Origin of the sequence: Flavobacterium sp. LHD-80, assembly GCF_030929605.1 — a bacterium.
Classification (GTDB): domain Bacteria; phylum Bacteroidota; class Bacteroidia; order Flavobacteriales; family Flavobacteriaceae; genus Flavobacterium.
The window spans coordinates 346029-437430 of record NZ_JAVFVS010000012.1; the positions used below are offsets into that span (position 1 = coordinate 346029).

The 91402-nt window shown below is 33.8% G+C and carries 78 protein-coding genes; 26 read left to right on the forward strand and 52 right to left on the reverse strand.

Annotation, left to right across the window (positions count from 1 at the left end; genetic code table 11):
• Positions 1-67: 67 nt before the first annotated feature.
• The 3 genes from RB619_RS18495 (at position 68) to RB619_RS18505 (ending at position 5714) form a co-directional block, all read left to right on the forward strand.
• Positions 68-3127 (forward strand): T9SS type B sorting domain-containing protein, encoded by a 3060-nt coding sequence (locus RB619_RS18495; protein WP_308100258.1) that lies wholly within the window; start codon positions 68-70, stop codon positions 3125-3127.
• Positions 3128-3201: 74 nt separating this feature from the next.
• Positions 3202-5361 carry a T9SS type B sorting domain-containing protein gene (locus RB619_RS18500; protein WP_308100260.1) on the forward strand — a complete coding sequence of 720 codons (2160 nt, stop codon included), beginning with the start codon at positions 3202-3204 and terminating at the stop codon, positions 5359-5361.
• A gap of 2 nt (positions 5362-5363) precedes the next feature.
• On the forward strand, positions 5364-5714 hold the full coding sequence (locus RB619_RS18505; protein WP_308100262.1) for an MmcQ/YjbR family DNA-binding protein: 351 nt from the start codon (positions 5364-5366) through the stop codon (positions 5712-5714).
• A 95-nt stretch (positions 5715-5809) separates the two neighbouring features.
• Here the strand turns inward: RB619_RS18505 and folK are convergent, their stop codons facing one another.
• Complete coding sequence (gene folK / locus RB619_RS18510; protein WP_308100263.1) at positions 5810-6943, reverse strand: 2-amino-4-hydroxy-6-hydroxymethyldihydropteridine diphosphokinase; 1134 nt, start codon at positions 6941-6943, stop codon at positions 5810-5812.
• Positions 6944-7000: 57 nt separating this feature from the next.
• The gene (locus tag RB619_RS18515; RefSeq protein WP_308100265.1) at positions 7001-8191 is read right to left on the reverse strand and encodes a hypothetical protein; all 1191 of its coding nucleotides are present in this window, start codon (positions 8189-8191) and stop codon (positions 7001-7003) included.
• A 202-nt stretch (positions 8192-8393) separates the two neighbouring features.
• Between RB619_RS18515 and sppA the strand changes: the two genes are divergently transcribed.
• From sppA to RB619_RS18530, 3 genes are all read left to right on the forward strand, one after another.
• The gene (gene sppA / locus RB619_RS18520) at positions 8394-10151 is read left to right on the forward strand and encodes a signal peptide peptidase SppA (protein WP_308100267.1); all 1758 of its coding nucleotides are present in this window, start codon (positions 8394-8396) and stop codon (positions 10149-10151) included.
• Positions 10152-10157: 6 nt separating this feature from the next.
• A complete protein-coding gene (locus RB619_RS18525; RefSeq protein WP_308100269.1) occupies positions 10158-11105 on the forward strand; it encodes an alpha/beta fold hydrolase in 948 nt (315 codons plus the stop codon).
• 164 nt (positions 11106-11269) lie between these two features.
• Positions 11270-13870, forward strand: coding sequence for an AsmA-like C-terminal region-containing protein (locus RB619_RS18530; protein WP_308100271.1), 2601 nt, complete (start codon positions 11270-11272; stop codon positions 13868-13870).
• Between the two features lie 73 nt (positions 13871-13943).
• Here RB619_RS18530 and RB619_RS18535 read toward each other — a convergent pair whose 3' ends face one another.
• Both RB619_RS18535 and RB619_RS18540 read right to left on the reverse strand, forming a co-directional pair.
• Complete coding sequence (locus tag RB619_RS18535; RefSeq protein WP_308100273.1) at positions 13944-14993, reverse strand: glycosyltransferase family 9 protein; 1050 nt, start codon at positions 14991-14993, stop codon at positions 13944-13946.
• 250 nt (positions 14994-15243) lie between these two features.
• Complete coding sequence (locus tag RB619_RS18540) at positions 15244-16038, reverse strand: DUF2797 domain-containing protein (RefSeq protein ID WP_308100275.1); 795 nt, start codon at positions 16036-16038, stop codon at positions 15244-15246.
• Between the two features lie 248 nt (positions 16039-16286).
• Here RB619_RS18540 and RB619_RS18545 point away from each other — a divergent pair, with 248 nt between their 5' ends.
• Both RB619_RS18545 and RB619_RS18550 read left to right on the forward strand, forming a co-directional pair.
• Positions 16287-17795: a GH3 auxin-responsive promoter family protein gene (locus RB619_RS18545; RefSeq protein ID WP_308100277.1), complete on the forward strand. Its 1509-nt coding sequence runs from the start codon at positions 16287-16289 to the stop codon at positions 17793-17795.
• Positions 17796-17844: 49 nt separating this feature from the next.
• Entirely contained in the window at positions 17845-18423 is a 579-nt protein-coding gene (locus RB619_RS18550) for a hypothetical protein (RefSeq protein WP_308100279.1), read from the forward strand.
• Between the two features lie 340 nt (positions 18424-18763).
• On the opposite strand, the gene serB is transcribed toward RB619_RS18550, so the two are convergent.
• The 7 genes from serB to RB619_RS18585 all read right to left on the reverse strand — a co-directional run bounded on the left by serB (position 18764) and on the right by RB619_RS18585 (position 22932).
• Positions 18764-19993, reverse strand: coding sequence for a phosphoserine phosphatase SerB (serB, locus tag RB619_RS18555; RefSeq protein WP_308100281.1), 1230 nt, complete (start codon positions 19991-19993; stop codon positions 18764-18766).
• 158 nt (positions 19994-20151) lie between these two features.
• Positions 20152-20589, reverse strand: coding sequence for a VOC family protein (locus RB619_RS18560; RefSeq protein WP_308100283.1), 438 nt, complete (start codon positions 20587-20589; stop codon positions 20152-20154).
• Positions 20590-20688: 99 nt separating this feature from the next.
• Complete coding sequence (locus RB619_RS18565) at positions 20689-21123, reverse strand: SRPBCC domain-containing protein (protein WP_308100285.1); 435 nt, start codon at positions 21121-21123, stop codon at positions 20689-20691.
• A gap of 2 nt (positions 21124-21125) precedes the next feature.
• Entirely contained in the window at positions 21126-21533 is a 408-nt protein-coding gene (locus RB619_RS18570) for a VOC family protein (protein WP_308100287.1), read from the reverse strand.
• Between the two features lie 120 nt (positions 21534-21653).
• Positions 21654-22058 carry an SRPBCC family protein gene (locus RB619_RS18575; protein ID WP_308100289.1) on the reverse strand — a complete coding sequence of 135 codons (405 nt, stop codon included), beginning with the start codon at positions 22056-22058 and terminating at the stop codon, positions 21654-21656.
• Positions 22059-22105: 47 nt separating this feature from the next.
• A complete protein-coding gene (locus RB619_RS18580) occupies positions 22106-22510 on the reverse strand; it encodes an SRPBCC domain-containing protein (RefSeq protein WP_308100292.1) in 405 nt (134 codons plus the stop codon).
• Positions 22511-22524: 14 nt separating this feature from the next.
• On the reverse strand, positions 22525-22932 hold the full coding sequence (locus tag RB619_RS18585; protein ID WP_308100294.1) for a VOC family protein: 408 nt from the start codon (positions 22930-22932) through the stop codon (positions 22525-22527).
• A 140-nt stretch (positions 22933-23072) separates the two neighbouring features.
• Here RB619_RS18585 and RB619_RS18590 point away from each other — a divergent pair, with 140 nt between their 5' ends.
• The gene (locus RB619_RS18590; RefSeq protein ID WP_308100296.1) at positions 23073-24038 is read left to right on the forward strand and encodes a helix-turn-helix domain-containing protein; all 966 of its coding nucleotides are present in this window, start codon (positions 23073-23075) and stop codon (positions 24036-24038) included.
• 230 nt (positions 24039-24268) lie between these two features.
• Here the strand turns inward: RB619_RS18590 and clpX are convergent, their stop codons facing one another.
• From clpX to RB619_RS18620, 6 genes are all read right to left on the reverse strand, one after another.
• On the reverse strand, positions 24269-25501 hold the full coding sequence (gene clpX, locus RB619_RS18595; protein WP_133526375.1) for an ATP-dependent Clp protease ATP-binding subunit ClpX: 1233 nt from the start codon (positions 25499-25501) through the stop codon (positions 24269-24271).
• A gap of 167 nt (positions 25502-25668) precedes the next feature.
• Positions 25669-26343 carry an ATP-dependent Clp endopeptidase proteolytic subunit ClpP gene (clpP, locus tag RB619_RS18600; RefSeq protein WP_115889439.1) on the reverse strand — a complete coding sequence of 225 codons (675 nt, stop codon included), beginning with the start codon at positions 26341-26343 and terminating at the stop codon, positions 25669-25671.
• Positions 26344-26658: 315 nt separating this feature from the next.
• Positions 26659-27981, reverse strand: coding sequence for a trigger factor (locus RB619_RS18605; RefSeq protein WP_308100300.1), 1323 nt, complete (start codon positions 27979-27981; stop codon positions 26659-26661).
• A gap of 115 nt (positions 27982-28096) precedes the next feature.
• Positions 28097-28441 carry a phage holin family protein gene (locus RB619_RS18610; protein WP_308100302.1) on the reverse strand — a complete coding sequence of 115 codons (345 nt, stop codon included), beginning with the start codon at positions 28439-28441 and terminating at the stop codon, positions 28097-28099.
• Between the two features lie 53 nt (positions 28442-28494).
• The gene (locus tag RB619_RS18615; protein ID WP_308100304.1) at positions 28495-29259 is read right to left on the reverse strand and encodes an alpha/beta fold hydrolase; all 765 of its coding nucleotides are present in this window, start codon (positions 29257-29259) and stop codon (positions 28495-28497) included.
• Positions 29260-29282: 23 nt separating this feature from the next.
• Complete coding sequence (locus RB619_RS18620; RefSeq protein ID WP_308100306.1) at positions 29283-29996, reverse strand: pyridoxine 5'-phosphate synthase; 714 nt, start codon at positions 29994-29996, stop codon at positions 29283-29285.
• Between the two features lie 117 nt (positions 29997-30113).
• Here RB619_RS18620 and RB619_RS18625 point away from each other — a divergent pair, with 117 nt between their 5' ends.
• From RB619_RS18625 to murI, 8 genes are all read left to right on the forward strand, one after another.
• Positions 30114-30773 (forward strand): CBS domain-containing protein, encoded by a 660-nt coding sequence (locus RB619_RS18625; RefSeq protein WP_308100308.1) that lies wholly within the window; start codon positions 30114-30116, stop codon positions 30771-30773.
• Positions 30774-30864: 91 nt separating this feature from the next.
• The gene (locus tag RB619_RS18630) at positions 30865-31749 is read left to right on the forward strand and encodes an NAD kinase (RefSeq protein WP_308100310.1); all 885 of its coding nucleotides are present in this window, start codon (positions 30865-30867) and stop codon (positions 31747-31749) included.
• A gap of 173 nt (positions 31750-31922) precedes the next feature.
• The gene (locus RB619_RS18635) at positions 31923-32606 is read left to right on the forward strand and encodes a DUF6089 family protein (protein WP_308100312.1); all 684 of its coding nucleotides are present in this window, start codon (positions 31923-31925) and stop codon (positions 32604-32606) included.
• Positions 32607-32610: 4 nt separating this feature from the next.
• Complete coding sequence (locus RB619_RS18640) at positions 32611-33351, forward strand: isoprenyl transferase (RefSeq protein ID WP_308100314.1); 741 nt, start codon at positions 32611-32613, stop codon at positions 33349-33351.
• Positions 33284-36037, forward strand: a complete 2754-nt coding sequence (locus RB619_RS18645) for a POTRA domain-containing protein (protein WP_308100317.1) — start codon at positions 33284-33286, stop codon at positions 36035-36037. Before RB619_RS18640 ends, RB619_RS18645 begins: the two co-directional genes overlap by 68 nt.
• Positions 36038-36079: 42 nt before the next feature.
• Positions 36080-37108 carry an OmpH family outer membrane protein gene (locus RB619_RS18650; RefSeq protein WP_308100319.1) on the forward strand — a complete coding sequence of 343 codons (1029 nt, stop codon included), beginning with the start codon at positions 36080-36082 and terminating at the stop codon, positions 37106-37108.
• Between the two features lie 14 nt (positions 37109-37122).
• Positions 37123-37626 (forward strand): OmpH family outer membrane protein, encoded by a 504-nt coding sequence (locus tag RB619_RS18655; RefSeq protein ID WP_196216472.1) that lies wholly within the window; start codon positions 37123-37125, stop codon positions 37624-37626.
• A gap of 155 nt (positions 37627-37781) precedes the next feature.
• Complete coding sequence (gene murI, locus RB619_RS18660) at positions 37782-38558, forward strand: glutamate racemase (RefSeq protein ID WP_308100322.1); 777 nt, start codon at positions 37782-37784, stop codon at positions 38556-38558.
• A 2-nt stretch (positions 38559-38560) separates the two neighbouring features.
• Here the strand turns inward: murI and RB619_RS18665 are convergent, their stop codons facing one another.
• Both RB619_RS18665 and RB619_RS18670 read right to left on the reverse strand, forming a co-directional pair.
• The gene (locus tag RB619_RS18665; protein WP_308100324.1) at positions 38561-39796 is read right to left on the reverse strand and encodes an aromatic hydrocarbon degradation protein; all 1236 of its coding nucleotides are present in this window, start codon (positions 39794-39796) and stop codon (positions 38561-38563) included.
• Positions 39797-41128: a DUF4270 family protein gene (locus tag RB619_RS18670; protein ID WP_308100326.1), complete on the reverse strand. Its 1332-nt coding sequence runs from the start codon at positions 41126-41128 to the stop codon at positions 39797-39799.
• Positions 41129-41409: 281 nt separating this feature from the next.
• On the opposite strand from RB619_RS18670, the gene RB619_RS18675 reads away from it, so the two are divergent.
• The 5 genes from RB619_RS18675 (at position 41410) to RB619_RS18695 (ending at position 45505) form a co-directional block, all read left to right on the forward strand.
• The gene (locus RB619_RS18675) at positions 41410-42201 is read left to right on the forward strand and encodes a DUF6268 family outer membrane beta-barrel protein (RefSeq protein WP_308100328.1); all 792 of its coding nucleotides are present in this window, start codon (positions 41410-41412) and stop codon (positions 42199-42201) included.
• Positions 42202-42217: 16 nt separating this feature from the next.
• Positions 42218-43225 (forward strand): kelch repeat-containing protein, encoded by a 1008-nt coding sequence (locus tag RB619_RS18680; protein ID WP_308100330.1) that lies wholly within the window; start codon positions 42218-42220, stop codon positions 43223-43225.
• Positions 43215-43547, forward strand: a complete 333-nt coding sequence (locus tag RB619_RS18685) for a DUF4907 domain-containing protein (RefSeq protein WP_308100331.1) — start codon at positions 43215-43217, stop codon at positions 43545-43547. The genes RB619_RS18680 and RB619_RS18685 overlap by 11 nt, the downstream gene beginning before the upstream one ends.
• Positions 43548-44654, forward strand: coding sequence for a sensor histidine kinase (locus RB619_RS18690; protein ID WP_308100333.1), 1107 nt, complete (start codon positions 43548-43550; stop codon positions 44652-44654).
• Positions 44655-44788: 134 nt separating this feature from the next.
• Complete coding sequence (locus RB619_RS18695) at positions 44789-45505, forward strand: LytTR family DNA-binding domain-containing protein (protein WP_308100335.1); 717 nt, start codon at positions 44789-44791, stop codon at positions 45503-45505.
• 97 nt (positions 45506-45602) lie between these two features.
• On the opposite strand, the gene RB619_RS18700 is transcribed toward RB619_RS18695, so the two are convergent.
• Both RB619_RS18700 and RB619_RS18705 read right to left on the reverse strand, forming a co-directional pair.
• Complete coding sequence (locus tag RB619_RS18700; protein WP_308100337.1) at positions 45603-46115, reverse strand: gamma carbonic anhydrase family protein; 513 nt, start codon at positions 46113-46115, stop codon at positions 45603-45605.
• 6 nt (positions 46116-46121) lie between these two features.
• Positions 46122-47111: a type IX secretion system membrane protein PorP/SprF gene (locus RB619_RS18705; protein ID WP_308100339.1), complete on the reverse strand. Its 990-nt coding sequence runs from the start codon at positions 47109-47111 to the stop codon at positions 46122-46124.
• A 143-nt stretch (positions 47112-47254) separates the two neighbouring features.
• Between RB619_RS18705 and RB619_RS18710 the strand changes: the two genes are divergently transcribed.
• Positions 47255-48154 carry a NifU N-terminal domain-containing protein gene (locus RB619_RS18710; RefSeq protein ID WP_308100341.1) on the forward strand — a complete coding sequence of 300 codons (900 nt, stop codon included), beginning with the start codon at positions 47255-47257 and terminating at the stop codon, positions 48152-48154.
• 93 nt (positions 48155-48247) lie between these two features.
• Here RB619_RS18710 and RB619_RS18715 read toward each other — a convergent pair whose 3' ends face one another.
• The 4 genes from RB619_RS18715 to RB619_RS18730 all read right to left on the reverse strand — a co-directional run bounded on the left by RB619_RS18715 (position 48248) and on the right by RB619_RS18730 (position 53131).
• The gene (locus RB619_RS18715; RefSeq protein ID WP_308100343.1) at positions 48248-48661 is read right to left on the reverse strand and encodes a hypothetical protein; all 414 of its coding nucleotides are present in this window, start codon (positions 48659-48661) and stop codon (positions 48248-48250) included.
• A gap of 93 nt (positions 48662-48754) precedes the next feature.
• Positions 48755-49849 (reverse strand): DUF2931 family protein, encoded by a 1095-nt coding sequence (locus RB619_RS18720; RefSeq protein WP_308100345.1) that lies wholly within the window; start codon positions 49847-49849, stop codon positions 48755-48757.
• A gap of 30 nt (positions 49850-49879) precedes the next feature.
• The gene (locus RB619_RS18725; RefSeq protein WP_308100347.1) at positions 49880-51295 is read right to left on the reverse strand and encodes a phospholipase effector Tle1 domain-containing protein; all 1416 of its coding nucleotides are present in this window, start codon (positions 51293-51295) and stop codon (positions 49880-49882) included.
• A 3-nt stretch (positions 51296-51298) separates the two neighbouring features.
• Positions 51299-53131, reverse strand: a complete 1833-nt coding sequence (locus RB619_RS18730) for a phage baseplate assembly protein V (RefSeq protein ID WP_308100349.1) — start codon at positions 53129-53131, stop codon at positions 51299-51301.
• Positions 53132-53323: 192 nt separating this feature from the next.
• Here RB619_RS18730 and RB619_RS18735 point away from each other — a divergent pair, with 192 nt between their 5' ends.
• Together RB619_RS18735 and RB619_RS18740 are read left to right on the forward strand one after the other, a co-directional pair.
• Positions 53324-53707: a YtxH domain-containing protein gene (locus RB619_RS18735; RefSeq protein ID WP_308100351.1), complete on the forward strand. Its 384-nt coding sequence runs from the start codon at positions 53324-53326 to the stop codon at positions 53705-53707.
• Positions 53708-53805: 98 nt separating this feature from the next.
• Positions 53806-54612 (forward strand): mechanosensitive ion channel domain-containing protein, encoded by an 807-nt coding sequence (locus RB619_RS18740; protein WP_308100353.1) that lies wholly within the window; start codon positions 53806-53808, stop codon positions 54610-54612.
• Between the two features lie 180 nt (positions 54613-54792).
• On the opposite strand, the gene tsaB is transcribed toward RB619_RS18740, so the two are convergent.
• The 8 genes from tsaB to RB619_RS18780 form a co-directional block, all read right to left on the reverse strand.
• On the reverse strand, positions 54793-55464 hold the full coding sequence (gene tsaB / locus RB619_RS18745) for a tRNA (adenosine(37)-N6)-threonylcarbamoyltransferase complex dimerization subunit type 1 TsaB (protein WP_308100356.1): 672 nt from the start codon (positions 55462-55464) through the stop codon (positions 54793-54795).
• A gap of 29 nt (positions 55465-55493) precedes the next feature.
• A complete protein-coding gene (locus RB619_RS18750; protein WP_308100358.1) occupies positions 55494-55745 on the reverse strand; it encodes a hypothetical protein in 252 nt (83 codons plus the stop codon).
• Positions 55746-55757: 12 nt separating this feature from the next.
• On the reverse strand, positions 55758-57050 hold the full coding sequence (locus RB619_RS18755) for an efflux RND transporter periplasmic adaptor subunit (protein ID WP_308100360.1): 1293 nt from the start codon (positions 57048-57050) through the stop codon (positions 55758-55760).
• 6 nt (positions 57051-57056) lie between these two features.
• On the reverse strand, positions 57057-58439 hold the full coding sequence (locus tag RB619_RS18760) for a TolC family protein (protein WP_308100362.1): 1383 nt from the start codon (positions 58437-58439) through the stop codon (positions 57057-57059).
• A gap of 79 nt (positions 58440-58518) precedes the next feature.
• On the reverse strand, positions 58519-59640 hold the full coding sequence (locus tag RB619_RS18765; RefSeq protein WP_308100364.1) for an efflux RND transporter periplasmic adaptor subunit: 1122 nt from the start codon (positions 59638-59640) through the stop codon (positions 58519-58521).
• Positions 59641-59679: 39 nt separating this feature from the next.
• Complete coding sequence (locus RB619_RS18770) at positions 59680-60945, reverse strand: ABC transporter permease (protein WP_308100365.1); 1266 nt, start codon at positions 60943-60945, stop codon at positions 59680-59682.
• A gap of 2 nt (positions 60946-60947) precedes the next feature.
• Positions 60948-62192, reverse strand: coding sequence for an ABC transporter permease (locus RB619_RS18775; protein ID WP_308100368.1), 1245 nt, complete (start codon positions 62190-62192; stop codon positions 60948-60950).
• On the reverse strand, positions 62185-62886 hold the full coding sequence (locus RB619_RS18780) for an ABC transporter ATP-binding protein (RefSeq protein WP_035651510.1): 702 nt from the start codon (positions 62884-62886) through the stop codon (positions 62185-62187). Before RB619_RS18780 ends, RB619_RS18775 begins: the two co-directional genes overlap by 8 nt.
• Before the next feature lie 176 nt (positions 62887-63062).
• Here RB619_RS18780 and RB619_RS18785 point away from each other — a divergent pair, with 176 nt between their 5' ends.
• Positions 63063-64469: a DUF4403 family protein gene (locus RB619_RS18785; protein ID WP_308100370.1), complete on the forward strand. Its 1407-nt coding sequence runs from the start codon at positions 63063-63065 to the stop codon at positions 64467-64469.
• A 14-nt stretch (positions 64470-64483) separates the two neighbouring features.
• Here RB619_RS18785 and RB619_RS18790 read toward each other — a convergent pair whose 3' ends face one another.
• The 19 genes from RB619_RS18790 to RB619_RS18880 form a co-directional block, all read right to left on the reverse strand.
• Entirely contained in the window at positions 64484-64753 is a 270-nt protein-coding gene (locus RB619_RS18790; protein WP_308100372.1) for a hypothetical protein, read from the reverse strand.
• Positions 64743-65285: a DUF420 domain-containing protein gene (locus tag RB619_RS18795; RefSeq protein WP_308100374.1), complete on the reverse strand. Its 543-nt coding sequence runs from the start codon at positions 65283-65285 to the stop codon at positions 64743-64745. Before RB619_RS18795 ends, RB619_RS18790 begins: the two co-directional genes overlap by 11 nt.
• Complete coding sequence (locus tag RB619_RS18800; protein ID WP_308100376.1) at positions 65285-65974, reverse strand: SCO family protein; 690 nt, start codon at positions 65972-65974, stop codon at positions 65285-65287. The genes RB619_RS18795 and RB619_RS18800 overlap by 1 nt, the downstream gene beginning before the upstream one ends.
• 11 nt (positions 65975-65985) lie before the next feature.
• Positions 65986-66627, reverse strand: a complete 642-nt coding sequence (locus RB619_RS18805; RefSeq protein ID WP_308100378.1) for a hypothetical protein — start codon at positions 66625-66627, stop codon at positions 65986-65988.
• A gap of 79 nt (positions 66628-66706) precedes the next feature.
• Positions 66707-67057 carry a cytochrome C oxidase subunit IV family protein gene (locus RB619_RS18810; RefSeq protein WP_308100381.1) on the reverse strand — a complete coding sequence of 117 codons (351 nt, stop codon included), beginning with the start codon at positions 67055-67057 and terminating at the stop codon, positions 66707-66709.
• Between the two features lie 18 nt (positions 67058-67075).
• A complete protein-coding gene (locus RB619_RS18815) occupies positions 67076-68071 on the reverse strand; it encodes a cytochrome c oxidase subunit 3 (protein ID WP_308100385.1) in 996 nt (331 codons plus the stop codon).
• A 42-nt stretch (positions 68072-68113) separates the two neighbouring features.
• The gene (locus tag RB619_RS18820; protein ID WP_308100386.1) at positions 68114-68701 is read right to left on the reverse strand and encodes a cytochrome c oxidase subunit 3; all 588 of its coding nucleotides are present in this window, start codon (positions 68699-68701) and stop codon (positions 68114-68116) included.
• Between the two features lie 2 nt (positions 68702-68703).
• The gene (gene cyoE / locus RB619_RS18825; RefSeq protein WP_133526412.1) at positions 68704-69606 is read right to left on the reverse strand and encodes a heme o synthase; all 903 of its coding nucleotides are present in this window, start codon (positions 69604-69606) and stop codon (positions 68704-68706) included.
• Between the two features lie 157 nt (positions 69607-69763).
• Positions 69764-71908 carry an energy transducer TonB gene (locus tag RB619_RS18830; RefSeq protein WP_308100389.1) on the reverse strand — a complete coding sequence of 715 codons (2145 nt, stop codon included), beginning with the start codon at positions 71906-71908 and terminating at the stop codon, positions 69764-69766.
• Complete coding sequence (gene deoC / locus RB619_RS18835) at positions 71909-72652, reverse strand: deoxyribose-phosphate aldolase (protein ID WP_308100395.1); 744 nt, start codon at positions 72650-72652, stop codon at positions 71909-71911.
• A gap of 108 nt (positions 72653-72760) precedes the next feature.
• On the reverse strand, positions 72761-73153 hold the full coding sequence (locus RB619_RS18840; protein ID WP_308100397.1) for a VanZ family protein: 393 nt from the start codon (positions 73151-73153) through the stop codon (positions 72761-72763).
• Entirely contained in the window at positions 73146-73526 is a 381-nt protein-coding gene (gcvH, locus tag RB619_RS18845) for a glycine cleavage system protein GcvH (protein ID WP_035651485.1), read from the reverse strand. The genes RB619_RS18840 and gcvH overlap by 8 nt, the downstream gene beginning before the upstream one ends.
• Before the next feature lie 85 nt (positions 73527-73611).
• Positions 73612-80829, reverse strand: coding sequence for a cell surface protein SprA (gene sprA, locus RB619_RS18850; protein WP_308100399.1), 7218 nt, complete (start codon positions 80827-80829; stop codon positions 73612-73614).
• 23 nt (positions 80830-80852) lie between these two features.
• A complete protein-coding gene (gene ruvA / locus RB619_RS18855; protein WP_115889395.1) occupies positions 80853-81434 on the reverse strand; it encodes a Holliday junction branch migration protein RuvA in 582 nt (193 codons plus the stop codon).
• A 68-nt stretch (positions 81435-81502) separates the two neighbouring features.
• On the reverse strand, positions 81503-83794 hold the full coding sequence (locus RB619_RS18860; protein WP_308100402.1) for an NADP-dependent malic enzyme: 2292 nt from the start codon (positions 83792-83794) through the stop codon (positions 81503-81505).
• A 159-nt stretch (positions 83795-83953) separates the two neighbouring features.
• Positions 83954-84379 (reverse strand): CBS domain-containing protein, encoded by a 426-nt coding sequence (locus RB619_RS18865; RefSeq protein WP_308100404.1) that lies wholly within the window; start codon positions 84377-84379, stop codon positions 83954-83956.
• A 258-nt stretch (positions 84380-84637) separates the two neighbouring features.
• Positions 84638-86641 (reverse strand): OmpA family protein, encoded by a 2004-nt coding sequence (locus tag RB619_RS18870; RefSeq protein ID WP_308100406.1) that lies wholly within the window; start codon positions 86639-86641, stop codon positions 84638-84640.
• Between the two features lie 12 nt (positions 86642-86653).
• The gene (locus tag RB619_RS18875; RefSeq protein ID WP_308100408.1) at positions 86654-87565 is read right to left on the reverse strand and encodes a type IX secretion system membrane protein PorP/SprF; all 912 of its coding nucleotides are present in this window, start codon (positions 87563-87565) and stop codon (positions 86654-86656) included.
• A gap of 51 nt (positions 87566-87616) precedes the next feature.
• The coding region (locus RB619_RS18880) for a gliding motility-associated C-terminal domain-containing protein (RefSeq protein ID WP_308100410.1) at positions 87617-91402 on the reverse strand (3786 nt) is incomplete at its 5' end.

A 91402-nucleotide genomic window follows, 5' to 3' on the forward strand; every position in this document is an offset into this window, starting at 1 on the left:
TCTACACCATAAATGTTAGAAATATAAATATATTTTTTTATTATTAAGAAATTGATACTTTTATAAAATGAAAACTATCTATTTCCTAAAACTACCATTACGTTTATTATTCTTATTGCTATTTCCTGTTGCTGGATTTGCACAATATACTCCTATTCCTGATCCAAATTTTGAAAAGGCTTTAATCGATTTGAATATTGATAGTGGCGTTATTGATGGTCAGGTTCTGACTGCAAATATTAAAGATATAACAACCCTATTAATTCCAGGTAAAAATATCACTAACTTAACTGGCATTGAAGCTTTTGTAAAACTAGAAACATTAAATATTGGGCTATTTAATGATAATACATCTCAAAGAAACTTTATTACAAATTTAAATCTTTCAAACAACATTTTTCTTAAGTCTTTATCCTGCGGTTATAATGAATTATCTACAATAGATCTTTCAAAAAACACTGCATTAGAATATTTACACATAGAACACAATCAATTAAGTAGTCTAGATGTCTCTCAAAACAGTTCTTTAACTACCCTTTCATTTTACAACAATAACATTACAAGCATAGACCTTACTAAAAATACTTCTTTAATAAATTTAATTTGTCCCTTCACTAATTTAACAACTTTAGATCTTTCAAAAAACATTACTCTAAAATTTCTAAACTGTAGCGATTGTAAATTATCAAATCTTGATATTTCTAAAAACCCAGCGTTAGAAGTTTTAGGTTTAAAAAATAATCAAATAACTTCTCTGGATACTTCTAATAATCCAAATTTAGGATTATTAGATTGCAGTCACAATCAAATAACGTCTTTGAACATAGCTAACAATTCAAATTTAGGAATTTTACAATGCAATTATAACCAGTTAATTAGCTTAGATTTATCTAATAATACTAATCTAAATACTTTTTCGTGTGATAATAACCTGCTAACTTATTTGAATTTAAAAAATGGACAGAACGCTAAACTGACCTCTCCAAATTTTAAATTCAACTCTAGTCTAACCTGTATACAAGTAGACGATGAGGCTTATTCAAATACTAACTGGAAGGACAAAGACAATACAACAAAATATTCAAATGATTGTAGTAAGCCCGCTGCAACAACTGCACCTATTGTTAAAGCAACTGGAGATCAGTTTTATTGCCCTCAAAATACAATAAAAATTGTAACTGATTTTAGCATTACACACGACCCTTTAGAAACAGGGACTAAAGGTGTTTATATTCAGATTTCATCTGGTTATTCAAGCGGATTGGATCAACTTGCTCTTGCAAATCCAGCTTCACATCCTAATTTAAACACAAGCTGGGATGCAACGGCTGGAAAACTAAGCATAACAAGCTCAACAGGTACTGATGCATTATATACTGACCTAGTTAAAGCAGTGAAAGATGTTGTTTTTTCAAATTCTTCTGCTTCTGCTTCTGGCACTAGAACTTTTTCAATAACAGTTGGCAATGCTAATTATTTACCTTCAACACAGCATTTTTATTTATATGTTCCAAGTATTGGCATTACTTGGACTTCAGCAAGAACTGCTGCTGAAGCAAGTACTTATTACGGACTTAAAGGGTATTTAGCCACCATTTTATCAGCAGATGAAGCCAAACTTATTGGTGAACAAGCATCAGGAACCGGATGGATTGGCGGAAGCGATGCAGAAACAGAGGGCGTTTGGAAATGGGTGACAGGTCCTGAAGCAGGAACTATTTTCTGGAACGGAAATGCAAATGGTTCGACACCTAATTTTGCATTCTGGAATACAGGCGAACCAAATCAGCAAGGAAATGAAGATTATGCACATATAACACAACCTGGAGTAGGAATACGAGGGTCTTGGAATGATTTAAAAAACGAAGGCGAATCAAGTGGTGATTTCCAGCCAAAAGGTTATGTTGTAGAATATGGCGGATCTGCTGGAGAATCACCTTTAGAAATTGCAGCGAGTACTAAAATAACAATTCCAGAAGCAACCGTATTAACTCCTAACTCAATTTGTGATTCTGGAAGTTTTACGTTGACTGCAACAGCAACTAGCGGAGCAACAATAAGCTGGTACACACAGCCAGCTGGCGGTACGGCTATTGCTACAGGAAGCCCTTTCACTACCCCAGTACTAAATACTACAACAACTTATTATGTCGACGCTGGCTGTGAAACCAGCAGAAAATCAGTTACAGCAGTTGTTAACAAAACTCCTGCAACACCAACTGTAGCAGAATCAAATGTTTCACGATGCGGACCAGGAAATGTAACCTTGCAGGCTTCTTCTGATGTAGGAATTATCACCTGGTACACAACTTCATCGGGAGGGACAATCGTTTGGACAGGAAACATTTTTACTGCACCGAACGTTACTTCATCAACTGTTTATTACGCTGAAGCTTCAAACAATGGCTGTTTAAATACGACTCGTACTCCCGTAAATATTACTGTTTACACGCCTCCTGTTGTAACAGACGAAACTGTTGTCTTATGTCAGTTTAAAAAGAAAATACTAGATGCCGGAATATCTGGAATGACTTATTTGTGGTCAAATGGCGCCACTACTCAAACAATCGAAATAGGCACCGGAGGAACTTATACCGTTGATGTAACAAGTCCAGCGCCACAAAGCTGTACAAGCCGAAAAACAATTATAGTAGAAGAACACGAAATTCCACAAATTGACCGTATTGATGTTGAAGGAACAAGAGCTATAATTTATCTTAAAAAAGAACAATCTTATTTTGAATATTCAGTTGATGGCTCAAATTTCCAGGATTCAAATATTTTTTATGATGTTCCAGGAGGTTTACAAACCGCTTATGTAAGAGAAAAAGGAGGTTGTGGCGGTACAGCAAAAAACTTTGTAGTATTAGTTTTTCCTGCTTTCTTTACTCCAAACAACGACAGCTTTAATGATGTCTGGGAAGTAACTGGAATGGAAAATTATCCTCAAGCACAAGTCACCATATTTGATCGTTACGGAAAATTATTAGCGCAATTATCGCTATCAAGAATGAGCTGGGATGGAACTTTTAACCAATCCCCACTTCCTGCTTCAGATTATTGGTATGCGCTAAAAATTGACAATACACATCCTATTTTAAGAGGTCACTTTACATTAAAACGATAAAAACTCATTTTAGCTGAAAGTTCATTTTTTAATATTTCCAAAACAGTTTTCAATTAAAAAATGTAATTTTAAATATGAAAACTAAATTCTTTTGCAGATATGCTTTGGCAATTGTATTATTATGCGGTAATATACTTTTTGCCTTCAACGGCATGCCTTTGCCTGAAAGAAAATTTAAAAAATTGGCAACAAAAAAATCTGCAACAGCAGCTTCTATAATTACAGCCGTTGGAAATCAAGTTTACTGTCCGCAAAGCAGTATAAAAATTGTAACTGACGTAACAATTAATTCTACAGAAGAAATTACAGCCGTTTATATTCAGATTTCTTCTGGATATATAAATGGTGAAGACGTATTATCTTTAATAAATGTAAGTCCCAATTTAACATCAAACTGGAATCCAGATTCAGGAACGCTTACAATTTCACGCAATAACAGTAGCGCATTACTTTCTGAATTCATTACGGCTATTAAAGCAGTTGAATTTAGAAATAGTTCAGCAACTCCAAGTGGGATCAGAAATTTTTCAATAAGCTTAGGACAGGCCAATTATTTGCCTTCATCTAAACATTATTACCAATTTGTTTCAAGTCCCGGAATCTCTTGGGGCGATGCTAAAAGAGCTGCCGCTGCAAGTAATTATTTTGGATTAAAAGGTTATTTAGTTACCATAACCACTTTAGATGAAGCAATATTTGTTGGAGAACAGCTTTCAGGCACGGGATGGATTGGCGGAAGCGATGCCCGAAAAGAACCCTATTGGTTATGGGAAACAGGCCCAGAAGAAGGAACTCAATTTTGGTACGGTCGTGAAAGTGGCTCTACCACAACTTTTGCTTATTGGAATGATTTCAAAGAACCCAATAATGGCGGTGAACTAGCCCTTAAAGGCGTCGAAGATTATGCCTATATCGCACCACCCGGAAATGGTCAAAAAGGAAGATGGAATGACACTTCTCTTTATGGAAGTTCAGATCCTGCAAATGTAAATTATCCTCGAGGATATATTGTAGAATATGGAGGAATGCCTGGCGATGTTTATCCGCAAATAAGTGCGAGCACTTCGCTGACAATACTGTCAATTACTGAAACAAAAGCTCCTGAGATTTGCGGATCTGGAACTGCTGTTTTAGAAGCTAAAAGCGCCGCAGGAACAATCAATTGGTATGCTGATGAAACCGGAGCAAGTTTAATTGCAACAGGTCCTAGCTTTACAACTCCAGTTTTAAATGCAAATCAAACTTACTACACAGCGGCCGAATTTGAAGGTTGTGTCACCAAAAGAACCGCTGTTAATGTAAGAGTAAATGCAGTACCAGAAGTAACTTCTGTTTCAAATCCTGCACCGGTTTGTGGTTCTGGAATCTTTTTTTTAGAAGCAACTGTTTCTTCGGGTGAAGCAAACTGGTACGATTCAAAAACAGGCGGATCGGTTTTAGGAACGGGCAATTTGTTTATTACGCCTAATCTATCTTCAAATACCATTTATTATGCCGAAGCTAATAATAATGAATGTCGCTCACTTGCAAGAACTCCGATAGAAATAAAAATATATCCGCTTCCTGATGTTCAAAATCAAGAAGTAGTTTTATGCGCACCAAATTCGGCTACACTCGATGCAGGAATCAGCAATATGAGTTATCTATGGTCAACTGGAGAAACAACGCAAAAAATAACTGTTTCACAATTGGGAACATATTATGTTGATGTTACTGCTTCTACTGCAGGAAATTGCTCAAACCGAAAAACCATAAAAGTAATCGAACTTCCTGCTCCTGAAATCCAAAAAGTTGATGTTGATAACAGAACCGTAACTATAATTCTCAGCAATCCTGAAAGTTATTATGAATATTCTGTTGACGGAATAAATTTCCAGAATTCTAATGTTTTTCATGACGCGCCGGGTGGTTTGCAAACTGCTTATGCAAGAGAAAAAAGTGGTTGCAAAACGGCTTCAAAAAGTTTTATCGTTTTGGTTTTTCCTGCATTTTTCACTCCTAATAATGATTCCTATAATGATGTTTGGGAAGTAACTGGAATGGAGAATTATCCCGAAGCGCAGATCACAATTTTTGATCGTTATGGAAAATTCATTGCACAATTAAACGCTTCAAAAAAATATTGGGACGGCACAACAAATAAAGTACCTTTACCCGCATCAGATTATTGGTATGCTTTAAAAATTGATAATACACAGCCTATTTTAAGAGGGCATTTTACATTAAAAAGATAAAAATGGATATTGAAATAATTCGTGAAATCTGTCATAAATTAACTGGAACAACGGAAGATATAAAATGGGATCACGATCTTGTGTTTTCTGTCGGAACAAAAATGTACTGCGTTGTTGGTCTTGATCAAAATCCGACTTCCGCTTCTTTTAAAGTTCTGGATGAAGAATTTGAAGAAATGAGCACGAAACCAGGATTTAAACCTGCTCCCTATGTTGCAAAATACAAATGGGTTTTGATTGACGATATTAGCAGAATGAAAAAAACAGAATGGGAAAAATATATCGAACAATCGTATCGTTTGGTCAACGAAAAATTATCTGCCAAACTGAGAAAACAACTCGGAATATTATAATTAGATAATGTGTCAATTAGAGAATTAGGAAATGCTCTCGAAACCGCATAAAAAATTATCTAATTTTCTAATTAGCATATTCTCTAATTGAGGTCTTATCCTATTTTCTTCTGAATTTCATCTAAAATAAAAAGATAATCTTCGTGTTTTTTTACAAAATCACGATCTGAAACATCAATAATCAAAACATTCAAATCGGTTTGAGATTTAATGTAATCCAAATAACCATTATTGATTTTATCCAAATAACCTGCTTCTATATTTTGTTCGTAACTACGGCCGCGTTTCTTGATATTTTGAAGAAGTCTCTCAGTATTTTGATACAAATAAATGTACAAATCTGGTTTTGGCATTTCTTTATAAATAATATCAAATAAGTTTCGGTATAAACGATATTCATCTTCTCCAAGCGTTATTTTAGAGAAAATCAACGATTTAAAAATATGATAATCGGCAACGATAAAATCTTTAAACAAATCAAATTGTTTTAAGTCGTCAGATAATTGCTGATAACGATCGGCTAGAAATGACATTTCCAGCGGAAAAGCATATCGGTTTTGATCTTTGTAAAACTTTGGCAAAAACGGATTATCTGCAAATCCTTCTAAAACTGTTTTGGCATTAAAATCTTCTGCAATTTTATGAACCAATGTCGTTTTTCCCGCTCCAATATTTCCTTCAAAAGCAATATAATTAAAGTTCTCTAACGCAATTCCCTGCAACGGACTTTTTAAATTCTGAACCGCTGTACAAACGCTATCGTCAGGAGAAACGGCAATTAATTCTGAAATAGTTTTTTGAAGGACAGGATGCTTCCAATCTAATTTTAAATCTTGAATCGGCAACAACACAAAGTTTCTGTTTTGCATTAATGGATGCGGAATCTGGAGTTTTTCAGTTTCTATAATTTCATTATCAAAAGCAATTAAATCAACATCAATAATTCGGGACTGATATCCTTCTTGATTCGATCTAATTCTGCCTAATTGCTTTTCAACTTTTAAAACCTGATTCAGTATTTTTTGTGCCGATGAAGTACTGTGCAAAAGAAGCGCACAATTATAAAAAGCATCACTTTCAAATCCCCAAGCGGGAGTTTCATATAGTTTTGAAACCCTGATAACAGTTCCCACTTCCTGATGTATTAAAGCAATACAACTTTCAATATTTGCTAACCTGTTTCCTTGATTGCTCCCTATAGATAAAACGACTTGATGCTGTGACTTCATAATTAATGCAAAGTAACTAAAACTATTTTAGAATTGAATACATATTTGCATCAAGACTTAGAAGTTTCCAATTACTTCAAACTCTTCTTTTTTGTCTTTGTTCTCAGAAACTCGGTTTAAAAAATCTTTTAAATCAGTTGTTAAAGGTAATTGATTTTGACTTGCCCAAAAGGATTCAGAATATGGGAATTTCACTCTAAAAATATCTTTATCCATTGATAAATTCGAATCTGCTTTTGAGGCAATAAAACTATTTGTTACAAAAAAATTAGCTGTATAATCATAAAACCTTTTTTCAATCTCTTTATTATCAACCGCTTCTACTCGTACTATCGAATTTGCATTGTTTAAATAATATCTCTTGGTAACATCACTCTTTTTATAATTTGTTGTTCTTTGAAATCGGACTGTTCTATAATTAACTTTTCCATTTTTTTTAAAGGGTACATTGGCTCCATCATCATAAAAATCAAAATACGTTTCTACAATTGCATAATCTGCTTTATTGATAATAAAATAACCGCTTGTTTTTTGTCCCAGCGAATTAGTTTCTTTTTGAATAAAACTGATTTTAACGTAATTCCCGATCATTCCTTTTTCTCGAGTAAATTCAAATTCATCCAGATTTATTGCAATCAAAGCATTTACATCGAATAAGTTTTCAAAACTTTGAAATTGAAAATCGATAAAATCCATTTTTTCTTTGATTCCAACTTTCCGCATATTCAAAATTTCAACAGCACATTTATTATCTGGCACCTTTACCGTTTTAAAAATAGCGTTTCTAGATACTTTTCCATAAATATCCTGGAGTCTAGACATTTCATTGTTTTTCTTAAGCGTACATCTTAAAAAGAAATTTTCATTGTAAGGCGATAAAGCATAATTGTCTATCATTTTTGCATATGCTTTTTTTATCAGCAAAACTTCAGTCCCAATAACAACCTCATCAAGTTCCGTAATTTTACTTTGCAGAAAAATAGTATCCTGTTTTTGTACCTCTTCAAAAGACATTTTTCTGTTTTCATATCCAATCAAACTAAAGTTGAGCTCGTGAATATCCGAAACAAATGAAAAAGCACCTTCCTCATTTGATATAGAATTGTCTTTTTCATTATAAATATTTACTTTGTCTAATGGCAGTTTTGTTGCTTTATCAGCGACTACTTTTGTCGTTTGTACTTTTTGTGCTTCAACAGAAAAGCTTAAAAACATAAGCATGTATAAGAATATAATTTTTCTACACATAAATTTTTGTTTTGTTTAATTAAAATATAAAAGCGTTAAAATCTAGAAACAGTATTTGTCTTACAAAAACAATGCCTTTATTTTTAATTAAAAAAATGTAAAATCTACAAATATTTCATAAATCGTGTAACATAATTAAACCGTATTTAAATATATTTGTAACAAATCAGTCTTTGTTGCTACTTATTAAAAAAATATACTTATGAAGTTTTTAGGAAATGTAATTGCCACAGTGATTGGTATTTTTGTATTTATCATGTTATTCTTTTTCGGAGTAATCCTGATTGGGGCTATTTTTGGAGGAGATGATTCGGTTTCCGTTAAAAGTGATTCGGTTATCGAGCTGAATTTAAAAAATATTAGAAATGACTACGCAGGAAAATATAAAGATCCTTGGGTAACTGTTTTTTCAGACCAAAAAGGAATTGGCCTCACTGATGTTATTAATGCAATTGAAGCAGCAAAAACAGACGACAAAATCAAAGGGATTTCAATTCTAAATGATGAATCCTCTTTAGGACTTGCTCAATATAAAGATTTAAGAAATGCTCTTGAAAGCTTTAAAAAATCTGGAAAATTTGTTTGGGCTTACGCCAATACGTATTCGCAGAAAGAATATTATTTGAATTCAGTTGCCAATACCGTTTACTTGAATCCAGCGGGCGATTTAGACTTCAAAGGACTTTCATCAGAAGTAATGTTTTTTAAAGATTTCCAAGATAAATCGGGTATTCACATGGAAGTAATTCGCCATGGAAAATACAAAAGTGCAGTCGAGCCATTCTTAGAAAATAAAATGAGCGATGCTAATAGAGAACAAGTTACGGCTTTGCTAAACTCAATTTGGGCAACTGTTTCTTCTGATATTTCAAAAAGCCGAAATATTCCGCTTCCAAGGTTAAATGAAATTGCAAATGGCTTATTGGCAAGAACTCCAGAGCTAGCAAAAGCTAACGGTTTAGTTGATATTGTTGCTTATGAAGATGTGTATCACAATGCAATCAAAAAAGCATTAAAAGTAACTGGTGACGACGATTACAATAAAATTTCAATTGACGATTATACTCAAAATAATGTCACTACAGCGCTGACAAATATCGAAACAGATCAAATCGCAATTATTTACGCTCAAGGCGAAATTGAAGGCGGTGAAGGCGATGTTAATGTTATTGGTGAAGGATCAATGCGTCGCGCACTTCAGGAAGCTCGAAAAGATGATGACGTAAAAGCAATTGTTTTAAGAATTGACAGTCCAGGCGGAAGCGCTTTAACTTCAGATTTGATTTGGAGAGAAATTGAAGTGACTAAAAAAGTAAAACCTGTAGTCGTTTCAATGGGTAATTATGCTGCATCTGGTGGTTATTATATTGCCTGCAACGCTAATAAAATTTTTGCTGAAAGCAACACTATAACTGGTTCTATTGGAGTTTTTGGAATATTGCCAAATTTCAGCCCGTTAGCAAACAAATTAGGAATCAATACTGAGCAAGTAAAAACACACGAAAACTCAGCAAATTATAGTCCGTTTGTTCCTGTAGACGAAAAGTTCAAAGCTTTTACTTTAGAAGGCGTTGAACATATTTACAACACTTTTGTAACACACGTTGCTGAAGGAAGAAAAATGACATTTGCACAAGTTGATGCCATTGCGCAAGGAAGAGTTTGGTCTGGAACAGAAGCTTTGAAAATTGGTTTAGTTGACAAAATTGGCGGATTAAATGACGCTATTGCCGAAGCTGCAAAAATTGCTAAAATAAAAACATACAGTACTCAAAATTATCCTGAATACGAAAAAACGTTAGGCGATGTTTTCTCAAATTTGCCTTTTGCACAATCTAAAGAAGCTTTCATAAAAGAAGAAATTGGCGAAGAAAACTATTTGTTAATCGAGCAGGTTAAAAAACTTCAAAAACAAAAAGGAGTTCAAGCGATGATGCCTTTTGGAATTAATATTAAATAATTCAAAATGAAAAAGATATTTTTGTTTTTGAGTGTATTATTTCTTTCAACTGTAAACGCACAAAATGCAAAACAGGAGACTTTTAAGGAAACAAATGTTACTTTAAAAATTAACATTGACCAGCTTTATGGAACTCTTACAGTTCCTGAAACGACTAAAAAATGTCCTGTAGCTTTGATTATTGCAGGTTCAGGACCAACAGACAGAAACGGAAATAATCCGATGATGAAAAACAATTCTTTGAAAATGCTGGCCGAAGCGCTGGCAAAAAATGGAATTGCATCTTTGCGATATGACAAACGAGGAATTGGCGAAAGCAAAAAATCTGCAGGTGAAGAGTCTAGTTTGGTTTTTGAAAATTATACCGAAGATGCTAAAAGTTGGATTAATTTTTTAAAACAAGACAAACGTTTTTCGCAAATAACAATTATTGGACATAGCGAAGGCTCATTAATAGGAATGATTGCCGGAGCAAAAGCAAACAAATTTGTTTCAATCGCAGGCGCAGGCGAATCAGCTGATAAATTATTAAAAGAGCAGATTTCGTCAAAATCAAACAAGCAGATTGAAGACATGACTTTTCCGATTATTGACAGTTTAAAAAGTGGCAATAAAGTAAATAAAGTTGACCCAATTTTAAATTCGCTTTTCAGACCAGGTATTCAGCCTTATTTGATTTCGTGGTTTAAATATGATCCGCAGACAGAAATAAAAAAACTAACGGTTCCTATTTTAATCATTCAAGGAAATAAAGATTTACAAGTAAACGTTTCAGATGCTGAAAGCTTATCAAAAGCCAGCAAAAACGCTGAATTGGTTATTGTTGATAAAATGAATCACGTTTTAAAAATTATTGACGGCGATAATAAAGCCAATTTTGAAAGCTATAACAATGAAAGTCTTCCCATTTCAGAAGACTTAACAAATAAAATTGTTTCGTTCATCAAAAAATAAATATCACATCAAAAACCAAATCCGTTTGAAATTTTCCAAACGGATTTTTTTTGTTTAAAATTAATATATTTCTTACATTTTTAAGAAAACTTTATCTGCGCACTGTGGTAAAAAAAGTTATTTTTGCAGAACTCGATTTTAAGTAAACCCTCAAATCTATAAATATGTTAAAGAAAATTTTAAAAATAACCGCCATTGTAATTGTGGTTTTTGTGGCCGCATTATTCGCCATTCCGTACTTCTTTAAAGACCAAATCAAAGCAAAAATCGCTGATGCCATCAATGAAAGTGTTGATGCAAAAGTAAGTTTTGCTGACGCCGATTTAAGTTTATTCCGAAACTTTCCAAATGCTGCAGTTGGAATCGAGAAACTGGTAATTATCAACAAAGCGCCATTTGAAGGCGACACTTTAGTTTCATTAGGTCAATTGAACCTAAAAATGAGTATTAAAGAACTTTTTAAAGGAAAAGATGAACCTTTAAGCATTCAAGGAATTACTTCTGAAAATGGTTTGATCAATATTATTTTTAATAAAGACGGTGTTGGAAACTTTGATATCGCTTTAAAAGATAAAAAAGAAGAAACTAAAGATGATAAAAGCAAACCGCTTTCATTAAAAATTCAAAACTATAAAATCGAAAATTTCACCTTCAGATATATCGATCAAGGTTCTAAAATTAAAATGGTAATTGATAGTTTAAATCACGAAGGAACAGGAGATTTTACCAATTCAAAATTAGATTTAACTACAAAATCGACAGCAAAAGTATCTTTGGATATGGATAAAATCAATTACATGAAAAATGTAAAACTGACTTTAGATGCTGTTTTAGGAATTGATCTTGATAAGAGCAAATATACTTTTAAAGAGAATAAAGCTTTAATCAATCAATTGCCTTTGGAGTTTGACGGATTTATTCAAATGACGGACAAAGCTCAGATTTATGATTTGAAATTTAAAACTCCAACATCTTCATTTACAAACTTTTTAGGTTTAATTCCATCAGCTTATGCAGCTGGTTTAGATGGCGTAAAAACAACTGGAGATTTTACAGTTACAGGTTTTGCCAAAGGAGAATTAACAGACACAACAGTACCGAAATTCAATATTGCCATTGCTTCAAACAACGGTTCTTTCCAATATCCGAACTTACCGAAATCAGTTCAAAATATTGTTATTGATACAAAAATCATCAACGAAACAGGAATTCTAAATGATACCTACGTCAATTTAGACAAACTGACTTTCAGAATTGATCAAGACGTTTTTAGCGCTAAAGCGAATATTAAAAACATTACTGTAAATCCAATTGTCGACGCGGCTTTAAAAGGAACGATTAATTTGGCCAATCTTTCAAAAGCGTATCCAATTAAAATGGATAAACCGCTTGCTGGTATTTTAAAAGCGGATGTTACTACGAATTTTGATATGGCTTCTGTTGAAAAAAGTCAATATCAAAACATTAAAAATGCAGGAACTATGAGTTTGTCAGGATTTAAATATACTGACGAAAACAATAAATCAATGAACATCAGCATTGCGCAAGTTGAGTTTAATCCAAGTAAAATCAACTTAAAACAGTTTAATGCTACAACTGGAAAAAGTGATATTGCTATTAACGGAATTCTGGAAAACTTCTATGGTTTCATGTTCAAAAAACAGGAATTAAGAGGAAATTTCAATATGAGTTCAAATCAGTTGGCTGTTGACGATTTTATGACAGCTGGCGAACCTGCAAAAGAAGAAACAAAAACGGCTGCAAAACCAGCTGAGGCAATGAAAATTCCAGCTTTCCTTAATTGTACTTTAAACGCAAAAGCGAATACTGTTTTATATGATAATCTAAAACTAAAAGATGTTTCTGGAAAACTGATTATTAAAGATGAAAAAGCAATTTTAGAAAACTTTAAAACATCCATTTTTGGAGGGACAATTGGTTTGACTGGAGCTGTTTCGACAAAAGAAAAAGTTCCAACTTTTGACATGAATTTAGGTTTCAATCAAGTTGATATTGCTCAGACTTTTACGCAATTAGAAATGATGAAAAAGATTGCGCCAATTGCAGGAATCATCAATGGTAAATTAAATTCGACTATCAAATTAAATGGAAATCTGGATGCAAATGAATTGACTCCAGATCTAAAATCTATTTCGGGAGATTTACTTGGGCAATTGCTTTCGACAACTGTAAATGCAAAAAATTCTACTTTGCTAAATGCACTTGGTTCAAACATTAAGTTTATTGATATGAACAAAGTGAATTTAAATGATATTAAAGCGGCGTTGACTTTTGACAACGGAAAAGTAAACGTAAAACCTTTTGACATTAAATATCAAGACATTAAAGTTACAGTTGGCGGAACTCACGGTTTTGACCAAACGATGAATTATAACTTGAAATTTGACGTTCCGGCTAAATATTTAGGAAGCGAAGCAAATGCTTTTATTGCAAAAATGTCTCCTGCTGATGCTGCAAAACTGGAAAACATTCCGATTAATGCTATGATTACAGGTAATTTTTCTAATCCAAAAATCAATACTGATATGAAAGCTGCGGTAAGCAGTTTAGCAACGCAAGTAGCAAATCAGCAGAAAGAAAAATTAACACAGAAAGGTACCGCTGCTTTGACTGATTTAATCAATAAAAACACAAAAGCTAAAGATACAACACAAGCTGCAAAAACGGAGAAAGAGCAAAAAACTCAAGAAGTAACCAAAAAAGCAAGCGACTTGCTGAATGGATTATTTAAGAAGAAAAACTAAATCAAATTGATTTCAAGAAAAAAGCCTGTTCTTTAATTAGAACAGGCTTTTTAATTTATAGCAGATTTTAATTTTATTTATTCAAAATCGAATTTATTATTCGGATAAAATCAGGAATTGAATTTGTATTGGTATCAACACCAAGACTGTTGTTCCCGTAAGGTTCGTATTTTTTTACATTTGCTCCAGAAAATAAACCAACTGTTGGTACTTTTGAAGCGCTTGCCAAATGCATAATACCGCTGTCAGCTCCGATAAAAATGGCAGAATTTGCCATCACTGAACCAATTTCGCGAACGTCTTTACTGTAAAAAGAAGGCGCCTTAAAGTTTATCTGTGATACGTTTTCAACTGGCAGAATTTCAAAAATATTATAATCGGCTTCATATTCCTTTTTTAGAGCTGCATAAAACTCCTCCCACCATTTTACGCAATAACATTTTTCTCCAGTTGCAAAAGTAAATATGGCAATCGATTTTTTGTTTTGATCGACAATACTATTCAAAATAGTTTTCCCTTTTGCAATCTCATCTTGAGACAATTTTAAATCGATTAATGCAACAGGTTCTTTTTTGTCTTCAACTCCAAATTGGCTCAAGGCGTATCTAAAATTATAGACAGGATATTTTGCAATATGATCGTAATCTTCATAAGGCAATTCTACATTTTCTGGAAGATCTCCAAAAATTTTGAACCTAGCACTTGAAAATTTTACTGCTAAACGACCAGATGAAGAATTCTGGTCGACATTAATAGCAACATCATAATTCTGTTTTCTGATCAATGTCCAAACTTTCAAATATTTGATTAATTCTTTGAAAGGCTTTTTAGGCAAATCGATTATTTTGTCAATGTTTTTATAGTTTTCAAAAACAATTGGAGCAAGCGTTCCTTTTACAAATAAATCAATTTTACAATTTGGAAATGTCTCTGTGACTTCTTGAATGAGTGGCGTAATTAAAAGCAAATTTCCTAATCTTTTATTTGGTCTGGAAATAAGTACTTTTTTGATTTCGTTTTTGTCAATCTGTCCGCTCTTTTGCATATCAGAACGACCAATATTCTTGGTTAAATTACGCATTATACTGCGTCTGAATACGTTAACTTTTTTTAAGTTACTCATTCATTTTTGTTTTTAGAATTAAAAAAGTCTTTTGCTTTATTTAATCGGCCGTTGTATTATGCCAATCAAATATAAGTTAAATATTTCTTAAAATTAAATTCTTTGAATAAGTAAACATTACAATATTGTAAATAAATTTAACAAAATTCACACCCTTTATTCTTAAAAACGCCGAAAATACAATGATTAAAGCGCTTTTTTTAGAATTTTATACGGAGGCTAAAAATGCATAGACGAAATCCTATTTATGCTAGACGTTTATGGTTACAACATAACCTTCAGAACCACGAATGTTAAAAACAGTTCCGTTTTCAAACAACAAATATTGTCCTTTAATTCCAACTAATTTACCTTGAAAAGAAGGTGTTTTATCTAAATTCAGGCTATTGATTTTTGCCGGATAACTTAAAACCGGATAATTCAATTCATAAACATCATTCTTTTGACTGTAAAAATAATCCTTCACTTCGGCCGGAATTAAGCTTTCCACTTTTGATTTTTCAAGTACTAAATCACAAGATTCTGCAGTACATTGAAGCATTTTTCTCCAATTCGTTTTATCTGTATAATGGTCTTTTAGAGCGACCTCTGTAATTCCTGCTAAATATCGGTTTGGAACCTCAACAATAGCAATGGCTTGTGTTGCACCTTGATCAATCCATCTTGTTGGGACTTGTGTTTTTCTTGTTACTCCTACTTTTACTTCAGTCGAAAAAGCCAAATAGACAATATGAGGCTGTAATTGCACTTGTGTTTCATATTCTAAATCACGATCAGCAATTCCTAAATGAGCTGTACTCAATTCTGGTCGCATAATCCAGTCGCCAACGGCCGCACTTGAGTAAAAACAATCATAACAAAAACCTTGTCTGTATATTTTTTTCTTCTTACCGCAATTCAAACATTGAAAGCCGACAAAATTTATCTCAATCTCTTTACCCAATAATTGGTTCATACTTAAGAAACTATCTTCGAAAACCAAATAATATTGAATTGGATTTCCCATTTCAGTCTGCATTTTTGTAAGTACGCCTTGATAAGTCATTGTTTTTTAGATTGAAGATTTTAGGTTTAAGTTTTGCTTCTCTGAGTTCTGAATTTAGATAATAATTCAATTTAATTCGAATCTTTACTCAATTTAGAATGGTTTTTTTTACAAAAAAATACTATTTTTGATAAGATGACAAAGTTAATGTTTGTCTATTGATATTCAAATTTTAAATTTCTTGATTTTATGCAAAACGCAAGATCTAAAATTTAAAATAAGCAATCTAAAAAATCTAAAATTCACTCATGCCTGTATCTATCATTAACTCTTTCGCATCTTGGGTCCTCAAACAAAGGATACACCAAATAGAGCTTTTTCTAAAATATCCGAATGAAGTTCAAGAAGAACTGTTGCATAATTTATTGACTGCTTCAGAAAATACGATAGTGGGAAAAAAATATGATTTTGCATCAATAAGTTCTTACCAGACTTTTGCTGAAAGAGTACCAATTTCTACTTATGAGGAATTACAGCCTTTGATTGAACGCACTCGCCAGGGTGAACAAAATGTTTTTTGGGAAACGCCAATAAAATGGTTTGCCAAATCTAGTGGTACAACAAATGCTAAAAGTAAATTTATCCCTGTAAGCAACGAGGCGTTAGAAGATTGTCATTATAAAGGAAGCAAAGATTTGCTTTGTCTGTATTTGAATAATAATGAGGATTCTGAATTGTTTCTTGGGAAGAGTTTACGCTTAGGCGGAAGTTCTCAGATTTATGAAAACAACAATACTTTTTTTGGGGATTTATCGGCGATTTTAATTGAAAACATGCCAATTTGGGCCGAATTCAGCAGTACGCCAAGCAGTAAAACTTCGCTGATGAGCGAATGGGAAACCAAAATTGCGGCAATTATAAATGAAACCAAAAACGAAAATGTAACCAGTTTTGCTGGAGTTCCATCTTGGATGCTGGTTTTAATGAATAAGGTTTTAGAAAATACTGGTAATCAAAATTTATTTGAACTTTGGCCAAATCTTGAAGTTTACTTTCACGGAGGCGTAAGTTTTTCACCTTACAAAGAGCAATACAAGAAAATTTTACCCAGTTCAGATTTTAAATACTACGAAATTTACAATGCATCTGAAGGATTTTTTGCCATTCAGGATTTAAATTATTCAAGTGATTTATTGCTGATGCTGGATTACGGAATTTTCTATGAATTTATTCCGATGGAAACTTTTGGAACTCCAAACCAAAAAGCAATTCGTCTTGCCGATGTTGAACTGAATAAAAATTACGCCATTGTTATTACTACAAATTCTGGTTTGTGGCGTTATTTAATTGGCGATACCGTTCGTTTTACCTCTTTAAATCCGTATAGAATTAGAGTTACGGGAAGAACAAAACATCATATTAATGTTTTTGGCGAAGAATTAATGGTTGAAAACACCGATCAGGCTATTGCAAAAGCTTGTCAAGTCACACAAACCGAAGTGATCGATTATACAGTTGCTCCTATTTTTATGCACGACAAAGAAAAAGGCGCTCACGAATGGATGATCGAATTCAAGAAAAAACCGGCTGACGTTGGTCTTTTCCAAAAAGTTCTGGATGAAACGTTACAAACTTTAAACTCTGATTACGAAGCAAAACGCTACAACAATATGACTTTAAATCCGCTAGTGATTAATGTTGCTCGTGAAAATTTATTTTATGATTGGTTGAAGGAACGTGATAAATTAGGCGGACAGCATAAAATTCCGAGACTTTCTAATCAGAGGGATTATTTGGAACAGTTGAAGGAGATGTAGGATTGCTATTTTGCCACGAATTTCACGAATTATCACGAATTAAATATTTATGAATATTGAACTTATACAAAAAAGAGGTCTTAATTCGCGAAAGTTTATATTAACTAAAGACAGAATAATTGTAGATACAAAAACACTTCGCAAGAATGACAAATATGAAGTAAAACTTGATCAATTAGGTTTTGAAATTCATTATCGAGCAGATAGTACTATTGTGGGGAAAATATTTTTTGGAATGTGTATTTGTGTGTTAATAGCGCTTCCATTTTTATATTTTATCACCAAACAAATTGACACAGGAGCTTTCATAATTAATTGCATAATTTGGGGAATTCTAGTTTTAGCAAATTATTTTAAACAACATCAAGACGACATATATTTGGTTGACGGACAAACAACACTTGTTTTTTATAGAGAAATTCCGAATGAAAAAAGCGTATTGGAATTTATCGAAAAGGTTAAATCAAATTCAAAAAATTATATTAGAGAAAAGTATACCGATTTTGACGATGTAATTTCAGATGAAGAATTTTATGCTCGCTTAAAATGGCTAAAAGACAAGGAAGTTATTAATTCTTCTGAATATAAAACTTATAAAGCAAATTTTGAAACAAAACGTTTATTGTAATTTCAAAGCTTTTCCTTAAAAAGTCTCTTTTAAAGTTAATGGTTTCCTTTAGAAACGCTAATTCCACTAAATCGCATGAGGGATAGAAGTGGAAATCCTTTTTGTTTTTTCTTTAAAAACAAAAAGATTGCAACGGATAGCCCGACCCGGAGGGGCATGCCATTATTAAGATTCTGAGGTTCTAAGTTGCTAAGATTTTCTCAATATTGTCATTCCGAGGAACGAGGAATCTCCACGAGAAGCTCTACAAAGATTGGATTCTCGTTGCGGAGTTACTTGTGGAGATTCCTCGTTCCTCGGAATGACAAGAATGCGTGTCAGACTAAGCGACACCAAGACTTTACATCATATCAATATATCGATCGTGATATCCTAAAAGATACAAAACACCATCAAGACCTAAACTAGAAATTGAGGTTGAAGCGCTTTCTTTTACTTTTGGTTTGGCGTGGAAAGCAATTCCTAGGCCGGCTAAGTTTAGCATTGGCAAATCGTTTGCTCCATCACCAACAGCGATTGTTTGGTTGATGTGGATTCCTTCTTTCTCGGCAATTGCTTTTAAATGTTCGGCTTTTTTCTGACCGTCTACTATATCACCTATATATTTACCTGTTAGTTTTCCGTCTTTTATCTCCAATTGATTAGCGTGAACGTAATCAATTCCTAATTCTTTTTGCAGGTATTCACCAAAATAAGTGAAACCTCCTGAAAGAATTGCGGTTTTATAACCATAGTATTTCAAAGCTTTCATCAAGCGGTGCGCACCTTGTGTAATTGGCAAATTAATCGCTACATTATGCAAAACCTCTTCGCTCAAACCTTCAAGCAAAGCCATACGTTTTTTAAAACTTTCGTTGAAATCAATTTCGCCATTCATAGCCGATTCTGTAATTGCCCTTACTTGATCTCCTACTCCATTTAATTCTGCCAATTCATCGATAACTTCAGTTTGGATCAAAGTCGAATCCATATCGAAACAAACTAAACGGCGATTTCTTCTGTAAATATTATCTTCTTGGAACGAAATATCAACGTTTAAGGTTCGTGAAATTTCCATAAAACTTGCCGTCATGACAATTTTATTTACAATTTCACCTGTTACCGATAATTGAATACAAGAACGCGGATATTCTTCTTTTTCAACAATAGAAGTTCTGCCTGTTAAGCGTATAATAGAATCAATATTCAGATTTTGATCTGACATTATTTTAGTTACTGCAGCCAATTGAGAAGCAGCTAGTTTTTCACCTAAAATATTGATAATGTAGCGTTGTTTTGATTGTGATTTTACCCATGTTTCGTAATCTTCGATAGAAATTGGAATAAATTTCACTTTAATTTCCAGTTCGTAAGCTTTGAACAACAAGTCTTTCAAAACTGGCGCAGAAGAAGAACCTGCAGCAATCTCGAACAAAATCCCTAAAGAAAGTGTATCGTGAATATCGGCTTGACCGATATCTAAAATATTAGCATCATAAGCCGCCAATACAGCTGTCAAACCTGCTGTAACCCCTATTTTATCATGTCCTGAAACTTTTAATAAAATAATTTCTTTATCCTCTATTGCCATTTTTTCTTTATTGATTTTGAAGCGACAAAAATCGGCAATCTATAGTTGATAAAAAAGAATAATCTTTGTTTTTTTTGCAAACAAAAAGCGCATATTCATGCGCTTTTTTGAGTAATTTAACAAATATGTTCCGCTATTACAATAACTTAACTTTAAAATTATCCTGCTGGCTGATTTTCGTCAAAGTTTACCATCCATTTTGTACCAAATTTGTCTGTGAACATTCCGAAATAAGCGCCCCAAAAAGTTTTAGCTAAAGGCATTTCAATTTTACCACCCGCTGAAAGTCCATTATAAATTCGGTCAGCTTCTTCTGTACTTTCGGTATTAATTGAAACTGAAAAATTATCACCAATAGGAAGTTTTCCAAATCTTGTTGAACTGTCACTTCCCATCAAAACAGTATTACCAATTGGTAATGAAACGTGCATAATTCTTTCTGCATCTTCTGCTGAAACTTGATCGCACCCCTCTTCAACGGGCATTTCTTTAAATTTTCCGATGTACGGAAATTCCCCGCCAAAAACGGATTTGTAAAACAGAAATGCTTCTTCGCAATTTCCGTCAAAAAGTAAATAAGGGTTTACTGTTGCCATAATATTTTTTATTAATTGTTGATTGTTAATTATAAATTGTTAATGTCTTTTAAAAGCATTTTAAGAATAAACATGTCTTTGCTCTTTATTCTATTCTCTTTACTCTGATAATTCTTTCACTTTCTCTAATCCTTTCGGAAAAGCGTCTTTAAAATAATCGATATACTTTTCGACAACATCCACTTGAGCTGTCAAATCCACAAATTCGTCATCTGGTGTTAATCGATAAGTCTCCATTGCACCGCTCCATTTTTTAGTTTCTTCGTCAAGAGGCAGTTCTTTATGGTCTTTAATTTCCCCAATATGCTTAAAAGCCATGTATTCATTTGGAATTTTCTTTTCAATAATGCTGTTCATTCCTTCACCGCTTGGCGACATGAAATGTATTTTATCACCTTCATTCCAATCACTTATAGCATATGAACCTTCACAGAAAGCCCCTGTCCACTCTTTATAAGTGTCATCGTTCCATAAAACCTCCCAGACTTTTGTCGCAGGAGCTTTAATTCTAATTTTAAATTCTAATGTTTCCATAATTACGACAATTTACTAAAATCCATAAACAAAACATTCCAGCGATGCCCGTCTAGATCAGCAAATCCAAAGCCGTACATCCAACCCTGACTTTCTGCAGGTGCTGAAAAAACAGTTCCACCGGCTTCTTTGACTTTCTCAGCCAATTCATCGACTTCTTCTCTACTTTCAGCATCGATCGAAATCAATACTTCAGAACTGGAACTGGTATCAGTAATGCCGTTTTGAGAAAAGGTAGTAAAAAGTGATTCTTCAAAAAGCATCACTACAAAATGTCCTTCACCAACTACCATACAAGTAGAACTTGGCGTATCGTGTTGTTCATTAAACGAAAAACCTATTTTCCAGAAAAAATCCTTCGCTTTTGCGATATTCTTAACAGGCAAATTCAACCATATTTGTTTTGTCATTGTTTCGATTTTTTTGTTAGATATTTTTTTTTTTAAACCATATAAGTAATGTAAGCACAGTTTGACGATTAACTGAGCCTTTGTCCATCTGCACCTTAAAACCTTTGAACCTAAAAGAAACTAATTATTCTCGACGTAATTTTTAAAATTATCCAAAATTGCCTGCCAGCCACCACGCTGCATTTCTTCAGGATTTTGTGTTTCTGGCTCAAAACTTTCAATTATTTCAACACCTTCAGGAATTTCTTTAAAGATAATTTCAGTCTTTCTTCCATCTCCCATTGTATAATTGATTGCCTCGTTTTCTTTTACCAATGTATATTCTCCCCAGAAATCAAAACTCATACTACCGTCTTTTGCTGCCATTGTTGTCGAGAATTTCCCTCCTTCTCTTAAATCATTTTCTGCACGTGGCGTATGCCATTCTGGAGATGCAAATGCCCATTTTGTAATATGCTCGGGGTTATTCCAAAATTCCCAAACTTTTTCTTTAGATGCTTTTATCGTATTTTTTATTGTTATCATTATTTATCAAATTATTTCATGAATTTATTCTTCGTTTGAAATTCTGCTTAATTCTTTTCGACATAAGCTTTAAAATTATCGATAACCGTTTGACACCATTGCTTCTGCATACTTTCTGAATCTTCTTTTGTGGGTTCAAAAACTTCGGTAATTTTCACTTTATTATCAATATTTTCAAATTGCACGCTTCCTATTCTATTGTCAGTAAGTTTGTATTCTATTAATAAAAGACTTTCGATTTTCGTATAGATTCCTTCAAAATCAAAACTTGCGTTTTCGCCTTTTTGAGCCATTTTATATTTGAATTTCCCTCCAACTTTCAAATCATTTTCGGCATATTTCGTATACCAATTATCTATTGCTGTATTCCAGTTTTGAACATGTTCTGGCAAAGTCCAAAATTCCCAAACTTTCTCTATCGATGCCTCTATTGTGTTTTGGACAGTTATCATTTTTTTAGATAGTATCACATTTCCGGTATCTGACTTTCATCCATGTAGAAAATTTCCCAATGGTGGTTATCCATATCTAGAAAAGTTCTTTGATACATCCATCCATAATCTTTTGCCGGAATGTAATCCACGCCGCCTGCTTTAATAGCTTTTTCTATCATTTCATCTACTTGTTCACGAGAATCCAAAGAAATTGAAATAAGAACTTCGCTAGTTGTAGCAGCATCACAAATTTGTTTTTGGGTAAAAGTTTTATAAAACTCTTCAACCAAAAGCATGACAAATATATTTTCGTCGATTACGATACAAGCTCCTTTTTCGTTTGTGAATTTTGGATTGGTCGAAAAGCCTAGTTCATTATAAAAAGCCACTGCCCTGTTTAAATCTTTTACGGGAAGATTTAAGAAGATTTTTGTTTTCATCTTGATAAAATTACGAATTTATTAAAACAAATTTAATTTTTTAAGATTACTTAAAAATGCTAATAAAAGTCATTTTAAGGGTCATTTAAGACATTTTACTTACTTTTGTCAAATTGCTAATCTTCAAAATACCACAAATCATGAGCAAGAAAACAGGTTTAATTGTACCGCACGATTACAAATTATTAAGTATAGCCGCGATTTTGGAGGTTTTTGAAACAGCCAATAAACTTAGCAAAGAAGCCGACAAGCCTTTTGATATCATGGTTTTTCAATCGGCTGGCCAAATTACAAATGAACAAGTATTTGGATATGATGTTCATGCCATTGAAACTTCAAACATTGATTTGGATCTGATTTTGATTCCCGCTTTTACCACAGATAATATGAGCGAAATGATCGCAAAAAATAAAGATTTTATTCCGTGGTTAAAAAAACAGCATCAATCTGGAGCCGAATTAGCAAGTTTTTGCACGGGCGCTTTTTTGTTTGCTGCATCTGGATTATTAAATGAAAAACTGGCTACTACACATGTTGACGCATGCAGTGCTTTTACAAAGGCTTTTCCTTTAGTGAAATTAAAACCCGAAGAAACCCTGACTGCCGATGGAAGTCTTTACACCAGCGGCGGATCGACCTCATCATTTCATTTACTAGTGCTGCTAGTTCAAAAATTTTGCGGGAATGAAGTTGCTGTTCAAATTGCAAAAATCTTCTCAATTGATTTAAACCGATACAAACAAAGTTATTTCAGCACTTTCAGACCCAATCATTTACATAACGATGCTTTGGTTGCATTGCTTCAGCAGAAAATCGAAAGTCAATATCATACTATTGAAAAATTGGAAGAAATCATCAAAGACATTCCAACAAGTGCCAGAAATATGACGCGCCGCTTTAAACAAGTAACCGGAATTCCGCCAATCGAATACCTGCAAAATATAAGAGTTGAGAGCTCTAAAAAATATTTAGAACAAACCCAGCTTTCGATTTCTGAAATTATTGAAAAAACAGGATATAATGACCCTAAAGCCTTTAGAAAAGTGTTTTATAAAATGGTAGGAATGAAACCTATTGAATATAGAGAGAAATTTAGGGTTCAGTAATTTTTTTTTATTAGAAGCAGATAATTTCGTTTTCAAAAAACGACTTGTCCTGCTCTACACTATATCTTTTGTGGTGAACCCTACCACAAAAGGATGCCGTTTCGATCAGGGCTAAACGAGAAATATCATTTTCATAATTCCGAAAACAAAAAAACCTGCTCAAATAAATGAACAGGTTCTATAATTGAACTTTGGCAAAGTTTAAAACTTCGACAAAGTTGTTTTATAATTTACGAAGCAATTTCCATTCGCTTCAATAAGTTTTTACTTAAAGTATGTTCTGCATAATCTTTATCGATCGATAAAACTTTATCATCAGAACTTGGCAATTCATACATTGCATCTGTTAAGATTGCTTCACAAAGCGAACGCAATCCACGAGCTCCTAATTTGTATTCTAATGCTTTATCAACTATAAAATCTAAAGCTTCATCAGTAATATTGAATTCAACATCATCCATTAAAAATAACTTCTGATATTGTTTTACCAATGCATTTTTAGGCTGTGTCAAAATTGCACGCAATGTTTCTCTGTCTAACGGATCCATATGCGTTAAAACTGGCAAACGACCAATAATCTCTGGAATCAATCCAAAATCTTTAATATCTTTTGGAATAATATATTGCAGTAGATTGTCTTTGTCAATATTATCAACATTTTTAGATGTCGAATAACCAACAGCTTGACGATTTAAACGTTTAGAAATAATACGCTCCACTCCGTCAAAAGCACCTCCAGCAATAAATAAAATATTCTGAGTATTTACCTCAACAAATTTCTGATCTGGGTGTTTACGTCCACCTTTTGGCGGTACATTTACAATTGTTCCCTCTAACAGTTTCAACAAAGCCTGCTGAACACCTTCACCAGACACGTCACGCGTTATTGACGGATTATCGCTCTTACGGGCAATTTTATCAATTTCGTCAATAAATACGATTCCTCTTTCTGCTTTGGTTACATCATAATCTGCAGCTTGCAAAAGACGCGTTAAAATACTTTCAACATCTTCTCCTACATATCCAGCTTCTGTCAATACAGTAGCATCAACAATTGCTAACGGAACGTCTAACATTTTTGCAATTGTTTTTGCAACCAATGTTTTTCCAGTTCCTGTTTGACCTACCATAATGATGTTGCTTTTTTCAATCTCAACTTCGTCGTCTAATTGTTGCTGCATTAAACGCTTGTAGTGATTGTAAACCGCAACCGACATTACTTTTTTTGTCTGGTCTTGACCAATTACATATTGATCAAGGAAAGCTCTGATTTCTTTTGGTTTCTTTAAAATTAAATCACCAACAAGTTTCGCGCTTCCGCTTGATTTTAATTCTTCTAATACAATTCCGTGCGCTTGTTCAATACATTTATCACAAATGTGTGCATTGATACCAGCAATCAATAAATTAGTTTCTGGCTTTTTTCTTCCACAAAACGAACATTCTAATACTACTTTTGCCATTCTTTATTTAAGTTACTAAGCTGCAAAGATACTAAGTTTCTAAGCTTTTTATTTTAATTAAAACTTAAAAACGTAATTCTATGCAGCTTAATATTTATTTTTCTGTTTCAAGTCAAGGAGAAAACTTAGAATCTTAGTATCTCAGAACCTTAGAAACTTTTAAAAAATTATCCTCTTCTCAAAACTTCATCAATCATACCGTATTCTTTTGCTTCGTCAGCAATCATCCAGTAATCACGCTCACTATCTTTGTGAACTCTTTCAAAAGATTGTCCTGAATGTTGTGAAATGATGTGGTATAATTCATCTTTCAATTTCAACATTTCACGTAAATTGATTTCCATATCTGTTGCAACACCTTGCGCTCCTCCAGATGGCTGGTGAATCATTACTCTTGAATGTGGCAATGCAGAACGTTTTCCTGCTGCTCCTGCACATAATAAAACTGCGCCCATAGAAGCTGCCATTCCTGTACAAATTGTAGCAACATCAGGCTTGATGTACTGCATGGTATCATAAATTCCTAAACCTGCATAAACGCTTCCTCCTGGAGAGTTTAAATAAATTTGAATATCTTTTGATGCATCAGCGCTTTCTAAGAATAATAACTGTGCCTGAACGATATTAGCGATTTGGTCGTCAATACCCGTTCCTAAAAAGATGATTCTATCCATCATTAATCTTGAAAAAACGTCTAATTGAGAAATATTCAACTGACGTTCTTCGATAATATATGGAGTCATGTTTGTTGGGTTCATCGCTGCTATGATTTTATCATAATACATTGCGTTAACTCCTTGGTGCTTTGTAGCAAATTTCTTGAATTCTTTACCGTAGTTCATATGTATCTGTTCTAAGTTTATTTTATTTAACATATATTCTCCATCAAAGGTTGTACCTATTTCCAAAGAATGTCAATTTGTCTTATTTCTAGCCCAGATAGCAGTGAAAAGCTTTTTGAAATGACAACTATTTTTTGTTGGGAGAAAAAAGCGACCAACGGAAGCTCTTTTTATACCTTACAAAAAAAGGCAGTCATGAAAAAACTTGTAACGAATAGCTGGATTAGCTCCTGAAAAGTAATCAAAAATAAATTAAAACAAAAGAGCGTCAGGAAAAAAATCCTGACGCTCCCAATATACTTGTTTCTTTAAAATTTATTCTCCGTAAGAAGCTGCAATAAATTCTTCGTAAGTAACTTCTTTAGTTGTTGGATTTGCTTTTTCTTTGAATAAATCTAACAATTTAGCCGCTACAACTTGCTCAGAAAGTCTTTTCACTTCTTCTTGGTTAGATAAAACTCTAGCCACGATTCCTTGAACTTCTTCTTCAGTTGGATTTGTTTGTCCAAATTGAGCCATTTGTTGTCTGATTGCGTTTGATGTAAAAGCTTTCAAATCGTCAAATGTAATTTGGATATTACTTTGAGCCATTGCTTTTCCTTCGATTAATTGAAAACGTAAACCTTTTTCAGATCTTGCGTATTCAACTTCAGCTTCTTCTGCAGAAAGTTTTTTCTCTCCAACAGTTTGTAACCATTTTTTAAGGAATTCAGCTGGTAAATCAAATTTTGTATTTTCGATCAAGAAATCTTGAACGTCTAATAATAATTTTTGGTCAGCTTGTTGTGCGAATTGAGATTCAGCGTCTTCTTTAATTTTAGCTTTTAATTCATCTAAAGAAGCTACTTTTCCTTCACCAAAAAGTTTGTCGAATAATTCTTGGTTCAATTCAGCTAATTCAGCACCGTTAATCGCTTCGATAGTAAAGTTTACTTCGATATCTAAACCGTGAACATCATCATGAGCTACTTTTAAGTAATCCATTAATTGGTGGTCATCTTCAAATAAACCTTTTGTACTTACTGTAACAACATCTCCAACTTTTTTACCGATGAATTTATCACCTGCTTTTTTGTTGAAAGTAGATACAGAAATTGTAGTTGTATTGTTGATTCCTTTTTCTTCGTTTGTGAAAGTTCCAGTTAAATCTGAATCAGCTTCAACTTTATCTTGAGGAATTGCTTTTCCAAATTGTTTTTGGATACGCTCTACTTGTCCGTCGATTAATTTATCATCAGCAGTAACGATATATTTTACGATATTGTTTTTAGCTTCAAGATCAATTTCGAAGTTTGGCACTAAACCAATTTCGTATTCGAAAGTTAGTTCTTCAGCATCCCAATCAAAGTTTTCGTTTTCTTTAGCAAGAGGAGTTCCTAAAAGATTTAATCTTTCAGATTGAACAAAACGCTCTAAAGCCAAATCAACTACTTTTTTAACTTCTTCCTGCTTAATTGCTTTTCCGTATTGTTTTTCAACAAGATCTTTAGGAACTTGTCCTTTTCTAAATCCTTTTACAGTAGCCAATGGCATTTTTTCGTTTATTCTTTTTGCTACTTGACCTTTATAATCCATGTGAACAACGTTTAATACAATTGTCTCGTTCACAGCGTCTGTTGCTACTCTTTTAATATCCATCTTCTTCTTTAATTTACATAATAAAATTGGGTTGCAAAATTATAAAATTTTTGCAACCCAACCAAGTTTTTAATTTATTGTATTTGAAGCAGTTTTAATCTGCTCTATTTGCTTTTTATTTATCGTCTCCTAGTATTTTATAGGTAATAGATTGCAGGATAGACAATATAACGCTAAAAATCAATGCCGTCCAGAACGAATCGACTGCGAACCCGCCCACAATATTTGTACAAAGCAAAATTATTATGGCATTTATAACCAGCAAAAACAAGCCCAGTGTAATAAATGTTACCGGTAAAGTCAAAATAACCAAAATAGGTTTTATAAAAATATTCAGCAATCCTAAAACTACCGCAACAATTACAGCCGTACCAAAACTGGCTACATGAACACCTTTTAAAAAATTAGCTATTAACAACACTAAAGCTGCAGTAACAAGAAGTCTGAGTATTAATTTCATAGTTTTTCTGGTTTAAAATTTATTTAAAAGTAATAAAATTTTCATCAAAATAATTACTCTTTCAAAAATGCTGCGGTCAATTCAAAAAACATTTTAGGATTTTCAGCATGAAGCCAATGCCCTGCATTTGGAATTGTTTCTAATTTTAAATTCGGGAAATGCTCTTTTATGGCATCAATATCTTCGTCCTGAATATAACCAGAATCACCTCCCCTTATGAACAATGTTGGATTATTGAAAACCAAATGATCTGCTAAAGGTTTTCCTATTGCGTCGAGATTATTATTAAAAACTTCCAGATTAAATCGGAAAGCCAATTGTCCTGGTTCTTTCCAGTATAAGTTTTTCAGTAAAAACTGACGCGTTCCAAAATCTGGAACATATTGTGCTACAATCGCTTCTACATCAGCCCTACTTGGTTTTACAGAAAAATCAACCGCATTTAATCCTCCCAAAATATCCTGATGATGCTGTTTATAAAATCTCGGACCAATATCAGCCACAATCAATTTATCAACTATTTCTGGGTGCGTAGTTGCAAAAAGCATAGCAACTTTACCACCCATCGAATGTCCAAGCATATCAATTCTTGTCAAATTATTTGCCTGACAGTATTCGAAAACGTCTTGAACCATGGCTTCATAACTCCATTCATCAGAATGAAAACTGCGCCCGTGATTTCTTAAATCTAAAATATGAACTTGAAATTCGGCTTCGACATATTGTCCGGCAAGTGTTTTCCAGTTATCAGACATTCCAAGAAAACCGTGCATGATTACAAATGGTTTTCCTTCGCCTTCTATTTTTGAGTATAACATAAATTATTTTTTATACGGAAGATTTACTTCAATTTATTCAAATACATATTAACCACATTATCTAAACCAAGATAAAGCGCTTCAGAAATTAAAGCATGTCCAATTGAAACTTCTAATAAACCAGGAATGTTTTGTTTAAAAAACTGAATGTTCTCTAAACTCAAATCGTGTCCAGCATTAATTCCTAAACCTAATTCATTTGCTAATTCTGCTGCTTTTGTATAAGGTTCTATTCCGCTTTTATTTCCTAAATCATATTGGTGCGCAAAAGCTTCAGTGTATAATTCAATTCGGTCCGTTCCTGTTTTTTTGGCACCTTCAATAATTTCTAAAACTGGATCAACAAAAATCGAAGTTCTGATTCCGTTTCTTTGAAATTCCTGAATAACCTCAGTCAAATATTCTTGATTTTTAATGGTATCCCAACCCGCAGAAGAGGTTATAGCACCAATTGCATCTGGAACCAACGTTACCTGATCTGGTTTGCATTCTAAAACCAAATCAATAAAATTATGTTGTGGATTTCCTTCGATATTATATTCTGTCGTAACGATTGCTTTTAAATCGCGTGCATCTTGATAACGAATGTGACGCTCATCTGGACGCGGGTGAATGGTGATTCCCTGAGCCCCAAATTTTTGAATATCTGCAGCTACTTTTAATAAATCAGGGACATTTCCGCCACGCGCATTTCTTAACGTTGCAATTTTATTGATATTTACACTTAACTTTGTCATATAAATAGATAATTAATTCTAGTAACACTATATTTGTTACGACAAAAATACAAAGTAAAACGTAGCAGTTTTTGGTATTTTTTGATTATTTTGCAAGGAAATATCTTCAATTGATTTATGACAGAAATTACAAACTATATCACCAATGATTTCAGAGCGATTGACAGTCAGGAAACGATAGCATCTGTTCAAGACTTTTTTGCGGATGTTGATTTTTCGCATTTCCCTGTTCTGGAAGATGGAATTTTCATTGGAAGTATTGCTTCTGATGATATTGAAACTCTTGATACAGACAAAAAAGCAATTGATTACAAATACACTTTAGAGCGTTTTTTTGCTCGAAAATCAATGATTTGGCTTGATGTTTTGGAAGTTTTTGCCAAAAACCACACTAATACAATTCCGGTATTAGATGAAAACAACAGTTATATAGGATATTATGAAATGGAAGATATCATGCGATTCTTTCAGGAAACGCCATTTTTAAAAGAACAAGGCGGTATTATCATTGTTCAAAAAGGACTTTTGGATTATTCTATGGGCCAAGTAACTCAAATTGTAGAAAGCAATAACGGAAAAATTCTTGGCTGTTTCATATCCGAAGCTGATTTAGAAAATGTTCAGATTACAGTTAAAATTGGCGTTGGACCATTGAATGAAATTATCCAAACTTTTAGACGCTATAATTACGAAATCATTTCTGAACATCAAGAAGACGCTTACATCAATAGCTTAAAAGAACGTTCTGATTACTTAGACAAATACCTTAATATATAGCATTTTTTGTTGAATCGGTTAATTGTTTAATCGTTTTGACGAAAAAAAATTAACGATTAAACAATTAAACAAAAAATCGATTAAACACCAGATGAAAATAGCCATTTACGGACAATATTATCAAAACAGCACCGAGCCTATTATAAAAGACATTTTTTTGTTTTTTACTTCAAACAATGTTGAAATTGTTATTGAGGAAAACTTTCTCGAGATGCTTTATGAAAAACAGCTTGTAAAAAAAAACTATAAAACATTTTCATCAAATACAACTTTAGATAATAGTTTCGAAATGCTGATTAGCATTGGTGGCGACGGTACCGTTTTACGATCTGCCGCCTTTGTGCGTAATTCAGGCGTGCCTTTATTAGGAATAAATGCAGGAAGATTAGGTTTCTTGGCCAAAGTTCAAAAAGAAAATATCGATAGTTTGCTACAGTTCGTTATTGATCAAAACTACACAACTTCTGAACGTACTTTATTAGGATTGACTTCTGAGCCTAAAAACGAAGCTTTTGAAGAACTTAATTTCGCCATGAACGAAGTTACTGTCAGCCGTAAAGACACTACTTCAATGATTACCGTAGAAACTTATCTTAATAACGAATATTTAAATTCATATTGGGCAGATGGTTTGATTATTTCTACACCAACCGGTTCAACAGGATATTCATTAAGCTGTGGCGGGCCAATATTAACACCAGATGTAAAAAGCTTAGTCATTACTCCTATTGCACCACATAATTTAACTGCCCGACCACTCGTAATTCCAGACGACACAGAAATCACACTACGTGTAACAGGAAGAGAAGACCAATATTTAGTTTCTTTAGATTCAAGAATTTCATCTGTAAAAAACGAATCGATCCTAAAAATCAAAAAAACGGATTACAAAATCAAAATGGTAGAGATTCCGGGAGAGACTTTCTTAAAAACTTTGAGAAATAAATTGCTCTGGGGAGAAGACAAAAGAAATTAAGTCTTTTTCTGACGGCTGACTATACGATAATACCACTTTTTCTCGTTCTGCATGTATCGAATCCGCATTAAATGTCTCAAAATCATAATGTAAATTGAAAAAAAAGCACATTTAATCAAAGCAACGTTGATTCGTATCGATAATTATTATATTTGCACGCAATTTTGAATTAAATGAAGAAAATTTTTAATTTATTGTTATGTTTTTTCCCCTTTATTACACTTAATGCTCAAATCAATGAGATTGGTGTTTTTCTTGGCGGAAGCAACTTTGTTGGAGACGTAGGAAGTACGACATATATCAATCCAGACAAACTGGCTTTTGGCGTATTATACAAATGGAATAAGAGTCCGCGTCATGCGTATCGTTTTTCATATACGCAATCAACAGTTGCAGGAAATGATAAAGACTCTGATGAATCAGGAAGAAACAAAAGAGGCTACAGTTTTGAAAACAAAATCAAGGAGTTTTCAGCTGGTATAGAATTTAATTTTTTCGATTTCAATTTACACGATTATCATACAAAAGTTACACCTTATATATATACGGGCATAAGCGCTTTTTTTTATGATGATTTATACATTAGCGGAGGAGTCACAAGAAAGGACAAAGATGCAGGTTCTTTTGCCATCCCGATGACATTAGGAATAAAATCAAATATAACACCGCATTTTGTGATAGGTGCAGAAGTTGGTGCCCGATATACCTTTACAGATAATATTGACGGAAGCAACCCAAGTAACAGCAATCTCTCGAATTTGCGTTTTGGAAATTTAAATAATAACGACTGGTATGTCTTCTCTGGAATTACTTTAACGTATACCTTTGGACAAAAACCTTGCTATTGCGCAGAATAATACAATGAATTTACTAGACTCTATAGATCGTTCAAACTTACCAAAACATCTGGCCATTATCATGGACGGAAATGGACGTTGGGCAAAACAACAAGGATTTTTACGCGCTTTTGGTCACGAAAACGGAACAAAATCGGTTAAAAAAACAATTACCAATTGTGCTAAATTAGGCATTGAATATCTAACCTTATATGCTTTTTCGACAGAAAACTGGAATCGTCCAAAACTTGAAGTTGAAGCATTAATGAAAATATTGATCAATTCATTAAAAAAAGAACTTGTAACGCTGCAAGAAAACAATATCAGACTTAATGCGATTGGTAATCTTGAAAAATTACCAAAATCAGCCCAAAAAGAACTTTTAGACGTTATTGAGAAGACTAAAAACAATACGCGCCTTACGCTTACACTGGCTTTAAGCTACGGATCACGAGAAGAATTGGTAAATGCCGTGAGAATCATCAGCGATAAAGTTAAAAATAATATAATTTCATTAGACACTATTGACGATTCAATTATAAATGAGCATCTTTACACGCAAAATTTACCAGACGTAGATTTATTAATACGAACAAGTGGAGAACATAGAATAAGTAACTTTTTGCTATGGCAGATTGCCTATGCAGAATTGTATTTTACGAATGTCTTGTGGCCAGACTTTAAAGATCAAGATTTATATGAGGCTATCATTAGTTATCAAAAAAGAGAACGTAGATTTGGAAAAACCAGTGAACAAATTAAATAATTTTTTAGTGTTACAAAAAAGAGTACAAATAGTCCTTACCCTACTACTTTTGGGTAGTTTTTCACAAATAAAAGCACAAGATCGAGTTCCTTTTGATCAAGGAAAAAAATATATTCTTGCTAAAGTTTCTGTTGTTGGTAAAATAAGCTTCAATGAACAAACTGTTGTTACGTTTTCTGGCCTTCAAAAGGGACAGGAAATAACAGTACCTGGAGAAGAAATCAGTAGTGCTATCAAAAAATTAGGCAAACTTGGCCTTTTTGACGAAATCGCATTTTATGTTAATAAGGTAGAAAACGACAGTATTTATCTTGATTTGGATATTGTTGAGCTTCCTAAATTAAACGAAGTAAAAATCGTTGGTGTTAAGAAAAGTAAAGTCGAAGGACTTATTAAGGATAATAATTTGACAAAAAACAAAATTGTCAATGAAAACTTAATTACGACTACTAAAAATTACATCGAAAATAAATATAAAAAAGAAGGTTTTTATAACACAAAAGTTACTATTACTAATACCCCCGACACTCTTGCCGGAAATCAAGTAAATATGCTTGTTCGAATTGACAAGGGCGATAAAGTAAAAATCAGCAGTATTGATTTCACTGGAAATAAACAACTTACTGATGCTCAATTAAGAGCTGCAATGAAAGACACGAAACAAAAAAATCTATTCCGTGTTTTAAAAGCGTCAAAATTTATTCCTGAAAAATACAAAACCGACTTAGAAAAAGTAGTTGCTGCTTACAAAGAAAAAGGTTACCGTGATGCCCGTATTATTTATGACTCTGTCTCTTATAATAAGGAAAACAAAATGCTTGCCATCAAAATCAATGTTGAAGAAGGAAACAAATACTACTTTGGAAATATTAAATTTTTAGGTAATACTGTTTATTCTGATCAATTGCTTCACCGTTATTTAGGAATTAAAAAAGGTGAAACTTACAATGGCGTTTTACTAGAAAAACGTATCGCAGACAAAACTAAACCTGATGCAGAAGACATTACAAACTTGTACCAAAATAATGGTTACTTATTCTCTAACATCAATGCCGTAGAGACTAGGACTGCCAATGATACTATCGATTTTGAAATTAGAGTTACAGAAGGTCCAATTGCTTATTTCAACAAAATTTATGTTACAGGTAATGACAAAACAAATGACCACGTAATTTATCGTGAGTTAAGAACTAAGCCTGGAAACAAATACAGTAAAGAAGAATTAGTAAGAACAATTCGTGAAATTGGTCAATTAGGTTTCTTTGACCCAGAATCTATCAAGCCAGAATTTAGAAATGTAGATGCTGGTGCAGGAACGGTTGATATCGAATACCAGCTTGTTGAAAAAGGATCTAGCCAGGTTGAGCTTCAAGGAGGTTACGGTGGTGGAGGTTTCATTGGAACTTTAGGTCTTTCGTTCAATAACTTCTCGGCAAGAAACATATTTAACAAGGAATCTTACAAACCGCTTCCAATGGGAGATGGTCAAAAAGTAGCACTTCGTTTACAAGGAAGTACTTATTTCCAAACTTACAGTTTATCATTCTCTGAGCCTTGGTTTGGAGGTAAGAAACCAGTACAATTCAGTTCTGCAATTTCTTACAGTAAACAATACAACAATAATTATGTAACCAGAACTGTAGATAAAAGCCAAAGTTTTAATATTTTTACAGTACAAGTTGGTTTAGCAAAACGTTTAACAGTGCCAGATGACTTTTTTGTATTATCACAATCTGTAAGTTATCAGCACTATGACTTGAACAATTATTATACAGGATTGTTTACCTTTGGTAATGGAGCATCACGAAACCTTGCTTATACTATAGGTCTGACCAGAAATAATAAAGGTACAAACCCTATATTCCCAATGTACGGTTCAGAATTTAGTATTTCTGCAAAAGTAACACCTCCTTATTCTTTACTTAATGGAATTAACTATGGTGATTTAGAAAACCAGAAAGAATATAAAACACAATACACTGGAGCACCTGACTCTGGAGTAGATGGCCAGCCATTAAACACAGGTGATTATGTAAAAACAGAAACCGTTAATGGAAAAACTGGATATGTAAGTGTTGGATCTGATTATGCAAGTGCAGATACTGATGTTGCTAAAGTTGATCAAAAGAAATACAATTGGTTAGAATATTATAAAATTAAATTCAAAGCAGACTGGTATACAAAAGTATATGGTAAATTAGTTTTAAGAACTTTGACAGAATTTGGTTTCTTAGGAGCTTATGATCAAGCAAGAGGAGTTGTACCATTTGAGCGTTTTTATTTAGGAGGAGACGGAATGGCGCAGTACTCAATGGATGGTAGAGAGACTATTGGTTTAAGAGGTTATCCTAATGGATCATTGACACCAACAAATGCTGCTGGTCAGCAAATTGGAGCAACCATTTATAACAAATTCTCTATGGAATTGCGTTACCCTATCACATTAAAATCTTCAGCGTCGATTTACGCGCTGACATTCTTAGAGGCAGGTTCATCATATCCAACATTTAAGGACTATAACCCATTTGATTTAAGCCGTTCTGCAGGTGTAGGTTTACGTGTATTCATGCCAGCATTCGGATTATTAGGAATTGATTTTGGTTACGGTTTCGATGCGCTTCCTAATTCTGTTACCAATAAAGCAAATGGATGGGAAACTCATTTCATTATTGGACAACAATTTTAGACAATTAACGTTTGGTTAAAAATCATCAAATAAAGTTATGTTATGAGAAAACAGTTTTTATTTATATTTTTAGCCTTGATTGTAGCAAATACAAGTCAGGCTCAGACACGAACGACAAGAATTGGCTATATCGATATGGAGTATATTCTTGAAAACGTTTCTGACTATAAAGAGGCAACAGCACAATTAGAGCTGAAAGCCCAAAAATGGAAACAAGAAATTGAGTCCAAAAAAATAGAAATAAACAAACTGAAAGAAAGCTTAAAAGCCGAAAAAGCACTTCTTACAAAAGAGCTTATTGATGAAAGAGAAACTGAAATAAAATTTCTGGAAACAGAAATGATGGATTATCAGCAAAAGCAATTTGGAGCTGATGGAAATTTAATTCACCAAAAAGCGGCATTGGCAAAACCAATCCAGGATCAAGTTTTTACCGCTGTTCAGGATATTGCCGAAGCTAAAAGCTACGATTTCATTTTTGATAAATCTTCAGATTTGACAATGCTTTTCAGCAACAAAAAATTTGATATCAGCGATCAAGTTATACGCGTTTTAAATAGAACTGACAAAAGAGAGCAATTGACTAAAAAACAATTGAAAGATCAGGAAATTAAAGAGAGTAAAGAAAATGCTATCGATGAAAATCCAGCAATGGCTGATAGACAAAAAGCCCTAGATGAAAAGAAAGCTGCCAGAGAAAAACTGATCGAAGACAGAAGATTAGAGCAAGAAGCTAAGAAAAAAGAATACGACGACAGACGAAAAGCCATACAAGCCGAAAGAGAAGCTAAAAAAAATGGCACGGTTTCTGAACCTGCGAAAACAACAGAAGCAGCTAAGTCAACTGAGGCCGTTAAAACTGACGGCACAACGGCAAAACCAGCAACAGCTACCGAAACTGCGCCTGCAACAACAGAACCAGCGGTAGATAAGGCTGCTGAAAGACAGAAGTTGTATGAACAACGTAAAAAAGAATTAGAAGAAAGAAGAAAGAAAATATTAGAAGAGAGAGAAGCGGCTAAAAAAGCAAAAGAAGCCGAAACACAAAAACCTAATACGACCAATAATTAATTAATATTTTAAAAATGATGAAACAAATCAAAACTTTACTAATTGCTGCCGTTCTAATTTTAGGAGCAAGTAACACAATGAATGCACAGGCGAAGGTTGCCCATGTTGATGTTAGCGAGATTATGTCGAAAATGCCTGCTATGCTAGATGCTCAAAATCAACTACAAAAATTAAGTGGTACATACGACGCAGAATACAAAAAAATGGTTGAAGAATACCAAACTAAAATCAGAAAGTACGAAGAAGAGTCTACAAAACAAACTGAAGCAGTTAACACAGAGCGCGCTAAAGAAGTTCAAGACATGCAAAAAAGAATTGTTGATTACAGAGACAATGCACAAAAAGAACTACAACAAAAAGATTCTGATATCATGAAACCAATTATGGAAAAAGTGAAAGCTTCTATCCAAAAAGTTGGAAAAGCTAAAGGTTACCAATATGTTTTAGATGGTTCTACTCTTATCTTAGCTGATGGTCCAAACATCACTGCTGATGTGAAAAAAGATTTAGGATTCTAAGAAAACTAATTTTTTAGTCTTAAAAAAAAATGCTCAGTACTTTAAAAGTCTGGGCATTTTTTTTACAATAAATTAAAATAAAAAAAGATAAGAATTTACAGATTTCGAGTAAATTGAAACATCAATTTATTTCAAAAAATATTAAATTTGTATTTATGACGAACAACAATCCTATAGGCGTTTTTGATTCTGGAATTGGAGGAACTTCAATCTGGAATGAAATCCACAATCTTCTTCCAAACGAAAAAACTATTTATTTAGCTGATAGCAAAAATGCTCCTTACGGTCAAAAGACAAAAGAAGAGATTGTTGCCCTCAGCAAAAAAAATGTTGATTTTTTGATCGAAATGGGATGTAAATTAATTGTTGTAGCATGTAACACTGCCACAACAAATGCAATTCGTGAACTCCGTGCTGATTATGATATTCCGTTTATTGGTATTGAACCTGCTATTAAACCTGCAGCTAATAATTCAAAAACTCAAGTAATTGGAATTTTAGCCACTAAAGGAACACTAAACAGCGAATTGTTCAACAAGACAGCTGAAATGTTTCAAAATACAACAATAATAGAGCAAGTTGGCCATGGTTTAGTACAGCTTATTGAAGATGGACAACTAAATTCTCCGCAAATGACTGAGCTTTTAGAATCGTATTTACAACCAATGATTGATGCCAATATTGATTATTTGGTTTTAGGATGTAGTCATTATCCGTACTTAATTCCTCAGATAAAAAAAATTCTGCCGGACCACATCCAGATTATTGATTCTGGTGAAGCAGTGGCCCGTCAGACACAAAATATTTTGCGCGAAAAGGTTGGTTTTTCAGATCTTAAAGAAAGTGAACCTGAATTTTATGTCAATTCAAATCCAGCAGTTTTAGAATCAATTTTAGATTATAAATACCCCGTTATACACAAAGATTTTTAGGCTTATTCAAACTTTCGCTTGACGAACCAAATTCCGTCTAAAGATAAATTTAGTGACAGTTTGTGATAATTTTCTTTTATTAAATTATCTGTAATCCTTCCTTTTTGTCCGTAAGAATATGAAATATTCAGCGTTGTCAAAGTGTTTTCTATTGGTAAGGAAAGTCCAATAGAAATGGCAGCATTATTTACTCTTTTTCCGTCGACTTCAAGGTATCCGTTATCAAAATTGGCTCCCATTGCATATTGAACATGGTCCCAATATTTTCGATAATCTTTCTTGGCTTTGTAAGTAAACCCGAGAGCAAACCTGTCCTGATTTACAAAATTTCCATACAACTCAGATTGATTTGTATTACTCCAAAAACTTTTTTCATAATCTAAAGTAACATTTAAATTATTTTTAAAGCGTTTGCTAAACCCTACTCCTATTTCTAGAGGCATGTAAAAATCATCAACATCTGAAGTAGCATCAGTTTCAATTGGCGTTATAACCTCGTCTGCAATAACCTGAACACTCTGTATTTTTGAAGCCTTAATTTGAGCAGGCAATTTAACTACTGGAGCAATTGTAAAAGTAGAATCTATCTTATACTGCGCTCCTAATGTTGCACGAAGACCATTATAACTTGTTTTTTTTGTAACAGTTGTAAGAGTATTTTGGATGAGAAAATTGCGCTCATCGGCAGTGTTTCCAAATAATAATGAACCCGAAAATCCAAGCGAAAGCTTTTTCCCAAATCGGTATCCGTATGAAAAGTCAAAATTATTTAGTCCGCCGGAACCAACGGCAGTCAAATAATAATATTCCTGACTGTTTTCTATAGGAAGTGCAAGATTTGAAATTTTAAAAGCTCCACTGGAATATGGTCGCAATGCCAAACTAAATCCTGAATTTTTAGTAACAGGAAAAGCAAAAGCCATGTGCGAAAATTGGAAATTATTTCGTTTTTCTTCTCGTGAACTACTTTGATAAGTTGTTGCAATAGCTTTTCCGCCAATATCAAACATAAAATGATTTAATGGAATAAAACCCAAGGAAGCAGGATTTAAATTATTGATAAAACTCGAAGAAGGCAAAGCCATTCCTGATGAACCAATTGAAGGAAGAATTCCAAAATCAGAATCATACACACTTCCAACTCCATAAAGTGAATAAGGTGAACTCGAAATACTTTGAGAAAATGAAGTCAGCGACAATAAAATGAAGCAGGTTAAATAAATTATTTTATTTTTCATTTAATAGGAGATATAATAAATTTTCAATTGGATTTTGTTGTTCAAATGTTTTTGATCGCCTAAAACAATTCGGTTTACTGTTTTGTAAATTCCTGGCAATGTCAGAATCAAAGAGGATTTCGAATCTGATTTTTTTAGCATTTCTCTTTGGAGAAAATTTCCAACCGGAATTGAGTATCCAACATTTTCATTAAACTCATCACTTTTTTTGTTTAAAATGCCGTAAACCGTAGTTCCCGCAGAGTTTACTAAAGAAGCACTAATTCGGTTTAAATTATCTGCAACATAAACAGACAAAGAATCGGCTAAAGGATATTTTGAAGAGTATGTATTATTGACGGGTTTCAAGATGAGCTCTGCATTTACAATTGCGCCATTATCTGCAATATATTTGAGCTGTTTTATATTAGGAAAATCGATTCGGCATGCCACTCCCGTACCCGACTGAATAAATCCTTGCTGACTTGTAGCCGAACTTGACAATTTACTGCTAGAAATAGGCAAATTCTGAATTAATGTTCCCGTTTTATCAAGTGAAATGGAATTAAACTGTTTTCCTGCATCTGCAATTGTAAAATCAATTACATAAGGCGTTTCTTCAGTATCTGCCTGATATTTGGAATAATACATCCTGACTTTACTTGTTGAAACATTAAAGCCAATCATGCTAGATGAATTAGAAGTTGAAGGAACCAGAACGAGGCCTTTTAGATATTCAGAAAAACTGTCAAAATCTGTAATTTCTCTTTTCTTAAGTTTTTGAAAAAGAGCCGAACCAAAAGCATCACTCATTTTAATTACTATTGAGTCTTTTTCAATTGGTCTCGGTTTATATGAAATTGAACCAATACTTTCATCGCTGTAGGCAAAAGTCGTATTATTATACAAATCACTATCTCCGTTGTTCGGCTTTATCTTTTGCGTCAATCGATGAATATCAAATGTCTGCACTTTGGTAGTATCACCATAATAATAGTTATCATACTTTAAAATCATCGAAATGGAGTCAAAAACAAAATTAACGGCTTCTGTATCTGAGCCTCCAGTAATGTTCAAATTATAAGAATCACTTGCCAGCTGGAAATAACTGTTTGATTTAACTTTCCCAAAAATCGGATCATCATAATTTCCAACTAAAATCCGGCTTTTGTTTGAAGTTGCCAAGGAATCAAAATTTATTGTCGACATATCAACCGTTACAGTATCAATTAAAATCGCTTTATTACTTACTGCCAAATAATCTGACCCAACAACAAATTCACCAGCATCAGTATCTGTACCACATGAAAGTATCGTGACCGCAAAAAAGAACATCAATATAAACTTGTGCATAATATAATTTTTCGGCAAATATAAAATGGCGTAATCTGCACCGCACTATAACATATACAGCCCTGCGTTTTTGAACTACAAAAAGCAAAAACTGATCTATAATAGCTATATCCAATCAAAACTTTGTTTCAGCCTTAAAAAACGCGATTTAGTCTATCAAAAAACGCCATACATATATATTCTTTTTTTTAAAACCATCAGCCACCTACTTTTGAACCAATAAATAAGTAATGAGAATAAGGCTTTTAATATGTTTCGTTTTTACAATTTCATTTTATAATATGAAGGCTCAAGAAACTTTTTCGGCAAATGTGAATTTAAAAACAGAACCAACTGATAAAATTGATTTTAACGAAAGTGGTGTTTCGGTGTTATTCAGCAAAAAGATAAACACCAAAAACCAGCTGACAAATACAACAGCATATTCAAAGTTGAATATCAATTACGAACTTGATCCTTTTTCATCAAATGAAAATTTGGATCGATTCAATCAGTTTCAAAACAAAACGGATTATTTATTTCAAGCTTCTGAGAAAAAAAAGTTGCAATTTTCAGTAACTCCAATGTTCAGTTTTCAGCAGAATTTGAATTTTTCTGATTTTACACTTTTAGGAAGTTTTGAAGTCAATCAGCAATTGAATTCAAATATAAATGTATCAATTGGTGCCGCAAGGTCGAACATTTTTGGAACTCCAAAGTTTATTCCTCTTTTAACTGTAAACTATTTGCTGAGTGAAAAAAGTACAATTTCAGTAGGATTTCCAGATTCAAAAATTTCATATTCAAATAATATCCGAAATAAATTCAGTTTAACAAACAGCTTCAATGGGAGTTTTTACTATTTAGATCAAAAGTCTGAATCCAATTATAATGCATCAAAAATGAGTTTATCACAAATGACATCGGCTTTTGAATATGAACGAAATGTAGATTCAAATTGGTTTTTGAATTTTAAAGCCGGTTATGATTTTAATAAAAATTACAAACTAATAGATTCTGAAGATAATACCGTATATAATTTTGACACAGGGAACGGCTACATTTTTGGCATTGGCATCAAATACAAACAATAAATAAATTTTACACATTATGAATAATTTAAAAAAAGGAATATTATTCGCGACTCTATTTTCAGCTCTAATTTTTGTAGGCTGCAGCAATGACGATGACGATGATGATTTGATAGGAAACTGGATTAAAAAGTCGGCATTTGATGGTCCGGCTCGATCAAGTGCAACTAGTTTTGTAATTGGTGATTATGCATATGTAGCAACTGGTTATACCGGAGATGAATATTTAAAAGATTTATGGGCTTATAATTCTAATGGAGATTATTGGGAACAAAAAGCTGATTTTACAGGCGTGGGCAGAAGCTCTGCGTCAAGTTTTACCTTAAATGAAAAAGGCTATGTTGGTCTTGGTTATGACGGAACGAATAAATTGAAAGATTTTTTTCAGTATGACCCAACAAGCAACAGCTGGACTCAAAAAACAGATTTTGCTGGAACTGGACGTTATGGCGCACTTGGATTTCAAGTAGGCGGAAAAGCATATTTTGGAACTGGATATGACGGAAATTATTTGAAAGATTTTTATCAATATAACGATCAAACAAATACTTGGACTTTAGTAAACGGCTTTAGTGGAAACAAAAGGAGAAATGCAACCGTTTTTGTAATTGCTGATAAAGCTTATTTAGGAACTGGAATTAACAATGGCGTTTTTCAAGAAGATTTCTGGGAATTTGATCCAGCAACAGATGTTTGGACAAGAAAACGTGATATTGATAAAGACACTGATGATGATTATACATACAATGACGAATATGCTGTAACGCGTTCAAATGCATCGAGTTTTTCTATGAGTGGGCTTGGTTATGTTGTAGGCGGTGATGGTATAAAAACCGTTTGGGAATACAATCCGTCAACAGATCTTTGGACAGAAAGAACTTCTATGGAAGGTGCAACAAGAACAGATGCTGTAGGTTTTGCTATTAACAACCGTGGGTTTTATATGTTGGGTCGAACAGGTTCAACTTATTTTGATGATGCCTGGGAATTTAAACCGCTTGACGAACAAAGTGACGATGACAATTAATACTAAAAAACAATTCTTCTGGAGTAAAATCCAGAAGAATTTATTGTTTATTTTACTTGTTTTACAATTTATCGCTTGTGTAAAAACTGAAACATTTAAAATTGATTCCTTCAAGACACAAACCGGCTGGGGATATACAATTTCGAACAAAAATAAAATTTTGATAAAGCAATCAATCATTCCTGTTATAAGTTACACAAAAAGCTTTTCTACAGAAGAAGAAGCATTAAATACAGCAAAATTGGTTGTTAGCAAACTAGACCGTAATATGTCGCCTACTATAACAAAAAATGATTTAATTTTATTAAAAATAAAATTCTAAATGAAGCTCGACGCCATTAAAAATACAAGTTCAAATAAAATTCTATTTCATTGTATCATATGGATTTTCTTCATATTGACTTCTTTAATTCAATTTTACGAAAGCCCCTTCAGAATCAATACTGATTTTTATGCGCAATGGGTTACTGGAATTATATTGTTTTATCTCAACTATTTTTACTTGGTTCCAGTTTTGCTTTTAGAAAAAAAATATTGGCTTTATTTTGTTTTTGTTCTGGTTCTAATTGTTTTCTTTATGATCATCAGAACACAATATTTTATACCGGAATTCAGGCATTTAAGACCTGAAAACATGCGTCCGCCGAGAATGATGCCCGATCCTAAATTTTTTCCAAAAGGAATGCATTTTAGAACCGAAATTAGACAGCCCTTCTTTTTTAAAATTGCACCTTCTTTTTTCTATATTTTAATACTTACAATAAGCGCAATTATTAGAACATTGACTGAATTTTATAACAATCAGCAAAACAAATTAATTGCCGAAACACATAGAACAAATACTGAATTGATTTATTTGCGCAAGCAGACTAATCCACATTTTTTATTCAATTCCCTGAACAGTATTTATTCATTGGCACACAAGAAATCTGATTTGGTCCCTGATGCCATCGTGACATTATCTGAACTCATGCGCTATATGCTGTATGAAACAGACAATAAAACGGTGGCTTTAGAAAAAGAAATCAATTACATTCAGAATTATATTGAACTGCAAAAACTCCGACTCAATAATATTGAAGACATTGTTATAAATGTACACGGCGACACAAAAAATAAATTTATAGAGCCTTTGCTTTTAATTTCTTTTGTTGAAAATGCTTTTAAATATGGAACCGATTATAAAGGTGCCGCGCATGTTAAAATCAAAATTTTCATTCATGAAAACAGCCTTGATTTTTGGATCGAAAACACAATTGAAAATTATGTGAAAGATCCTGAAAATTCAGGAATTGGTTTGGTGAATATTCAAAACCGACTTGATTTGCTTTATCCAAATGCACATCAACTTTCAATTACACAAGATAATCAGTATTACAGAGTTCATTTAAATTTAAATTTAGATGAAATCCAAACGGCTATAAATTAACTCATTTTGCACGAAACGTTAAGAGATAATTATAAAATAAATGACTTATTTTATGAAAACTTTAAAACTTAATTGACTGATTTCAAAGTACTTTTGAGCACCAAAACAAAATTTTAAAACTTAATTTCCAGCAAATGAAATGTGTAATTATTGATGACGAACCTTTAGCAGTTGAATTATTAGAAGATTTTGTCAAAAAAGTAGATTCGCTTGAATTGGTGAGTACTTTCAATAATGCTATTGATGCCGTATCTTTTATCAATCAAAACAATGTTGATTTAATATTCCTGGATATTCAAATGCCTCATTTTTCAGGAATTGACTTTTTAAATACAATTGAAAAAAAACCTTTGGTAATTTTTACCACTGCTTATTCTGATTATGCTGTTGAAGGATTTAATCTTGGCGCAGTTGATTATTTGGTAAAACCAATTCCGTTTCATCGTTTTTTGAAATCGGTTGTAAGAGCACAGCAAATTGTAAATCCGGCAACGGCTATCCAGCCAATTTCGGAAAATACTGCAACCCCAGAATTAGAGCAGGATTTTATGTTTGTAAGAGCTGAATATGAAAATGTAAAAATGAATTTTTCAGATATCTTATTTATCGAAGGTTTAAAAGATTACGTGAAAATTTACACCACAGACAATAAATTTACGCTGACCTTAATCAGTTTAATAAAATTAGAAAACCTGCTTTCAAGTAAAGGATTTTCGCGAATTCACAGATCGTATATCATTAATATAAAGCATGTCAAATCGATTCAGAAAAATAAGGTTTTGATTAGTGACAAACGAATTCCTATCAGCGAAAGCTATAAGTCTGCTTTCTTCGAAAAAATCAATTTATAAAGAAATTCTAAAATAATCCCGATAGCTATCGGGACCAAATTCCAATAATATCTAAATCATTGGAATTTGGAATTTCTTTTTTTGGTTTTTATCGAATTTATTCCTTAAGCCAGCTAGAATACATTACGTAATTGTTTGAAATACGTTCGATTTCTCCGGCAAAGTTTGATTGATCAATATCTTTCACTTTTTTCGCCGGTACGCCAGCATAAATACTTCCAGATTCAACAACCGTATTTTGTGTTATAACAGCTCCGGCTGCAATAATTGAATTGCTTTCTATTACGCAATTATCCATTACGATAGCGCCCATTCCTATTAAAACATTATCATGAACCGTACAGCCGTGCACAATAGCGTTGTGTCCTATCGAAACATTATTGCCAATAATTGTTGGATGTTTTTGATACGTACAATGTATAATTGCGCCATCTTGAATGTTTACTTTATTGCCAATTTTAATAAAATGAACATCGCCGCGAATAACCGCATTGAACCAAACACTGCAGGAATTTCCAAATGAAACATCTCCAATAATGGTCGCATTTTCAGCAACATAACAATCCTCTGGAATCAAAGGCGATTTTCCGTTTACAGATTTGATCAACATAATAATTTAATTAATAGCAGGACAATTACAATCGTAACGTTCTTTTTTACAAAATAAATTGATTCCTAAAGTAATTTGGTGATACGCTCCAGTATCAAATTTTACATCGCCCATAACTTGTGTGTACGTATAAGCAAACATAAAATTGTTATAGTTGATTCCAATAATTGGTGTAAAAAATTGCAATTTTTGAGCCTTTACACCACTTCCTGTGCTATATTGTGCTCCATCAAAACTTCTTCTATAGGATAATGCTGCCCATAAACTTCCAAAGTCCATGTTTTTGTAGCCTTTCATATTTAAATCGATCGTTTTTTCTTTTGTCTGATCAAAAACTTGAAGCAACACAGATGGTTCCCAAGTAAAATTTCCATTTTTCCCAAAAACATATCCTGCACTAAGCAAAAACTTTCTCAAATTATCACTTTCATAATCTGTATACAACTCTCTTCTCGTTTCTAGAAGCCCTTGAACAGTTGCATGTGCATAAAAATTCAAATAATTATAGGAAGCTCCAACATCAACATTGAAATAAGAATCTTTTTGAATCGACCCAAAAACAATTGGATCAAAAGTTCCTCCAAATTTAGTTTCATCTAACTGACTCTGAATAACGCCTCCGCTAATACCAAATGAAAGCTGATTCAAATCAAGTTCATCTCTCGAAAACATAATATGGTGTGCATAAGTAAGCTTTAGTCCTTTTTGAGAATGGTATCCATTTTTATCATTAAAAACAATAATTCCGGCTCCAGAGCGCTCTCCTATTCTTCCGTTAAAACTTAAAGTACCTAATGATGGTGCGTCATCTTGCCCAAACCATTGCTTTCTTGCAGTTAATCTAATTTTTGCACAATTTGCTGCACCGGCCATTGATGGATGAATCAAGTAAAGGTTATCCGACAAATAATCTGAGTAAACGGGAATTCCTTCTTGCGAATAGGAATAAAATGATGTAACCAAAAAAATGAATAAAACCTTGATTCTAAATTCCATAAAGGCAAATTTGTTTTAAGAATTTTTCGACTCTCATAATTTAATACGATTTATTTGAAAAGAGTCTTAATTATTTTATTAAAAAACCAAATATAAGTATTAGTAGAAAATAACTTTACTAAATTTGCAAAAAATATACGACCATGACAAAAATCACTATAAAAGAAACACAAAACCCTACGATTCTAAAGTTTGAATTCGAAGATTTCATTACAAAAAATCAAAATTTTGAATTCAAAAACATTGATGAGGCACAAGCATCACCTCTTGCACAACAATTATTTTACCTTCCGTTTGTAAAAACAGTATATATTTCAGGAAACTTTATCGCAATTGAACGATTTAGTATTGTGGATTGGGATGATGTAAAAGATGCTGTTGCAGAGCAAATTGAGGCTTTTGTTGACAAAGGCGGTGTTATTGTAAACATTGACGAAAACAAGCCAAAAAAACAGCCTATTACGGTTTACGGAGAAACAACTCCAAATCCTGCAGCTTTGAAATTTGTTGTTAGCAGAATGTTGACACGTAATGCTGTTGAATATAAAAATATCGACCAGACTGCTTCTTCTCCACTTGCGCAGGAATTATTTAAATTCCCATATGTAAAAGAAGTTTTTATTGATGAGAATTACATTTCGGTAACGAAATATGAAATCAACAACTGGGATGAAATTACTTTGGAATTAAGAACTTTCATTAAACAATTTATCGAAAACGGAGGAACTGTTTTAGATGAAAGTTTAATTGAAACCAAAGCAAAAAATGATGTTGCTAAAGATGAAGCGTTTGACAAACTAGATGTTACTTCTCAGCAAATCATCAATATTTTAGAAGAATATGTAAAACCAGCAGTTGCTGCAGATGGTGGAAATATTGCTTTTGATTCTTATAACGAAGACAACAAGACTGTAAAAGTGATTTTACAAGGTGCTTGCAGCGGTTGCCCTTCATCAACTTTTACTTTAAAAAGCGGTATCGAAAACATGCTAAAAAGCATGTTGAATGATGAAGCAATTACGGTTGAAGCTTTGAATGCTTAATAAAATTCAGTACTGCAAAATTTTAAATATCATATATTTTAAAAATCTCTACAAATAAATTTATTTGTAGGGATTCTTTTTTAGTACAATATCTTAATAGTGGTACCTAAGTAAAAACTCTGCCTTGTTGTAATCAAACATGTGAAGTTTTACAAAATCTACAGCTTCATATTGCCCTTCTGCATAAAATGTTTTATTCGCAATTTCCTGAATATCTTTCATAGGCAATTCTGTTACAGACAGGTCATTACTAAAACAAACTTGACTTCTGTATTCATGAAATTGAATTACTTCATCATCGTTAAAGGTGATTTTTAAATCTTTATTATTCACCATTACATTACCGTAAGAATCTCTATATGTTATGGCATATTCGCCTTCTGCCTGCGCAATTCTTTTAAGTATAAAAAAAGCTCCTGTTGCAATATTTTCAATAAAATAACAACTCCCTTCTCTTTTAATAGGATGGATGATTCGAATTTCTTGGATTATTTCTTCTGAATACATAATTTATATATATATATTATTCAATTTTTGATTTCTAGTTTTTTCCCCCATTAAATTCAATACAGAAAACTCAAAACCCTATTCTTTCACTAATTACTTAGCTTTTTTATCCATTCGAAAAATCTTCGTTTTGCATTTTTCAAGTATAATTTGTTTGAAATCATTTTTAAGAACAACATTCATTTCCTTAAAGGATTCATCAACATTTATCTGAATTGTAATATCCCCATTTGGACTAATTCCTGCCAAATTTTTAAAAGAATTTATAATTTCTCCTTCATCAAATGAATCTATCCTGATTAAATGTTTTAATCCGTTTGGAGATTTAACAGATAAATCAATTGCACTAGGAACGGCCTTACTTTTGTTTTCCATAATGATTTTATTATAGGAAGCCTGATCGTTAGTTGACCGATAACCAAATTTCTCACTATTAAAAAAATAGACGTGATAATCATACACCTCTAACGACTGATTAAAGACAACTTTCCAAGGATAACGCAAACGATAATCATCCCATTTTTTAGAACTAATCTTGCCGTTTAATACTTCTTCACGAACTTCAGGAGTAAATTCTGCAATACTTTGCTTAACGGAAATTGGTCTATCACTAAGATCTGCAATTTGTTTCCACATTCGATCTGCTTCTTCTCCTTCCGGCACGGCTTCCGCCTGATATCTCCCTATTTCTATTTTATTTTGACCTGTTGCCCAAATGACAACCATTCCTTTTGGCGCAAGCCCCACTGTAAGTGCGCTAAACGTTTCTTTGTGTAGTTCCTTAGTATAATCATCATTTTTGTCTGCTTTTTCCCAGTTGACACCATATATCCAATATCCGTCTTTAAAAAGTTGATAAATTTTTTCTTGCGGCATCTTGAAATTTCCCTTATAAAACTTGTCTTCAGTATAGGAGTACCATGCAATTTTTAAACTGTCGGGCATTGCTTTGTTTGATTCACCTACAGACCAGCTTCGTCCAGAGCCTTCCCAACCATCTTCCATAAAAGAATCATTGGGAATTACAGCTTCGTAGCCATCACTCAGTATAAAAGAATGGGGGTAAATAATCCACATTGGGTATCCCTCGGGTGCGGTTGCGTCTCCATCCCATTCAAATTTTTCGGTTTTATAAGTATCCATTTTTTGACAAGAAATAAATTGTGTTGTAAATATAATGCCAAGCATTATTGCTGTTTTTTTTATCATCGCTATTTGTTATGCATCAATTACATGGCGCTTTAGTTTTCCGTTTTCAAAATTTGGATCCATTGTCATCGATTTAGGCTCCAGAGAAATATGCAGGTGTTTATTACGAAGTTGTTTTAATTCGCTAAAAGGCTGTAGCCGCACTACCTTTTTTCCTGCGCCATCGTTTGCCAATACATAATTTTGCAAAGCCTCTTTGATATTTTCCAATTCAGGAATAACTTTGAATTTTTTAAATCCTATTTTACTGTCAAATGTTAAAAATGATACACCGTATTTTTTTGCCATTTCCATCATAATGGAGAGTGGTATAAACTGATAATGGTTGGCAATTTTTCTAGTGCCAAAAAAATTGGCATAAGTGGGGCTTAACTCCAGTTGCTCTTCTTTGTACCACCCTTTTTCTATTAATTGATGATAATAGAATCTCTCACTGCCATTCGTTTTTACAATCTCACCAGAATATATTCTTGTTTCTAGAGTTTTAGTTTCTTCATAACCACCACCAATGTCTGAGTGCGATCCGGGCAATTGCACTTCATAACCCACTCCTGCTAATATTGAACTATTGATGTTAGTCAGGGCAAAATTCTTTCTATATTCATCAGCAGCTGTAAGATGTACTATCTTTTTTGCCATGCCTCCCAATTGCAATTTCAATTCGTCGACATCATTATAAAAATTATGATCTACTGCTGAACCTACTACAGAAAAATTACCTTCAGGTTCAAAAGACGAAACCGTGTCAAACAAGCCAACAAAGCGGTAGCTTATTTTTGCCTTAGGATAAGTTTTTTGCAATGCCGCTTTTTGAGTTGTCATAAAACTGCGCGCTGCTGCTGCACCCCGACTAAATCCAAAGACATCAATACTTAATTCTTGTACATATTCCTTATCAGTAAAAGCTTTATTAATCTCTTCTCTAATTTTATTTTTTCCTTTTTCGACCTTAGCAGGAATTCCTGTTGTTCCGCTACCAAAGCCTAGTCCCTGATTGTCTCCCTTTTGGCTATCTTCGGTACCCTCTCCTTCTATATATTTTGAGACTATTCTTTTTTTAGGCTCATTAATTTTCATCTTTTCCATAATGGCAATATTAGAATAGTAGTTATCGTAGCTGCTTCCCTTTTCTCCCATTTTGGCATAAGTATCGGTTTTTCCTAATCGATGCTCAGTATTGGTCCTGTTATTGTTTGTGCCATCAAAAAAAATGGCAGCTATAACTTTTACACCTGTTTTAAAGTCATCAAGATCATCTTTTTCTGGCTCAGAGGCAACATAATCATGGTAAATCGTTGCTTCTCCTCCCTCTAACAAACAATTATTGCTGGCATAAAAATCACAATCCCCATCTGTTACTTCAAATGTTGTTTTTCCTTTGCTGGTTTGCATAATACTGCCTCCACAAATAGTTATTTTGCTCATAAATTAATTTGCTTTTGTATTTTCTCCACTATAGTTGTTTAAATTTTTGCTCGCTTTTACATGAACATCATCTTCTGTACTATGCACAATAATTTTTTCTTTAGATATTATCTTTCTGTCTTTTTCAGTATTTGATTTGATATTTCCTTTAATGTCTTCAAAATGGCTTCCTTCAACGTTTAAAAGATTATCACCACCAATATTCAAATTATGCACCATTCCAACAGTTGTAGACTTATCAACTCCTGCACTTTCCAAAATATTTAACCCTGCCGTAGTTGTAATGCTTTCAGAAGCATTTATAATTAAATTTTTGCAATTAAGTGTCAAAGTTTCTGGTACAGTAATGGTCGTACTTTTAGTCTCTTCGTTTAGGTGAATCTCATTTCCGCTTGGATCAGAAAGCCAGATACCCGTTTTTTCAACAAATTTTAGCAATTGCCCAAAGCGCATTCTAATGGCTTTTATCAAATTATTGGGGTCGAAAAATTCAGGTTTTGCCTGCCCGTTATAATGTGCTCCCATAACATATGGGTTTTGAGCATTCCCACCTTCAAAACTCACTAACACTTCATCATCGATTTCAGGTCTCCAATACGAACCTCTTCCTGGTCCTGCATAATTTTGAACTACTCTCATCCACTGGCTTTTTGTGCTTCCATTTCCCCAATAAAATTCAACTCTTACGCGCCCGAGTCCTTCAGGATCATTGTTGTCTTTGATTTTAGCCGGCTGGGTTTCTGCTTTGGCAAAAATTTTTGTGTCTGTATAATGAGGAGCCGAAACATCGTCTGGAATGGCTTTGAACTCGCAGGTATAATTGCCATGCACTTCTGAATGATGTGTGGCTTCTATACAGATAAGATGATGCTCGGTAGTATCGTTGATAATGGTAAAAACCTGCCCAAGTCCTATCGGAAAATACGATATTCCGCTGTAGTAAACGCTGTTTGCATCGCTTCCTGCGGTCTGTAGCGTGACCATTTCGTCTATTTCGTCTTTGTTCTGCGCATTGTTGGTGTATGCACCGATGCTCAGATCCGGCTGGGCAACGGTTCCCTGATTGAATCCTATATTCGATGCAAAGCTGTCTTTGCTTCCTGCAGAAGTTCGCAGTGAGGAATTCTTGATGCTGGAAGCTTTATTATAGTCATAGCCTGTCAACGATATTTTATGCGCGCTCATATTGGCCTGAATCTTAAAACTGTGCAACGAAGCTCCGTTGATGAGTTTTATCTTGGAAGTTTTGATCTGCCCGAACTGCATGCGCATTCCGTCAAAATAAAACCACTGGCCGTAACGATGCGCCAATCTTTTCAGAAAATCAAAACTGGTTTCGTTGTACTGAGCCATATATTTAAACTCCTTCAGACAGGTCGATCTTATCGCATCTCTCTGATAAAACTCAGTCGGTCCTTCTGACAAGATATCCAGCACAATATCATCCATTCCTCTTTCCAGATAAGTTCTAGATTTCGGATTGTCGTCCAATACAATACTATGGCTGGTTCCGCTTACATGAAGTCCGACGGCACTCCCATTCTGGTCTATCGAAGTCAGCCCGGTTATAATGCCTTTGCTCATCAGTTTTATTCCTGTTAAGCTTTTGAAAGTAAAAATGACTTCATTGCCGATGTAATCTTTCATTGCTTTTGCCTGATCTGCCGGTTTTATCACTGCTTTGCCGGTATATTGCCATACAAACGAAAAATAATGATGATCTGCCATTTTCTGCGACAGCTTCAAATCATAATAAATAATGTTTTGGGTAAAACCTCCAATAGTAATGTGAACTTGTTCTGAGAAATGTGCCATAGAATAAATATCTAAATTCAAAAGAAAGAATTTTCTGTCAATTTAAAATATTTGTTTTATTCCTGCAATACCCACTTTTAGTGATATTTAAAAATAAGATCAAAACACTCACAAACAACTTACAAACCTTATTTTCAATAAATTATCAATAATAAAACTATAAGTTCTATAAAATTACTTAATATTGTATACTTAACCAATCAATATAAAACTATGGGAGTATCATCTTTTTTTAAAAATTTATTTGGCTCGACCAAAGAATCTGTAACCGAATTGGCAAACAACGCCGAAACTACTTTTGAGCAAGCTAAAGAAGCAGCTGCTCCATACATTGAAAAAGCAGAAACTTTTGCCGAAGAAACAATTGCTAAAGCAAAAGAAGCATCAGAACCAATCATTGAATCTGCTGCTGAATATGCCCATAAAGCGAAAGAGACTGTGAGCGAATATGCTGAAAAAGCATCTGACGCAATTAGCGATGTTATTGAGACTGTAAAAGAGAAAACAGCAGAAGCAACTGATGATACTAAAACAATTGCTGCAGAAACGGTTGCGGATACGAGCGAGTCAGCAATAGAAGAAGCTGACAAGGAATAAAACCGCATTCTTTTCTTATAAAAACAAATATTTTTTATATTTGCAAAATAATACACCTTCTCGTTTGAGAAGGTTTTTTTTATCCTTAAAATACAAATATGAGCCCAGAACAGTTAAGCAGTTACGCCAACGCATTAATAAGAGTATTAGTAGATTATGCACCAAAATTAGTCTCAGCTCTTATCGTTTTATTTGTTGGTTTATACGCCATCAGATTAATAAACAGATCGATCAGAAGAATAATGGTGAAACGAAATTTAGATCCAACGCTGACTAAATTTCTCGCTGATATTTTATTATGGGCACTCCGAATTTTATTGTTTGTAACCTTTATTTCAAATCTCGGAATTCCGACTACCTCATTTGTCACGATTTTAGGAGCAATGGGACTTGCAGTTGGTTTATCGCTGCAAGGTTCACTTTCTAATTTTGCCGGAGGTATGCTGATAATTGTTTTTAAACCTTTTAAAGTTGGCGATACAATCGAAGCACAAGGCGTTATTGCGACAGTTTTAGAAATCCAGATTTTTGTTACCAAAATGCTTACTGGAAATAATCAGACTGTTTTTGTTCCAAACGGCGCTTTATCAAACGGAACAATTATCAATTATTCAATGCAAGGAGAAAGAAGAGCAGATTTGACGTTTTCAGTTTCGTACGACTCTGATATCAAAAAGGCAAAAGAAGTTCTTTTGAATGTTTTGAATAAAAATCCAAAAGTCCTTAAAACCCCAGCTCCAGAAGTTTTTGTAAAAAATTTATCAGCAAGTTCTGTTGATTTTGCGGTTCGTCCGTGGGCAAAAAATGCTAATTATGGAGTTGTTTTTTCTGAAACTTTAGAGAATTGCAAAACAGCTTTAGACGAAGCAGGAATTTCTGTTCAGCCGTTTACACTTCAAAAATAACTTAACCACTATTGACTTGAAGTCCAAGCTAAGAGGTTTCATCAACAAACTTAAGGTTTGTAAGATTGTAAAGCTTAATTCAACCGCAAATTCCACAAATTTTCGCAAATTAATTTGTGGAATTTGCGGTTGAAATACACTAAAGTATATAGACTTTAACTATTTTGAGACAATAAATAGCTATTTTTTTGACGGCAGTGTCATCATAAAATCTTTCAAATAATAAGGCTCAAAATAAGCGACATCTACGGTGTCGCTTTTTTGATATTTATCATAACTGATTTTACTCATTTCTCGTGCCGAAGGATATTTTATTTCTTCTAAAAACACAAAATTTTCTTTTGTTAAAACAGGCTTGCATTTTTCGGCACAATCACCAACAAAATAAAGCACTTCTTTATATTCTGAAAAAGAATCTTCCGAAATAATTTCGGCCTGAATGGCTCTTTCTCTTTGTAAATCAGAAGTAAAAACTTCACTGTACACTTCCATTCTTCTGGCATCAAGCATAGGAATGATTTTTCCTTCTGAAACAGAAACTTTTGAAGCTAATGTCTCTAAAGTATCAACTGCAATCAGCGGAATATTTAAAGCATAACACAAGCCTTTTGCCGCAGAAACTCCAATACGCAAACCAGTATACGAACCCGGGCCTTGACTTACTGCTACTGCCACTAGATCCTGAACTGAGATTCCTGAATCTGCAATTACTTCTTCAATAAAAACATGAAGCTTTTCGGCATGCGAATATCCTTCTTCAGCAATTTCTCTGCAAATAATGGTTTCTCCATTTTTTGCAATTGATACTGAACAATTTTTGGTCGCGGTTTCGATGTTAAGAATGAAAGACAATGTATTTATTTTAAAATTTGAGTAATATTTTATTTGAAAACAGTTGCAAAAAGAAAAAATGCTATTAAAATCAATATAGGAAGCATACAAAAATTAAGCGCCAGAAAGCCTATATATATCATAAACTTTTTTCCGGAAGAAAAATAGACAAATTCTTCATTGTAATATTCTGTTTTATATGCCTTATAATGAGTAAAGCAAAGAAACACAATTATTAAAACCAATCCAAGCTCTATTGACTCAAGAAAACCTGCTGGCGGACTACCACATAATGAAATCATAACTGGCCGAATTTATTTCTTAGGTGCATCCGCTTTTTTAAGCTTCACTTTATCACCAGAATTCAAATCCTTAGAAACTGTTGTATAAGGCCCTGTAATTACAACATCGCCCGGTTTTAATCCTGCCATTACTTCAATATTAGTATCGTCTTGGATTCCAGTTTTAATGACTCTAATTTTAGCTTTATCACCAACTTTTACAAAAACACATTCAAATTTTTTGTCGCTTTTTGGTGCTACTTTTTTATCTTCATTTGGATCTTCAACTTTAAAATCTTTTACAGCAGCAGTGTCTGATTTTACAACAACAGAACTAATTGGCACTGCCAAAACATTTGTTTTTGTTGTTGTAATAATATCAACCGTTGCCGTCATTCCCGGTCTAAAAGGCGAATAAGCTGCAGGTTTACCTTCTAATAATTCTTTATATGAATCTTTTAAAATTCGAACTTTAACCTTAAAATTTGTAACCTGATCTGAAGTCAAAGCCGTGCTTGCTGAGTTAGAAATACTGGTTACAATACCTTTAAATTTCTTTTTCAAATAAGCATCAACTTCAACATTTGCTTCGTCTCCAATTTTGATTTTAACAATATCATTTTCGTTTACATCAACTTCAACTTCCATATTGTTAAGATTCGCAACTCTCAAAAGCTCCGTTCCCGCCATTTGCTGTGTTCCTAAAACACGTTCTCCTAATTCAACATTTAATACCGAAATGGTACCATCAGCTGGAGAATAAATAGTGGTACGGCCTAAATTATCTCTAGCTTCAGTAACAGAAGCTGAAGCACTTTGAACATTATAATATGAACTTTGTTTTGTTGCTTTTGCCACCTCGTAAGCCGAAATAGCTTTGTCCCAATCTGATTTTGAAATTACGCCTTTATCATACAACGTTTTATTGCGCTCGTAATTTGCCTTCGCTTCTTTATAACTTGCATCAGATTGTGTCAAACCAGCTTTAGTTCCCGCCAAGTTTGCAACCGAACGCTCTAAACCAGAAGTGTATAAGTCTGGATTTATTTTAACTAATAAATCACCTTTTTTAACGACTTGGCCTTCTTTTACATTTAGCGCAATAATTTCACCCGAAACCATTGAAGCAATTTTAACCTCAATTTCTGGCTGAATTTTTCCAGTTGCCGAAACTGTTTCGACGATTGTTGACGATACAACTTTTGAAATTTCTACTTCTTTTCCTTCATCCTTATTTCCTATAATTCCTTTTTTAGATAAAACTATTAAAGTGCCAATTATTATAATTGCGCCTCCGACTAAGAAATAAATTGTTTTTTTTGACATAGTAAATTATTTTGCAGGAATTGGAACAATTGGAATTCCAAAATAGAATTCAAGAATTTTTATTTTAAATAAATAATCGTATTTCGTTCTGATAACATCAGACTGCGCATTTGTTAACAACGTTTGAGCCTGCGTAAAATCAAATGAATTCATCAATCCTACATCATACTTTTCTTTAGCATAATTGTAAGCCTGCTGTCTTGCCTCTAAAGTTATCGTTGCAGCTTCGTACGTATTTAACGCCGCTTTTGCATTTGTAAACGCAGTATACACGTTACGTTGCAAATCTAAACTTTTTTGTTCTAAATCTATTTTAGATTTCTCTAAACTTACCTTATTTCGTTCAACATTGTTTCTCACAGAGAATCCGTTGAAAATTGGCACATTCAACTGCAAACCAAAGTTATGCCCTTTATTATCACTAAACTGTTGGAATATTGGATCTGGCCCTACAGTATAAGGCTGGTTATTTGAATCAAATTTTATTTGATCGCTGTAACTTGCTCTTGTGTTAAAACCATAGAATCCGCTAAGAGTAGGCTGATAAGCTCCTTTTGCAATTGCTACATTTTTCTCAGCAATTTCAAGATTGGTTTGTGCCAATTTTAATTCCGTTCTTGTTTCCTTTGCTTTATTATAAATATCAATTGGGCTTTGTGCCATGATATTATTTTCATCTTTTGCATTTGTATCATCAATAACGTCAAAATCGGCGAATTCTTTAAGCTGTAAAAGCTGTGCTAAACTCAGTTTTGAAATAAGGAGATTGTTCTCAGAAACGGCAATATTTTGTTTATCTGTTGCAATAGTGGCTTTTAAGTCATACAAATCACCACGCGGAATTGTTCCAGCATTAACCATTTCTTCTGAACGTTTTAAACGTTTTTCATCAATAGAAAGTTGTTCGGTTTTTATTTTTAAGTCTTCTTTATAACCTAATATCTGAAGAAAAGCATTGGCAACATTCAACGAAATATCTTCCTGCATTTTCAATAATTGATATTGTGATGCGATAATAGCAAGTTTTGTTCGTCTGTATGTATTTTGATTTTGAAGACCTTTGTAAATATCAACTCCTGCATTTAAACCTACAGATGAATATTGTGTAGTCTGATTACGCAAAACCCCTGTAGTTACATCTTGATTCAAACCAATATTCCAGGAATGTGATGCATTTCCGTTAACTGATGGAAGATAATTCCCAAATGCATCCTTTTTATTTATTTCAGCATTTTCAACATCTAATTCTGATAGTTTTATTGTGATATTATTATCCAATGCATATCGTACACATTCTTCCAACGTCCATTGTTTTGTCTGCGCTTGACCGGATAATCCAAATCCAAAAAGCATGGCAAAAACTAGACTATTTATTTTATTTATTTTCATATATTTTGAATGAAGCACAGCAAACAAGCCACGCAAATTTAACATTTTTAAAACCCAAAAACTCCTTTAAATAATCAGATTATTTTTTATCCTTATCTCCTTCGTTGATCAACCCTTGATTCCAGATTTTGATTTTATCAGAAGCTACAACACCGCTTTTGATCTGAACATAAATTCCGTCACTAACACCTAAAACCAAATCTCTTCTCACAAATTTTTGTGGTGCTGTTTCAACTTCTACATAAGGTTTTTGAGTTTTTTTGTCAAACTGCACAAGCGATTCTTTAATAGCTAAAACTTTGTCTGCTTTTTCTAATATAATTGATGCGTTTGCACTTAATCCAGCTCTGATAAAAGTATCTCCTTTATTTTCTAATTTGGCTTTTATTTCAAACTGAATCGCGCCATTTTCTACAACACCTTTTGGTGCAATATCGGTCAAAACTGCATCGAATTTTTTATTTTCAATGGCTCCAACTGTAATCTCAATAGGCATTTTTTCTTTGATTTTACCCACTTCTGATTCGTCAATTTTTCCAATAAAAATCATTCTTCCAACATCAGCAACGCTGGCAATTGTAGTTCCTTCGTTAAAATTATTACTTTCAATAACTTGATTTCCAACTTTTACAGGCACCTGCAATACCATTCCGTTAACAGTTGAACGAATTAGTGTATTTGCATAACTACCCAAAGATGTTGTTGTTCCTGTTTTAACAATATCCAAACTTTGTTTTGAAGCCAAGTAATTTTGTTTTGCTTGTTTATAAGCTAATTGAGCGGCATCAAAATCATTGGCAGAAATCACCTCTTTTTCAAAAAGTGTTTTTTGTCTCTTATAAATCTTCTCCTGATTATCTAATGCAATTTTTGCAGTCTGCACTTGATTTTGAGTACTGCTCACATTCGACACATTGGCAACAACTCTAATTTTAGCAATCATATCGCCAGCTTTAATTTTTTCTCCAGCTTTAATGTAAACTTCTTCAATAATCCCTGAGATATTTGGTTTGATTAGGACCTCTTCATCAGGCTGAATATTACCTGTTGCAATGGTATTTTTTACAATCGTTTTAATCTCTGCCTTCTCTGTTTGAAAAACAATTGGCGACTCTTGATTTTTAGCATACAAATAATAAAGTGCCCCAAAGAAAACTATTGCAATAAAGATTAAAATGGTTACGGTTACTCCTTTTTTCATTTTGTTTTTGGTTTAATCGATTATATTTTGATTGATAATTTATTCTGTTCGTAAAGCGTCAACCGGCTTCACATTAATTGCGGTTTGTGCTGGAATAAATCCGGCCAACAAACCTGAACCCACTAATATTAATAAGGCAACAAATACAACTCCTAAATCTACGCTCGGACTCGCAAACATTGTGTTGCTGTCGGCCGGCATGGAATCTAAGACCATATTTAAAATGGCAATAATTCCGGTGGCGACGGCAATTCCAAGCATTCCTGAAATAATAGTTAAAAAGATAGATTCTGATAAAATTTGTCCTCGAATAGCTGACGGAGTTGCTCCCAAAGCTCTTCGAATTCCAATTTCTTTTGTACGTTCTTTAACTACAATAAGCATAATATTCGAAATTCCGATTACTCCAGAAATCAGAACTAGAGTTCCAACAAAATAAGCAATGATTTTCAAGATATTAAACAAACTCTGCACTTTATTAAACTGCTCATACAAGTCAAAATTCCCTACTGCTCGGTCATCTGCTGGATTTATAGAATGCAACGCTTTAATAATTTCCAAAATTTTTGGTTTTAAAGAGGTTATCGAAGTTTCGTCTTTTGCCGTCAGTGCCATCCAGCCCACTTTATCACCATAATTAAATGCTTGTTGAAATGTTGTAAACGGAATAAAAATATTTTTTTGTTCCTGTTCAGCATTTCCACCTTGTTGTTTTGATTTATAAACCCCAACAACCATGAAGTTTATTCCGTTGATTTTAATATAAGTTCCAACAGATTCTTCTTCTTTTCCATAAAGTTCGCTGATCACACCTTGACCAATTATGCAAACCTTTCTTTTTTCCTGAATATCCTGTTGGTTTACAAATCGCCCTTTTATGATATCCATAGGCTGTTGCTTAATCAATTCTGGATAATCTCCATAAATAGTAAATGCTGAAGTTTTTGTTCCTCGCACCACATTATTTGTTCCGTTAAAATCTCCTAACTGATTTCTTGGTGAAACATATAATAAATCTGGAAAAGCTGCTTTTAGCGCCGCAACATCGCTATTTCTAAAGTCATAACGACGTGTTTTTGGCAAACCTTTATATGCTTTTGATGTAGTTTGACTCCACATAAACATGGTATTTGTCGCAATTCCGTCAAAACCTTTTTTAATTCCATTTTCCAGACCATTACCTGCAGCAAGCAAAATCACCAAAATGAAGATTCCCCAAAAAACTCCAAAAGCCGTCAAAATCGTCCTGAAAGGATTTGCAGTCAATGCCTGTAAAATTTCGTCCCAATTATCTTTCTTAAACATAATTATTCGTCTCTAAGTGCTACAATAGGTTTGATTTTGGCTGCTCTGTATGCCGGAAAAAAACCAGCCATTGCGCCCGCGAAAACAAGTAAAACAAGCGTTGTCAATGCAACACTGAAATCGACTTCAGGATTTCTGAAATATTCACTCTGCACCATTGGCCCAACAAATTCCAGCAATAACAAACTCATCAATAATCCAATAAAACCAGCAATTGTGGTAATAAAAATAGATTCATGAAGTATCATTGTAATAATAGAAAATGGCGATGCGCCTAATGCTTTACGAATTCCAATTTCTTTAGTTCTTTCTTTTACGATGATCAACATAATGTTACTCACACCAACAACTCCGGCAATGATTGTACAAATACCAACCCACCAAAAGAACAGCCTGATGTATAAATTTAAATCATAAAACTGTTTTGCATCTTTTACTGAATTATACGCACCAATTCCGCTATCATCATCTGGCGCGACCATATTTTTACTTTTAAGCAGCGTCTTTACATCTTGAGTAAATTTTTCAGATTGTGCCAATGCTTCATCATAGTCATTTGTTTTCTTTAAGTTAAAAGACATATAACTAATTTTATCACCTCCACCAAAAGCTCTCTGAACCGTAGTTCTAGGTAAATACGCTCTGGATTCTTCTCTTTCTCCTCCAGGATCTGTAAAAACACCCACTACTTTAAAATTCACATTATTGATTGCGATTTCCTTACCTAAAGCATCTTTATCTTTAAATAAATCCGTTTTTACTTTCATCCCAATCGCGGCTACTTTTTCATTGTTAGCCAAATCGTTACTATTTATAAATCGGCCTTGAACAACTGTAAGATTTTCTACTGAACCATGATCAGGATCTACTCCTCTAAATTGATAACTTGCAGATTCTTTACCATAAGAAATCGTACCACCCCAAAAATTATATGAAGCAGAACGCAAATCTAATTTATCCTCAAATTTTTGAACAGATTGATTATAATCACTATTTCTAAGCTGAATTTGTCTACCCGGATTTAATCCTTTGTATTCTTTTGTTGTTGTTCCAGACCAAACCTCGATAAGTCCGGCGGCATCGCGCTCAAACTGTTTTTCAATTCCATTCTGAAGCCCCTTACCCGCTCCAAGCAAAATCACCAAAATAAAAATTCCCGACGCAACTGATACTCCAGTCAAAAATGTACGCAGCCGGTTTTTGGAGATTGCTTCAAATATTTCTTGCCAACGCTCAATATTAAACATAAGATGAAGCTCTAACTTGTTCTACTTTTTTATCATCGATAATCAATCCATCTTTCAGGACCACATTTCTCTTGCACATAGCGGCAATATCTGGTTCGTGTGTAACGATCAAAATAGTTTTACCTTCATCGTTAATGCCTTGAATAAGTTCCATTACTTCATAAGAAGTTTTAGTATCCAAAGCTCCTGTAGGTTCATCTGCGAGTAAAACTTTTGGATTTGAGGCCAATGCCCTTGCAATTGCAACACGCTGTTTTTGACCTCCGGAAAGTTCATTTGGTAAATGGTGCGAATGCGAACCCAGACCAACTTTCTCCAAGTATTTCATTGCAATATCATAGCGTTCTTTTCTTTTAATACCTTGATAATATAACGGCATTGCCACATTATCAAGTGCACTTTTATAATTGATCAAATTAAAAGATTGAAAAACAAATCCTAAAAATTTGTTGCGATATTTTGAGGCTATCGTTTCGTTCAATTTTTTAATTGGAGTTTTATCTAAAGTATAACTTCCAGAATCAGCTTCATCTAAAATTCCTAAAATATTTAGAAGTGTAGATTTTCCTGAACCTGAAGATCCCATGATCGCCACAAGCTCACCTTCTTCAATATTAAAATTAATACCTTTTAACACATGCAGTTCTGAACTTCCCATTTTATAGGATTTATGCAAATCTTTTATTTCAATCATGGTATTGTTAATTTTTTAAACAATAATAATATTTTTTATAAGTAAATTATGATAACAAAACGTTAATAATTTCACTTTAATATTTAAATAAGACGGCGTACTTTTCTAATTGTTACACTTTTTTAAGATTATTTAATTGTTTTCTTAATTTTGTATCACTTAAAAAAATTGTACCAATGAAGCTTACTTCAATTTTCGCTTTATTTACGGCTGTAATATTGCTTTTCAGCTGCTCAACATCACAGAAATTAGAAACTTTAAAACCGGAGCCAGATGATGCTAGTCCGCTGGTTTATGATGCAAATCCCTCTTTTATTAATTTGCCGATAACTGTAAAACTGTCTGATATCGAAAACCAGACAAACACACTTTTAAACGGGCTTATTTACGAAGACAATAATATTGAAGATGATGATATCGAGATGAAAATCTGGAAACAGGCTCCAATAAAAATTCAGAATGATCCTGCGTCTCCAGATAAAAAGATAAAAACAGTTCTTCCTTTAAAAGCAACTATTAAATATAGAATTGGAACAAAAAAATTAGGCGTTGAATTATTCGACACACGCGAATTCAATTTAAACGGAGTCATTACTTTGTCTAGCGATGTTGCATTGACAAATTGGAAATTAAATACCAAAACCGAGTTCAAATCATTAGACTGGAGCGAAAGCCCAACAATGACGGTTTTTGGAAAAAATATGCCAATTACGTATTTGATAAACCCAGCAATTTCTATTTTCAAATCAAAAATTGAGAAAAAAATAGATGAAGCTATCGAAAAATCAATGGATTTCAAACCGAATGTTTTATCGGCATTAGAAAAAATCTGTACGCCATTTCAAATGAGTGATACTTATGAAAGCTGGTTAAGAATTGTTCCAATCGAAGTTTATTCGACAAATGCAAAACTAAAAAATGATTCCTTTTTATTAGACATGGGAATGAAATGCAACATGGAAACAATTGTTGGCAAACAGCCGGAATCAAAATTCAATGCCAGCAAAATTGTCTTAAAACCTGTTGCTAAAATTCCGAATCAAATTACAGCCAATATTGCAGCAATTTCAACTTATACTGATGCTTCTAAAATAATGACCAAAAATTTTGCTGATCAAGAATTTGGTTCTGGAAGCAAAAAAATAACCGTAAAAAATGTTTCCATCTGGCATAAAGACGGAAAAATGGTAATTGCGCTAGACGTTTTAGGATCTATAAACGGAACTTTATACTTAAATGGATTTCCGCAATATAATCCGCAGACAAAAGAAATCTACTTTGACAAACTTGATTATGTTTTAGACACCAAAAGCAAATTAATGAGAACTGCAAGCTGGCTAGGACAAGGCTATATTTTAAAAAAGATGGAAGCAAGCTGTCGATATTCGATCCAGCCAAATCTAGAAGAAGGCAAAAAGAGCATGGCATCTTATCTAAAAAACTATTCTCCAATGCCCGGAGTTTTTGTAAACGGAAAAATGGAGGATATTGTATTTGATAAAATTCAGTTGACAAATCAAGCGATTATCGCTTTTATCAAAATAAACGGAACCGTAAATGTTTCGGTTGATGGATTAAAATAAAAAAAGCAGTCTAATTAGACTGCTTTTTTCTTTTTTGATTGATACATTCTGTAAATCAGAACGCCAATTATAGCAACAAGTAAGTACGGGATTACCATTAAATAAACAATTCCGTCATTTACAGCCTCAGCTTTTTTAACGTTTGAATCTCCGGCAAGTGCAGCGCGACACATAGCACATTGCGCATTTGCTGAAATTCCAATCAAGAAGAAACAAATTCCAAAAAACAAAACTTGAAACCTGAAACCTGAAATTTGTAATATATTTTTTTTATTAGTGCACATAGTAAGGAGAAATCATTAAGTAAACTACAACACCTGTAACCGCAACATACAACCAAAGCGGAAAAGTTATTTTAGCTATTTTTTTATGTCTGTCAAAACGTTGCGCCAATCCTCTAACATAGGTAATCAATACAAGCGGAATGATCGCAATCGACAATAAGATATGGGTGATCAAAATAAAGAAATACACATAGCGCAATACACCTTCTCCACCGTATTTAGTAGAATCAGCTGTCATATGATATGCAACATACATTACTAAAAAAGCAACAGACAAAGCAATCGCAAATGTCATTAAACGCTCGTGTAATAAACGTTTTCCATTTTTAATAGCCATTACAGCTGCAACCAGCACAACTGCTGTTATACCATTTATTGTAGCATACACTGGAGGCAACATTGACAAAGGCTCAACATTATATCCAAAATCTTTTAGTTTTACACCAAATAAAATTGCCACAGCAACCGGTATCACAATTGAAACCGCAATAATAAATTTATTGTATTTTTTTTCTATCGAATTATCTTCCATTATTCTTCTAATAACACTTTAATATCTTCCTGAATTTCTCTAACTCCTTTTTTATCTAACCCGTCGTAGTATAAAATCGGATTTCCGAAATCATCTTTTCTGCAACGAATTTTACCATCTTTATCAATTAAGGCAAATAAACCCGAATGCTCAAAACCTCCATTCACTTTCTCGTTTTCACCTGCATACAAATTGAACCCTTTGTTAGACAAATCCATAATTGTTGCCTTATCACCAGTTAAGAAGTTCCAATTTGAAGATTTAACTCCTAACAACTTTGCGTGATCTTTTAAAACAGCAGGAGTATCATGACCAGGATCTATTGTAATTGAAACGATTCCGAAATTAGGGTTTCCAAAAAAAGTTTTCTCAATTTCCAGCATACTTAAATTCATCTTTGGACAAATTGAAGGACAAGTCGTGAAGAAAAACTCCAACACATAAACTTTTCCTTTGTACGTTTCATTTGAAACTTTAGCACCATCTTGATTTGTTAATTCAAATTTAGGAGCTGGCCCAATAGTCAATAACTTACCAGCGTCTTTCGAATTCTTTAAACCAACATTATCCAAACGATTTCCTTTTACAACTTCACCGTTTTGAATTCTGTCAACAATTTTTGGCACTGCATAAATTCCGAAAATCAAAACGATAAACGAAATTCCGATATATGATTTATTTTTAAACATGTAGGTAAAAATTAAAGTTCTTTAGTGGCATTGTGATTCTTTTTAAGAGCAGCACGGTATTCATACAAAATGATTTTAAAATCATCCAGCATTTCGTTGCTCAACTCTGAAGGATGGAAAGTATCATAACCTTCTTTATAATCATCTTTATCTTTTCGTCCTCGAAGGTTTCTTTCTTTGTCAACAATATAAACATTTGATGTTCCAAGAGTGTTATCAAGACTTCCTTTTAAATGTAGTTGAGCATAATATGTCTTTATTTCTTCTGGAGAAGCAAAAACAAAGTGCCAGCCCGAAACATCAGTAAAAGCACCTAAAGATTCAACAAGTTTTTTAGCACTTTCTTCTGTACCTAGCGGACAAATAACAACAAACTGCAAATCTTTAAAACCATTATAACGCTGATAGATTTTCTCATTAAGATTAAAAAAATTTCCTCTGTTTTTCACAATTTCAGTACCTGAAAAACCAAGGATAGTAATTTTTTTATTTAAAGTTACTTTTTCACCTTTTAAAGATTTCCAATCGCCGAGGTCGGCAATTTTAGGTGTTATAGTAGGAAGTTTAGTAAAGCTGTTTACTCCAGATGCAAAAAACAAATAAGCTACGATAGGCAGAACAAAAAGTACAAAGAGAACTATATTTTTTTTCATTGTTTATGCGGACAAATATTGAGGTACAAAAATAAAAAAAGCTCCGCAAATCGGAGCTTCTTTTCGAATTAATATCATGTTAAAAATTCCATTTAATAGTAGAATCTTTAAAAACCCCATAAATATAATGTCCTTCTGTCAAAAGAATAAACAATAAATATAAAACTAGGAAAATAACTGGCGATACAACAGACCATCTAAGGCTGCTTTTTTCACCTTCCATGTGCATAAATGCCCATACAATATAATATGCTTTGTATAATGTTAGAATATAAAAAACCCAATTCAATAGATTCAAACCTACAAAGTGATTACCTTCTAAAAATGCTGGTTTATAGATACCAAGAATAACTTCTACTGTAGTTACTGCTGATAGTAATGCAAAAACAAACCAGATTCTTTTTGTATTTGATACGTGCTCGTGTGACATAATAATTAAAATCTAAAATTAAACTAAGTAGAAAACTGTAAATACGAATACCCAAACTAAATCGACAAAGTGCCAGTATAAACCAACTTTCTCTACCATTTCATAGCTTCTTCTTTTCTCGTAAGTTCCTAACAACACATTAAAGAAAATAATGATATTAATGATAACTCCAGAAAATACGTGGAATCCGTGGAATCCAGTAATGAAGAAGAAGAAATCAGCAAATAATTTACTTCCGTACTCATTTCTAGTTAGGTTTGCTCCTTCAACTACATATTTTGCAGTCGATAAACGAGTTTCAGATTCTGCTCTAGTTAGAACTTTCTTGCTCTTTTTTCCGTTATTTTCAATAATCTGCTCTGTTCTTATCAACAATTCAGGATGCGCTTTAAAACCAGCTTGAACTTCAGCAACAGTATATGTTGGCTGTGTTTCAGCATCTTCAACAAACCAAGTTCCATGGCTTCTTGTTAAAGCTTCTCTTTGTTCTGGCAATTTCACAGCAAAGGCTTCAAGAGCTACTCTTTTACCATCTTTATCAACAAACTGCAATAAACTTCCACCTGCCGTTTCTACTGCACCATATTCTCCTTTAATGAAGTTTTTCCATTCCCAAGCTTGAGAACCAACGAAAATTAAACCTCCAATAATAGTTAAGAACATATAGATTGCAACTTTTGTTTTTTTCAAATGATGACCAGCATCAACAGCTAAAACCATTGTTACAGATGAGAAAATCAAAATAAAAGTCATTAAGGCTACATAATACATAGGAGCCGAAACGCCATGTAAAAATGGGAAGTGTGTAAACACTTCGTCAGCCAAAGGCCAAGTTTCAATAAATTTAAATCTAGAAAAACCATAAGCAGCAAGAAATCCAGAGAATGTTAAGGCATCCGATACGATAAAAAACCACATCATCATTTTACCATAACTTGCTCCTAATGGCTGGATATCCTCTCCGCCTCCCCAAGTTTTTTCGTTGTTATTTGCAGTAGTAACTGTCGCTTCCATAAAAGATATTCGTTAAAAAGTTCCCAAATTTACGTTTTTTTCTTATTTAAAGAAATATAAAAATAAAAATAAATATACCCACAATAAATCCAAAAAGTGCCAATACATCGCACCTAGTTCTATACCAAGAGTTTGAGTCGAATTGTATTTTTGTTTAAAATGATTATAAATTATAATTAAAAGTGAAATTAATCCGCCAGCTAAGTGCAATAGGTGTGTTACAGTAACAACATAAAGAAAAGTTGTAGTAATTGAACTACCTTGTCCTGTAAAATAATATCCCTTTTCAACGATTTGTCCAAATCCTTGAAATTGCAATACTATAAACAAAATTCCTAAAGCCAAAGTTCCTAAAAGCAAACCTGTAACAGCGCTTCTATTGTCTTTCTGAATTGCTTTTTTAGCTAAATAAAAAGTAATACTGCAACCAATAATTACCGCTGTACTATAATAAAATGCCGTTGGCAATTCAAAATCCTTCAACCAGTCGGCTCTTGATTTACTAACCACAAATGCACTTGTAAGTCCTGCAAACATCATGGTCATACTAACCATGGCGAATAACAAAATCAGCTTTGCCGATTTTGATTTTCTTAATTGTTCATCACTTGCTTTAATTGTCATTTCCATAACTATCTTAAAAATTTATCTACTATAAATACAATCTGCAACAGTGAAATGTATGAAACACTCACCAGCATTAAGGTTCTTGCCGATTTTGCTGTTCTTAGCTGATATAATTTCACTGCATAAAACAACATCCATAAACCTAACAAAAACACTAAAACTGCAGCTATTGGCGAAATAAACAATTGTCCTGTATAACCCAATACCGGAAGTAATGATGCTATAATCAACCAAATTGTATACAAAATAACCTGCAGAGCGGTTCCTTTATCTTTTTTTCCTGTCGGAAGCATAAAGATCCCTGCTTTCTCATAATCTTCATACAAAAACCAGCCTATTGCCCAAAAATGAGGAAACTGCCAGAAAAACTGAATCAAAAACAAAGTTCCGGCTTCAATTCCGAATTCTCCAGTTGCAGCAACCCATCCTAACATAAACGGGATTGCACCTGGAAAAGCTCCAACAAAAACAGATAATGAAGTTACCGTTTTTAATGGCGTATAGATACTTGTGTATAAAAATATTGAGATTGCAGCAAACATTGCTGACTTAGCATTAATTGTATAAAGCAAACTGATTCCGATAATGGTCAGCAGACTTGCTACAAACAAAGCCATTTTTGGAGACATACGTCCTGAAGGAACTGGACGATTTTTTGTTCGATCCATTAAAGCATCGATGTCTTTTTCAATTACTTGATTAAATGCATTCGAAGCTCCAACCATACAGTAACCGCCAATAGACAAAACAAGCAGAACACTCCATTTAAAAGGGTGTTCGTTGTTTACACCTAGCAAATATCCGGCAATTGAAGAAAACAAAACACTGATAGCCAAACCAGCCTTTGTAATCTCTTTGAAATCCAGAAATATTGATTTTAGTGAAATTGTATTTTTAGTAGCGTTCAAACCTCTATTGTTTGTATATTTTTTTTGAGTGCTGCAAATGTACAAATTAGATTGTAGAATAAAGAACTATAAAATTAGATTTTTTTCAATAAAACCGTTACAAAATAAGGACTTGCAAATCTTTAACACAATTATTTCGAAAAATCCTATAAAAATTCTAGTAATCGAAATACCAATTGAAAATATCTGAACGTAATCCTATGGTAAACCAAGTCGTACTTTGCTTGAAAGTTGTAGCCGTATCTTGAGTAGGATCAAAGTTTCTATAAATGAAACTTCCATATAATTTCAGATTTGTCATTGGGTTTATCAAATATCCCCCTTGGATATCGGCAATAAAAACATCTGTTTTATTTCCTTGCCCAACTTTAACTCCTTTGTCATACGGGCGCTTTACATCATAACTTTTATAAATATCACCACCGTAATTATAAGTATCCTGAGCGGTATTAAAATCTAATCCTCTTGTTCCCACAGTAAATTTTGCATCACCAAAAATACGTCCTTTATGATAACGTCCAATCATTACAAGCTCATTAAAATTTCCTCCCCATTGATGCCCAAGGCTTTGATTATTATGCCCGTAATTTGTAATCACAGCACTGTGCGAATACACATAAGGACGTACATGATTGTATTCAACTTGCACTAAAAGATCTTTTACATTAAATGCATTGAAATATTTTCCTCCAATTTGAAAACCAAATTTATTTTTCCAGCTTTTATCTCCAGCTTTTACATCTGAAACTGAAAATTCATCAATCAAAAACTGCGAATACAAGTTTATACTGTTGTTCCATTTATATTTTCCAGTAATACCAAGCATTGCATTACCACTTTTTGAAGAAGAAGTAAACTCAACAGTACGATAAAAAATAATTGGATTCACAAAATTGACATCAAACCCACGATTATTGGTATCCGTCCAAACCACTGATTCAAAGAAACCTAAATTCAATCTATTTGAAACGTTCCAGCTCAAATAATGATTGGCCATGAATTTTGTGGCATACGTTTTATCAACTGTAACTTCAGGACGAACATCTTTCAGCCACATGTAGGTATTGGTATATTTGATTTTCCAGAAAGTTGTATTAATCTTGAAATACGGATACGGACTCGCTCCATCACTTTCAAGCAATGAACGATAACCGTCACCAATAAAATTCCTACCGTAACCTAATTGCAGATCAAAAAATTTATACGGTGTATACGTGATATTCGCTTCTGCCAGAGGAAAATCATACGCATCCTCTTTAAAGCGTTTTGCAATACCAACTCCAGGAATAATCGCCGGATTTCCTCCTGAAGGCTTCAGCGATTCGGCATAATCATTAAAATATCCTGCAAAACGGCCTTGGCTTTCAAAGATTGTTGTTGTAAAGTTTATTTGTTTTCCTAAGCCTCCTCTAAAATTCAACGCACGTGTATTTACATACGTATAAGAAGCATCAAGATCTGAAGCTTTTCCTAATTGCAAATCAACAATCGGATTCAAAGCAAGCCAATAATCTTCTCCCTGAATCTGAACTAAATTTTCATTCCACCATTTTCTGCCCAACCAAGTCGAAACATTTTTTTGAAGCGACTCATTTACTGCTTTCAAATTATAGTATTTTGAAACCTCAGCATATGTATAGGGTTTTGAAGAGGTGTGACTATTACTTCCGACCTGATTCATTGCGCCATCAAACTGTGCATAATAACTATGTGAAAAAGGAATATTTAAATGACTTTCAAATTCTGGATTATTGTATTTTTTATAAACAATGCTATCCAATTCTGTCATAGGTTTTTCAGCTGGTTTTAAAATTTGAGATGCAGCCAAAGCTTCTGCCGCCATTTGATCAGCACTTTTTAATGGAATACTAATATTAATTGTGTATTTTGAATAGGTCGGTTTCCCGTTATAAGTCGAAGGTTTTATTTTTGGAAATTTGCCAAAAACACGTTTCGCTTCTGCAGCTAGCTCCTCGTTTGAAGTATTTACATAAATCACTTTAAACGCACCAGTTGCATCTACCTCAAAAAGGACTTTTACTTCACCTTTATAATTAGATTGTTTTAGATTTTCAGGCACTTCAAAATTCTGAAAGACAAAATCTTGAACTTCTTTATAGAAGCAATTCTCTAATTTTTTATCGGCTAAATTTTGGCAATTCTCAAAAACAGGAAATTGTTCACTTGTAAATCCAGATTGAACAGATGAATTATTATTTTCTTGTGCAAAAGTAAATAAGGAGGTTAACAGCAAAACAAAAGATAAAGCACTTTTATTTGTTACGTAAATTTTGATTTTCATTTAATATTGATTTGGGGTATTCTCTCCATTAGCAATTGCTTTTGCTGCTGAAGTTCCGATACGTTTAACTCCTAAACGAATCATCTCTATTGCATCTTCATATGATCTGACACCACCCGCTGCCTTAACCGGCAATGGCGATGCATTTTCCAACATAATAATAATTACGGGAACGGTAGCTCCATTTGGCACATCATTCTCCGTTTTAAAAAAACCTGTTGATGATTTTACAAAAACAGATGCATAATCGTCTTCTTTAAAATTAGAAATCACAACATTTTTAATTAAAGCCGAAAGTTGAATAATTTCTTTATCGGTTAAAGCAGCAGTTTCAATAATCCATTTTACAGTTTTATTGTGTGCTAAACCAATTTGCGTTCCTATTAAAATTTCATTTTTGACCAACGCAATATCTCCATTTTTGAAAGCTTCATAATTACAGACAAAATCTAAATCGTCAGCTCCATTTTCAATGACTTCATTTGCTTCTTTAATTTTGATCTCTAATTCTGATTTACCTTCTGGAAAATCAATGACCGTTCCAACCAGTAAAGCCGAATTAGCTTTCAAAATCATTTTTTTTGCCAAGCTGACATTTTCTGGCCGAATCATAATCAATTTAAAGCCCTCTGCAATTGCTTCCTCAATTGCTTTTTTCACAACAAAATCATTTTCCGCTTCCGAAAGTCCGGCTTGCGAAGCAGTTTTAAGATACGTTGAATCAAGGTATTGCTTAATGTTCATGATTTATAATTATATCAGATCGGCACAAAAATACATTTTAAATTCAAAAAAAAGCACTATTTATAAAGCTTCATTTTAGGATAATAAAAAACCCACCGAAGTGGGTAATCATATTCCTATTATTTTGTCGATCTGTTTCCTAAATCCTATAGCTGAAAAGACGCCGGCGGTTGCACCAATCGTATTTGCTAAAACATCTGTTACATCAGGAGTTCTTGTTGCTGTTAAGATTCCTTGCAGAATTTCGATTGTAATTCCAAAAAAAACAGAAAATATAAACGAAATCAGATACGCTTTATAATCATTTGCATGCTGACCTTTGAGTTCTTTTTTGAAAAACAAAATCCACGAAATTGTAAATCCGAAGTGAAAACAAAAATGAACAATTTTATCTATGCTCGGAAAATTAAATGCCGGAATATTACTTGAATTTGTCAAACAAAAATACGTAATGATTCCTGAGCAGATAATTGCCCAAATTAAAAGAAGTTGTTTAGGCACCGATAAGTTGTTTGTAAGCTGCGTCAGACAATAATGAATCTATTTCTGATGCATCAGCAATTTTTATTTTGATCATCCAACCTGCTCCATAAGGATCAGAGTTTACAGTTTCAGGAGCACTTTCTAAACTATCATTGAAAGCAATAATTTCTCCTGTTAAAGGCAAGAATAAATCTGAAACCGTTTTAACAGCTTCAACTGTTCCAAAAACCTCATCTTTATCTAATGTCTGATCTAAAGTTTCTACCTCAACATACACGATATCCCCTAACTCTTTTTGTGCAAAATGAGTAATTCCTACAGTCGCAACATCTCCTTCGATGCTAACCCATTCGTGATCTTTTGTGTACTTTAAATTTGCTGGTATGCTCATAATAGTATGTTTGAAAATTGATAATTTAATAAATAAGTCACAAATGTAATAATCTTCTAATAAAATTTAGTTCAGAATTCTAAATTTAATTTCCGAAATTATATCTGAGTGTAAATCCTGATCTAATATTTGTAAGCGGGAACGAAGTCGAAATAACTGCTTTTGAAAATGAATGATCATAATAAAATATAGCAGTCAAGTTTTTGCTGAATGCATAATCTGCTGTTAATTTTAATGCCCAAATATTTTGACCTGCCGCAAGCTGGTTATTATCATAATCTAAATAACGAACTAATGTTTGGTTATTTCTATATGAAAAATCAGCTTTTATATTAATATCACTTTTTATAATTCCTGTTGGGTTATCAGCCAATCGCGATGAAAAGATAACGTCCTTAAAGCGATACCCCATTCCAACAACATATTCAATACCTTTTACCTCAGTAAGCAAGTTGTTATCAAAACTCATCGATAATGCTCTATCTCTCTTAATTTCGGTCAAGAGTCGGAAAGAACTCTTCAGCTCAAAATCTACCTTTATTAGCGGGCTGAACTGCTCCACTAAATTGACATTCGACATTACCGTTTGGTTGTAGAAGTTTGTATTCACATCTTGTCCACCTGGAGTTTCGTAATAATCAAAATTTGATCTATACTGATTTACTGTATAAGACGCTCTGTAATTGTGTTGCAATGAGAAACGTCTAAATTTATCTTTAAAAAATTTATAACGCATCAAACCATTGTATCTTATACTCCAGTTTGGAATTGGAAAACTTCTAAAAATATCTGTCGAACTGCTTGAAGCATTTCCACCTGAATAAGCTGCCAAAAATGACGGTAATAAAACAGCTTGATTGCTTTTTGTAAAACCAATTGGATATCCAACATTGGCACTATAAACCGCATAATTTGCATCTCCAGGTGCAGGAATCGGATTATTTGCATCTCCGTATCTTGGTATTACTGCTCCAGCTCCATAATGTTCTTCAGCCAATCGATTGGCAATTACCAAACGATTATTTCTAAAATCATCAAATGCCGCTGATTCAATTTCATTACTAGTCGAAAAAGATGTTTTAATCAATACAGTTGAGATTGAAAACATTCCGTATGTATAAGGTGATAACGGCGTATAGTCACCATTTACAACGCTATATTGTTCCGATGAGTTTCTAGAATACGTACGATCCATAGCCAAATCAATTGTCAGATCAGAAAACGGGATGATATTCGCAGTAACTTTTAAAATCTTATTTGTAACCTGCGTAAAGTTTTGATTGAAATTGTCATAATTAGTCAACCAGCCATTTTTTGCCGCTTCATAACGAACATCGTCCTGACTTCCAAAAATAAATCCTAAAGATGGTTTTGCAGTACCAAAGAAACCAACGCTTGGTGTATATCCTGGCAAAACTGTTCCGCTGTTTTTAGTATAATTAACTTTTACATCTTTCAAACTTGTCAAAACACCTATTAAACCATCATAAAACGGACTGTTATTCACTACTGGTTTTGCAGTTGTATTTACAATTTTTTCTCCTGGTTTTGGTGGCGCGGTTGGTTTCGGTTTCGCAGTTGTTTTTCCCCCAGGCGTTAAACCTAAATACTTATACAACTTATTCATTTCAAATGTTGAACTCAACGTATTTGAATTTGCATTTTGAATTGTATTTCCTAAATTATATGTAATTCCATCAGCAGCAGTAAATTGAGATAAAGCTGTAGACGAACGTTGCCAACTATAATCGGCAGTATAGGTATACGCCGCTTTTACAAAACTTAAAACTGGAATTTTATTGATCGGAATTTCATAATTCAGTATCAATTGTTGTATATGCTGATTTGGAGTTCCCAAGTCAAAATAATCATCCCAAATATTAAAATCTTCTTTTGGCGTATTATCAGCATTCAAATAATTTTTCACAATATTATTTGACGCCGCTGTATAATTTAATTTCAAAGATTTAGTTACATTAAAACCAAAACCATATTGATAATTAAAGGCAAAATTTCGTCTGTAAAGTGGATCAAGTCCAATTCCTTCAACCTCAACAAGTCTGTATTGCTGACGGTTGCTTTGTCTTAAAATATTTGTATTGAAAGTAATATTCGAAGGCAGATAATTAAAATTAAAATCGCTCAGCATTTTCCAATAATCACTTTTTTTCATGAATTTGGTCTGCTTGAAAGGCACAACTTCTTTTGTCTGAAATGTATACGCATAATTCACAGCAGAATTTGACTGTTCATCACGATAATCTTCGACTTCATAATCATGACGCGCCACTTGATTATACGATTGTGAAAATGTGAAATTTTCAACATCATAAACATGTGGTTTTTGTTCCGCAGCTCTCTCTTTTCTAACCCCGATAAAATTGATGCTTTTACGCTTCGTATAATCTACTGCACGGGTTCTAATATTATCTTTTTCTGCCGGATCAGTTGTTTCTTTTATCAGCTGATCTAATTTTATATCTTGATTAAATGGATCATATTCTGGTGTAATAACTTCCTCGCCTATAGCGTAATTGAAAGGCAAATTAATTCCCCATTTATGAGGCATTAATTGTCCTAAATTCAAGTTTGTAACAATATTATATTGCTGAATATCTTCACGATCTCGTTCGTTCGCGCCCTGTTCAAGTGATCCAAATCCAATTGTACTTTTTCTTCCGGTTGCTGATACAGTAGCAAAATCGGCCATATTGGTGTCAATATTCAACAATGCCGCCATTCCGCCTTTATTATCTAAATCTGACATACGAAGTTCATTGAACCAAACTTCTCCTTTTATATCTTTATGATCAGCCCTGCTTTTTACTCCGACCATTAAATTTCGAACCAAACCAAAATTTGGATTTCCTTTAATACCCAGTTTTAATTTACTGTCACCATCACCTCCGCTCGAAATCAAATCGGGATCATCATCAGGATAATACACTCCATTAATATCCCTTTTAGGAGAATTAATATCTAAAGGCATGGCTTTGATTTTCATTCGGGTCAATAACTCGAGTGCCAAATCAATATTATTTTCCTCCATCCAAACTAAGTCCGGAGCTATTGTACACGATCCTCCTGTTTGTGTAACTTTTAACGGAATTTCGACTTGGTAGTAGTTTTGTGTAAAATCATTACCAAAACGAATAAAACCAACCATTTCGTTATCCAACAAATTCGTTTCATTTGGAAGTGATTCAGCATGCAAAAACATTTTCAGTTTTTTGTACTGACGCATATCAACACTTACGTTCTTGAAAACCGCTCTCGAATCCTGATACTGCAATCCTGTTCCACCAATTCGAACCGCTAAAGCCTGCTCGTTTTGATTGATAATCGTATTATTATTATATAATTGCTCTCTTTGAACACCCGGCGGAATAACATAATTTACCGGACATTTAGTACTATTTTCTTGAATGTTAACTGCCGCAACATCAAACTGAACTCCATCGTCATCTGGATTTGGATCGTTTGCGTCAAGCGTCCCTGTGTATCTTCTCCATTCACCACGAACTAGGTCTAAAGCTCCAAAACGAACTGTCATTTGATCATTGAATCCTGTCATGAACATACGCAAGAAACGAATAGATCTAAAATCAGTTATGTTTCCAATTGTATTTTGAGGTTTTGCAACGGGAATCTTGAACTGAATCCATCTTGCAGTTGTGGTTCCTCCATTTGGTAATTCAACATTGGTCACTTCACGAATATCAGTAATATAATTTGATCCAACCTGCATTCCTGGTTTCAAATCGACACTATATTCATAGTAAGCATTAATCGTACTCATGGTGTTGTCACGATTAATATCTTCTACATCAGGAAGTGTTGTCGAACCACGATTAGGATCATCGATACTTACTGCAGAGTTGTTTTCAGTTCCATTGTATCTTTTGTAGCGATCTAAAACTCCTCCTGTAGTATTCAAATAATATTTGTAATTATCCGCCGCAGGATCTTCTTCTGCTGCATAATTAGTATAAACAGAACCTTCTTTAGCATCTGGCAAACCATCTAAACCAACGTCTTGATTTTTTCGATTATCTGGATTTGTATCAAATGCATAAATCAAAGATTGAGAAGCCGGCACATCTCCCCAAATAGGTTGTGGATTTACCATTACTTGATCTGGGCCTAAACCATTTTCATATTGCTTTCTTCCGTCTTTTAAAACATCTTCTGAGATTTCACCTAAATTGAAATAAATTTTTCCTGTATTATTTGCCGGAGCTTCACCATTTCCAACATAAGGATCTAATACCCAAAACTGAATATATTCAACATTTCCTTGTTCAAAATTGGTAGAATTCAGCGAACGCATGATTCCCCCAAAATTTGAAGTAGGTGCACTCGAACCAAAACTCGGATTATTGTTATAAGGGCCTCTGTCTGATGGAAAATATGTTAAATCAAGCGTATTGATTACCTGAATCTGACCTTGAGCAATATCTGTATTAGGGTATAACTCTTTACTGTAGATTCTTCGAGTTGTATTTAATGACAAATCATCATTTGAAATACCATCTGGTTTTGACGAATAAAAAACTGGATCAATTGTGTACCAAGCTAATTTTGCTCTTTTATACCCATATTCTAATGTACTAGAATTGGCATTAAATGTATTGTCATTTATTGAATTTACAAATGGCGTTGAAGCTAGACTCCACGCATATGCAGATCTCATATCGATAGTCGACTGCGAACCTTCAAAATCATCTACATAAATAGTTGCTTCACCTTCAAAATCACTTGCTTTTGGAGCATCAGGTTTTAAAAAAGCAACTTCACCTCGAACAGAAAGATTTGATGGAACATCTGTATCAATGTTTGGAAGTTTATTTACCAACCTTGTAAAAAATGGGACTTCGGTCGCATAATTACCATTAAATCCGAAAATTGTATTGTTTACAGATTCCTGACCGTAGCTTGATTTTTGAGTAAATGGTTTTTCGGTCATTTTCAAATAAGTACCGCCAACTACAAATTTTTCTGAAATTTTATGTTCAACATTAAATCCAATAAATCTTCGTGTCTGTTGTCCAAAAATTGAGTTATTTTCTAACGAAACCTCAATTGGCGTATTTGAAGCTTGAAGAGAAGGATCTAAAATTTGAACTCTACCCAATTGATAATCAACACTATAATCAATACCTTCAACTAATCTTCGTCCGGCAGCCATAACCACAACAGAACCTTGAGGCACGTTGAAAGCTCCAATAGGGATTCCGTTGCTTCCTGAAGATTTATATTTTCCTCTCAGCATAAATTTATTCTTGTCACTATCCTGCAAAGCTCCAGATTGTGTATTGCGATACATGTTTCTAAATACATACTTCTGCTGGTTTGCATTATAAGTACTTGGATCATTATAATTTTCTGCCGAACCTGAATTTTGTAATTTTTTAAATATTAATTCTCCAAAAGGCTCTTTGGTTGTAAAAATAATTCGTCCGTTTTGAGCATCAACTGTAATCCCCTGGAGATAATCGAAGAAACCATCACCACCCGTCTGCGGGTCATTGTTATAATTCAATCTATCTAAATTAAAGACATTCAATAAAGGTGTCTGATCTACTTTATTGTCAGGCGTTGGATTTGATGGAAAAGAAGATCCTGTAACCGGAGTAATATAATTTATAGGAGAAGGATCTGTATACAAGATGTTCATTCTGAAATCATCTTGTTTGATTTGGTATGCCTGCGGAATTTGATAAACGTTTTTCATCATCAAGTTCCAAACCGGATTCTGCACGTTTGTCAAATTGCTTTTAAGCATTTTCAAAATCAAACTTTGTGTAATAATAGCCTGATTTGCATTATTATTTCCTGTAACAACCGTTGCATCAACACCATCGCTTCCAAATTCTCCCACTTGATATACCTTTCCTCCTTCTGTATATTCATAGGCAACAGCTAAGATCTCATCATTTGCAAGACGCTGTTGTAACGATATATATCCTAATTGCGGATTGAAAGTAAATTCGTTTGTAGTTAATTTACGAGCATTTTCTAATATTGAGTAATCAGTTCCTTCGTTAACATTTGCATTATTAAATCCAGATTTTGCTGTAACGATTTCTCTAATATTCGAATTTAAAAATGATCCCGGCTGACCAATTGCTGCAGGATCATAAGCATTATTTTCGTTATCAGAAGGCGAATCGACAGGTTTAGTAGTATTAAAGAATCCTGTTGTGTTACTAATAACGACCACTTGATTATCAGGAACATCACTAAGAGGCCCTTCACCTAAATCCTGAAGTGCGATAACATTACGAAGATTATTGCTGGTTGTGCTTACTCTATTTTGTTTATTGGTTACCCAAACCTCTATTCGTGTTACCTGAACACGGCTATCAATAACGGGGTAACTTTTTAACGAAGCATCATATTTGTCTCTAAAGAACTGTGATAAGAAAAAGTGCCTGTCATTATCATAGTCCAATGCGTACAAATCAAAATTTTGAACTGTACCACCACCTTCGGCTACAACACTCTTTGTTTGTGATTTTTGTTCAGAGAAAACTCCTGTAACGGTCGTTTTTCCAAATTGCAATTGTGTTTTTACACCAAATAAACTCTGTGCACCGCGTATCAATGTACTATTCAATGGCATACTCACATTACCTACTTCAACTTTCTGGATAATATCATCTTCTGAAGGCGTGTAGGCAAGTTTAAATAAATTCTGGAACGCAAATGTGGACTGGGTATCATAATTAGCATTTACCTCTAATCTTGTTCCCACTTTCCCCATTAAACTCATGCTGATACGTTGATCAAAATCGAATGTAAGGCTTGATCTATTTCTTGGCGAAAATGAAGGATTATCTTGTTTCGTGTATCGAATTCCCAAGTCCATTTCAACAGAACCTGTGGGCTTTACATCGATTGTATTGCTACCAAAAATGCTTTCAAAAAAACTTGAATTAACATAATATCTTGGCAATAAATTCTTTTTAGCCTCTTCGCTTCCCGCTTTTTTACCATCAATTGCATCCGCTTTTTTTCTGAAATACTCTCTTCGAGATTCTTTCAGAACCAAATCTTCATACTCTTTAGGTGTTAAAATAATTGGATAATTGACAGGGAAACCATCAACTGAATTGGAATAAATATAACGATCTGAAATTGGATCGTATTTGTATGCCGAAAGTATGCTTGGCGGATCTTTCAACTCTACTTTCCCGACGGAAAACTGAGTTTTTGTTGTATCTTGAACTGCCGGATTTACTTGCGATCGCAAAACATTACCGCAAAATAAAACCAGTAAAAAAATACAAATTTTACGCATACAATTGGTTTATGTTAGTTGAGTTACAGGCTTTTTAATGCTTTTTTTATGATGGTTTCTGCTGTAGCTTCCGGATCTTCTTTGACAATCTTTTCGACTACTTTTTCAGAAGCTTTTCGAACAAATCCTAAAACTTCCAAAGCAGATAACGCTTCATCTCGATTTGTATTGTTTTGAACTACTGAAACTTCGTCTAAATCGTACAACTTTAACACTTTTTCTTTTAAATCAAGTATAACTCGCTGCGCTGTTTTGCTACCAATTCCTTTAATTGACTGAATAACTCCCACATCTCCAGATGCAATGGCGTTTATAATTTGTTTCGGCTCGATTGAAGACAACATTGTTCTTGCAATATTGGCACCAATACCAGAAACAGACAATAACATTCGGAATATTTCGCGCTCTGATTTCTCGGCGAAACCAAATAAAGTATGCGCATCTTCTTTAATTTGAAGATGCGTATACAATTTTATAAAATCAGCATTAGGAATCAGCGAAAAGGTATGCAAAGAAATATTCACATGATAACCCACTCCGCCACAATCAATTACAACTTCTGTGGGATTTTTTTCGACTAATTTCCCTTGCAAATGTGCTATCATAAATATAATTTATAGTACCAAATATACATAAAAATAAGACAAATTATTGCCTCCCTTTTACTTATGGACTATTGTGCTAATTTATTTTTTTTAATTTCTTTTTCCTGAGCATCAATAACCGCGATCGCAGCCATATTGACCATTTCTTCAACACTTGCTCCTAATTGGAAAATATGCACAGGTTTGTTAAGTCCCATCATAATTGGACCAATTGAACCTGCTTTATTTAATTCCTTCAATAGCTTGTAAGTAATGTTTGCTGACTCTAAGTTAGGGAAAACCAGTGTATTTACTTTTTTGCCTGCTAATTTAGAGAAAGGGAATTTTTCTTTAAGCATTTCAGAATTTAAAGCAAAATCTGCCTGGATTTCACCATCTACAATTAGTTCAGGATGATTTTTATGCAGATAAGCAACCGCTTCTCTTACTTTTGAAGCATTTTGATGTGTTGATGATCCAAAGTTTGAATACGAAACCATTGCAATAACTGGTTCAATACCAAACATTTTTGCAGTTTTAGCAGTCATCAATGCAATATTAATTAAATCTTGAGCAGACGGATTAATATTGATTGCAGTGTCAGATAAAAACATTGGACCACGTGCTGTAAGCATCATGTTTGCAGTTGCAACAAGTGAAGCTCCCGGCGCTTTTTCAATTAACTGAAGCATTGGTTTTACAACACTTGGGTAACTTCTTGAGTGCCCCGTAACAACAGCATCTGCCTCTCCCTCGTTTACCATCATAGCTGCAAAATAGTTTCTTTCGCGCATGAATTTTTGAGCATCAAGTAATGAAACACCTCTGCGTTCTCTTGTTTCCCAGTATGAATTTGCAAATCTATTACGTCTTCCTTCTTCTTCGTTTGTTTTAGGATCAATGATTTCAAGATCAGCATCAAAACCTAATTCTGCTTTTAATTCTAATATAATTTCCCTGTTTCCTAATAAAATAGGGAAACCAATACCATCTTCATAAACAATTTGTGCTGCTTTTAATACATTTAAATGATCTGCTTCAGCAAAAACAATTCGTTTTGGGTTTAATTTAGCACGGTTTGTAATCAAACGCACCATTTTGTTGTCGTTACCCATACGTTCGCGAAGCACATCTTCATAAGCGGCCCAATCCGTAATAGGATTTTTTGCCACCCCAGATTCCATTGCTGCTTTTGCAACTGCAGGCGCTACAACTGTAATCAATCGTGGATCAAATGGTTTAGGAATAATATATTCTTGACCAAAACCTAATTTTGTTGCACCATAAGCCACGTTAACCTGTTCTGGAACTGGTTCTTTTGCCAAAATAGCTAAAGCTTTTACAGCCGCCATTTTCATTTCTTCATTAATCTTTTTAGCACGAACATCAAGTGCACCTCTAAAAATATATGGGAAACCAAGAACGTTATTTACCTGATTAGGAAAATCAGAACGTCCCGTAGCCATAATAACATCTTTACGAGTTTCTACAGCTAAATTATAATCGATCTCCGGATTTGGATTTGCCATTGCAAAAACAATCGGATTCTCTTTCATTGTCAATAACATTTCAGGTGAAAGAATATCTCCTGAAGAAAGTCCGATGAAAACATCAGCACCTTTTACAGCTTCAGCTAATTCAATTTTAGGACCATCAATTGCATATTTTAATTGTAATTCTGAAAGTGAAGGATTATCTTTTGTTAAAAGTCCTTTACTGTTGTACATTAAAATATTCTCAACTTTTACACCTAATAAAACATATAAATCTGTACAAGCAATTGCAGCCGAACCTGCTCCTGAAACTACAACTTTAACATCTTCTGCTTTTTTTCCTGCTAATTCAAGTGCATTAATTAATGCCGCTGATGAAATGATTGCCGTACCGTGCTGATCATCGTGCATTACCGGAATATCTAATTCCTCAACCAATCTTCTTTCAATTTCGAAAGATTCTGGCGCTTTAATATCTTCAAGATTAATACCTCCAAAAGTTGGAGCGATATTTTTTACAGTTTGGATAAATTCTTCTACATTTTTTGTATCAACTTCGATATCAAAAACATCAATATCAGAAAATATTTTGAATAATAAACCTTTTCCTTCCATTACTGGTTTTGAAGCTTCAGGACCAATGTCTCCAAGTCCTAAAACCGCAGTACCATTTGAAATTACAGCTACTAAATTTCCTTTTGCTGTGTATTTATAAACGTCTTCAACGTTTGCTGCAATATCTAAACATGGCTCTGCAACACCTGGCGAATAAGCCAGCGATAAGTCTCTCTGCGTTGCGTATTTTTTTGTTGGAACTACCTGAATTTTTCCTGGAGTCGGCTCTGAGTGATACAGCAGCGCTTCTCTTCTTTTACTCTCTTTGTTCATTATTTTTAGCTTTTATTCTAGCTTACAAAGATATAAGTCTTAGTTTAAAATGGGGTGTTTTTAGTGCTTTCTTTTGTTAAAATAACAATTTATAGCCTCAAAAAAAAATAGTCCATCAAAATCAGGACTATTTTTAAAAGTATATTTTTCAGGTTTTCTTTATTGCGAAATATAAGAATTTAGATGATTTATTGTGTCTTTCTGAATTTCGATAATTGCCTTTACAACATCGCTGATGGAGATAATTCCAACTACAGTTCCGTCTTCTAAAACAGGTAAATGTCTAATTCTTTTTGTGCTCATCAGCTCCATACAATCTTCAATATTATTTGAAAGATTTACGGAGAAAACATTGCTTTCCATAATTTCATGCACAAATGTTTCTTTTGACGATTTGTCTTTTAAAACAATTTTTCGGGCATAATCTCTTTCAGACAATATTCCTTTAAGGTCGGTTCCATCAATTACAAGGATGGCTCCTATGTTTTTTTCACCCATTACTTTCAATGCTTCATATACCGTTGTAGATGAAAGTACTGAAAAAACATTTCTCCCTTTTGCGTTTAGTATTTGATTTACAGTCATATCTGAAAAAATTTAGTTTTATAAAGTTAAATAAAAAATGATAAAACTTGTTACTAAAATTTACTTTTTAAAAACCTAATTCATTCATTTTAAACAAAATACAACACATTTCGATTTTTCAAAATTATTCAACAAAGAATGAAATCAATTGAAGAAGTTTTTTGTGAAAAATTTGATTTTTTAACGATTTCAAAGTTTTTACAAAAAAGAAGCTCTTTTCATAACTTGAAAAGAGCTTCTTTTTTAATTATTATCTTTTTATAAACCTACGATGATAAATTCACTTCGTCTGTTTTGCTGATGTTCTTTTTCGGTACATTTTACTCCGTCAGCACATCTGTTTATTAATTTTGTTTCACCATAACCTTTTGCTGATAATCGGCTACCATCAATTCCTTTGCTGATAAGCCAATCTTTAGTTGACTGTGCTCTTTTATCTGATAAAATTTGATTACTTTCTGATGATGAACGGCTGTCTGTATGCGAACGTATATCTAATTTTATATTTGGATACTGATTCAAAATGTCGACAACTTTTTGCAAATCCTTTTCTGATGTTTTTTTGATAGTGGCTTTTCCTAAATCAAAAAAGTTCATTGGAATATGAAGCAATTTCGCTAAATCTGTTCCAATTTTTATTGGTCCGAGTTTAACTGGATTTACTGTTGTTTTTTTGATTTCGATTGCTTTAGATGCTAATGGTTTGAATATTTTTTGCATTGTAAAATCCAAAGTTGTTTTTCCATTTGCTTTCTTAACTGTTGTCGAAATATCTTTTATTCCGTAATCACTTTTTGAAGCTCGTATTGAATATTTTTTACCGCATTTAATCTTTGGAAAAATATAATTTCCTTTTTCATCTGTAACAATTGTCGAAAGAGGATTAAAATTTTCATCAAATAAAGTTAAACTTACATTTGATAAAACTTCATTTGATTCGGCATCAGAAATTGTTCCCATTAAATCCTGCTCGCAAACCAATCTTTTGGTTTCAGCAAAACGATAAACATCATCTAAACCGTGTCCGTTTTCTCTATTGGAAGAAAAAAATCCGTTTCTGTTTTTACTGTCAATTGTAAATGCAAAATCATCTTGTTTACCGTTTACAGGTTCGCCCACATTTTGTACATCATCTTCAATTGTACCATCAGCATTTATTTTTGTGACAAAAATGTCAAGTCCGCCCAATCCAGGACGTCCATCAGAAGCAAAATAAAGCTCGTTTTCGCCTGAGATAAAAGGAAAAGTTTCTCTTCCTTCTGTATTAATTACCGGACCTAAATTTTGAGGCTGGCCAAAAGTTCCGTCTGCATTTATGGCAACTTTAAACAAATCTGACTGTCCTAAAGTTCCCGGCATATCTGATGCAAAATACAAAGTTTTTTCATCTATACTCAAAGTAGGATGCGCCGTGCTATATTGATCGCTATTAAAAGGGAGTTCTTTTGCCTCTTCCCAAACATCATTAACAAGCTCAGATTTATAGAGTTTTAAAAGCGTTACTTGTTTGTCATTGCTTCCTCTTTTTCCGTCAGTAAAATTATTTCTGGTAAAATACATTGTTCGGCCATCTTTTGTAAAAACCGGAGTTGACTCGTTGAATCTTGATTTTTGGTTTTTACGAAATAATTTTGGCTTGCCAACACTTCCGTCTGGCATTAAATTAGCAATATATAATTTCGAAAAAGATTTGTTTGTCCATTTAAAACTCGTTTTTGCAATTCCGCCTGTATCTCTGGCCGAAGTAAAGACAATTCTTTTATCGTAAATAACACTTCCATAATCAGAATAAGGTGAATTTATTCCCGAATCGGCAACTTCATATCGTCCCGAATTTAATTTTATCTGCTCCAAATAATTTTTATCATCTCTAATCAATGAAGCTCTTTTTTCTGAACCGGCTTTTAAGTTGAATTTTTCTAAAACTTCATCGGCCTTACGATAATTTCCTGATGCTTTTAAGCACTGAGCATATCGATACAAATATTCTGGTTCCTGCTCTTCATTTAATGCAAACAGCTCTTTATACCATTGAAGCGCCGATGGCAATTCGCCAATAAAATAATACGAATTTCCAAGTCTTTGCACTATTTTTTCATCTTTAACACCTTTATCTATAAGGCTTTCGTACGCTTTTATAGCATCGGCATAAGCATAATCGTCGTACTTTTTATCTGCGGAACTTGTATTTGCTGTTTGTGCATTTGCATTGAAAAAAAGGCACATAAACAAAACAGAAAAACTTAAATTTTTAATTCTCATAGCAGGTAATAATTAGAAGAATCGTGGAGAGATCATTTTGTTAAAACTATTGAAAAACTCAAAACGAAGGAAAATTTCATGAGATCCCGAGTTGTATCGTCTTAAATCGGTGGTTTCGTGATCGTATCCATAACCAACATATAGACCTTTTGAAACTTGAAATCCAGCCATTGCACTTACTGATGCGCTCCATCGATAAGCAAGACCAACAACAAATTTGTCATAAAACATAAAGTTACCAGAAACATCAACCTGTAAAGGAGCGCCCTGAACCATTTTAGTCAATATTGCTGGTTTGAAACGGATATATTCTAATTTGTCTAGATTAAATACATAACCCGCCATTAAATAGTAATTAATTTTTTCTTTGAAAATGGCAGTATTATTATCGTCGTAACGATTTGTTTCGATGAAATTAGGAACTGAGAATCCTAAATAAGCACGATCAGAATGCCAGTAAACACCTGCTCCTATATTTGGTGTGAATTTATTATCTAAATCCTGAAACTGTTCATCGCCTTGATCTTCAAAACTCAGTTTGGTTACATCTAGATTAAATAAATTGGCTGTAGCTTTTATTCCGAAAGAAAGTTTAAACGAATCAGAAGTTGGAATACTATAAGACAAATCAGCTGACAATGTATTTTCAACAGTTGGACCAATTTTGTCATTAACCAAAGAAACGCCTAATCCTAATTTAGTATTATCTATAGGTGTGTTTACAGAAAAAGTACTTGTTTCTGGTGCGCCATCAAGTCCGATCCATTGTGTACGATACAATCCAAATACATTTAATACGCCTCGCGAACCCGCATACGCCGGATTCACAGAAATTGTATTGTACATGTATTGTGTATACTGCGCATCTTGCTGAGCGGAGCACACTACTGAAAAAAACATGAAAATTAAAATTAACTTTTTCATTTATTAAGCTTTTAAAACGGCTTGGCTAAAAGTCAAGCCGTTTATCATTTTTTATTTATTAAGATACAAGTAACCTGATTGCTCATGAGGATTTGAGTCACTATCTTTATATTTTAAGACATAGAAATAGGTTCCAACCGGCAATCCATCTGATTCTTTTATAGTCGCTCGTCCTGCTGAAACTCCAACAAAAACGCGATCTTGATTGTTATAATGATCGGTATCAAATACCAATACTCCCCAACGATTATAAATTTCAACTGTATTTTCAGGATAACATTCTATTCCTTGAATATAGAATCTTGCATTTTTAGAATCTCCATTTGGAGAAAAAGCATTCAGCACTTTGATTTGACAACCGTTAAGGCTCAATACGGTTGGATTATCTCCTGTATTGCTTGCATCATCTGATTTATCTTCAACATCAACTCCTCTTATACTAAAACCAATTGCAGTTGCCTGATTACTTACAGTACCAAGAATAATATCGTTTTGCGTGATTTTATACTGTGCTGTAAAATTGTTTTCATTAGCCTCACCTACTGCTAAGTCAAGTGTTGCGCCTGAAACTACAACTCCCGGCAAAGGATCTTTAACCGTTATTTTTGTTAGCGCAACATTACCTGTATTGGTTACTTTAAACTTATAGGTGATTGTTTCTCCAGCATTTGCGAATCCATTGCCGTTTTCATCATTAAACACTGCTGTTTTGATAATCGCAATATTTGGAACTTCAACAAAAACATTTAATGTTGCTGAACTGCAATTTGTTGAATTTGCTTTTTCACATATTTGATATACTAAAGCATAACTTCCACCCGGTGTATTTGGTTTTACATTTACTGTTCCGTCTGCATTAAATTCAAAATACGGGCTCTTAGGTGTATTAGAAATCACAACATTTGCTGGATCAATTGGCAAACCATTCAACAAGTCGTTGTCTAAAATATTAATAAACTCAAGCTGTCCATTAATTCCATCAACACTTACTTGCGGATCATCTTTTGTGATAATCTGTGGTGCTGGTGCTGGATCATCAGAATTCACAACAGTAACATTTACAACTGCCTGACTGCAATTTGATGCATTCGTAGCTTCACAAATTTGATAAGTCAATTGATACGTTCCTGATGGTGTTCCTGATTTAACATCAACAGAACCATCTGCATTTAAAATCAAATTAGGATTTGCAACTATAGTGCTTAAAACAACAGCTGTTTGATCTGGCGCTGTTCCGTTCAAACGGTCATTATTAAATATATTCAATGCTGTACTAATGCCTTTTTTAGCATCAATTGGTCCTGCACTATCATTATTTGCTTTGATTTCAAATGTTGGTCTTGCATTACATTGTGGTGTTGCCGGAGGATAACTTACCGCTATACTCACTGTCGGATTTAATGAAAACTCTATTGTAACACCTGTTCTCGTTTTTTCAAATCCATCTGCCCCTTCTATCCATTGACCATTTGTCAATAACCATCCTGGCCAGTCGACTCCAATTCCGTTGCTGTCTACAATAGCTCCAGGCCATAAAATATTTCCGCTTAATGGCAAGTTAGTTTGAGTTGCTACAACATTGTTGGCACTATCAATCCATTTTACAGTCAATAGATTACTTGTTGTAAAATTATCTGGCGTTACATTGTAGGATACATAAGGAACATCATTAGAGCAATAACTATTTGCAGTTATAGTCATTGTTGGAAGAACAACGGTAACTTTCACAGTTGCTGTTGCGCAATTTGTTGTATTTTTTTCACATACTTGATAAGTAAGCTCGTAAGTTCCTGCTGGTGCATTTTCTTTTAATACTATTGTTCCGTCTGGATTTAATGTTAAATATCCTGCTGGATCTGCAATAGTTACAGAAAGATTTACATCAGAAGCCACAATTGGCAATCCGTTTTTAGTATCATTTCCTAAAACATTTATAACAGTTACTGCATGATTAACTCCAGCAATTGGACCTGCTAAATCATCTTTCAATACTAATACATCGCCCACAACCTGGATATAACTCTTAACCGTATCGCAGTTCAGCGCATGGTCGTTGTCGCAGATCGTGTATTCCACTTCATAGCTTCCTGAGGCTGTGCCCGGAGCTACTGTTATCGTTTTGTCTGCATTCAAAGTAAGTCCTGCCGGAAGCGTGCTTACCAATGTGAAAGTCACTTCGCCTGCGCCTGTTCCTACTGTTGCCGGAGTTCCGTTAAGCGTATCGTTTGCCGTAAGCGAAATTGTCGTTCCGCCGCTGTTGCTGTTGATCGCTGTCGTGGTTTCGGTAACCGCGTCGATTACAGGAATCACAACTGGAGCATTTACCGTCAAGGCAACTGTCGCCGTCGAGCAGTTCGATGCATTGGTATTGTCGCAGATCGAATATGTCAGAGCATAAGTTCCAGCTGGAGCATTCGCGCCAAGCGTCACAATTCCAGTCGTCGGATCCAATGTCAGATAGCCTGATGGATCTTGAACTGTTGTTCTGATTTTTACTTCCGATGCCGTAAACGGCTGTCCGTTTCTGGTATCGTTGCTGATTGCTGTAATGATCGTCTGAGCCGTTGTTGATTGTGTTACCGATGCCGGATTGTCCGCATTGGCAACAAGTATATCTCCCACAACGTGAACATAACTCTTCACCGTATCGCAGTTCAGCGCATGGTCGTTGTCGCAGATCGTGTATTCCACTTCGTAGCTTCCTGATGCTGTGCCCGGAGCTACTGTTATCGTTTTGTCTGCATTCAGCGTAAGTCCTGCCGGAAGCGTGCTTACTAGTGTGAATCCTACCTGCCCTGCGCCTATTCCCACTGCAACCGGAGTTCCGTTCAGCGTATCGTTTGCCGTAAGCGAAATTGTCGTTCCGCCGCTGTTGCTGTTGATCGCTGTCGTGGTTTCGGTCACTGCGTCGATTACAGGAATCACAACTGGAGCATTTACCGTCAAGGCAACTGTCGCCGTCGAGCAGTTCGATGCATTGGTATTGTCGCAGATCGAATACGTCAGAGCATAAGTTCCAGCTGGAGCATTCGCGCCAAGCGTCACAATTCCAGTCGTCGGATCCAATGTCAGATAGCCTGATGGATCTTGAACTGTTGTTCTGATTTTTACTTCCGATGCCGTAAACGGCTGTCCGTTTCTGGTATCGTTGCTGATTGCTGTAATGATCGTCTGGGCCGTTGCTGATTGTGTTACCGATGCCGGATTGTCCGCATTGGCAACAAGTATATCTCCCACAACCTGAACATAACTCTTCACCGTATCGCAGTTGAGTGCATGGTCGTTGTCGCAGATCGTGTATTCTACTTCGTAGCTTCCTGATGCTGTGCCTGGAGCTACAGTTATCGTTTTGTCTGCATTCAGCGTAAGGCCTGCCGGAAGCGTGCTTACTAGTGTGAATCCTACCTGCCCTGCGCCTGTTCCTACTGTTGCCGGAGTTCCGTTCAGCGTATCGTTTGCCGTAAGCGAAATTGTCGTTCCGCCGTTGTTGCTGTTGATTGCTGTCGTGGTTTCAGTTACCGCATCGATTACAGGAATCACAACCGGAGCATTTACCGTCAAGGTAACTGCAGCAGTCGAGCAGTTCGATGCATTGGTATTGTCGCAGATCGAATATGTCAGAGTATAAGTTCCAGCTGGAGCATTCGCGCCAAGGGTCACAATTCCAGTCGTCGGATCCAATGTCAGATAGCCTGATGGATCTTGAACTGTTGTTCTGATTTTTACTTCCGATGCCGTAAACGGCTGTCCGTTTCTGGTATCGTTGCTGATTGCTGTAATGATCGTCTGAGCCGTTGCTGATTGTGTTACCGATGCCGGATTGTCCGCATTGGCAAC

Bases quoted from the DNA above. Each gene is read 5' to 3' on its own strand.
- RB619_RS18495 (WP_308100258.1), top strand. From the start codon at position 68: ATGAAAACTATCTATTTCCTAAAACTACCATTACGTTTATTATTCTTA.
- RB619_RS18500 (WP_308100260.1), top strand. From the start codon at position 3,202: ATGAAAACTAAATTCTTTTGCAGATATGCTTTGGCAATTGTATTATTA.
- RB619_RS18505 (WP_308100262.1), top strand. From the start codon at position 5,364: ATGGATATTGAAATAATTCGTGAAATCTGTCATAAATTAACTGGAACA.
- folK (WP_308100263.1), bottom strand. From the start codon at position 6,943: ATGAAGTCACAGCATCAAGTCGTTTTATCTATAGGGAGCAATCAAGGA.
- RB619_RS18515 (WP_308100265.1), bottom strand. From the start codon at position 8,191: ATGTGTAGAAAAATTATATTCTTATACATGCTTATGTTTTTAAGCTTT.
- sppA (WP_308100267.1), top strand. From the start codon at position 8,394: ATGAAGTTTTTAGGAAATGTAATTGCCACAGTGATTGGTATTTTTGTA.
- RB619_RS18525 (WP_308100269.1), top strand. From the start codon at position 10,158: ATGAAAAAGATATTTTTGTTTTTGAGTGTATTATTTCTTTCAACTGTA.
- RB619_RS18530 (WP_308100271.1), top strand. From the start codon at position 11,270: ATGTTAAAGAAAATTTTAAAAATAACCGCCATTGTAATTGTGGTTTTT.
- RB619_RS18535 (WP_308100273.1), bottom strand. From the start codon at position 14,993: ATGAGTAACTTAAAAAAAGTTAACGTATTCAGACGCAGTATAATGCGT.
- RB619_RS18540 (WP_308100275.1), bottom strand. From the start codon at position 16,038: ATGACTTATCAAGGCGTACTTACAAAAATGCAGACTGAAATGGGAAAT.
- RB619_RS18545 (WP_308100277.1), top strand. From the start codon at position 16,287: ATGCCTGTATCTATCATTAACTCTTTCGCATCTTGGGTCCTCAAACAA.
- RB619_RS18550 (WP_308100279.1), top strand. From the start codon at position 17,845: ATGAATATTGAACTTATACAAAAAAGAGGTCTTAATTCGCGAAAGTTT.
- serB (WP_308100281.1), bottom strand. From the start codon at position 19,993: ATGGCAATAGAGGATAAAGAAATTATTTTATTAAAAGTTTCAGGACAT.
- RB619_RS18560 (WP_308100283.1), bottom strand. From the start codon at position 20,589: ATGGCAACAGTAAACCCTTATTTACTTTTTGACGGAAATTGCGAAGAA.
- RB619_RS18565 (WP_308100285.1), bottom strand. From the start codon at position 21,123: ATGGAAACATTAGAATTTAAAATTAGAATTAAAGCTCCTGCGACAAAA.
- RB619_RS18570 (WP_308100287.1), bottom strand. From the start codon at position 21,533: ATGACAAAACAAATATGGTTGAATTTGCCTGTTAAGAATATCGCAAAA.
- RB619_RS18575 (WP_308100289.1), bottom strand. From the start codon at position 22,058: ATGATAACAATAAAAAATACGATAAAAGCATCTAAAGAAAAAGTTTGG.
- RB619_RS18580 (WP_308100292.1), bottom strand. From the start codon at position 22,510: ATGATAACTGTCCAAAACACAATAGAGGCATCGATAGAGAAAGTTTGG.
- RB619_RS18585 (WP_308100294.1), bottom strand. From the start codon at position 22,932: ATGAAAACAAAAATCTTCTTAAATCTTCCCGTAAAAGATTTAAACAGG.
- RB619_RS18590 (WP_308100296.1), top strand. From the start codon at position 23,073: ATGAGCAAGAAAACAGGTTTAATTGTACCGCACGATTACAAATTATTA.
- clpX (WP_133526375.1), bottom strand. From the start codon at position 25,501: ATGGCAAAAGTAGTATTAGAATGTTCGTTTTGTGGAAGAAAAAAGCCA.
- clpP (WP_115889439.1), bottom strand. From the start codon at position 26,343: ATGAACTACGGTAAAGAATTCAAGAAATTTGCTACAAAGCACCAAGGA.
- RB619_RS18605 (WP_308100300.1), bottom strand. From the start codon at position 27,981: ATGGATATTAAAAGAGTAGCAACAGACGCTGTGAACGAGACAATTGTA.
- RB619_RS18610 (WP_308100302.1), bottom strand. From the start codon at position 28,441: ATGAAATTAATACTCAGACTTCTTGTTACTGCAGCTTTAGTGTTGTTA.
- RB619_RS18615 (WP_308100304.1), bottom strand. From the start codon at position 29,259: ATGTTATACTCAAAAATAGAAGGCGAAGGAAAACCATTTGTAATCATG.
- RB619_RS18620 (WP_308100306.1), bottom strand. From the start codon at position 29,996: ATGACAAAGTTAAGTGTAAATATCAATAAAATTGCAACGTTAAGAAAT.
- RB619_RS18625 (WP_308100308.1), top strand. From the start codon at position 30,114: ATGACAGAAATTACAAACTATATCACCAATGATTTCAGAGCGATTGAC.
- RB619_RS18630 (WP_308100310.1), top strand. From the start codon at position 30,865: ATGAAAATAGCCATTTACGGACAATATTATCAAAACAGCACCGAGCCT.
- RB619_RS18635 (WP_308100312.1), top strand. From the start codon at position 31,923: ATGAAGAAAATTTTTAATTTATTGTTATGTTTTTTCCCCTTTATTACA.
- RB619_RS18640 (WP_308100314.1), top strand. From the start codon at position 32,611: ATGAATTTACTAGACTCTATAGATCGTTCAAACTTACCAAAACATCTG.
- RB619_RS18645 (WP_308100317.1), top strand. From the start codon at position 33,284: ATGAGGCTATCATTAGTTATCAAAAAAGAGAACGTAGATTTGGAAAAA.
- RB619_RS18650 (WP_308100319.1), top strand. From the start codon at position 36,080: ATGAGAAAACAGTTTTTATTTATATTTTTAGCCTTGATTGTAGCAAAT.
- RB619_RS18655 (WP_196216472.1), top strand. From the start codon at position 37,123: ATGATGAAACAAATCAAAACTTTACTAATTGCTGCCGTTCTAATTTTA.
- murI (WP_308100322.1), top strand. From the start codon at position 37,782: ATGACGAACAACAATCCTATAGGCGTTTTTGATTCTGGAATTGGAGGA.
- RB619_RS18665 (WP_308100324.1), bottom strand. From the start codon at position 39,796: ATGAAAAATAAAATAATTTATTTAACCTGCTTCATTTTATTGTCGCTG.
- RB619_RS18670 (WP_308100326.1), bottom strand. From the start codon at position 41,128: ATGCACAAGTTTATATTGATGTTCTTTTTTGCGGTCACGATACTTTCA.
- RB619_RS18675 (WP_308100328.1), top strand. From the start codon at position 41,410: ATGAAGGCTCAAGAAACTTTTTCGGCAAATGTGAATTTAAAAACAGAA.
- RB619_RS18680 (WP_308100330.1), top strand. From the start codon at position 42,218: ATGAATAATTTAAAAAAAGGAATATTATTCGCGACTCTATTTTCAGCT.
- RB619_RS18685 (WP_308100331.1), top strand. From the start codon at position 43,215: ATGACAATTAATACTAAAAAACAATTCTTCTGGAGTAAAATCCAGAAG.
- RB619_RS18690 (WP_308100333.1), top strand. From the start codon at position 43,548: ATGAAGCTCGACGCCATTAAAAATACAAGTTCAAATAAAATTCTATTT.
- RB619_RS18695 (WP_308100335.1), top strand. From the start codon at position 44,789: ATGAAATGTGTAATTATTGATGACGAACCTTTAGCAGTTGAATTATTA.
- RB619_RS18700 (WP_308100337.1), bottom strand. From the start codon at position 46,115: ATGTTGATCAAATCTGTAAACGGAAAATCGCCTTTGATTCCAGAGGAT.
- RB619_RS18705 (WP_308100339.1), bottom strand. From the start codon at position 47,111: ATGGAATTTAGAATCAAGGTTTTATTCATTTTTTTGGTTACATCATTT.
- RB619_RS18710 (WP_308100341.1), top strand. From the start codon at position 47,255: ATGACAAAAATCACTATAAAAGAAACACAAAACCCTACGATTCTAAAG.
- RB619_RS18715 (WP_308100343.1), bottom strand. From the start codon at position 48,661: ATGTATTCAGAAGAAATAATCCAAGAAATTCGAATCATCCATCCTATT.
- RB619_RS18720 (WP_308100345.1), bottom strand. From the start codon at position 49,849: ATGCTTGGCATTATATTTACAACACAATTTATTTCTTGTCAAAAAATG.
- RB619_RS18725 (WP_308100347.1), bottom strand. From the start codon at position 51,295: ATGAGCAAAATAACTATTTGTGGAGGCAGTATTATGCAAACCAGCAAA.
- RB619_RS18735 (WP_308100351.1), top strand. From the start codon at position 53,324: ATGGGAGTATCATCTTTTTTTAAAAATTTATTTGGCTCGACCAAAGAA.
- RB619_RS18740 (WP_308100353.1), top strand. From the start codon at position 53,806: ATGAGCCCAGAACAGTTAAGCAGTTACGCCAACGCATTAATAAGAGTA.
- RB619_RS18750 (WP_308100358.1), bottom strand. From the start codon at position 55,745: ATGATTTCATTATGTGGTAGTCCGCCAGCAGGTTTTCTTGAGTCAATA.
- RB619_RS18755 (WP_308100360.1), bottom strand. From the start codon at position 57,050: ATGTCAAAAAAAACAATTTATTTCTTAGTCGGAGGCGCAATTATAATA.
- RB619_RS18760 (WP_308100362.1), bottom strand. From the start codon at position 58,439: ATGAAAATAAATAAAATAAATAGTCTAGTTTTTGCCATGCTTTTTGGA.
- RB619_RS18765 (WP_308100364.1), bottom strand. From the start codon at position 59,640: ATGAAAAAAGGAGTAACCGTAACCATTTTAATCTTTATTGCAATAGTT.
- RB619_RS18770 (WP_308100365.1), bottom strand. From the start codon at position 60,945: ATGTTTAAGAAAGATAATTGGGACGAAATTTTACAGGCATTGACTGCA.
- RB619_RS18775 (WP_308100368.1), bottom strand. From the start codon at position 62,192: ATGTTTAATATTGAGCGTTGGCAAGAAATATTTGAAGCAATCTCCAAA.
- RB619_RS18780 (WP_035651510.1), bottom strand. From the start codon at position 62,886: ATGATTGAAATAAAAGATTTGCATAAATCCTATAAAATGGGAAGTTCA.
- RB619_RS18785 (WP_308100370.1), top strand. From the start codon at position 63,063: ATGAAGCTTACTTCAATTTTCGCTTTATTTACGGCTGTAATATTGCTT.
- RB619_RS18790 (WP_308100372.1), bottom strand. From the start codon at position 64,753: ATGTGCACTAATAAAAAAAATATATTACAAATTTCAGGTTTCAGGTTT.
- RB619_RS18795 (WP_308100374.1), bottom strand. From the start codon at position 65,285: ATGGAAGATAATTCGATAGAAAAAAAATACAATAAATTTATTATTGCG.
- RB619_RS18800 (WP_308100376.1), bottom strand. From the start codon at position 65,974: ATGTTTAAAAATAAATCATATATCGGAATTTCGTTTATCGTTTTGATT.
- RB619_RS18805 (WP_308100378.1), bottom strand. From the start codon at position 66,627: ATGAAAAAAAATATAGTTCTCTTTGTACTTTTTGTTCTGCCTATCGTA.
- RB619_RS18810 (WP_308100381.1), bottom strand. From the start codon at position 67,057: ATGTCACACGAGCACGTATCAAATACAAAAAGAATCTGGTTTGTTTTT.
- RB619_RS18815 (WP_308100385.1), bottom strand. From the start codon at position 68,071: ATGGAAGCGACAGTTACTACTGCAAATAACAACGAAAAAACTTGGGGA.
- RB619_RS18820 (WP_308100386.1), bottom strand. From the start codon at position 68,701: ATGGAAATGACAATTAAAGCAAGTGATGAACAATTAAGAAAATCAAAA.
- RB619_RS18830 (WP_308100389.1), bottom strand. From the start codon at position 71,908: ATGAAAATCAAAATTTACGTAACAAATAAAAGTGCTTTATCTTTTGTT.
- deoC (WP_308100395.1), bottom strand. From the start codon at position 72,652: ATGAACATTAAGCAATACCTTGATTCAACGTATCTTAAAACTGCTTCG.
- gcvH (WP_035651485.1), bottom strand. From the start codon at position 73,526: ATGAGCATACCAGCAAATTTAAAGTACACAAAAGATCACGAATGGGTT.
- sprA (WP_308100399.1), bottom strand. From the start codon at position 80,829: ATGCGTAAAATTTGTATTTTTTTACTGGTTTTATTTTGCGGTAATGTT.
- ruvA (WP_115889395.1), bottom strand. From the start codon at position 81,434: ATGATAGCACATTTGCAAGGGAAATTAGTCGAAAAAAATCCCACAGAA.
- RB619_RS18860 (WP_308100402.1), bottom strand. From the start codon at position 83,794: ATGAACAAAGAGAGTAAAAGAAGAGAAGCGCTGCTGTATCACTCAGAG.
- RB619_RS18865 (WP_308100404.1), bottom strand. From the start codon at position 84,379: ATGACTGTAAATCAAATACTAAACGCAAAAGGGAGAAATGTTTTTTCA.
- RB619_RS18870 (WP_308100406.1), bottom strand. From the start codon at position 86,641: ATGAGAATTAAAAATTTAAGTTTTTCTGTTTTGTTTATGTGCCTTTTT.
- RB619_RS18875 (WP_308100408.1), bottom strand. From the start codon at position 87,565: ATGAAAAAGTTAATTTTAATTTTCATGTTTTTTTCAGTAGTGTGCTCC.